This is a genomic window from Oerskovia gallyi (genome assembly GCF_014836745.1).
Taxonomy (GTDB): domain Bacteria; phylum Actinomycetota; class Actinomycetes; order Actinomycetales; family Cellulomonadaceae; genus Oerskovia; species Oerskovia paurometabola.
The window spans coordinates 1-83,584 of record NZ_JACSQE010000007.1; the positions used below are offsets into that span (position 1 = coordinate 1).

General features: G+C 72.7%; 73 protein-coding genes and 2 tRNA genes. 55 read left to right on the top strand and 20 right to left on the bottom strand.

Translation table 11 applies throughout. From position 1 onward, the window contains the following. Positions 1-38: 38 nt before the first annotated feature. Positions 39-1,379 carry a GNAT family N-acetyltransferase gene (locus tag H9640_RS09745; RefSeq protein ID WP_191790535.1) on the bottom strand — a complete coding sequence of 447 codons (1,341 nt, stop codon included), beginning with the start codon at positions 1,377-1,379 and terminating at the stop codon, positions 39-41. 206 nt (positions 1,380-1,585) lie between these two features. Between H9640_RS09745 and H9640_RS09750 the strand changes: the two genes are divergently transcribed. Continuing rightward, a complete protein-coding gene (locus H9640_RS09750) occupies positions 1,586-1,954 on the top strand; it encodes an MGMT family protein (RefSeq protein ID WP_191790536.1) in 369 nt (122 codons plus the stop codon). 97 nt (positions 1,955-2,051) lie between these two features. On the opposite strand, the gene H9640_RS09755 is transcribed toward H9640_RS09750, so the two are convergent. The 6 genes from H9640_RS09755 to H9640_RS09780 form a co-directional block, all read right to left on the bottom strand. Next, a complete protein-coding gene (locus tag H9640_RS09755; RefSeq protein WP_191790537.1) occupies positions 2,052-3,101 on the bottom strand; it encodes an LLM class F420-dependent oxidoreductase in 1,050 nt (349 codons plus the stop codon). Between the two features lie 137 nt (positions 3,102-3,238). Further along, on the bottom strand, positions 3,239-4,234 hold the full coding sequence (locus H9640_RS09760; RefSeq protein ID WP_191790538.1) for a DUF1648 domain-containing protein: 996 nt from the start codon (positions 4,232-4,234) through the stop codon (positions 3,239-3,241). Beyond that, positions 4,231-4,653: a GntR family transcriptional regulator gene (locus tag H9640_RS09765; RefSeq protein ID WP_404821894.1), complete on the bottom strand. Its 423-nt coding sequence runs from the start codon at positions 4,651-4,653 to the stop codon at positions 4,231-4,233. The genes H9640_RS09760 and H9640_RS09765 overlap by 4 nt, the downstream gene beginning before the upstream one ends. Positions 4,654-4,688: 35 nt before the next feature. Then, positions 4,689-5,297, bottom strand: a complete 609-nt coding sequence (epsC, locus tag H9640_RS09770) for a serine O-acetyltransferase EpsC (protein ID WP_138824890.1) — start codon at positions 5,295-5,297, stop codon at positions 4,689-4,691. Further along, positions 5,297-6,232, bottom strand: a complete 936-nt coding sequence (gene cysK, locus H9640_RS09775; RefSeq protein ID WP_191790539.1) for a cysteine synthase A — start codon at positions 6,230-6,232, stop codon at positions 5,297-5,299. Before cysK ends, epsC begins: the two co-directional genes overlap by 1 nt. 645 nt (positions 6,233-6,877) lie before the next feature. Beyond that, positions 6,878-6,951: transfer RNA gene (locus tag H9640_RS09780), tRNA-Gly, on the bottom strand. 228 nt (positions 6,952-7,179) lie between these two features. On the opposite strand from H9640_RS09780, the gene H9640_RS09785 reads away from it, so the two are divergent. The 8 genes from H9640_RS09785 to clpX all read left to right on the top strand — a co-directional run bounded on the left by H9640_RS09785 (position 7,180) and on the right by clpX (position 16,529). Continuing rightward, a tRNA-Pro gene (locus H9640_RS09785) sits at positions 7,180-7,253 on the top strand. A 473-nt stretch (positions 7,254-7,726) separates the two neighbouring features. Further along, positions 7,727-9,451, top strand: coding sequence for a glycosyltransferase family 2 protein (locus tag H9640_RS09790; RefSeq protein WP_318243725.1), 1,725 nt, complete (start codon positions 7,727-7,729; stop codon positions 9,449-9,451). After that, positions 9,448-9,648 carry a hypothetical protein gene (locus tag H9640_RS09795; protein ID WP_191790540.1) on the top strand — a complete coding sequence of 67 codons (201 nt, stop codon included), beginning with the start codon at positions 9,448-9,450 and terminating at the stop codon, positions 9,646-9,648. Before H9640_RS09790 ends, H9640_RS09795 begins: the two co-directional genes overlap by 4 nt. Continuing rightward, positions 9,645-11,729 (top strand): acyltransferase family protein, encoded by a 2,085-nt coding sequence (locus H9640_RS09800; protein ID WP_191790541.1) that lies wholly within the window; start codon positions 9,645-9,647, stop codon positions 11,727-11,729. Before H9640_RS09795 ends, H9640_RS09800 begins: the two co-directional genes overlap by 4 nt. A gap of 328 nt (positions 11,730-12,057) precedes the next feature. After that, positions 12,058-13,446, top strand: coding sequence for a trigger factor (gene tig, locus H9640_RS09805; RefSeq protein ID WP_191790542.1), 1,389 nt, complete (start codon positions 12,058-12,060; stop codon positions 13,444-13,446). 269 nt (positions 13,447-13,715) lie between these two features. Further along, entirely contained in the window at positions 13,716-14,342 is a 627-nt protein-coding gene (locus tag H9640_RS09810; RefSeq protein ID WP_030150966.1) for an ATP-dependent Clp protease proteolytic subunit, read from the top strand. 50 nt (positions 14,343-14,392) lie between these two features. Next, positions 14,393-15,109 (top strand): ATP-dependent Clp protease proteolytic subunit, encoded by a 717-nt coding sequence (locus tag H9640_RS09815; protein ID WP_225226994.1) that lies wholly within the window; start codon positions 14,393-14,395, stop codon positions 15,107-15,109. Between the two features lie 148 nt (positions 15,110-15,257). After that, positions 15,258-16,529 (top strand): ATP-dependent Clp protease ATP-binding subunit ClpX, encoded by a 1,272-nt coding sequence (gene clpX, locus H9640_RS09820; protein ID WP_191790543.1) that lies wholly within the window; start codon positions 15,258-15,260, stop codon positions 16,527-16,529. A gap of 103 nt (positions 16,530-16,632) precedes the next feature. Here clpX and H9640_RS09825 read toward each other — a convergent pair whose 3' ends face one another. Then, positions 16,633-18,453, bottom strand: a complete 1,821-nt coding sequence (locus tag H9640_RS09825; RefSeq protein ID WP_191790544.1) for an AMP-dependent synthetase/ligase — start codon at positions 18,451-18,453, stop codon at positions 16,633-16,635. Positions 18,454-18,562: 109 nt separating this feature from the next. Between H9640_RS09825 and H9640_RS09830 the strand changes: the two genes are divergently transcribed. After that, positions 18,563-18,916, top strand: a complete 354-nt coding sequence (locus tag H9640_RS09830; protein WP_191790545.1) for a chorismate mutase — start codon at positions 18,563-18,565, stop codon at positions 18,914-18,916. Positions 18,917-19,034: 118 nt separating this feature from the next. Beyond that, positions 19,035-20,234: a baeRF2 domain-containing protein gene (locus H9640_RS09835; RefSeq protein WP_191790546.1), complete on the top strand. Its 1,200-nt coding sequence runs from the start codon at positions 19,035-19,037 to the stop codon at positions 20,232-20,234. A gap of 90 nt (positions 20,235-20,324) precedes the next feature. Here the strand turns inward: H9640_RS09835 and valS are convergent, their stop codons facing one another. Continuing rightward, positions 20,325-23,060 carry a valine--tRNA ligase gene (gene valS, locus H9640_RS09840; RefSeq protein WP_404821895.1) on the bottom strand — a complete coding sequence of 912 codons (2,736 nt, stop codon included), beginning with the start codon at positions 23,058-23,060 and terminating at the stop codon, positions 20,325-20,327. Positions 23,061-23,273: 213 nt separating this feature from the next. Here valS and H9640_RS09845 point away from each other — a divergent pair, with 213 nt between their 5' ends. From H9640_RS09845 to H9640_RS09860, 4 genes are all read left to right on the top strand, one after another. Next, positions 23,274-25,202, top strand: a complete 1,929-nt coding sequence (locus H9640_RS09845; RefSeq protein ID WP_191790548.1) for a DUF4914 family protein — start codon at positions 23,274-23,276, stop codon at positions 25,200-25,202. Positions 25,203-25,315: 113 nt separating this feature from the next. Beyond that, complete coding sequence (locus tag H9640_RS09850; protein ID WP_138824860.1) at positions 25,316-26,314, top strand: TIGR03557 family F420-dependent LLM class oxidoreductase; 999 nt, start codon at positions 25,316-25,318, stop codon at positions 26,312-26,314. Positions 26,315-26,415: 101 nt separating this feature from the next. Continuing rightward, positions 26,416-27,264 carry a coenzyme F420-0:L-glutamate ligase gene (gene cofE, locus H9640_RS09855; protein WP_318243741.1) on the top strand — a complete coding sequence of 283 codons (849 nt, stop codon included), beginning with the start codon at positions 26,416-26,418 and terminating at the stop codon, positions 27,262-27,264. Positions 27,265-27,425: 161 nt separating this feature from the next. After that, on the top strand, positions 27,426-27,815 hold the full coding sequence (locus tag H9640_RS09860; protein ID WP_191790550.1) for a hypothetical protein: 390 nt from the start codon (positions 27,426-27,428) through the stop codon (positions 27,813-27,815). A 42-nt stretch (positions 27,816-27,857) separates the two neighbouring features. Here H9640_RS09860 and H9640_RS09865 read toward each other — a convergent pair whose 3' ends face one another. From H9640_RS09865 to H9640_RS09880, 4 genes are all read right to left on the bottom strand, one after another. Further along, the gene (locus tag H9640_RS09865) at positions 27,858-28,223 is read right to left on the bottom strand and encodes a VOC family protein (protein WP_191790551.1); all 366 of its coding nucleotides are present in this window, start codon (positions 28,221-28,223) and stop codon (positions 27,858-27,860) included. A gap of 141 nt (positions 28,224-28,364) precedes the next feature. After that, positions 28,365-28,970, bottom strand: a complete 606-nt coding sequence (locus tag H9640_RS09870; RefSeq protein WP_191790552.1) for an HhH-GPD-type base excision DNA repair protein — start codon at positions 28,968-28,970, stop codon at positions 28,365-28,367. Between the two features lie 73 nt (positions 28,971-29,043). Next, positions 29,044-29,457 (bottom strand): PNPOx family protein, encoded by a 414-nt coding sequence (locus H9640_RS09875; RefSeq protein ID WP_191790553.1) that lies wholly within the window; start codon positions 29,455-29,457, stop codon positions 29,044-29,046. Between the two features lie 171 nt (positions 29,458-29,628). After that, on the bottom strand, positions 29,629-30,582 hold the full coding sequence (locus H9640_RS09880) for an AraC family transcriptional regulator (RefSeq protein WP_191790554.1): 954 nt from the start codon (positions 30,580-30,582) through the stop codon (positions 29,629-29,631). Between the two features lie 135 nt (positions 30,583-30,717). On the opposite strand from H9640_RS09880, the gene H9640_RS09885 reads away from it, so the two are divergent. From H9640_RS09885 to H9640_RS09895, 3 genes are all read left to right on the top strand, one after another. Further along, entirely contained in the window at positions 30,718-31,620 is a 903-nt protein-coding gene (locus tag H9640_RS09885; protein WP_191790555.1) for an NAD(P)H-binding protein, read from the top strand. Beyond that, a complete protein-coding gene (locus tag H9640_RS09890) occupies positions 31,620-32,201 on the top strand; it encodes an anthrone oxygenase family protein (protein ID WP_191790556.1) in 582 nt (193 codons plus the stop codon). Before H9640_RS09885 ends, H9640_RS09890 begins: the two co-directional genes overlap by 1 nt. Positions 32,202-32,285: 84 nt before the next feature. Further along, on the top strand, positions 32,286-32,714 hold the full coding sequence (locus H9640_RS09895) for a CoA-binding protein (protein WP_191790557.1): 429 nt from the start codon (positions 32,286-32,288) through the stop codon (positions 32,712-32,714). Positions 32,715-32,809: 95 nt separating this feature from the next. Here H9640_RS09895 and H9640_RS09900 read toward each other — a convergent pair whose 3' ends face one another. The 3 genes from H9640_RS09900 to H9640_RS09910 are packed head-to-tail and all read right to left on the bottom strand — an operon-like array spanning position 32,810 to position 35,792. Next, entirely contained in the window at positions 32,810-33,613 is an 804-nt protein-coding gene (locus H9640_RS09900) for a putative F420-0 ABC transporter ATP-binding protein (RefSeq protein ID WP_191790558.1), read from the bottom strand. Then, positions 33,610-34,701, bottom strand: coding sequence for a putative F420-0 ABC transporter permease subunit (locus H9640_RS09905; protein WP_404821896.1), 1,092 nt, complete (start codon positions 34,699-34,701; stop codon positions 33,610-33,612). The genes H9640_RS09900 and H9640_RS09905 overlap by 4 nt, the downstream gene beginning before the upstream one ends. Positions 34,702-34,727: 26 nt before the next feature. Then, positions 34,728-35,792 (bottom strand): putative F420-0 ABC transporter substrate-binding protein, encoded by a 1,065-nt coding sequence (locus H9640_RS09910; protein ID WP_191790718.1) that lies wholly within the window; start codon positions 35,790-35,792, stop codon positions 34,728-34,730. A gap of 257 nt (positions 35,793-36,049) precedes the next feature. Here H9640_RS09910 and H9640_RS09915 point away from each other — a divergent pair, with 257 nt between their 5' ends. From H9640_RS09915 to H9640_RS09925, 3 genes are all read left to right on the top strand, one after another. Beyond that, complete coding sequence (locus H9640_RS09915) at positions 36,050-37,720, top strand: molybdopterin-dependent oxidoreductase (RefSeq protein ID WP_191790559.1); 1,671 nt, start codon at positions 36,050-36,052, stop codon at positions 37,718-37,720. Positions 37,721-37,862: 142 nt separating this feature from the next. Continuing rightward, entirely contained in the window at positions 37,863-38,633 is a 771-nt protein-coding gene (locus H9640_RS09920; protein ID WP_191790719.1) for an SDR family oxidoreductase, read from the top strand. A 291-nt stretch (positions 38,634-38,924) separates the two neighbouring features. Beyond that, complete coding sequence (locus H9640_RS09925; RefSeq protein ID WP_191790560.1) at positions 38,925-39,176, top strand: hypothetical protein; 252 nt, start codon at positions 38,925-38,927, stop codon at positions 39,174-39,176. Between the two features lie 56 nt (positions 39,177-39,232). On the opposite strand, the gene H9640_RS09930 is transcribed toward H9640_RS09925, so the two are convergent. From H9640_RS09930 to H9640_RS09940, 3 genes are all read right to left on the bottom strand, one after another. Then, the gene (locus H9640_RS09930; RefSeq protein ID WP_191790561.1) at positions 39,233-40,069 is read right to left on the bottom strand and encodes a DUF2306 domain-containing protein; all 837 of its coding nucleotides are present in this window, start codon (positions 40,067-40,069) and stop codon (positions 39,233-39,235) included. Positions 40,070-40,263: 194 nt separating this feature from the next. Further along, positions 40,264-41,772, bottom strand: a complete 1,509-nt coding sequence (locus H9640_RS09935) for a carboxylesterase/lipase family protein (RefSeq protein WP_191790562.1) — start codon at positions 41,770-41,772, stop codon at positions 40,264-40,266. Beyond that, positions 41,769-42,371, bottom strand: a complete 603-nt coding sequence (locus H9640_RS09940; RefSeq protein WP_191790563.1) for a TetR/AcrR family transcriptional regulator — start codon at positions 42,369-42,371, stop codon at positions 41,769-41,771. The genes H9640_RS09935 and H9640_RS09940 overlap by 4 nt, the downstream gene beginning before the upstream one ends. A gap of 99 nt (positions 42,372-42,470) precedes the next feature. Between H9640_RS09940 and H9640_RS09945 the strand changes: the two genes are divergently transcribed. From H9640_RS09945 to H9640_RS10100, 32 genes are all read left to right on the top strand, one after another. Beyond that, entirely contained in the window at positions 42,471-43,829 is a 1,359-nt protein-coding gene (locus tag H9640_RS09945; protein WP_191790564.1) for an MFS transporter, read from the top strand. Next, complete coding sequence (locus H9640_RS09950) at positions 43,829-44,596, top strand: phosphatase PAP2 family protein (RefSeq protein WP_191790565.1); 768 nt, start codon at positions 43,829-43,831, stop codon at positions 44,594-44,596. The genes H9640_RS09945 and H9640_RS09950 overlap by 1 nt, the downstream gene beginning before the upstream one ends. 27 nt (positions 44,597-44,623) lie before the next feature. Next, entirely contained in the window at positions 44,624-46,894 is a 2,271-nt protein-coding gene (locus tag H9640_RS09955; RefSeq protein ID WP_191790566.1) for a glycoside hydrolase family 3 C-terminal domain-containing protein, read from the top strand. 368 nt (positions 46,895-47,262) lie between these two features. Beyond that, positions 47,263-50,646, top strand: coding sequence for an isoleucine--tRNA ligase (gene ileS / locus H9640_RS09960; protein WP_191790567.1), 3,384 nt, complete (start codon positions 47,263-47,265; stop codon positions 50,644-50,646). Next, positions 50,643-52,091 carry a bifunctional folylpolyglutamate synthase/dihydrofolate synthase gene (locus H9640_RS09965; protein ID WP_191790568.1) on the top strand — a complete coding sequence of 483 codons (1,449 nt, stop codon included), beginning with the start codon at positions 50,643-50,645 and terminating at the stop codon, positions 52,089-52,091. Before ileS ends, H9640_RS09965 begins: the two co-directional genes overlap by 4 nt. 221 nt (positions 52,092-52,312) lie before the next feature. Continuing rightward, positions 52,313-53,308: a dihydroxyacetone kinase subunit DhaK gene (gene dhaK, locus H9640_RS09970; RefSeq protein ID WP_191790569.1), complete on the top strand. Its 996-nt coding sequence runs from the start codon at positions 52,313-52,315 to the stop codon at positions 53,306-53,308. A gap of 85 nt (positions 53,309-53,393) precedes the next feature. Continuing rightward, positions 53,394-54,038: a dihydroxyacetone kinase subunit DhaL gene (gene dhaL, locus H9640_RS09975; protein WP_191790570.1), complete on the top strand. Its 645-nt coding sequence runs from the start codon at positions 53,394-53,396 to the stop codon at positions 54,036-54,038. Positions 54,039-54,045: 7 nt separating this feature from the next. Then, positions 54,046-54,807 (top strand): dihydroxyacetone kinase phosphoryl donor subunit DhaM, encoded by a 762-nt coding sequence (gene dhaM, locus H9640_RS09980; RefSeq protein ID WP_191790571.1) that lies wholly within the window; start codon positions 54,046-54,048, stop codon positions 54,805-54,807. Between the two features lie 111 nt (positions 54,808-54,918). After that, on the top strand, positions 54,919-55,551 hold the full coding sequence (locus H9640_RS09985; RefSeq protein ID WP_191790572.1) for a TetR/AcrR family transcriptional regulator: 633 nt from the start codon (positions 54,919-54,921) through the stop codon (positions 55,549-55,551). A 93-nt stretch (positions 55,552-55,644) separates the two neighbouring features. After that, positions 55,645-57,384, top strand: coding sequence for an MDR family MFS transporter (locus tag H9640_RS09990; protein WP_191790573.1), 1,740 nt, complete (start codon positions 55,645-55,647; stop codon positions 57,382-57,384). 5 nt (positions 57,385-57,389) lie between these two features. After that, positions 57,390-57,896, top strand: a complete 507-nt coding sequence (locus tag H9640_RS09995) for a DUF4233 domain-containing protein (protein WP_307824042.1) — start codon at positions 57,390-57,392, stop codon at positions 57,894-57,896. 23 nt (positions 57,897-57,919) lie between these two features. Then, on the top strand, positions 57,920-58,384 hold the full coding sequence (gene ndk / locus H9640_RS10000) for a nucleoside-diphosphate kinase (RefSeq protein ID WP_138824817.1): 465 nt from the start codon (positions 57,920-57,922) through the stop codon (positions 58,382-58,384). Between the two features lie 228 nt (positions 58,385-58,612). Further along, entirely contained in the window at positions 58,613-62,197 is a 3,585-nt protein-coding gene (smc, locus tag H9640_RS10005) for a chromosome segregation protein SMC (RefSeq protein WP_191790574.1), read from the top strand. 168 nt (positions 62,198-62,365) lie between these two features. Then, entirely contained in the window at positions 62,366-62,785 is a 420-nt protein-coding gene (locus H9640_RS10010) for a hypothetical protein (RefSeq protein WP_191790575.1), read from the top strand. A 109-nt stretch (positions 62,786-62,894) separates the two neighbouring features. Beyond that, on the top strand, positions 62,895-64,064 hold the full coding sequence (ftsY, locus tag H9640_RS10015) for a signal recognition particle-docking protein FtsY (RefSeq protein ID WP_191790576.1): 1,170 nt from the start codon (positions 62,895-62,897) through the stop codon (positions 64,062-64,064). A gap of 194 nt (positions 64,065-64,258) precedes the next feature. After that, the gene (locus H9640_RS10020) at positions 64,259-65,566 is read left to right on the top strand and encodes an ammonium transporter (RefSeq protein WP_191790577.1); all 1,308 of its coding nucleotides are present in this window, start codon (positions 64,259-64,261) and stop codon (positions 65,564-65,566) included. Then, positions 65,563-65,901: a P-II family nitrogen regulator gene (locus H9640_RS10025; protein WP_191790578.1), complete on the top strand. Its 339-nt coding sequence runs from the start codon at positions 65,563-65,565 to the stop codon at positions 65,899-65,901. Before H9640_RS10020 ends, H9640_RS10025 begins: the two co-directional genes overlap by 4 nt. 164 nt (positions 65,902-66,065) lie before the next feature. After that, complete coding sequence (locus H9640_RS10030) at positions 66,066-67,757, top strand: [protein-PII] uridylyltransferase (RefSeq protein WP_191790579.1); 1,692 nt, start codon at positions 66,066-66,068, stop codon at positions 67,755-67,757. Between the two features lie 58 nt (positions 67,758-67,815). Further along, the gene (ffh, locus tag H9640_RS10035; protein WP_191790580.1) at positions 67,816-69,438 is read left to right on the top strand and encodes a signal recognition particle protein; all 1,623 of its coding nucleotides are present in this window, start codon (positions 67,816-67,818) and stop codon (positions 69,436-69,438) included. A 117-nt stretch (positions 69,439-69,555) separates the two neighbouring features. Further along, positions 69,556-70,674: an amidohydrolase family protein gene (locus tag H9640_RS10040; protein WP_191790581.1), complete on the top strand. Its 1,119-nt coding sequence runs from the start codon at positions 69,556-69,558 to the stop codon at positions 70,672-70,674. 380 nt (positions 70,675-71,054) lie between these two features. Continuing rightward, positions 71,055-71,489 carry a 30S ribosomal protein S16 gene (gene rpsP / locus H9640_RS10045; protein ID WP_030150614.1) on the top strand — a complete coding sequence of 145 codons (435 nt, stop codon included), beginning with the start codon at positions 71,055-71,057 and terminating at the stop codon, positions 71,487-71,489. After that, positions 71,489-71,728, top strand: a complete 240-nt coding sequence (locus tag H9640_RS10050) for an RNA-binding protein (RefSeq protein WP_030150613.1) — start codon at positions 71,489-71,491, stop codon at positions 71,726-71,728. Before rpsP ends, H9640_RS10050 begins: the two co-directional genes overlap by 1 nt. Positions 71,729-71,988: 260 nt before the next feature. Beyond that, positions 71,989-72,603 (top strand): ribosome maturation factor RimM, encoded by a 615-nt coding sequence (rimM, locus tag H9640_RS10055; protein ID WP_191790582.1) that lies wholly within the window; start codon positions 71,989-71,991, stop codon positions 72,601-72,603. Position 72,604: 1 nt separating this feature from the next. Next, positions 72,605-73,432, top strand: a complete 828-nt coding sequence (gene trmD, locus H9640_RS10060) for a tRNA (guanosine(37)-N1)-methyltransferase TrmD (RefSeq protein ID WP_191790583.1) — start codon at positions 72,605-72,607, stop codon at positions 73,430-73,432. 162 nt (positions 73,433-73,594) lie between these two features. Next, positions 73,595-73,954 carry a 50S ribosomal protein L19 gene (gene rplS / locus H9640_RS10065; RefSeq protein WP_191790584.1) on the top strand — a complete coding sequence of 120 codons (360 nt, stop codon included), beginning with the start codon at positions 73,595-73,597 and terminating at the stop codon, positions 73,952-73,954. 236 nt (positions 73,955-74,190) lie between these two features. Further along, positions 74,191-74,892: a signal peptidase I gene (gene lepB / locus H9640_RS10070; protein ID WP_191790585.1), complete on the top strand. Its 702-nt coding sequence runs from the start codon at positions 74,191-74,193 to the stop codon at positions 74,890-74,892. Further along, a complete protein-coding gene (locus tag H9640_RS10075; protein ID WP_191790586.1) occupies positions 74,889-75,677 on the top strand; it encodes a ribonuclease HII in 789 nt (262 codons plus the stop codon). Before lepB ends, H9640_RS10075 begins: the two co-directional genes overlap by 4 nt. 67 nt (positions 75,678-75,744) lie before the next feature. Further along, positions 75,745-76,044 carry a DUF2469 domain-containing protein gene (locus H9640_RS10080; RefSeq protein ID WP_024840525.1) on the top strand — a complete coding sequence of 100 codons (300 nt, stop codon included), beginning with the start codon at positions 75,745-75,747 and terminating at the stop codon, positions 76,042-76,044. 172 nt (positions 76,045-76,216) lie between these two features. Beyond that, positions 76,217-76,573, top strand: a complete 357-nt coding sequence (locus tag H9640_RS10085; RefSeq protein ID WP_191790587.1) for a YraN family protein — start codon at positions 76,217-76,219, stop codon at positions 76,571-76,573. After that, the gene (locus H9640_RS10090) at positions 76,573-78,111 is read left to right on the top strand and encodes a YifB family Mg chelatase-like AAA ATPase (RefSeq protein ID WP_191790588.1); all 1,539 of its coding nucleotides are present in this window, start codon (positions 76,573-76,575) and stop codon (positions 78,109-78,111) included. Before H9640_RS10085 ends, H9640_RS10090 begins: the two co-directional genes overlap by 1 nt. Continuing rightward, positions 78,104-79,327, top strand: coding sequence for a DNA-processing protein DprA (gene dprA / locus H9640_RS10095; protein WP_191790589.1), 1,224 nt, complete (start codon positions 78,104-78,106; stop codon positions 79,325-79,327). The genes H9640_RS10090 and dprA overlap by 8 nt, the downstream gene beginning before the upstream one ends. 17 nt (positions 79,328-79,344) lie before the next feature. Continuing rightward, positions 79,345-80,286, top strand: a complete 942-nt coding sequence (locus tag H9640_RS10100; RefSeq protein WP_191790590.1) for a tyrosine-type recombinase/integrase — start codon at positions 79,345-79,347, stop codon at positions 80,284-80,286. Between the two features lie 156 nt (positions 80,287-80,442). Here the strand turns inward: H9640_RS10100 and H9640_RS10105 are convergent, their stop codons facing one another. Next, the gene (locus H9640_RS10105; RefSeq protein ID WP_318243726.1) at positions 80,443-80,985 is read right to left on the bottom strand and encodes a M23 family metallopeptidase; all 543 of its coding nucleotides are present in this window, start codon (positions 80,983-80,985) and stop codon (positions 80,443-80,445) included. A gap of 641 nt (positions 80,986-81,626) precedes the next feature. Here H9640_RS10105 and rpsB point away from each other — a divergent pair. Together rpsB and tsf are read left to right on the top strand one after the other, a co-directional pair. Further along, positions 81,627-82,601, top strand: coding sequence for a 30S ribosomal protein S2 (gene rpsB / locus H9640_RS10110; protein ID WP_191790591.1), 975 nt, complete (start codon positions 81,627-81,629; stop codon positions 82,599-82,601). Between the two features lie 105 nt (positions 82,602-82,706). Beyond that, positions 82,707-83,546 carry a translation elongation factor Ts gene (tsf, locus tag H9640_RS10115; protein WP_191790592.1) on the top strand — a complete coding sequence of 280 codons (840 nt, stop codon included), beginning with the start codon at positions 82,707-82,709 and terminating at the stop codon, positions 83,544-83,546. The last annotated feature ends 38 nt before the right edge of the window (positions 83,547-83,584 follow it).

Consider the following 83,584-nt stretch of genomic DNA (forward strand, 5'->3'; position numbering starts at 1 on the left):
CCCCCCCCCCCCCCCCCACGCTCTCGGCGCCGGACCCGTCAGAACACCCAGCTCGAGACGGGCGCCACGGGCCACCCGAACGCGGCGCTCGCTGCGGCGAGCGCACCCGGACGGTGCTCCGACACGAGCCCGGCCGTCGCGAGCGAGGCCAGCGAGACGCCGCCCAGGAACGCCGAGCCCAGCTCGCGCACGTCGAGAGACAGGTCAGCCGGGTCCTCGGTGCGCTCGCACGCCGCGTCCCCGAACGCCGTGGCGCGCAGGCGCCAGTGGCCGGCGTTCTCCGGGACGCGCGCGTCGGTCAGGTGCAGCACCACGTCGACGTCGCCCGCGTACCGCCTCCCCGCGAGCGCCACGGGGACGTCGAGCACGCGGACCCACAGGTTGTCCGCGACCCGCCCCGCCGCGGCGCGCGGGTTCACGAGGAGGTGCGTGACGACGTCGTCCACGGGGATCATGAACGGCTCGACCTCGCTCGTCAGGTCGAGGTCCGTCAGGACGCCCCACAGGGCGCGAGCGGCCGCGGCGTCGAGCGCGACGACCTCGCCCGTGCTCACGGTCCCGCGCGGACCGGTGGTCTCCCACGACACCTTGCGGCGGAACGTCGCGTAGCCGCGCGGCTCGCCGTCGCGCTCGACGACCACGATGCGCTGCGACTCGCGGCCACGACGGAACGCCGCCGGGTCGGACCACCAGGCCTCCTGGAGCTCGGGCGACTCGCGCGTGACCCAGCCGGGGCGGTTGACGCCCGTGCCGTGCCCACCAGGGTCGGCACCAGCGGCCCGGTGCAGCGTGTCGACCAGCTCGCCGTGGCGCGCCCGGTCGGCCTTCTCGATGCGGACCGTGTGCTCGTCGGCGCCCGGGACGTCCCGCAGGGCCGCGCCGCGCGGGATCGTCAGGCGCAGGTCCTGGGCCGCCTGGCCGTAGCCGAACCGGCCGTAGATGGCCGCCTCGGCCGCGAAGAGCGCCGAGACCGGCTCACCCGCGGCCCTCGCCTGCTCGAAGTGCACGTCGATCATGGCGCTGAGGATGCCGCGACGGCGGTGCTGCGGATGGACCCCGACCCACGTCAGGCCGCTCACGGGCAGCGTCGTGCCTGGCACGGGGAACTCGGCGAACGGGTACGAGGCGTGCATGGCCGCGAGCTCGCTCACGGTCGGGACGGCGCCGTCGAACGGGACGGCGTCGGCGTCCTCGTGCTCGCTGACGACCCCGAACGTCCGGGACCACGTGAGCGGGAGCGGGTGCTGGACCTGCTCGTCGAGGTCGACCTCGGACGGGAACGCCCAGGTGTCGACCTCGAGGACGGCGCGCTTGTCCGCCTCCGTCAGCGGCGTGAGGCGGTAGCCGGCGGGCAGGGGACGGCGGGTGGGTTCGGTCATGGTACCCATCATCACGGCGGGGCGGGGGAGCGGGCCAGGGGAATAGCGCGCGGGCGTGCCTCCACGGCGCCCTGCCGTCGAGAAGTGAGTTGACGCCCTTGATCTGCCCGGATCAGGGGCGTCAACTCACTTCTCGACGGGGGAGGGGAGCCGGTTCGCAGGTACGGCCGCCCGGTGGGCCGGAGTCCCGCGGGTACGCTCGCCCGGTGAACCAGGAGACGGACCCGGGTGCCGCACGCCGGGAGTACGCGGACGCCGTGCTCGCGCTCGTCGAGACCATCCCCGCCGGGCGGGCCATGACGTACGGGCTCGTCGCGGAGATCGTCGCGGAGACCCTCGGGCGGGGCGGCCCGCGGCAGGTCGGGCAGGTGCTCGCGCGCGCCGACGGCGACGGCCCGGGCGGCCCGGGGCTGCCCTGGTGGCGCGTCGTTAACGCGGCCGGCTCGCCCCCTGCGCACCACCTGGGGACCGCGCTCGCGAACCTGCGGGCCGAGGGCTGTCCGCTGCGCCCGGGCAGCGAGCGCGTGGACCTGCGGCGGGCGGTCTGGTTCCCGGAGCAGGACCCGGACCGCTGAGTGCGGAGCAGCGCTCGCTCCGGTCGGCGTGTCGCGACAAGAGCTCCGCACCCAGCGGTTCGCCCCGCCGGGCGACCGGCTCAGCGGTCCGCGCGGCTCAGCGGCCCTGGACCGTCGCGAGCAGGCCCGCGACGGTACGCACCGCCGTCGGGTCGCCCTGGACCAGGAGGGTCGTGACCGCGGTCGAGCGCCACGCCTCGAGGTCGCGGGCGATCTTGGCCTCGGGCCCCACGAGCGCGACGTCCTCCACCAGGGCCGTCGGGACGGCCGCGACGGCCTCGGCCTTGCGACCGGCCAGGTAGTGCGCCTGGATCTCGTCGCACGCGTCCGAGTACCCGAGCCGGTCGAGCGCGTCGCGGTGGAAGTTCGCGCCCTTGGCCCCCATGCCGCCCACGTACAGCGCGATGAAGGGTCGCACCTTGTCGGCCGCCTGCTCGACGTCGTCGGCCACCACGACCGGGACGGTCGCCGAGACCTCGAAGTCGGACGCGGGGGAGCGCTCGGACGAGCGCTTCGCGAAGCCGTCGTCGAGCAGCCCGCGGAACATCTCGTCCATGCGGGGGCTGTAGAACAGGGGGAGCCAGCCGTCGGCGACCTCGGCCGCGAGCGCGACGTTCTTGGGGCCTTCGGCCGCGAGGTGGATCGGGATCTCGAGGCGCAGCGGGTGGACCGTCGAGCGCAGCGCCTTGCCGAGCCCGGTGGTGCCCTCGCCCGTGAGGGGCAGCTGGTAGAACTGGCCGTCGTAGGTCACGGGGCCTCGGCGTGCGATCACCTCGCGCACGATCTCGACGTACTCGCGCGTGCGGGCCAGCGGCCGGGGGTAGGGCTGGCCGTACCAGCCCTCGACGACCTGCGGGCCCGAGACCCCCAGCCCGAGGATCGCCCGGCCGCCCGAGAGGTGGTCGAGCGTGAGCGCGGCCATCGCGGTCGCGGTGGGGGTTCGTGCGGACATCTGCGCGACCGCGGTGCCGAGCCGGATGCGCGAGGTGTGCGAGCCCCACCAGGCGAGCGGCGTGAAGGCGTCGGACCCGTAGGCCTCCGCGGTCCAGACCGAGTCGATCCCGAGACGGTCCGCGGCGACGACCGCCTCCTGGATCCCGGGCGGGGGGCCGGCCGACCAGTAGCCGGTGTGGATGCCGATGCGCATGCGTTCTCCTCGTTGTTCCTCGGCGCTGAGGTGCGGACGGGTCCGCCGGCTCGACGTGCGTCGAGCGACGATTCCCAGGACCGGGAGTCCTAGGAACCGCCGCTCAATCTACCGTGCCGCCGGACCCGCCCGTCGACCTACCGCGCCCGGTCCGCGAGCGAGGTGAGGAGCGCCGCCCCGGCAGCGGCGTCGTCGACCGTCACGACGAGCACGCGCCCGCCCGTGCGCCGGACCTCCAGCCCCGGTCCCTTGCGGACCACGATGCCCACGCGGCCCCCGCGACCCGCGCGCCAGCCCCAGCCGCCGAACTCCCGGAACGGGTCGACCGTGACCTCGCGCGCGCCCTCGACCTCGTCGAGCGGCACGAACGTGCGCGGCACCCCGAGAGCCGAGCGCACCTCGAGCCCCGACGCGTCGACCGTCACGGTCCACGACATCATCGAGGCCATGACCAGCCCCAGGACCACGGGGAGCAGGATCATCCACCACAGGCCGGTGACGACCACGAGCGCGAGCGTCCCGACCACGGCGGCCCCGGCGACGGCCATGCCCGGACCGCCACGTGCCGTGCGGATCCAGGCGGCGCGCTCGTCGGCGCCCAGCGGCGCGCGCGGGTCGGTCGGCGAGACCCGGCCCTCGGCGGGCTGACGGGCGTCACGCGGCGCGACGAGCCCGACCAGGACGCCCACCACGAGGCCCGCACCGAGGGCCACCGCGATGGCCGCGCCCACGTCGGAGGCCTGCGCGGCGTCGTCGAGCCCGCGCTGCACGGCGAGCGTCCCGAGCATCGTCGCGCCCAGGAACGTCGCCGTGCCCGCACTGACTCCTCCGGCCATCCGACGGTTCGACGCGGACTGGCCGAGGAACCAGCCGACGAGCCAGAAGCCCACCGCGAGGACCGCGCCGATCGCGAGCGGGACCGTGACGCTCGCGGCGAGGGACCCGAACCCGTCGACGTTCCCCGCGGCGTCCCAGTGCGTCGCGACCGGGTCCGGCAGCTGCTCGCGCCACGAGAGCGCGACCGTGGCGCTCGAGGCCAGGACCGCGAGGGGCAGCACCAGGCCCAGGAGAGTGGTGGACAGGCGGTGCGGGGCGGGGGTCCGCGGGCGGGTGGCGGTCGGGGTGGTGGTCATCGCAGTGCCTCCTTGAGCAGGGCGAGGGTGGTCTCGGGGGGCAGGGAGAGTGCGCGGCTCTCCTGCACGACGGCGTCGATCGCCGCTCGCAGGTCCGTGTAGTCGTGCGCGGCCTGGGCCGTGACGACGGCGCCACGACCTCGGCGCAGGTCGACGAGGCCCTCGTCGCGCAGGTCCTGGTAGGCACGCAGCACGGTGTGGACGTTGAGCTCGAGCGAGGCCGCGAGGTCGCGGGCCGCCGGGAGCCGCTCGCCGGGGTGCACCGTGCCTGCGGCGACCGCGAGGCGCACCTGGGCGGCGAGCTGCGCGAAGAGCGGCTCGCCCGCGGTGGGGTCGATGCGGAAGATCATGTCCGCCATACTACTAGTTGTTACTGTGCAACTATAACAATGGGGTTCGACGAGAGGGGCGACGCGCACGGCGTCGCCCCTCTCGTCGAACGGCCCTCAGCGGCTCAGATCACGTACTCGATGAGCAACGACGGGTCCTCGACCGGGTCGACCGCCGGCGGCACGGCCGGCTGCGGGACGCGGTTGCGCGCCGGTACCCCCACGGCGACCGATCCGGCCGGCACGTCCTTGACCACCACGGCGTTGGCCCCGACCTGGACGTCGTCGCCGACCCAGACCGGTCCGAGGATCTTGGCCCCGGCGCCCACGACGACCCGGTCGCCCAACGTCGGGTGCCGCTTGCCGCGCTTCATGGACCGGCCGCCCAGGGTGGACCCGTGGAAGAGCAGCACGTCGTCGCCCACGACGGCCGTCTCCCCGATGACCACGCCCATGCCGTGGTCGATGAACAGGCGCCGCCCGATCTTCGCGCCCGGGTGGATCTCCACGCCCGTGGCTGCCCGGGCGATCTGCGCGATCACCCGCGCAGGCAGGCGAAGGGCCGGCTCGCGCCACATGCGGTGCGTGAGCCGGTAGGTCCACACCGCGTGCAGACCGGGGTAGACGAGCGCGACCTCGAGGCCGCTCCGCGCCGCGGGATCGCGGTGGCGTGCGGCCTCGAGGTCCTCCCTGAGAACTCTCAGGAAGCGTCGCAGTGGACTGGGAGGTCTCATCAGTCCAGCAGGTCGGCGTACAGCACGGAGGTCAGGTAGCGCTCGCCGAAGGACGGGATGATGACGACGATGAGCTTGCCCGCGTTCTCGGGACGCTCCGCGAGGCGCAGCGCCGCGGCGATCGCCGCGCCGGACGAGATGCCCACGAGCAGGCCCTCCTCCTTGGCGGCGCGACGCGCGTACTCGACGGCGGTCTCGGCGTTGATGTCGATGACCTCGTCGTACACGGACGTGTCGAGGATCTCGGGCACGAAGTTCGCGCCGATGCCCTGGATCTTGTGCGGGCCGGGGGCGCCGCCGTTGAGGATCGCGGACTCCTCGGGCTCGACCGCGACGATCTGCACGCCCGGCTTGCGCTCCTTGAGGACCTGGCCGACGCCCGTGATGGTGCCGCCCGTGCCGATGCCGGCGACGACGATGTCGACCTCGCCGTCGGTGTCGGCCCAGATCTCCTCGGCCGTCGTGGCGCGGTGGATCGCCGGGTTGGCCTCGTTGGCGAACTGACGGGCCAGGATGGCCCCCTCGCGCTCGGCCACGATCTCGTCGGCCTTGTTGACGGCCCCCTTCATGCCCTCGGAGCCTGGCGTGAGGATGAGCTCGGCGCCGAACGCGCGCAGCAGGGCGCGGCGCTCCTTCGACATGGTCTCGGGCATCGTGAGGACGATGTCGTAGCCGCGGGCCGCGCCGACCATGGCCAGGGCGATGCCGGTGTTGCCGGACGTCGCCTCGACGACCGTGCCGCCCGGCTTGAGCTCGCCCGAGGCCTCGGCGGCGTCGATGATCGCGACACCGATGCGGTCCTTGACCGAGTTGGCCGGGTTGTAGAACTCGAGCTTGCCCACGACCGTGGCGCCGAGGCCCTCGGTGAGCTTGTTCAGGCGGACGAGGGGCGTGTTGCCGACGAGCTTCGTGACGTCGTCGTAGATGCGTGCCATGACTTCCTCTTCATCGTTGGTGGCCTGCGGCGGGGAGCCGGGACCGAGGGGGGGATCAGCTGGAGCTGTGCGGGGGTGGCACGGTGCTGCGCCAGGCAGGGGACGCGCCACGGAGGGCCTGTCGTCGGGTGGAGCGCCGCTGCGGGGGAGGGCGCTCTAGCGACAGGGGTGACACGGACAACAGGACAGGGCGCGCGCGGGGGTGCTCACCGCGCGGGAGGAGTCGGCGTGACGCGTGGTCATGGTCGCCCTCCTCGTCCTGTGCCGTCGCTCGCAGCTGCTGCCCTCGGCCGTACCGGCGCGGTGCCCTGCGAAGTCCTGGTGTCTGGCCCGAGGCTATCGGCCCCCGGACTGCGCTGCAACGCCGTCTCATCCCGGTCGCCCTGGCCCGGTTCCGGTCCCACGCCAGGGCGTCGACCTGTGCGAGGAGGGGCGCGACGGGCTCCGACGGGGAGGTGTCGGCCGGTGATCCCTGGAAGGGGGCATGTCGACCCAACGCCGCGAGGCCGACATTCCTTCCCGGAGCGCCCGGGCGCCGTCTGCCGCTCGAGCGGCGCAGGCTCGCGAGGTAGGGCGCAGCTTCGCGGCCGAGGGTGGGACGACGACGGCGGCTCCGAGAACCCCGGGGCCGCCGTCGTGTCGTGCTGGAGCGGATGACGGGAATCGAACCCGCGTGATCAGTTTGGAAGACTGAGGCTCTACCATTGAGCTACATCCGCGCAGAGAGCACCCGCCGTTGTGGCGAGGTCCGCGGCGCTACCTTAGCAAAGGTCGGGCCGGTCGCGGGACTCGGTGCTCGTGGGTGCGCCCGCGCTGGTCGGCGCGGTGGCCCGTCGGCCGGGGTGGCGCCAGGTGGCCCTCCGGACCCCGTACACTTGGCCGTTGCCGATGCTGCGCGGCGGGACGTCCCGCTGGCGTGGTCGGTCGTCGTCGGACGACGGCGCGTTCGGGGTGTGGCGCAGGTTGGTAGCGCGTCCGCTTTGGGAGCGGAAGGTCGCAGGTTCAAATCCTGTCACCCCGACATGTGACGAAGGCCCGGAACCGCGATGGTTCCGGGCCTTCGTCGTCGGTGCGACGACGGCGTCCCGTAGGCCTGGGCTGCTCAGGACACCTGGATCGCGGCGTCGACGGCTGTCTCGAACCCGTAGCCGTCGACCTCCCCGCCCGTCCACGCACCTCACGTCCCGGCTGTCCCTCGACGGGGCGACGCGAACCTGCGACGTCGCGGGCAGAGTCTCTCAAACCCGACCAGGTGGCTCTGATCGCGTGTGAAACAAGGGCTGTCCCGTGCAGCAATCTGACAAACCATCCCCAACCTGTCTTATGGCATGAGACGGTCAGACCCTTTTGGTCGTTTTGTCGCGCTCGGCCACCTCTAAATCGTTAGCGTTCCTCCCATATCGGCCGTCAGGCCGGTTGCCGCCGAGTCAGCGTCGCCGCGGCGAGCCATCCCACGCCCTCGGGCGTCACTTGGTATCGAAGCGGAGAACACCTGTGACACTGCTGCACGGCACGAGACCCACCCCGCCCCGGGCCGGTCGGCCACCGTCTCCCCACGACCGGTCGGGCCGACTGTTCCACCCGGACGCGGCTCCCGGACCGGAGCCCGAGCGCCTCCCCGCACCCCCGACGCGTCCGCCGACGGGGACACACCACCCGCTGCCGTCGCCTCCCGCCGACGAGGACGTCTACCAGGACCTTGCGCGCGTCCAGCGCTGGGTCCAGCCCGTCGGCGTCGCGGCGACGCTCCCGATCCTCGTCGCGGTGTGCGTCTTCGCCGCACGCTCGCCGTGGCTGTGGTGGCTCTACCTCACGGTCGGGCTCACGCTCGTGAGCATCACGCTGTGGCTCCTGACCGGTACCGCGAAGGGGCGCGTCACGCGCGCCTCGCACGAGCGGAAGATCGCCGCCTGGACGTCCGAGGCCCCTCCGAGCATCGACGTCTACCTGCCCGTGTGCGGCGAGGACGTCGAGGTGCTCGACAACACCTTCGGTCACGTCGCGCGGCTCGAGTGGCCCGGCGCGGTGTCGGTCTGGGTGCTCGACGACGGCGCCGACCCGCTCGTCGCGGACCTGGCCGACCGGCACGGTTTCCGCTACCGGGTGCGCCCCGACCGGGGGCACCTCAAGAAGGCCGGCAACCTGCGGTCGGCCTACGCGGTCACCGAGGGGGACGTGATCGCCATCTTCGACGCGGACTTCTGCCCCCGGCCGGACTTCCTGCGCCACCTCGTCCCGTACCTGGACGACCCGACCGTCGGCATCGTCCAGAGCCCGCAGGACTTCGACACCGACGAGCGCATGGGATGGCTCCAGCGCACGGCCGGCGCGACCCAGGAGATCTTCTACCGCTGGGTCCAGCCGTCCCGCGACCGCTACGGGGCCACGGTCTGCTGCGGTACCAACGCCCTGTACCGCCGGTCGGCGCTCGACACGATCGGCGGGTTCCCCGAGATCGACCACAGCGAGGACATGTACACCGGGATCGGACTGCTGCGCACGGGCTTCGTGACCCGCTTCGTCCCGGTGCGCCTGGCACGCGGGCTGTGCCCCGACGAGCTCGGTCCGTTCCTGACGCAGCAGTACCGCTGGGCCAACGGCTCGGTCGCGCTCGTCGCGGACGGGGCCAAGGCCAGGGCCGGTCTCGACCGGCGCCAACGTCTCGCGGTGTGGGCAGGGTTCGTCTACTACTCCGAGACGGCGCTGTTCGCGCTCAACCTCTACGTGCCCTCGGTCGTCATGTGCTTCTGGTACCCCGAGCAGGTCAGCCCGACCAGCCTCCTGGTCTTCCTCCCGAGCCTGTGGGTGCTGCTCGTCCTGTACCCGGTCGTCCACCGCACCCGGTGGCGCCCCGAGGTCCTGCGGGTCCAGCTGGCCCAGAGCTTCAGCCACCTCGTCGTGCTGGCGCACGCGACGATCGGCCACCACGCGGGCTGGGTCCCGACGGGCGGCAAGGGGTCGTCGAGCGCCCTCGCCCGGACGATCGCGCGCGTCATGGTGGCGACGCTCGTCGTCGGGACCCTCGCGTGGACCGTGGGGATCGCCCGAGGAGTCGCCGCCCACGGCCTCGACAGCTACTGGGCCATGATCGTGCTCGCCGCCTTCTACGCCTACGTCTCGGTGCCGCTCGTCATGGCGGGGGTCCAGGTCCTCGTGCAGCGTCCGGCCACGAGGGCCGCCGTGCGCGCGGCAGCCCTCGCGACGGAGGTCCGGGCATGAGCGCGGACGCCGGACGCGGGACGCAGGACCTCGCGGCCCGCGGGGGCGACCCCGAGGACGTGCCCGTCGGCGCGGCCAGGGCGCCCCGACCGTACGGCTCCTTGCGGTGGCCCGCGGTCGTCGCCCTCACGGCGGCTCTCGGATTCGCGGGGCTCGTCGCAGCCGGGGTCTTCGACCCCATGATCGAGGCGCTGTGAGCGCCCCGACCGGGCGAGGACGGCCCGGCTTCCGGGGGGACGTCGAAGGGCTGCGCGCGCTCGCCGTCGTCCTGGTCCTGCTCTTCCACGCCGAGGTCCCGGGCGTGCTCGGCGGGTACGTCGGGGTCGACGTGTTCTTCGTGATCTCGGGGTTCCTCATCACGGGGATCCTGCTGCGGCAGCTGGCGGAGAGCGGGCGGATCGCGCTGCCCGCGTTCTTCGCGGGTCGAGCGCGCCGCATCCTGCCTGCCGCGTCGGTGGTCCTGGCGGGGACGGCGCTCGCGGCCTGGCTCGTGCTGCCCCCGCTGCGAGCGCGGGACACCATGGTCGACGTCGTCGCGAGCGCGCTCCAGGTCGCGAACCTGCGCTTCATCGCGCAGGAGACCGACTACATGGCGGCCGCGGCGGCGCCGAGCCCCGTGCTGCACTACTGGTCGCTCGCGGTCGAGGAGCAGTTCTACCTCGTGGTGCCGCTGCTGCTCGCGCTCGTCGGAGCGGTCGCGGCGCGCATGCGGCGCAGCCCGCTGCCCGGGGCGGTCGCGCTCCTGGGGGCCGGTACGGTCGCGTCCTTCGTCGTCTCGTCCGTGCTCACGTCGAGCGACCCGGCGCTCGCGTACATGTCCCCGCTCACGCGGGCGTGGCAGTTCGGGCTGGGTGGTCTCCTGGCGGCCGCCGTGCTCCGCCGGCCCGACGTCGTCGCATCCCTCGGGTCCGGCGTCGTCGTCGGTCGTGGTCGCCTCGCCGCGCGGCGCGTCGTGTGGACCCTGGCCGGGTGGGCCGGGCTCGGCGTCGTCGTGTGGTCGGCCGTGGCCTACGACGAGTCCACGCCCTTCCCGGGGACCGCGGCGCTCTGGCCGACGCTCGGGACCGTCGCGCTCCTCGCGGCGCCCGCGACCGTCCGGACGGCACGGGGGAGCGTCGGCCAGCTGCTGGCGCTGCGACCGGTCAGGGCGGTCGGGCGGTTGTCCTTCGCCTGGTACCTCGTCCACTGGCCCGTGCTCGTCCTGGCCGACGCGGCCTGGGGCCCGCTCACGTGGCCGCAGCGCGTGGTGCTGACCCTCGGCGCCGGCGGTGTGGCCTGGCTCGTCCTGCAAGGGGTCGAGTCCCCGCTGCGGCGCTCGCAGGTCGTGGCCCTGCGGCCGTCGGCGAGCTACTCGGTGGGGTTCACGGGGGTCGTGCTCGCCCTCACCGCGAGCCTCGGTGCGGGCTCGGCCGTGTATGCGGGCCTGGAGGGCGAGGGGGACGCGTCGGCGCACGTGCGGCTCGACACGATCTTCGACCCGGCCGCGCTGGCTCGGACGGGGGGACCGGTGACCCCCGGGCTGACGACGGCCGCGCTCGACGCCCCGCCGTGGGAGACCCCGTGCCTCGGGTCGCTCGGCCTGGAGTCGACGGACTGGCCCGCCGAGTGCGTCGTCGGACCGGTCGGTGGGCGGGAGGTGGTGCTGTTCGGCGACTCGAAGGCGTTCCAGTGGAGCGGGGCGCTGCGCGACATCGCGATCGCGCAGGGATGGCACCTGTCGATCGTGACCAAGGGTGGGTGCACGCCGGCCGACCTGCCACAGGCGATGCTCGAGGAGTCGCAGCACTGCGAGTCGTGGCGTGACCTGCAGATCGACCGGGTCGCCGCGCGCGCCGACGTCGTGATCGTCGGCTCCAGCGCTGCGTACTTCGAGAGCGCGGCAGCCGCCGACCGCAGGGAGCAGGCGTGGGGGAGCACCCTCGGGCGGTTCGCCGCGGCGGGGGTCCCCGTGGTCTACCTGCGGGACACCCCGACGCCCGGGGTCGACATCCCGAGCTGCGTGTCGGGGGCGCTCGACGACTGGGCGGAGTGCTCGTTCCCGCGGGCGCAGGCGCTGCCGGCCGACCCCCTGCTCGTCGACGTGGCGCTCGGCGACGTGCCGGGGGTCGAGGTCGTCGACGTCTCCGGGGTCGTGTGCGCGCAGGCAGATCGGTGCCCGGCCGTCCTCGGCGGCCTTCTGCTGTACCGGGACGGCAGCCACCTGACGGCCACGGCCGTCGAGGCGCTGCGTCCAGAGCTCGAACGCCGGCTCGTCGAGACGAGCGCGCTCGGAGGCTGACGGGCCGATCGGCCCCGGGGCCGGACCGGGTGCTGCCCGGCCCGGTCCCGACGCTCGCCCGGGCTCCGAGGCCGGCCCGGGCGAGCGTCGCGCAGCGGGCGCGCCTGCGCCCACGAGGTGTGGCGTACCATGGACGGGTTGTCCGTGCGCCCTTTCCGGTGGAGGCCCTCCGAGGCTCCCGCCGCACCGCTCGAGGCGACGCGATCGGCCAGGCGCCAGCGTCTGCCACCGATCGATGAACGTTCGAACAGGTCCCGCTGCAACCGGCGGGACATGCACGCACCCCGTTGCCGCACGTCGGCTCCCCGATCAGTTGGAGATCATCGAAGTGAAGAGCGCCGTCGAGACCCTGGACCCCACCAAGGTCAAGTTGACCGTCGAGGTGGAGTACGACGAGCTCAAGCCGAGCATCGACCACGCCTACAAGCACATCGCGGAGCAGGTGAACGTCCCCGGCTTCCGCAAGGGCAAGATCCCCGCGCGCATCATCGACCAGCGCGTCGGTCGTGCTGCCGTGCTCGAGCACGCCATCAACGACGGCCTCTCCGGGTTCTACCGCCAGGCCGTCAACGAGACGGGCATCCGCCCGCTCGGCCAGCCCGACGTCGAGGTGACCGAGGTCCCGCTCGACGCCGAGGGTGCGCTGCACTTCACGGCCACGGTCGAGGTCCGTCCGGAGATCGAGATCCCCGCGCTCGACTCCGTGAAGCTCACGGTCGAGGCCGCCGAGGTCTCCGCCGACGACATCGCCGAGCGCCTCGACGCGCTGCGCGAGCGCTTCGGCACGCTGGTCGGCGTCGACCGTCCGGCCGCCGAGGGCGACTTCGTCGTCATCGACCTCAAGGCCGTCATCGGCGACGAGGAGATCGACTCGGTCTCCGGCATCAGCTACCAGATCGGCTCGGGCAACATGCTCGAGGGCCTCGACGAGGCGCTGACCGGCCTGTCGGCCGGCGAGACCACGACCTTCAAGGCGCCGCTCGCGGGTGGCGACCACGAGGGCAAGGAGTCCGAGGTCACCGTCACGGCCACCTCGGTCAAGCAGCGCGACCTGCCCGAGGCCGACGACGAGTTCGCCGAGCTCGCGTCCGAGTTCGACACGATCGAGGAGCTCAAGGCGGACCTGCGCGAGCAGGTCGCGAGCATCAAGACCTCGAACCAGGCCGTCGAGGCGCGCGACGCTCTCGTCAAGTACCTCGTCGAGAACACCGAGATCCCCGTGCCCCAGGGTGCCGTCGAGGCCGAGGTGCACCGTCACCTCGAGTCCGAGGGGCGTCTCGAGGACGACGCGCACCGTGCCGAGGTCGAGGTCGACGCGACCAACGCGCTCAAGAACCAGATCCTCCTCGACACGCTCGCGGAGCAGCTGAAGATCAAGGTCGCCCAGAACGAGCTCCTGGACTACCTCGTCAACGCCTCGCGCCAGTACGGGATGGACCCGAACCAGTTCATCCAGTCGCTCGACCAGGGCGGTCAGATCCCCGCCATGGTCGGCGAGGTCGCCCGCTCGAAGTCGCTCGCCGTGGCCCTGCGCCAGGTCGAGGTCAAGGACTCCGAGGGCAACGTCGTGGACCTGAGCGAGTTCATCGGCTCGGACGAGGAGGACGCGGCCGCCGACGCCGCGGCCGCCGCTGCCGGTGAGGACGTCACCGACATCACGGACGAAGAGGGCATCGAGGTCGTCTCCGAGGACGAGGCAGCCGCCGACAAGGCCTGACCTCCCGCGCCGTGACACGGTCACGGCATCGCGAGCCCGACGACGGCCCCCACCTCCCCGCGGAGGTGGGGGCCGTCGCACGTGGCCGGGGGACGTCGTCGGGCACCTGGGCCGCCTTCCTGCGCCCACAGCGAAAACCCCGGAAATCGGGACGGTTTCCGCTCCCCACCCGCGTTAGGGTCACAGCAACGGTGAGTCCGTCCACGACGGAGGAACCGACCAGCCGCGACGTTCGAGCGTCGCGAGCGACAGAGGGATCGACGAAGGAGATGGACGTGAGCGATCAGTTTCCGGTGGCACGAGCCGAGGGGCCGGGACTCGGCCTGAACGACTCCATCTACAACCGGCTGCTCAAGGAGCGCATCATCTGGTTGGGCTCGGAGGTGCGCGACGAGAACGCGAACGCCATCTGCGCCCAGATGATGCTGCTCGCCGCGGAGGACCCCGACAAGGACATCTGGCTCTACATCAACTCGCCGGGCGGGTCGATCACGGCCGGCATGGCGATCTACGACACCATGCAGTACATCCAGCCGGACGTCGCGACCATCGCGATGGGCATGGCGGCCTCGATGGGGCAGTTCCTGCTCTCCTCGGGCACCAAGGGCAAGCGCTACGCGACGCCCCACGCCCGCGTCATGATGCACCAGCCCTCGGGCGGCATCGGCGGCACGGCGACCGACGTGCGCATCAACGCGCAGCTCATCATGCACATGAAGAAGGTGCTCTCCGAGCTCACGGCCGAGCAGACCGGTCAGCCGCTCGAGAAGATCCTCAAGGACAACGACCGTGACAGCTGGTTCACGGCGCCCGAAGCCCTCGAGTACGGCTTCATCGACCACGTCGTGACGAACGCTTCGTCGGTGACGGGTGGCGGCGGCACGGCGAGCAGCTGAGCTCACCGACGCCCCGGCCCCCCACCCACGATCCCATCCGAGGAGACACCTTGAGCTACGCAAGCCAGGAATCCCAGTACATCTCGACCGCTCAGCGCCTCGCGGGCGCGGGCGCCGGCGGCGGCATCGCCCTCCCGCACGGTGCGCCGTCCTCGCGCTACGTGCTCCCGCAGTTCGAGGAGCGCACGGCCTACGGCTTCAAGCGCCAGGACCCGTACACCAAGCTGTTCGAGGACCGCATCATCTTCCTGGGCGTCCAGGTCGACGACGCGTCCGCGGACGACGTCATGGCGCAGCTCCTCGTCCTGGAGAGCCAGGACCCGGACCGCGACATCATCCTCTACATCAACTCGCCCGGCGGCTCGTTCACGGCCATGACGGCGCTGTACGACACCATGCAGTACATCAAGCCGCAGATCCAGACCGTGTGCCTCGGCCAGGCGGCCTCCGCCGCGGCCGTGCTGCTCGCGGCCGGGCAGCCCGGCAAGCGCCTCGCGCTCCCCAACGCCCGCGTGCTGATCCACCAGCCCGCGATGGAGGGCGGCGGCTACGCCCAGGCCTCGGACATCGAGATCCACGCGAACGAGCTCATCCGCATGCGCGAGTGGCTCGAGGACACCCTGGCCATGCACTCGGGGCGCGACGTCGAGCAGGTCCGTGAGGACATCGAGCGCGACAAGATCCTCACGGCCAAGCAGGCCCTCGAGTACGGACTGGTCGACCAGGTCCTGGAGAGCCGCAAGCCGGTCATCCAGAACAAGCCCTGATCTCGACATTTCCCCCCGACCCACCGGGGTGCCCGGCTGACAACGGGCCCCCGGTGGTGTGCAATGGTGGTAGGTCGGCGCGTGTCGTCCCAGATCGCGGGGGCCTCAGTCCCGGCGCAGCAGCAAGACCGAGGCTAGGAGGCTCGTAGTGGCTCGGATCGGAGATGGTGCAGACCTGCTGAAGTGTTCCTTCTGCGGTAAGTCCCAGAAGCAGGTCAAGAAGCTCATCGCGGGCCCCGGCGTGTACATCTGCGACGAGTGCATCGAGCTCTGCAACGAGATCATCGAGGAAGAGCTGTCGGAAGCGGCCGAGCTCGGGCTCGTGGAGCTCCCCAAGCCGCGGGAGATCTTCGACTTCCTCGAGCAGTACATCATCGGGCAGGACGCCGCGAAGCGGGCGCTGGCAGTGGCGGTCTACAACCACTACAAGCGGATCCAGGCGGGGGAGCACGCACGCCCCTCGGACGACTCGCAGGTGGAGATCGCCAAGTCGAACATCCTGCTGATCGGCCCCACGGGCACCGGCAAGACGTACCTGGCGCAGACGCTCGCGAAGATGCTCAACGTGCCGTTCGCGATCGCGGACGCCACGGCGCTCACGGAGGCGGGGTACGTCGGCGAGGACGTCGAGAACATCCTCCTCAAGCTCATCCAGGCCGCTGACTACGACGTCAAGAAGGCCGAGACGGGCATCATCTACATCGACGAGGTCGACAAGGTCGCCCGCAAGTCGGAGAACCCGTCGATCACCCGTGACGTGTCGGGCGAGGGCGTGCAGCAGGCTCTGCTCAAGATCATCGAGGGCACCACGGCATCGGTGCCTCCGCAGGGCGGGCGCAAGCACCCGCACCAGGAGTTCATCCAGATCGACACGACCAACGTCCTGTTCATCGTGGCAGGGGCGTTCGCCGGGCTCGACGAGATCGTGGCCACCCGCTCGCGCAAGCGCGGGGTCGGCTTCGGGGCTCCCATGGACTCGCACGAGGAGGCCGACCTCTTCGCCGAGGTTCGCCCCGAGGACCTGCAGAAGTACGGTCTCATCCCCGAGTTCATCGGGCGGCTGCCCATCATCACCTCGGTCGCCAAGCTCGACCAGGAGGCGCTCGTGCGCATCCTGACCGAGCCGCGGAACGCGCTGGTCAAGCAGTACCAGCGGATGTTCCAGATCGACGGTGTCGAGCTCGAGTTCGAGGACGACGCGATCAGCGCGATCGCCGACCAGGCGCTGCTGCGGGGCACGGGTGCCCGAGGGCTCCGCGCCATCATGGAGGAGGTCCTCCAGCAGGCCATGTTCGACGTCCCCAGCCGGGACGACGTCGAGCGCGTGGTCATCACCCGGGAGGCCGTGCTCGACAACGTCAACCCGACGCTCGTCCCGCGCACCGCGATCAAGCGTGCGCCGCGCGAGAAGAGCGCGTAGGTCGCAGGGAGCACGAAGGGCCCCGGAACCTCGGTTCCGGGGCCCTTCGTCGTTTCGCGGGACGGCGCCGTCGGCGGGACCCGGGCCGTGCCGACCGCGCCCGTCAGGCGTCCGCGTTCGCGGGTGCGCCGTAGAGGTCGTCGATCGTCGACGTGAAGTCGCGCAGCACCAGGTTGCGCTTGACCTTGAGCGACGGCGTCAGATAGCCGTTCTGCTCGGTGAAGTCGGTCGTGAGCACCTGGATCTTGCGGATCGACTCCGCGCGGGAGACCGCCTCGTTGGCGCGGGTCACGGCACGGTCGATGGCCGCGAGGACGGTCGGGTCGGTGGCGGCCGTCGCGACGTCCATGGGCGGCAGCCCGTGGGTCGTGAGCCACCCGGGGAGCATCTCGGGGTCGATCGTGACGAGGGCGCCGATGAAGGGGCGCTGGTCGCCGACCACGACGACCTGGCTCACGAGCGGGTGGGCGCGCAGGCGGTCCTCGAGCTGAGCGGGAGCGACGTTCTTCCCGCCCGCCGTCACGATGATCTCCTTCTTGCGCCCCGTGATCCGCAGGTAGCCGTCCTCGTCGAGCGAGGCGAGGTCGCCCGTGCGGAACCAGCCGTCCTGGAGGACCTCCGCGGTCAGCTCGGGCTGGTTGTGGTAGCCGCGGAAGACGTGGTCCCCCTTGACGAAGAGCTCGCCCTCGGCGTCGACCTTGAGCGCCGTACCGGGGAACGCGGGGCCGACCGTGCCGATCTTGAGGCGGCTGGGCAGGTTCACGGCCGAGGGAGCCGTGGTCTCGGTGAGGCCGTAGCCCTCGAGGATCGTCAGCCCGACGCCGCGGAAGAAGTGGCCGAGGCGTTCGCCCAGCGGGGCCCCGCCCGAGATCGAGTGGGTCAGGTCGCCACCGAGGGCCGAGCGCATCGAACCGAACACGAGCCGGTCCGCGAGCGCGTGCTGCGCCTTGAGGACGACCGAGGGTCCGCCGGTCGAGTCGAGCGCGCGCGAGTACGTGATGGCGACCTTGGCCGACCAGTGGAAGATGCGACGCTTGGCGCCCGCGCCCGCCTTCTGCTCGGCGGCGTTGTAGACCTTCTCGAACACGCGGGGGACGGCGAGCAGGAACGTCGGCTTGAACGAGCCGAGGTCCGGGACGAGCTTCTTGATGTCGGAGCTGTGCGCGAGGACCGCGGTGGGGGAGGCGATGCACACGACCTGGACGAACCGTGCGAAGACGTGCGCGAGCGGGAGGAAGAGCAGCGTGCGGGCGTCGGGCGTCGCGACGATCTCGGCGAGGCCGGCGACGCCGTTGCGGGTCAGGTGCACGAAGTTCAGGTGCGTGAGCTCGACGCCCTTGGGGCGCCCGGTGGCCCCCGACGTGTAGATGATGGTGGCGAGGTCGTCGCGTCCGGTCGCCGCGCGCCGCGCGTCGATCTCGTCGCGGGCCACGTCGGAGCCACCGGCACGCAGGTCGTCGACCGCTCCGTCGTCGATCACGAGGACCTCCCGCAGGAGCGGGAGCCGCTCGCGGACGCTCTCGACGATCGCGGCGTGCGCGGCCGTCTCGACGAGGGCCACGCTCACGCCCGAGTCCGACAGGATCCACTCGACCTGGTCGGCCGAGGACGTCTCGTAGACGGGGATGGGCACGCCGCCCGCTGCCCAGACCGCGAAGTCGAGCAGCGTCCACTCGTACCGGGTGCGGGACATGATCGCGACGCGGTCGCCGGCCTGCACCCCACGCGCGACGAGCCCGCGGGCCACCTCGACCACGTCGTCGTCGAAGGCACGGGCGCTCACGGGCTGCCAGGGGCCGCCCGGCGTGAGGCGTCGCTCGATCACCGCGTCGTCCCCGGAGCGCTCGACGCGGTCGGTGAGAAGCGTGCTGATGCTGCTGGTGGTCGGTACCTCGACGAGGCTCGGCGACGCGAATTCGGTCATGTCTACTCTCCGCTGAGTGGTGGGACAAGGACCGATTTTACTGCGTACCGGGCGTCCCACGTTCCGTCGGCCGGTTCGCCCGGCCCCGGCGCGAGCCTAGGATCGACGGATGAGCGAGCACCCCGCCCCCGCCACGGCTCCGCAGCCCGTCCCCGACGAGATCCTCCGGCTCCGCGAGAGCATCGACAACATCGACGCCGCTCTCATGCACCTGCTCGCCGAGCGCTTCAAGTTCACGCGCAGGGTCGGCGAGCTCAAGGCCCAGGGTGGGCTGCCGCCCGCGGACCCGGCCCGGGACCAGCAGCAGATCGCCCGCCTCACCAGCATCGCGGAGTCCTCCGGTCTGGACCCGGCGTTCGCCGAGCAGTTCCGCGAGTTCATCGTGAGCGAGGTCATCCGGCACCACCAGCGGATCGCCCGCGAGCACCTGGACGAGGTCCCGGTCCTGGACACCTACTCCTGAAGGTCCCGGCACGGCGTCCCCGGTGGCGTTCGTCGGCCACGTGCAGCAGGCTGGTGAGGACATCGGGGCGGTCGGCCTCCGACCGTCCCTCCGACGATGGATGTCTAGAGGTGCCTGCATGAAGATCGACTGGCTCAAGCCCCTGCTCGGCCACCCCGGCCCGTTCGCGACGGTCTATCTCGACGCGACACGAGGCGACGAGGCCACCGCACGCGAGGTCGAGAACCGGTGGAAGGGAGTGCGCCGGGCGCTCGCCGCAGCGGGAGCCCCGGCGAGCATCATCGACGAGCTCGAGGAGTCCGTCACGCTCCCCACGAGGGTGCCCGGCCCGCACGGCCGCGTCCTCATCGCCGACGAGGAGGGTGTCCTCGTCGACCGGGTCCTGAAGGACCCGCCCGCTGTCACGAAGGGGCTCTGGGGCCCCGTCCCCGCCCTGCTCCAGGCGGCGCGCGCGGCCGACGAGTCGGTCGACTACGTGCGCGTCGTCGTCGACCGGCAGGGGGCGGACCTCACGTGGTCCGTCGCGGGCGGACACCTGCCCTACGGGGACGCGGAGTCCGTCGAGGGCGGGCACGACGTCATCAACAAGGTCCGTACGGGCGGCCTGTCGCACAAGCGGATCGAGGCGCGCGCCGAGGACTCCTGGGAGCGCAACGCCGAGGCCGTCGCGGCCGAGCTCGACCGGCAGGTCCTCGAGCACCGGCCCGAGCTCGTCCTCCTCACGGGTGACGTGCGGGCGGTGCCCCTCGTGAGGGCCGCGCTCACCAAGGCCACCGAGGAGCTCGTGGTCGAGGTCGCGGGCGGCGGTCGCGGCCCGGGCATCAACGAGGCGGCGTTCGAGTCCAACGTCGAGGACGCGCTCGAGAGCTTCCGCGAGCGACGCCGGGAGGCGGTGCTCGCCGAGTTCCGGCAGGAGCAGGGCCGTGAGGCGGCTGCCGTGACCTCCCTCGAGGACGTCGTCGCGGTGCTCTCCCGCGGCCAGGTCAAGGAGCTGATCCTCGCCGACGAGTACGGCCAGGACGCCGAGCTCGACGGTCGGACCCTGTGGATCGGGCCCAGCCCGCTGCACATCGGGTCCTCGCGCTCGGCCATCACCGACCTGGGCGTCAGCGAGGGGATCGAGGAGCTGCCCGCGACCGTTGCGCTGGTCCGCGCCGCGATCGGCCAGGACGCGGGCCTCACGTTCTCGCCCGACGGCAGCGTCGAGCTCATCGAGGGTGTCGGGGCGACCCTGCGCTGGAACGACGACAGCACGCCCAACGAGGTCGCGGCGACCATGTCGGGCGACGACGCGCGGTTGCGGGGCGAGATGGTCTGATCGCCTCGGACGCGGCGCTGGATCGCCAGCACGACGCAGGGCCCCGACCGCAGGTGCGGGCGGGGCCCTGCGTCGTGCTGCGGGGGAGCGTCAGCCGCGGTTGCGGACCTCGGGCTCACCGAGCTCGGAGTGCACGACGACGATGCCGCCCTGGACGGCCGGGTCGCCCTGGCCCTCGGCTGCCTCGACGACGTCGAACGATCCGGTCACGCGTCCGGCGCCGCGGATGTCCGCCTCGGCCGCCCGGACCGACGCGACGAACTCGGCCGGGACGGCCAGCGTCACGGCGAGGATCGGGGTGCGCATCGAGACCTTGGCCTCCGACTTGACCTTGCGCAGCGCGGCCAGGGCGTGCCCGGCGCCCACGAGGACGACGGGGACGCCGCCCCTGGTCGCGGGAAGGAGCTCGGCCGTCGTGGGCCACGGTGCGCGGTGCACGGAGCCCTTGCGCCACCACGACCACACCTCTTCGGTCGCGAACGGCAGGTACGGCGCGAACAGGCGCAGCAGGGTGTCGAGAGCCAGGGCGAGCGCGACGCGCGCCGACTGCGTCTCGGGCGTGACGTCGTCGGGCCCGGCTCCAGCGCCGTAGGCGCGGTCCTTGACGAGCTCGAGGTAGTCGTCGCAGAACGTCCAGAAGAACGTCTCCGAGAGCTCCAGGGCGCGCGTGTGGTCGTACTCCTCGAGAGCGTCGGTCGCGCGGGCCACCACCTCGACGAGGCTTGCGATCATCGAGCGGTCGATCGGCTCGGTCACGAGGGCCGGGTCGAGCGTGATCTCGTCGCCGCCGAACGACAGCGCGAACTTGGACGCGTTGAGGACCTTGATCGCGAGGCGGCGACCGATCTTCATCTGACCGACCTCGAACGCCGCGTCGGTACCGAGGCGGGCAGAGGCAGCCCAGTAGCGGACCGCGTCCGAGCCGTGCTCCTCGAGCAGGCCCATGGGCGTCACGACGTTGCCCTTCGACTTGGACATCTTCTTGCGGTCGGGGTCCAGGATCCAGCCCGAGATCGCGGCGTTGGTCCAGGGCAGCGAACCGTGCTCGAGGTGCGAGCGGACCACCGTGGAGAAGAGCCACGTGCGGATGATGTCCTGGCCCTGGGGGCGCAGGTCCATGGGGAAGACGCGCTCGAACAGGTCCGGGTCGGACTCCCAGCCGCCCGCGATCTGCGGCGTCAGGGACGAGGTCGCCCAGGTGTCCATGACGTCGGGCTCGCCCACGAAGCCGCCCGGGACGCCGCGCTGGTCGGCCGTGTAGCCCGCCGGGACGTCGGAGGACGGGTCGATCGGCAGGAGCGACTCGTCGGGGACGATCGGGTGCTCGTAGTCGGTCTCGCCCGACTCCAGGACGGGGTACCACAGCGGGATGGCGACACCGAAGAAGCGCTGACGCGAGACGAGCCAGTCACCGTTGAGGCCGCCGACCCAGTTCTCGTAGCGCACCTGCATGAACTCGGGGTGGAAGTCGAGCTCCTTGCCGCGCGCGAGCAGCTCCTCACGCAGCGGCACGTCGCGGCCGCCGTTGCGGATGTACCACTGGCGCGAGGTGACGATCTCGAGGGGCTTGTCGCCCTTCTCGAAGAAGTTCGCCTTGCGCTGGGTCGCGACGGGCTCGCCGTCCAGGTCGCCGGCCTCGCGCAGCGCGTCGACGACGGCCGTGCGCGCCGAGAACGTCGTCTTGCCCGCGATCTCCTCGAACAGCGCGACCGCGCGCTCGGACGTGAGCCACGCCGGCGTCTCGCGCGTGATGCGCCCGTCGCGGTTGATGATCGAGCGGGTCGGGAGCTGCAGCTCGCGCCACCACTGGACGTCGGTCAGGTCGCCGAACGTGCAGCACATCGCGATCCCCGCGCCCTTGTCCATCTGCGCGGCGGAGTGCGCCAGGACGGGCACCTCGACGTCGAACAGGGGAGAGGTGACCGTGGTGCCGAACAGGCCCTGGTAGCGCTCGTCGTCGGGGTGCGCGATGAGGGCCACGCAGGCCGCGAGCAGCTCGGGGCGCGTGGTCTCGATGTAGACCTTCTCGCCGCCGGGCGCGTGGAAGGCGACCTTGTGGAAGTGGCCGGGGTAGTCGCGCGCCTCGAGCTCGGCCTGGGCGACGGCCGTCTGGAAGGTCACGTCCCACAGGCCCGGGGCCTCGGACTGGTACGCCTCGCCGCGCGAGAGGTTTCGCAGGAACGCCTTCTGCGCGACGATGCGGGCCGGGACGCCGATCGTCTGGTAGTGGTGCGACCAGTCGACCGACAGGCCCAGGCGGCGCCACAGCTCCTCGAACTGGACCTCGTCCTCTGCCGTCAGGCGCTCGCACAGCTCGACGAAGTTGCGGCGCGAGACGGGCTGCTGGTCGGCGGCCTTGACGCTCTTGCCCTCGGCTCCTTGGAGCGGCGGCTCGTAGCCCTCGACGTAGGGCAGCGACGGGTCGCAGCGCACGCCGTAGTAGTTCTGCACGCGGCGCTCGGTCGGCAGGCCGTTGTCGTCCCAGCCCATGGGGTAGAAGACCTCGCGCCCGCGCATGCGCCAGAAGCGCGCGACGACGTCGGTGTGCGTGTAGGAGAACACGTGACCCACGTGCAGCGAGCCGGAGACGGTGGGCGGCGGGGTGTCGATCGAGTAGACCTGCTCGCGCGTCTTCGTCCGGTCGAACGAGTAGGTGCCCTGCTCGGTCCAGGCGGCGTCGAACTTGGTCTCGAGGCCGTCGAGGCTCACCTTGTCCGGTACCTCGCCGACCACGGCGCGGACTACCTGGGTGCCCTCGGCGGGGGCGGGTGCGGCGGTGGTCTGGGTGGCGGGTGCGGGCGTGGTGCCCTCGGCGGGTGAGCTCATGGACGACATTCTCCCAGAATCTCGGGGGCTCCTGTGAAACGGCCGGTCCCCGGACGGGACCCGGGCGCCCGAGTTTTCCCGAATGAAACAAAGGTCAAAGGTCCCTGGTTGACATGGTCATCGGCTCGTAACCTTCAAGCAAAGGCAGGGGCGTACGTGGACGCGCCCCATCGTCTCGACGCCTTTCGTTCGAGGTCCGACCCAGGAGTTGCAATGACATTGATCGACAGCGTGGCCGTGCACGGAACCGGAAGCATCCCCGCCGGCACGGTCCTTCCCCCCGCTGTCCAGGCCGCCCTGGATGCGTGCGCGAACGTCATCGTCCCCGGCTCCCGCGAGGAGCTCTACCGGCTCGCGCTCGGCCCCGAGGGCGGTCCGCGGTTCACCGTCGAGTACGACGTGCGCGGCACGCCGGTGCCCGAGGCCGAGGTGGTGCGGTGCAAGAACGGCATCGCCGTGAACTACCCCGAGGACTACATGCGTCGGCGCGACCCCGACTGCATGCGCATCGCCGACGACCTGCCGACCGACAAGCCGCGCTACCGGGACGTGTTCGGCGCCGAGTTCGACGCGGTCAAGGCCGAGACGCTCGACTGGCTCGCGGGGCAGGACCTCGTCGTCGTGCCCTTCAAGGCAGGCGGCCTCACGCACGGCTACCCCTCGCTCGCGATCTGCCCCGTCAACTCCGCGTTCTTCGCGCTCACCCTCGTGGACCTGCAGGGCTGGGTCACGTTCGACGAGATCGGCCCCTTCGAGCCGCGCTCGATCCTCTACGTCGCGCCGCCCTTCCGCCACACGCACTTCGACGGCCGCCAGGTCGTGGTCCACGACCGCTCCGAGACGCTGCACGAGGTCTTCGCGTACAACCTCTACCCGGGCCCGAGCGCCAAGAAGGGCGTCTTCTCCGTCCTGCTCGACGTCGGCGAGCAGGAGGGCTGGGTCACCGCGCACGCGTCCTCGGTCCGCGTCACGACGCCCTACGAGAACGAGACCGTGATCATGCACGAGGGAGCCTCGGGCGGCGGCAAGTCCGAGATGTGCCAGGAGATCCGACGTCAGGAGGACGGGCGCATCCTGCTCGGCACCAACGTCGTGACCGACGAGCCCTACGTCATCAACCTCGGCGAGACCAGCGCCCTGGACCCCGTGACCGACGACATGACGCTGTGCCACGTCGACCTGCAGACCGGCGACGGGCGCCTCGTGGTCGCCGACGCCGAGGACGGGTGGTTCGTGCGCGTCGACAACCTCACGGGCTACGGCCAGGACACGCACCTCGAGCGCGCCTGCATCCACCCCGACCAGCCCCTCGTCTTCTTCAACATCGACGGCGTCCCCGACGCGACCGTGCTGCCGTGGGAGCACACGCTCGACTCGACGGGCAAGCGCTGCCCCAACCCGCGCGTGGTCGTGCCCCGTCACCTCCTGACCGACGTCACGGGCGCCGAGGAGGTCGACGTGCGCACCTTCGGCGCCCGGATGCCGGCCTGCACCCGCGACAACCCCACCTACGGGATCATGGGCATGATGCACATCGTGCCGCCGTCGCTCGCGTGGATCTGGCGGCTCATCGCCCCGCGCGGGGACAAGAACCCCTCGATCGGCGAGTCCAAGACCGCGACCGACAAGCTCGCCCACGGCGGCATGGTGGCCGAGGGAGTCGGGTCGTACTGGCCCTTCTCGACCGGCACCAAGGTCGCGGCGGCGAACCTCCTGCTGCGCCAGCTCGTCGACAACGACCGCACACGCTACGTGCTCACGCCCAACCAGCACATCGGCGCATACAAGGTCGACTTCGCGGCCGAGTGGCTCACCCGCGAGTACCTCGCGCGGCGCGGCGGCGGCAAGCTGCGGGCAGAGGAGCTGACCCCCTCGCGCTGCCCCCTGTTCGGCTACACGCTCCAGGAGATGAAGATCGACGGGCAGCTCGTCCGGCCGACCTTCCTCAAGCCCGAGATGCAGTCGCAGGTGGGCGTCGAGGCCTACGACACGGGCGCGAAGATCATCACGGACTTCTTCAAGAGCGAGCTCGAGCAGTTCCTCACCGACGACCTGGACCCGTTGGGGCGACAGATCATCGAGGTCTGCCTGCGCGACGGCTCGGTCGAGGAGTACGCGGCGCTGACCCCGCTGTACACGTAGCCGACACCTGCTGAGGCAGGCCGGCCGCCCGGCATGCACCACCGGGCGGCCGTCCTGCGGCAAGTATCAGATACCGGCGCTCGGGCGCGGGGCGCCCGTACTAAGGTCGATCCATGGACTTGACGATCGGCTACGCCGCCATGCTCGAGCAGTTCCACCCGACCGAGGTCATCGCCCTCTCCGAGTACGCCGAGAGCAAGGGCTTCTCGGGCGTCATGGCCGCGGACCACTTCCAGCCCTGGGTCCCCGCGCAGGGGCACTCGGCGTTCGTGTGGAACGTCCTGTCGGCCCTCGGCGAGCGCACGCGCGGCGACCTGGGACCGGGCGTCACGGCACCCACGTTCCGCTGGCACCCCGCGATGGTCGCGCAGGCCTCGGCGACGCTCGCCGCGATGTACCCGGGACGCCACTGGCTGGGCCTGGGCTCGGGCGAAGCCCTCAACGAGCACGTCACGGCCCAGTACTGGCCCGAGGCCCCCGAGCGCATCAACCGCATGTTCGAGGCCATCGACATCATCAAGAAGCTCTTCGCCGCGTCGCTCGCGGGCAAGGACACCAAGCACTCGGGGCAGTTCTACAAGCACGAGTCCACGCGCCTGTGGACCATGCCCGAGGTCGCCCCCGAGATCCTCGTCGCCACGGCAGGCCCGGTCACCGCGAAGCGTGCGGGCAAGCACGCCGACGGACTCATCACCGTAGGCGCGCCGCTCGAGAAGATCTCGATGCTGTTCGGCAAGTTCGACGACGGCGTCCGCGAGTCCGGCCGCGACCCGCAGACCATGCCCAAGGTCCTCCAGCTCCACATGTCGTGGGCCGAGACCGACGAGGAGGCCCTCACGAACGCCATGACGGAGTGGCCCAACGGCGGCATGAAGTTCCCCAAGGCCGACATCCGCTCGCCCTTCGACTTCGAGCAGATGGCCAAGCTCGTGCGCCCCGAGGACTTCGAGGGCCGCCTGGTCATCTCGTCCGACCCCGACGTGCACCGCGCCTACATCCAGAAGTTCGTCGACCTCGGCTTCGACCGCATCTACCTGCACAACGTGGGCCGGAACCAGCGCGAGTGGATCGACACGTTCTCGCGCGACGTCCTGCCGAAGCTCGTCCGGTGACGTCCTCTCCCGTCCCCCCGCCCGACGGCGCCGCTCACCCCGTTCCGGCCGCGTCGCCCGGGGCGCGGGGCGCCGAGGGTGACGAGACCCGCTTCACGGTCGTGGCGCCGTCGGGCATCGGGGAGATCTCGCCCGGGGACGACCTCGCGCGCATCGTGGGGGACGGCCTCGACCGCGAGGGCGGGCTGCGCGACGGGGACGTCGTGGTCGTGACGAGCAAGGTCGTCTCCAAGGCCGAGGGGCGCGTCGTCGCGGCCGCCGACCGCGAGCAGGCCATCACCGACGAGACCGTGCGCGTCGTCGCGACACGCCCCCACCCCGGGGGCGTGCTGCGCATCGTCGAGAACCGGCTCGGGCTCGTCATGGCCGCCGCCGGCGTCGACGCGTCCAACACGCCCGAGGGCACGGTGCTGCTGCTGCCCGTCGACCCCGACGCCTCGGCCCGCGCGCTGCGGGCGGCGCTCACGGAACGGTTCGGGGTGCGTGTCGGGGTCGTCGTGTCCGACACGGCCGGACGCGCGTGGCGCGAAGGCCTCACTGACCTCGCGATCGGCGTCGCCGGGGTGGTCGCGCTCGACGACCTGCGCGGCGGCATCGACTCCCACGGACGCGAGCTGTCCGTGACCGTGACGGCCGTCGCGGACCAGATCGCCGCGGCGTCCGAGCTCGTGCGCGGCAAGGCCGCCGGGCGACCGGTCGCCCTGGTGCGCGGGCTCGGTCGGTTCGTGACCGACGAGGACGGGCCAGGGGCACGCGTGCTCGTGCGGGCCTCGGAGACCGACATGTTTCGGGAAGGATCCGCGGAGGCGTACGCGCGGGGCGTAGCGGCTGAGCGGGCCGGCCGTGAGGCGATCGAGCGGGTCGCCCGCGAGGCGGGGTACGCCGACGGGTACCGCGACGGGTTCGCCGAAGGATTCCGCGAGGGGACGGGCACCCCTCAGCAGGGCTGACGTCGGGTGCGCCGGCGGGTGCCGAGAACGGGGTTGAGGTCGTTCTGGGGCGGTTGACGACCGGAAGGACGTGTTCGAGCGCGGGAAGGGTGGGCCCGTGCCGGGTTCCACCGACGGCAATTCGCTGGGCGCCGAGAGGCGGCCGTCGCTATCGTTCCTGGATGCTCCCCAGCGACTGGATACCGCACCGCCGACCCGACGACCGTGAGCACGTCGGCTGGATCCGGCCCGAGGGTGACGCCTGGGTCGCCGTCTCGCTCCTGGGTCACGACCTCACCGACCCGGTCGACTGGCTCGACGCCGAGGAGGCTCTCGACAGCACGGGACTGTCCTGGCTCGCGGACGTGTGGATGCTCGAGGACGAGGCGCGCGAACCACTGCGTGTCCGCCTCGTCGAGGTCACCCCGGAGCGCGTGGTCGTCCAGACCGACGACTTCGGGGCGATCGACGCGCACGTCGTGCGGTACGAGCTGCCGTGGCCGGCGCCCGCACGTCTGCGACCGCGACGCGCCGAGGACCCCGACGGTCGAGTGGTCTTCGGTCCTGCTTGACGGGGCGCGTCGGGCGACCGGGCGCAGGCCGTCGCACAGGCGTCAATCCGTGGTCGTGACGCCTTCGTAGAGGCCGAGCTGGTTGCCGTCGAGGTCCTCGAAGACGGCCCACCAGCTCGTCGGGCTGATCTGCGTCCTGGCCATGAGCACCTTGCCGCCGAGAGCGCCGACCTGGGCGAGCGTGTCGTCGATCGAGTCGACCTCGACGTAGCTGCGCGGGGTGGTGAACCCCTCCTCGCGCGGCGCGAGCCCGCCACCGCTGATCTGGTTGGGGGCCCGCCACATGGGGTACCCCTCGAATCCGGGGACCTCGGCGATGTCCCAGCCGAACAGTCCGCTGTAGAACGTGCGGGCCGCGTCGGTGTCGCCGACAGGGATGTCGATGTGCGTGATGTCGCCGTGAGCCATGAGAACTCCTCCGGAGGGAGAGCGGGCGCACGGACGCACGCCCGACGTCTGAACGCTACGTCCGTCGAGCACGGCAGGCACCTGCCGGACCGGGGGAGCGACGCCGTCGGGCAGGGGCGGAGGTCTCAGCGACCGGAGGGCTCAGCCCTTGGCGGCCCGCTCCGCCTTCGCCGCAGCCTTGGCCGCCTTCTTCGTCTCGCGGACCTGATCGAGGGAGTGCTGGTCGACGACGTCGGCGATCGAGCGTCGCGCGCCGTCCTCGCCGTACACCCCTGCCGCCTCGCGCCACCCTGCGGGCTGGACGCCGTACTGCTTGCCGAGGAGCGCGAGGAAGATCTTCGCCTTCTGCTCGCCGAATCCCGGCAGCGCTTTGAGCCGCTTGAGGACGAGGGGGCCGTCGGGGGCGCCGCCGTTGGGAGCCGGGTCGGTCCAGATCCGCGTGACGTCGCCGTCGTACTGCTCGTCGACGACCTGCGCCACGGCCTGCACACGGCCCGCCATGGAACCCGGGTAGCGGTGGATCGCCGGGGGAGTGGCCGCCATCGCAGCGAACGCCTCGGGCTCGGCCGTCGCGATGCGGTGCACGTCGAACCCGCCCATGCGCTGGGAGATCTTGAGCGGCCCGGCGAACGCCGACTCCATGGTGACCTGCTGGTCCAGGAGCATGCCGATGAGCAGCGCGAACGGGTCGGTGGACAGCAGCTGGTCGGCATCCGGGTCGCCGGTGAACCACAGGTCGTGTGCCATGTCCCCATCATGGCAGCCGTGCGGAGCGGGTGCCGGGGAGGGCTGGGGTGCCCGGGGCGACCCGGGAGGGCCCTCAGCGCGGCGGTCCCACCCGCCCGTCGAGGAACTCGTCCACCCGCAGCCCTCGCAGGGCGACCCGGATCACGGCGGGCACGAGCCGAAGTCCGTCGTCCCCGTGCAGGCGACGCAGGTCGTCGACGACGTACCCGTGCCCACCTCGCGTGAGCCCGAACAGCCCGACGGCCTCGACGTTCTTGAGCCAGTCGACGTCGGCCCCGTACGTCAGGGCGACGATCACGCGGACCTCGCGCGGGGCGTCGGTCGAGGGCGGTTCGCGGAACGCCATGACGGGCGTCGCGAAGGGGCGCCCGCTGCGCCGTCCGTGGTGGTGGACGGTCGCGAACGGTGGCACGCGCGACGAGACGCGCAGCACGAACGGGTTGAGGAACCGCCGGTTGCTCCGGGCGATCACGTGCGGGATGGGCATGTCAGCCATGGTGCGCGCGCCTGCGCGTCGTGGCCACCGCATGCGTCGGCGGGCGCGTCGCCGTGCCGACCATGCGGTTGTCGTCCCACGAGCATGCGGTTGTCGTCGGCCTGGACCCGTATCACGACGCCAACCGCATGCTCGGCGCCGAGGAGTCGTCCGGCGTCCAGGTCAGGCCGCCCCCGCTCGTTCCCGGTGCGCCGTCGGGCTCAGGCCGCGCACCCGCGTGAACGCGGCGCTCAGTGCGAACGGCGTCCCGTAGCCCACCTGCCGGGCCACCGAGCCGACGGTCGCGCCAGGTTCCAGCAGCAGGTCGGCCGCGAGGGTCAGCCGCCACCCGGTCAGGTAGCCCATGGGCGGCTCGCCCACGAGCTCGGTGAAGCGGCGCGAGAACGCGGCCCGCGACAGCCCGACGGTCCGTGCGAGCGCCTCGACGGTCCACGGCCGGGCCGGGTCGTGGTGCATGAGCCGTAGCGCGTGCCCGACCACGGGGTCGGCGTCCGCGCGGTACCAACCGGGCGCCTCGCCGCGGTCGAGCCAGGCGCGCAGTGCTCCGATGAGCAAGACGTCGAGCAGCCGGTCGAGCACGGCTTCTTGACCGGGCCGGTCGTGTGCCATCTCTCGGGCGAGCAGCGCGACGAGGTCGGCGTCGAGTTCCCCGCTGCGCAGCACGACCAGCGCGGGCAGCACGCTCAGGAGCCGGCCCCCCACCTCGCCCTCGAGAGGGTAGGTGCCGGTCAGCAGGATGGTCGGCCCGTCGGGGTGGTTGCCCCACGTCCGGACGCCGAGCCCGGTCAGGGGGGAGGCCCCGCCGTCGACCGGCCGGCAGATGCCGACGGCGTCGCTCACGATCTGCGGGGGCGTCCCGGGGGAGTCGGCGACCGTGTAGTGGCGTGGTCCGCGCACGAGCGCGACGTCGCCCGCGCCGAGATGGGCCTCGAGCCGAGGCTCGTTGGGTCCGGGGCCGGCGTCCACCCCGATCCACGCATGTCCGCGCACCACGGGGACGAGCGTGAGCGGGGCCTCGTCCTCGATCCGCATCGACCACGGCGGAGCCAGGAGCGACCGCAGCAGGAAGGCGCCGCGCACGCGGGGGCCGTCGAGAAGTCCGGCGACAGCGTCCATGCGTCGACCGTACGCGCCCTGGCCGCGCGAGGGAAGACGAACGGACATGGCGTCGATCCTTTCAACCATGGAACGTCTCGCGCGGAGCCGGTTGACTCGAACCACAGCACGGACCATCGATCACAGGAGACCGCCATGACCGCGCACGAGCACCCCACAACCTCCCTCGCCGGACCGACCGCCGACGGCGTCCAGCCCCTCGTCGCCGTCGTCGGGGCGACGGGAAAGACGGGCCGCCGCGTCGCAGCCCGCCTGGCCGCCGCGGGGATCCCCGTCCGTCCCCTCTCGCGCAGCACAGAGATCCGCCACGACTGGGACGACCCCACGACCTGGGCGCCGGCAGTCGCCGGAGCCGACGCCGCCTACGTGGCCGTCGCCCCCGACCTCGCCGCCCCCGGCATCCCCGAGACCGTCGCGGAGTTCGCCCGCGTCGCGCGCAGCCAGGGCGTACGCCGACTCGTGCTCCTCTCGGGGCGCGGCGAACCCGAGGCGGAGCGTGCCGAACAGCTCGTCGCCGACGCCTTCCCGTCCGGCACCGTCCTGCGCTGCGCCTGGTTCGACCAGAACTTCACCGAGGGCTTCCTGCTGGACCCCGTGCTCGACGGCGTCGCCCTGCTGCCCGTCTCCGACGCCGTCGAGCCGTTCGTCGACCTGGAGGACGTCGCCGAGGTCGCCGTCGCCGCGCTCACCCAGGAAGGGCACGAGGGGCGAACCTACGAGCTCACCGGGCCACGCCTGCTGACCTTCGGTGCGGCGCTCGCAGAGATCGGGGCGGTGAGCGGGCGTGACGTCCGGCTGCAGACCATCACCGGTGACGAGTTCGCGGGTGGTCTGACCGCTGCGGGACTCCCGGCCGACATCGTCGACCTCATGGGCTACCTCTTCACCGAGATCCTGGACGGGCGCAACGCCTCTCTGGCCCACGGGGTCCACGAGGTCCTGGGGCGCGAGCCGCGGGACTTCACCGAGTTCGCGCGGCGCGAGGCCGCGGCGTGGGCGCAGACCGACGCCTGGGCCCCGCTGCCCGGGGTGCACTGATGGACGCGCTCGGCGCCCTCGGGTGGGCCGTGGTCGGCGCGGCCGTCGGCTGCGCGCTGGTCGGGGGAGTGCTCTTCGCGTTCTCGACCTTCGTCATGGCGGGCCTGCGGTCGGTCGCTCCGGAAGTGGGAGCGGCTGCGATGGCCTCGATCAACCGGCACGCGACCAAGGTGCCCTTCGGTGCGCTCCTCCTCGTCACGACCGGGCTCGTGGCTGTGCTGGGCGTCGTCGCCGCGACCCGGCTGGGGGACGCAGGCATGCCCCTCGTCCTCGCGGGTGCCGTGGTCTACCTCGTGGGCGGGATCGGCGTGACCGCTGCAGTGAACGTCCCGCTCAACGACCGCCTCGAGGCCGCCGACGCAGCGGCCTCGACCGCGGGTCCACGGCCGGGTGAAGCCTCACCCTCCGGTGGAGGGTCGGGTCGGGTGGCGGTGCGTCCCGCGAGCCCGACGGCGGAGCGCGACCGGGTCTGGGCGCAATTCCTCGGGCGTTGGGTCGCCTGGAACCACGTGCGGACGGGTGCGTGCGCGGCGGCCGCGCTGCTCCTGACCCTGGGACTGGTGACGCACCTCGTGGGGTGAGCGGCGCCGTCGGGCCGGGTCCTGTTCCAGTCGCGCCGGGGGACGAGCAGGAATAGCCGCTCCCGTGCCGAGGTTCGCCCCGGTATGAGCGAACAGAGCTGGGGCGACGACGCCACGATCCGCAAGGTCCTCGCGGACACCGAGACCTGGGCCGTGGTGGGCCTGTCGAACAACTCGGCCCGCGCCGCGTACGGGGTGGCGCAGCTGCTCCAGCGTCAGGGCAAGCGGATCGTGCCCGTCCACCCGGCGGCCGAGACGGTGCACGGTGAGCAGGGGTACGCCTCGCTCGCCGACATCCCGTTCCCGGTCGACGTCGTGGACGTGTTCGTGCGCTCCGACCTCGCGGGCGACGTCGCGGACCAGGCCGTGCAGGTCGGCGCCCAGGCCGTCTGGTTCCAGCTCGGCGTGGTCGACGCGTACGCGTTCGACCGCGTGCGCGAGGCCGGCCTGGACATGGTCATGGACCGCTGCCCCGCGATCGAGTGGCCGCGCCTGGGCCCCGCCGGGCGCTAGCAGGGTGCCGAGAACGGGGTTGAGGTCGTTCTGAGTACGAGAACGACCTCAACCCCGTTCTCGGCCCCCGGGGGCCCCCGGGGGGCACGGCGGGGTCAGTCGCCGAAGACCAGGACCGGGCGGCCCGTGCGCGGGTGGGTCAGGACGTCGCAGCGGACGCCGTACACCGGCTCGATCACCGCGGGTACCAGCACGTCCCGCACCGCGCCGGCCGCGACGACACGCCCCTCCGCGAGCACCACCACGTGGTCGCACGTGGCGGCCGCGAGGTTGAGGTCGTGCAGAGCCGCCAGGACCGTGACGCCGTCCGCCGCGAGCTTGCGCAGCACCGTCATGGCCGCGAGCTGCGCCGCGATGTCGAGATGGTTGGTGGGTTCGTCGAGCAGCAGAAGCGCCGGGTCCTGGGCGAGCGCGCGGGCCATGTGCACGCGCTGGCGCTCGCCTCCGGACAGCGTCGCGAGCGACCGGTCGGCGAGGTCGCCGACGCCCGCGCGGACCAGTGCCTCGCGCGCCACCGCCCGGTCGGCCTCGGTGTCGCCCGCGAGGAGCGAGCGGTGGGGGATGCGGCCGAGCAGCACGGCGTCGAGCACCGAGATCGGCAGGTCGGTCGACGCGTCCTGCTCGACGAGCGCGAGGCGGCGAGCCCGGCGTCGGCGCGGCATGCCCAGGAGGTCCTCGCCGTCGAAACGGACCTCGCCCGCGTCGGGGACCTGCGTGGCCGCGATCGCCCGCAGCAGCGTCGACTTCCCGGACCCGTTCGGCCCCAGCAGCCCGCTGACGGCCCCCGGCGGGGCGGTCACGTCGACCCCGTCGAGGATGAGCCGCGACCCGGCCGACCAGGAGACGCGCGAGGCGTCCAGTCCACGAGCGCCGTCCGCGCCCGGAGCCCCAGAGGTCACAGCGCCCGCCTCCCTCGCCACAGGATGACCGCGAAGACGGGCGCGCCGATCGCGGCCGTCAGGATGCCCACGGGCAGCTCGCGCGGGGCGAAGATCGTGCGAGCGAGCGTGTCCGCCCACACGAGGAACGAGCCGCCGAGCAACGCCGCGAGGGGCAGCAGGACGCGGTGGCGAGCCCCGGTGAGCAGCCGGACGGCGTGCGGCAGGATCAGCCCGACGAACCCGATCGCCCCGGACACCGACACGAGGGCTCCCGTGAGCAGCGCGACCCCCACGAGCAGCAGCCAGCGCGTCCGGTTCACGGCGATGCCGAGGCCTGCGGCCGCGGTGTCGCCGAACGTGAACGCGTCGAGCACCGACCCGGTCGAGGCGAGCAGCGTCCCGAGGACCAGCACGGCCCCGCCCGCGATCGCCACGGACGTCCACGTGGCGCCCGCGACCGAGCCCATGAGCCACGACAGGATCTCGCGGTAGGAGTCGCCGGTCGCGGACCAGAAGATGACGAACGACGTCGCCGCGGCCGCGAGCTGGCTCACCGCGAGGCCGGCGAGGACGGTGCGGGTCGGGGTGATGGCCCCGAGCGAGCCCGCGAGCGCGAGGGCAGCGACCAGGGCCAGGACCGCACCGCCGAACGCCGCGACGGGCAGCAGGACGCTCACGCCGAGGACCAGGACGAGGACCGCGCCGAGCGACGCGCCCGACGAGAGTCCCAGCAGGTACGGGTCGGCGAGCGGGTTGCGTGTGAGGGACTGCATGACGCCGCCGCAGATCGCGAGACCGGCCCCCACGGCCGCTGCGGTCAGGACGCGCGGCAGGCGCAGCTGCCACACCATGCCGTCCTGGAGCAGCGGGAGCGGTTCGAGACCGAGCAGCCCGCCGAGCCCGACGTGCGTCGCGACCGAGCGCCACACGTCGCCCCACGTGAGGTCGGCGGGGCCGATCGTCACGGCGACCACGATGCTCACGACGAGCGCGATCGACGCCCCGGCGAGCCACCACGGGGTGGCTTGCCGGGCCCCGGGGGAGCGGCGCGCAGGGCGGTGCACAATGGCACGCGCTCCCGACGGGTCGGCGCTTGTCGTGGGCACGAGGCTTCTCACCGGTTCGGGACTCCTCAGGGGACCGTGATCGCCGCGAGCTGTGCGCCGAGGTCCTTGACGGCGTCGACGTTGCGCACGCCCGCCTCGGTCGCGGGGAACGGCACGGTCAGGAAACGGTCGCCCTGCACGGCCGTGAGGTTGGCGGTCGCGGGGTTGGTCTTGAGCGCGTCGATCTTCGACTGCGCCGTGTTCCAGGCCGAGTCGACGAGCACGATCACGTCGGGGTCGGCCGCGATGATCTCCTCGAACGAGAACGGCGTCCAGGTGTCCTGGACCGAGGCGGCGATGTTCTCGAGCCCGACGGCGTCCATGATCATCTGCGGGGCGCCGATCCCGGCCCCGACGTAGGGGATGTCCGAGCCCGAGGAGTACCACAGGGCCGTGAGCCCGCGGTCGTCCGCCTGCACGGCGTCGAGCTCGGCGCGCTGGGCCGCGACGAGGTCCTGCGCCGTCCCGGCGACGTCGAAGATCTCTCCCGCCTCGGTGATCTCGGCGAACACGTCGTCGAACGTCAGGGGGTCGGGCTTGTACGCCTCGGCCTTGCAGGCCGAGGGGGAGACGTAGGTCTGGACGCCGAGCTGCTGGAGGGTCGTGCGGTCGCCCGCGCCCTCGGCGGTGAGGTTCGACTCCCATCCTGCGTACACGAGGTCCGGCGCGAGCGTCAGCACGGCCTCTGCGCCCGGGACCTTGTCGGTGAGCGGCGTCGCGACGACCGGGAGGTCCGCCGCGGCGTCGGCCCACTGCTCGGCGACGGGCCCGTCGGGGAACGCGGTCCCCACGAGCCGGTCGCCCAGCCCGAGCGCGAGCATCATCTCGGTCGTGCTCGACTTGATCGTCACGACCTTGTGCGGGGCGGCGTCGAACGTGACGTCGAACCCGCAGTTGTCGAGCGTCAGGGGATAGGTCGTGGCCGAGGCCTCCGCGGTCCCGGAGGGCGCCGCGCTCGGCTCGCCGGACGCCAGGGTCTGGCCGCCCGCGCACCCTGCGAGGGCGAGCGAGGAGGCGAGGACGAGCGCCGCCGTCGGGCCTGCGCGGCGCGCGCGGCGGGCGGGACGGACGGACGGTCGGACAGGGCGCAGCGTGGGCACGGCACTCCAGGTCGGGAGGTCGCCGGCCGGTGCGGGGCACGGCGGCGCGGCGAGATGCGAGAGGGTAGGGCGCCACAATCCGCGACGAGGATCCGCGGTCCAAGCACGGGCCGCTGCGGCGAGCCAAGCGCGGCTCGCGATCCGTGTCCCAGCCTAGTAGGTCGGCGGGCGCGTGGTGCGACGGTTCAGCGGTCGGCGAAGCGCTCGGTGCTCCACGCGCAGGCGCCGGGCGGTCCTACAGTGGGCACATGAGCCCGACGGCGGAGCCCGCCCCTCCCGGCACGTCCGGACGCGCGTCCCGGGGACGGGGCGGACGCACCGACCCGACGCGCCTGTGGGCGCCGCTGCTGGGGATCGTCTCGGCGCTCGGGGCTTTCGCCGTGGCCGAGCTCGTCGCGCTCGTCGTGGGTTCGGGGTCGAGCCCCGTGCTCGTCGTGGGGGCCGGGGTGGTCGACCGGGTGCCGCCGTGGCTCAAGGACTTCGCGGTCGAGACGTTCGGGACCGCGGACAAGACCGTGCTGCTCCTCGGGATCGTGCTCGTGCTCGCGGTCGCGGCCGTCGCGGCGGGGATCCTCGAGACGCGGCGGCCGCCGTGGGGGACGGCCCTGCTCGTGGTGGTCGGCGCCGTGGGCGTCCTGGCCGCCGTCACGCGACCCGACGCGACACCCCTGTGGGCGCTGCCGACCGTGGTGGGGGTCGGGGTCGGCATCATGCTCCTGCGGACGGGAGCGGCGCGGCTGCGGGCGTGGCGAGGCTCGGCGCTCAGCCCGGTCGTGGCTCCGACGGGTCCGGCCGCGCCCGAGACCCCGCTGAGCGCGGCGCGCCGGCGCGAGGCGCTCGACCGCCGGTCCTTCCTGGTCTTCGCGGGCCTGACCACGGCGACCGCGCTCGTGGTCGGCGGGGCCTCTCGCATGCTGTCGGCGGGCTCGCGCGCCCTGACCGCGGTGCGGGACGCGATCCGCCTCCCGGCGCCGGTCGGCCCGGTCGTCGTCGTCCCTGCGGGCGCGAGCCTCGACGTGCCCGGCCTCACCCCGTACGTGACGCCCAACGACGAGTTCTACCGCATCGACACGGCCCTGCGCGTGCCCGAGGTGAACCCCGACGACTGGCGGCTGCGCGTCGTCGGGCTGGTCGAGGAGGAGATCGAGATCTCGTTCGACGAGCTGCTCGCGCTACCCCTCGTGGAGCACGCCACGACCCTGACGTGCGTGTCCAACCAGGTGGGCGGGGACCTCGTCGGCAACGCGGTGTGGCTCGGCCACCCGGTGCGCGACCTGCTCGCTCGCGCCCGGCCGCACGCCGACGCCGACATGGTCCTCTCGCGCAGCGCGGACGGCTGGACGGCGAGCACGCCGCTCGACGTACTGACGGACCCGGGCCGGGAGTCACTGCTCGCGGTCGGCATGAACGGCGAGCCGCTGCCGCTCGCGCACGGCTTCCCCGTGCGCATGGTCGTGCCGGGCCTGTACGGGTACGTGTCGGCGACCAAGTGGGTCGTCGAGCTCAAGGTCACACGCTTCGCCGACGACGTCGCGTACTGGTCGACGCGCGGCTGGTCGCAGCGGGGACCGATCAAGATGTCGTCCCGCATCGACGTGCCGCGCTCCGGTGCGTCGGTCTCCCCGGGGGCCGACGGGGACGTGGTCGTCGCAGGAGTCGCCTGGTCGCAGCACACGGGGATCGCGGGCGTCGAGGTGCGGGTCGACGACGGGGAGTGGGAGCAGGCTGACCTCGCCGAGACGATCTCGGCCGACACGTGGCGGCAGTGGTCCTGGAGGTGGGCGGCGCCCGAGAAGGGCCGCCACGACCTCGCGGTGCGGGCGACCGACGCGGACGGGGCCGTCCAGACGTCCGTCAAGGCCCCGCCCGCGCCCGACGGGTCGAGCGGCCTCTACTCGATCGGCGTGACCGTGGCCTGAGCGCGGCCGTCCAGCATGCGAGAGGCCGCAGGGTCGGCGCCGGCCGCGCCGTCGGGCGTGGCAAGGTAGGGGCGTGACGACCTCGCCGACCACGCCCGTGCCCACCCCTTCGACAACCTCGTCCGCGGCTGCTGACGCGTCCGTGCAGACCCGGCGCGCCGTGGTCACCGGTGCCTCGTCGGGCATCGGTGCGGCGACCGTGCGCCGCCTGCGTGCGCAGGGGTGGGACGTCGTCGCGTTCGCGCGCCGCGCGGCCCTGCTCGACGCCCTCGCGGTCGAGACGGGCGCGCACCCCGTGGTCGGGGACGTCACGAGCGACGACGACGTCGCGCACCTCGTGCGCGAGGCCGAGGCCCGCGGCCCGGTCCACGCGGTGCTCAACATCGCGGGCTTCGCGAGCGGCACGGACCCGATCGACGCGAGCGACCTGGACCGCTGGCGCGCGATGTTCGAGACGAACGTGCTGGGCACCGTGCGCGTGACCAAGGCGTTCCTGCCCGCGATCCGTCGCGCGGGCTTCGGCACGGTCCTCGTGCTGACGTCGACCGCGGGGCACGACGCGTACAGCGGCGGGTCCGGCTACGTCGCGACCAAGCACGCCCAGGCCGCGGTCGCCGAGACCCTGCGGCTCGAGCTCAACGGCGAACCCGTCCGGGTCCTGGAGGTCGCGCCCGGCATGGTCCGCACCGAGGGGTTCTCCCTGACCCGGTTCGACGGCGACCAGGCCCGGGCCGACGCGGTCTACGACGGCGTCGAGGCGCCGCTGACCGCCGACGACGTGGCCGACGTCGTGACGTTCGTCGTGACCCGGCCCCAGCACGTCGCGATCGACACGCTCGTGCTGCGTCCCGTCGCGCAGTCGTCCACGACGCTGCTGGCTCGCGGCCCGCTCGTGACCCGGACCGACAGGTGATCCCGCCCAGGCTGGGACGTGCTTGTCGGCGTGGGCACGGCCTGGCATGATGACGCTCGTGATCCCCGCCGCGCACCCCCTGAGCACCTGCGTGCTCCCGGTGCGCCCCTGGGCGGTCCGTGCGTCGAGCTGTTGTTGAGGGCTCGCTGACGCTCCAGCAGCGCGCGACCTGGTGTCAGCGAGCAGTGCCACGCCCCTCCCTCTGAAGAGAGGGCGTGATGGTCACCGATCAGTTCTCCGGTACTGGTCGGTCTGCCCTCGTGAGCACCCGCCTCGACTCCAGGACCTCCCATGAACCTCGCTCTGATCTCCCACCCGTTCGCCGTGACCGGAGACGTCGACCCCCTCGGCCACCTGGTCGCCCACGACCCGTGGTTCGCCGCGGCCTCGCACGGCGGCGCGCCGTCGACGTCCCCCGGCCCGACGGCGCAGCCCGGCCCGGGCAGCGCGCTCACCATCGAGTGGCTCGTCGCACGCGACATCGACACCTACCGGGCGCGGCGCGGCGAGGCCCCGCTCGGTCGGTCGGCGACCGGGCGCTGACGCGGCGGCCTCTCGCAGCGGTGTCTCGCGTCGCCCCGGGCCCTCGCGGCGCGGGCTCATGTCGCGGCGCGCACCGCGACGGGTGAGGTCATGCGCAGCCCGGGCAGGTTCCGCCGGGCGATCAGCCACTCCGCGATCACGACGTTCGGCAGCCAGCACAGGAACGCGACGGGGGCGTACGCGGTCTCGAACAGCGTTCCCGGGTCGGCGTCAGGGCCGGCGAACGGCGTCTGGACGGCCACGAGGACCCCGACCCACAGGCGCAGCGTCACGGCGGCGTAGGTCAGGGCGAAGCAGCGGATCATCCACGCCTGGTGCTCGGCGACGCGCCCCGCACGGATCGCGCGGTACGCCTTCCAGCCCGTCCACGCCCACAGGACCGCGAGCGTCCCGAACCCGAAGAACCCGAGGAAGGCGACCGAGCTCGCGGTCGAGATGACGAAGCCCGTGAGCGAGCCCACCCCGACCCCGACCAGGTACACCCTGCCCAGCACGCGGTGCACGCGCGGGGCACGGCGGCGCCAGCGGGAGACGAACTGCAGCGGTCCCACCAGCAGCGCGAGCCCGGCGAACGCGACGTGCAGGTAGAACGCGAGCTGGATCGCCGGCGAGCGGTTCGCGAACGTCGAGGCGAGGCCGGTGTCGTCCTGGGCGAGCTCGTCGAGCGTCGCGCCCGTGTAGGAGGTGAGCAGGATCGCGGCCATGGCGATCGAGCTGAGCGCGACCCAGACGAGGCCCGGCCGGAAGCGACGGGTGCGTCCGGTCGGTCGCTCGGGGTCGGCCGGTCGAGCGTGGCCGGCCGGCCCCGAGGGGCGGTCGGGACGGGAGGTGCTCGTGCGGCCGGGCGCTGTGGCGGCGCCGGGCGAGGCCGCCGCCTCGGAAGGAGTGGGCATCGTCGCCTCGTTCTCGGGTCGGGGTGCGGGGCAGGAGGACGGGCGAGCGTGCCGTCGCCCTCCTGCTCCAGCGTCCCGTCCCGCACGATCCCGGCGACAGGGGGGGAGTCCCCCCGAAAACCTGGCGGCCCGCCCCCGGCCCGTGCGGGACCGGTCCGGTACCCGGGTCCAGCAACCGACCCGGGGGCGGGGGCTCAGACCAGGGCGCGGACCTCGGCGTAGCCGTCGGGCAGGACGGAGGGGGTCGGCATGTCCCCGCCGAACACGCGCGTCGCACCCGGGGCGTCGGACCAGGCGCGCCACCCGGGAGCACCCTCGTGGACGAGCGCGACGGCCGCGCCGTGGAGCTCGTCCGCCAGGTCCTGGGGCGGGTTGTCGCCCGCGATGAGGTCGACCTTCTCGGCGTCGAGGCAGTCGAACCAGAACGGGACGTCGAGGCAGTGCGCGGCCCAGCCGAGCGTCGGGGACGCCCACGAGAAGCGGTACACCCAGGTGGGGTGGGCGGCGCGTGCCTCGGCGATCCGGACGATCGGCGCCCGGAACATGCTGTCGGTCATGAACCGGCCGAGCACCGCTGCGGTGCCCTTGCGTCGCTGGGCCTTGTTCGCGGCGAGGTAGGCCTTGCGGCGCGAGCGGTCGGTGAGGAGCTTGCCGAGGACGATCGACGCGGGCAGGAAGCGCAGCTTGTTCTTCGCGGCGTCGGTCGCCATCGTGAACTCGTCGTCGGTCGCGCCGAGCACGAGCGGCTTGTCGCCGCCGACCCCGGTGCGCAGCGACTCGAGCGTCGGCCGGGTGATCAGGTCTCCGTCGATCATCGGTCCCCACGGCAGACCGTCCCGGAGCATCGCCGCCACGCCCGCCATCGGGTCGAGGCCGTCGGGGTTGGAGGCCTCGTCCTGCAGCTCGAGGACGCGGGGCTCGGGCAGCGACGCGAAGCCGTCGCGCGTGGCCTCGACCCCGGCGAGGCGGGCGAGCGTGTCGGCGAAGGTCTTGGCGCGTGCCTCGGTCACGTCCCCCACGGCGCCCGAGAGGCACCACGCCGACCGGAAGAGGTGCTGCGCGGAGGGCATGCCCAGCAGCGTCAGCACGGCGCCGCCCCCGGCGGACTGCCCGGCGAGCGTGACGCGCGAGGGGTCGCCGCCGAACGCCGCGACGTTGCGCTGGACCCAGTCGAGCGCCAGCAGCCAGTCCCGCACCCCGCGGTTGGACGGCGCGCCCTCGATGCGCCCGAACCCGTCGAAGCCGAGCCGGTAGGAGACCGACACGGTCACGACGCCGTCGCGGTTGAACGCGCGCCCGTCGTACCAGGGGCTCGCCGGGGAGCCGGCCGTGTACCCGCCGCCGTGGATGTAGACGAGCACCGGCAGGCCGGCGTCGGGTGCCCCGGGGGCGGGCGTGTACACGTTGACGTTGAGCGTCGAGTCGCCGGGGATCGACGGTTCCGGGATCAGCGTGATCTCGGCGAGCTGCTTGCGCTGCGGGGTCGCGCCGAGCTCGGTGGCGTCCCGCACGCCGTCCCAGGGGGCGACCGGCACCGGAGCCTCGAAGCGCAGGGCGCCGACGGGGGCTTCGGCGAACGGGATGCCGAGGAACGCTGCGGAGGACTCGCGCCAGACGCCGCGGACCTGGCCGGCGTCGATCGTGACGACGGGGCCGTCCAGGGTGGGGTCGATCGCCTCGGCGTCGGTCACGGGGGTGCTCATGCGGTGGTGCTCCGTTCGGAGGGGAAGACCCCGAGGGACACGAGCAGCCGCTCGATCTCGGAGGCCATGTCGATGGTGGGGTCCTGCAGCCAGAGGGTCTGCAGGCCGTCGGCGACGGCGGTGATGACGAGACCCAGCGAGGCGGTGTCGACGTCGGTGGGATACCGCCCGGCGAGCTTGCCCTCCTCGACGAGCCCCGCGAACATCGCCTGCATCCCCGCCCGGCGCTCGGCGAAGAAGGCATGGGCCGGGTGCTCGTGGTCGCTCGCCTCGGCGTTGAGGCGCGTGTACAGCTCGACGAGCCCGGGGACCTCGGCGTTGTGCCTCACGACCTGCAGGAACACCCGGAACGGGTCGAGCGTGGACTCCGTGCGGTAGGTCTCCAGATCGAGCTCGTCGCGCTTGCGCAGGATCGCGGTGAACAGCTCGTCCTTGCTGTCGAAGTAGTGCAGCAGGCCCGCCTGGCTGAGGCCGGCCGCGTCCGCGAGCTCCTTGACCGATGCCCCGCGGTATCCCTCCCGGGCGATGACCTCGAGCGCCGTCGAGAGGATCTCCTCCCGCTTGGCGATGCCCTTCGCGTATGAACCTCGCTGTGCCATGCGTCGACCCTAGACCGGAGACCCTTGCACTTCAATACCGAGTGCCATACTGTTTTGGCGACGCTCAAGGATGAGCGCCTGTCCGACGAAGGATCCGCCATGACACTGCCGTCCGATTCCCCATCCACCGCTCCGGCCTCGGCTCCGACGCCCACCCCCGCGCCGGCGCTCGCCGTCGACACGTTCGCCGCCGCCGAGGAGTTCATCGAGGAGGCGTCCGGCCAGGACGATCCGCCGCCCCTCGTCACCGGCACGCCCAAGCGTCTGCTCGGCTGGATCGTCCCCGCCAACTTCTCGGTCTTCATGATCTGGGGCGCCGTGGGCGGACTGCTGATGCCCCTCCAGGTGCAGACGCTCGGTGAGGCCGACAAGGTCGGCAACCTGGCGGTCGTCGGCACGTTCGGGGCGCTGGCCGCCCTGCTCGCCCAGCCGATCGCCGGCCAGATCTCGGACCGCACGCGCAGCCGGTTCGGCCGTCGCGCACCGTGGCTCGTGCTGGGCGCCCTCGTCGGCGGCCTGGGCCTGCTGGCCATGGGCTTCGCGAACAGCCTCGTGGGCATCGTCGTCGGCTGGGTGATCGTCCAGGTCGCCTACAACTTCGCGCAGGGACCGCTCAGCGCGATCATGCCGGACCGTGTCCCGCGCGCCCTGCGCGGCACGTTCGCCGCGCTGTCGGGGCTCGGGCTCATGCTCGGAGCCCTCGGCGGATCGATCCTCGGTGCGCAGTTCGCGGACTCGATCCAGCTCGGCTACCTCGTCTTCGCAGGCTTCACGCTCATCGTGCTGACCCTGTTCGTCGTCTTCAACCCCGACCACTCCAGCAAGGACCTGGCCAAGGAGCCGTTCGACGTCGGAGAGTTCCTGCGCACCTTCTGGGTCAGCCCCCGCAAGCACCCCGACTTCTTCTGGGCCTTCACCGGTCGCCTGCTCCTGTACACGGGCTACTTCGCCGTGACCGGGTACCAGCTGTTCATCCTGCAGGACTACATCGGGCTCGGGCAGGCCGGGGCAGTCGCCGCCGTGCCGTTGTTCAGCCTCGTCAGCCTCGCCGGTGTGCTCGTCGCGACGCTCGTCTCCGGACCCCTGTCCGACCGGTTCCAGCGCCGCAAGGTCTTCGTCTTCCTGTCCTCGGCCCTCGTCGGCCTGGCGCTCCTCATCCCCGTGTTCGTGCCGAGCTTCGTGGGCTGGGCCATCTTCACGTTCGTCTCGGGCCTCGGCTTCGGGATGTTCCAAGCCGTCGACACGGCGCTCATGAGCGAGGTGCTGCCGTCGGCGAAGTCGTTCGCGAAGGACCTCGGCGTCGTCAACATCGCCGCCACGCTGCCGCAGACGCTCGCCCCCGCGTTCGCGGGCCTGATCATCCTCAGCTTCGGGGGCTACGTCGCGCTGTTCCCGGTGGGGATCGTCCTGAGCATCCTCGGTGCCTGCGCGGTCTGGCCCATCAAGGCGGTGCGGTGATGACGGCCGAGGTCGTCCAGCCGCAGCGGGAGGACGCCCGGGTGCCCCACCCCGACCGCCCGAGGGCGATGCTGTGGTGGTCCCTGGGGCTCGTCACGGCCTTCGCGCTCATGGGGATGCTCGTCGCACAGGACTCCGCCACGCCCCTCACGCAGCCGCTCGACGACTGGTGGCGCGGACTCGTCGGCGTCGGGCCCGACAGCGACCTGTACCCGTCAGCGCTCCCCATGTTCTTCCAGCACCTCGGCGAAGGCCCGGGGGCGCTCGTGGGCATGGTCCTGATCCCTGGTGCCCTCGCGTTCGTCGGCCGCTGGCGCTCGGCGCTCTTCTTCCTCACGGTGACCCTGGTCGGACCGGGGCTGCTCTCGCAGGGCATGAAGAACCTTGTCGACCGTCCGCGGCCCGCGGTGGACGAGACGCTCGGCCTGTTCGGACCGTTGTTCCGGGTGGACCACGGCTCGTTCCCCTCGGGGCACGCCGTCATGGCGGGCGCGCTCGTCGTCGGCATCGCGGCCCTGATCCCGGCAGCACGCCGCACCGCCCGCACGCTCTGGTGGTGCGTCGGTGGGCTGGTCATGCTGGGAATGGTGTGGCAGCGGACCCTCATCAACGCGCACTGGCTCTCCGACACCGTCTTCGGGCTCGTCGCGGGCGTCGCCGGGGCGCTCCTCGTGTGGTGGGCGTTCTGGCCCCTGCTCCAGCGCGACCACGGGCGCCCCGTGTGGTTCTGCCACCTCGGCGCCCGCCACCAGCCCTCCCCAGCCTGAACGACGAACGAGAGAGAAGGACAGGACATGACCGACACCATCGAGGACGGCACGACCGCCGTCGCCGGCCTGACGCTCGAGGAGAAGGCGTCGCTGACCAGCGGCGCGAGCTTCTGGTGGACCAAGGGCGTCGAGCGCGCCGGCATCCCCGCCGTGATGCTCACCGACGGCCCGCACGGTCTGCGCAAGCAGCGTGGCAGTGCCGACCACCTCGGCATCGGCGACAGCGTCCCTGCGACGTGCTTCCCCCCTGCCGTGGGACTCGGCTCGTCGTGGGACACCGACCTTGCGCACCGCGTGGGTGAGGCGCTGGGCGTCGAGTCCTCGATCGAGGACGTCGCCGTCATCCTCGGCCCGGGCGTGAACATCAAGCGCTCGCCGCTGTGCGGCCGCAACTTCGAGTACTTCTCGGAGGACCCGATCGTGTCCGGGATCATGGCGGCCGCGCTGGTGCGTGGCACGCAGTCGACGGGCGTCGGCACGTCGCTCAAGCACTTCGCGGCCAACAACCAGGAGCACGACCGGATGCGGGCTTCGAGCGACGTCGACCCGCGCCCCCTGCGCGAGATCTACCTGCGCGGCTTCCAGCGGGTCGTCGAGGACGCCCAGCCGTACACCGTGATGTGCTCCTACAACCGGGTCAACGGCGTCTTCGCGTCCGAGGACCCGTTCCTGCTCACGCGCGTGCTGCGCGACGAGTGGGGCTTCGCGGGGCTCGTGGTCTCGGACTGGGGCGCCGTCAACGACCGGGTCTCGGCGCTCGCGGCCGGCCTGGACCTGGAGATGCCGTCGTCGGGCGGCGTGACCGACGCGCAGATCGTGGCCGCGGTGCGCGACGGCTCGCTCGACGAGAGCGTCGTGGACGCCTCGGCCGCGCGGGTCGCGCACCTCGCGACGCGCTGGCAGGGCACGCCGCGCGTGGAGGGCCCCCTCGACGTCGACGCGCACCACGCGCTCGCGCGCGAGGTGGCCGGCCGGTCGATCGTGCTGCTGAAGAACGACGGCGGCCTGCTCCCGCTCCGGGCCGAGCGCTCGGTGGCCCTCATCGGGGCCTTCGTCGACCAGCCCCGGTACCAGGGGGCCGGGTCCTCGATGATCAACCCGACCCGGATCGACTCGGTGGCCCGCGAGGTCGCGGTCAAGGTCGGGGAGGACCTCGTCTCCCGGGCGCGGGGCTTCACGCTCGACGGCTCGGGGGACGCGGCCGCGCTGCGGGCCGAGGCCGTCGCCCTCGCGGCAGAGCACGACGTCGCCGTGGTCTTCCTCGGTCTGCCGCCCGCGGCCGAGTCCGAGGGCTACGACCGCGAGCACATCGACCTGCCGGTCGAGCAGCTCGAGCTCCTCGACGCGGTGCTCGAGGTCAACCCCGACACCGTGGTCGTCCTGTCCAACGGCAGCGTCGTCGCGCTCCCGTTCGCGGACGACGTCTCGGCGATCCTCGAGGGCTGGCTGCTCGGACAGGCCGGCGGCGGCGCGATCGCCGACGTGCTGTACGGCGACGTCAACCCGTCGGGCAAGCTCACCGAGACCATCCCGGTGCGCCTCGAGGACACCCCGGCGTTCCTCAACTTCCCCGGGGAGGACGGGCACGTCCGCTACGGCGAGGGGCTGTTCGTGGGCTACCGCTGGTACGACGCGCGCCGGATCGAGGTGACCTTCCCGTTCGGGCACGGCCTGTCCTACACGACGTTCGGGTACGGGGAGGCCACGGCTGCCGTGACCGGCGACGGCGACGTCGAGGTGCGGGTCGTGGTCACGAACACGGGGGACCGGGCCGGCCGCGAGGTCGTGCAGGTCTACACCGGGCTCGTCTCGACGGCCGTGCAGCGCCCCGAGCGAGAGCTCAAGGCGTTCGCGCTCGTCGCGCTCGAGCCGGGCGAGAGCCGCGAGGTCGTCCTCACGGTCCGTCGGGCGGACCTCGCATACTGGCACGTCCGCGCCGACCGCTGGGTCGTCGAGGGCGGCGAGTACACGGTGGACGTGGCCGCGTCGTCGCGCGACGTGCGCTCGTCCACGACCGTCGAGGTCGCGGGGGACCAGCTCGTCATGCCGCTCACGCGCGAGTCCTCGCTCGCCGAGGTGTTCGCGCACCCGGTCGCGGGGCCGGTCGTGCAGCAGGCCATGGCGCAGATGGCCTCGGCCATGGAGGGCGCGGCGTCGATCATGCCGGAGGGCGTCGACATGGCCAAGATGATGGGGTCGTTCCCGATCGGGCGCATCGGCATGATCGCGGGGGACTCCTTCGGCCCCGAGCAGGTCGACCAGCTCCTGGCGACGGCGAACGGAGCGAGCGCCTGAGCCTCGCCTGACCGGGGGTGGGGGCCCGGCGCCTCGCGGCGCCGGGCCCGCGCCCCTGCGTGGCCGTCGGCCTCGGCGCGCTCGCGGGGGGCGGCGCGTTATCATGGGGCCACAGGCGTCGACCCGGCCATCACCGGTGAGCCTCCGGAAGAACAGGTCCCGCGGCGCGGGACCCCAGTAGAACCGGACGGGTAGGCCCGTCACAGCCGTGTCGAGCGGTCGCCGCTCGGGTGCCCACAGCGCCCGACGACGGCAAGCGGGGTGGTACCGCGGCTCGCCTTCTCCCTCGGGAACCAGGGAGGGGTGGTCGTCCTCGCACGAGCACGTCCCGGACCACCGCCTGCCACTCACGATGGAGCCACTGAGCCATGGCCTACCCTCTGCACCGCACCGACGACACCGCCCCTGACGGTCAGGGCCACCAGATCCCCGCCAGCCCTCACCTGCCCGCGCTCGAGCGTGGCGTGCTGTCGTACTGGTCCAAGGACGACACGTTCCGAGCGTCGATCGAGCACCGTGAGGCGGGCCAGGACGGCGACAACGAGTTCGTCTTCTACGACGGCCCGCCGTTCGCGAACGGCCTGCCGCACTACGGCCACCTCCTGACCGGGTACGCCAAGGACGTCGTGCCGCGCTACATGACGATGCGCGGCAAGCGCGTCGAGCGCAGGTTCGGCTGGGACACGCACGGCCTGCCGGCCGAGCTCGAGGCCGAGCGCGTGCTGGGCATCACCGACAAGTCCCAGATCGAGGCCATGGGCATCGCCGCGTTCAACGAGGCCTGCCGCGAGTCCGTGCTCAAGTACACGGACGAGTGGAAGGAGTACGTGACGCGCCAGGCGCGCTGGGTCGACTTCGCGAACGACTACAAGACGCTCGACATCACCTTCATGGAGTCGGTGATCTGGGCGTTCAAGCGCCTGTACGACAAGGGGCTCGCGTACGAGGGCTACCGTGTGCTGCCGTACTGCTGGCGCGACGAGACGCCGCTGTCGAACCACGAGCTGCGCATGGACGACGACGTGTACCAGTCGCGCCAGGACCCGGCGCTCACGGTCGGGTTCCGGCTCTCCGCCGACGTCACGGACGGCGTCGCCGCAGCCGCAGCCGGTGCCCTCGTCCTCGTGTGGACCACGACCCCCTGGACGCTGCCCTCGAACCTGGCGGTCGCCGTCGGGCCGGACGTCGACTACGTCGTGGTGCGCGCCGGTGCCGGCTCGGCCGTGGCCGGTGACACGGTCGTGCTCGCGGCCGCCCGGCTGGGCGCCTACACCAAGGAGCTCGGGGAGGACGCCGAGGTCCTGGCGACCGTCAAGGGCGCCGACCTCGCCGGGCTGCGCTACACGCCGGCCTTCGACTACTTCACGGACCGTTCGGCCGAGGGCTGGCCGAACGCGCACCAGGTGCTCGTGGCCGACTTCGTGACGACCGAGGACGGCACCGGTGTGGTCCACCTGGCTCCGGCCTTCGGTGAGGACGACATGGCCGTGTGCGACGCCGCGGGCATCGTGCCCGTCGTGCCCGTCGACGCGCGGGGGCGCTTCACCAACGCGGTCCCGGACTACGCGGGCGAGCAGGTCTTCGACGCCAACCCCAAGGTCATCAAGGACCTCAAGGAGGGCACGGGCCCGCTCGCACGCGTCGCGGTCGCCTCGCGTGCCGTCGTGCTGCGCCACGAGACCTACCAGCACTCCTACCCGCACTGCTGGCGCTGCCGGAACCCCCTGATCTACAAGGCGGTCTCGAGCTGGTTCGTGCGCGTGACCGAGTTCCGCGACCGCATGGTCGAGCTCAACCAGGACATCACCTGGACGCCCGAGCACATCCGTGACGGCCAGTTCGGCAAGTGGCTCGCGGGTGCTCGCGACTGGTCCATCTCGCGCAACCGCTACTGGGGCACGCCCATCCCCGTGTGGGTCTCGGACGACGCGAACTACCCGCGCATCGACGTCTACGGCTCGATCGCCGAGCTCGAGGCCGACTTCGGCGTGCCCGTCACGGACCTGCACCGCCCGTTCATCGACGACCTGACGCGCCCCAACCCGGACGACCCGACCGGGAAGTCCGTCATGCGCCGCATCCCCGACGTCCTGGACGTCTGGTTCGACTCGGGCTCCATGCCGTTCGCGCAGGTGCACTACCCGTTCGAGAACGCGGACTGGTTCGAGCACCACTACCCGGGCGACTTCATCGTCGAGTACATCGGCCAGACCCGCGGCTGGTTCTACACGCTGCACGTCCTGGCCACGGCCCTGTTCGACCGCCCGGCGTTCCGTTCGGCCGTCTCGCACGGGATCGTGCTCGGCTCGGACGGGCGCAAGATGAGCAAGTCGCTGCGCAACTACCCGGACGTCTCCGAGGTCCTGGACCGGGACGGCTCCGACGCGATGCGCTGGTTCCTCATGAGCTCGCCCATCCTGCGCGGCGGGAACCTCATCGTCACCGAGGAGGGCATCCGCGACTCGGTGCGCCAGGTGCTGCTGCCGCTGTGGAGCACGTACTACTTCTTCACGCTCTACTCGAACAACGCGAACGGCGGCGCGGGATACACCGCGCAGCGCGTGGCACCGGAGCGCGTCGCGGACCTCCCGGCCCTCGACCGCTACCTGCTGGCCCGCACGCACGACCTGGTCGACGCCGTGACGACCCAGCTCGACGCCTACGACATCGCGGGCGCGTGCGAGAGCGTCCGTGAGCACCTCGACGTGCTGACGAACTGGTACGTCCGCACGCAGCGCGACCGCTTCTGGGACGAGGACGCGGACGCGTTCGACACGCTGTGGACGGCCCTCGAGGTCCTCACGCGCGTCATGGCGCCGCTCGCGCCCCTGCTCTCCGAGGAGGTCTGGCGCGGGCTCACGGGCGGGCGCAGCGTGCACCTGACCGACTGGCCGAGCGTCACGGCGCAGGAGACGGCCGAGACCCCCGCCGACTCGCTCGCGGGCGTCCTGGTCGCCGACGACGAGCTCGTCGCCTCGATGGACCTGGTCCGTTCGGTGGCGTCCCTCTCGCTCGGGCTGCGCAAGGCGCACTCGCTGCGCGTGCGTCAGCCGCTGAGCACGCTGACCGTCGTGACCGAGGACCCTGCCGCGCTCACGCCCTACGCCGACCTCCTGGCTCGCGAGCTCAACGTCAAGACGGTGCGCTTCCTCGACCTGGAGTCGGGCGCGGCCGACGAGTTCGGCGTCTCGCAGAAGCTCACGGTCAACGCGCGGGCCGCCGGACCGCGCCTGGGCCGCGGTGTCCAGGCGGTCATCAAGGCCGCCAAGGCGGGTTCGTGGCGCGTGGGCGACGACGGCTTCGTCGTCGTCGAGACGCCCGACGGCGACGTGCCGCTGCTCGGCTCGGAGTACGAGCTGACGACCGTCGTGCTCGCCGAGCAGGGCCACGACGAGGTCGACCCGGCGGCGCCGTCGATCGCGGCGGCCGTGCTGCCCTCGGGCGGGTTCGTGGTCCTCGACCTCGAGCTGAACGACGCGCTCCTGGCCGAGGGGTACGCACGCGACGTCGTGCGCGAGGTCCAGGACGCCCGCAAGGCCGCCGGCCTCGAGGTCTCCGACCGGATCGACCTGTCGCTCTCGGTGCCGGGCCCCTGGCAGGGCGCGGTCGAGGACCACCGCGAGCTCATCGCGGGCGAGACCCTCGCCGTGAGCGTCACGATCGACCTGTCGCCGACCGACGAGCGCAGCGTGCTCGTCGCCAAGGCGTCGCCCACCGCTTCGTCCGACCAGACCGACGGGGCGCAGGCATGAGCGGCCTCCGCGTGGGCCGGGGTGCCGGCGAGCGCCCCGGCGACAAGGACGCCCGGCGCCCGGGCGGCGCCGCGCACCAGCGCACCGCCGAGGAGACCGCCGCGCTCGAGGACCTGGCCACGGTGTACGCGCACATCATGGACCGGGCCCCCGAGCACGACATCGACCCGACGCTCGACCGCGTGCAGCGGGTCCTCGAGCTCCTGGGCGACCCCCAGAAGGCGTACCGGACCGTCCACATCACGGGGACCAACGGCAAGACCTCGACCTCGCGCATGGTCGAGCGGCTCGTGCGCGAGCACGGCCTGCGGACCGGGCGCTTCACGAGCCCGCACCTGACGTCCGTCACCGAGCGCATCGCGATCGACGGCGAGCCCGTGAGCCCCGCGCGCTTCGTCGAGATCTGGGAGGACGTCGCGCCCTACGTCGGCGTGGTCGACCGGGAGTCGCAGGAGGCCGGCGGGCCGCGGCTGAGCTTCTTCGAGGTGCTCACGGTCATGGCCTTCGCCGCGTTCGCCGACGCCCCCGTGGACGTCGCGATCGTCGAGGTGGGCATGGGTGGCAGCTGGGACTCGACCAACGTCGTGGACGGCGACGTCGCGATCGTGACCCCCATCTCGATCGACCACACGCGCTGGCTCGGCCACACGATCGAGGAGATCGCGACCGAGAAGGCCGGGATCGTCAAGGAGGGCGCGGTCGTCGTGCTCGCCGAGCAGAGCGACGTGGCCGAGGCCATCGTGATCGAGAGGGCCGCCGCCAAGGACGCCCGCGTCCTGCGCGAGGGGCAGGACATCGCGGTCGCGGGACGGACACCGGCGGTCGGGGGACAGGTCGTCGACCTGCGCACCCCGGCGGGTCTGTACACACAGATCTTCCTGCCCATGATCGGCGAGCACCAGGCGCACAACGCCCTGCTCGCGCTGTCCGCGACCGAGGCGCTGCTCTCGGGCGGCCGCGCGCTCGACGGAGGGGTCGTCGAGGCCGCGTTCGGCGACGTGTCGTCGCCCGGTCGGCTCGAGGTCCTGCGGTCGAGCCCGACCGTGATCGTCGACGCGGCCCACAACCCTGCAGGGGCCGAGGCGCTCGTCGCGGCCGTCGACGAGGCGTTCGAGTTCGAGCGCCTCATCGGGGTCGTCGCGATCATGGGGGACAAGGACTCCGAGCAGATCCTCTCGGTGCTCGAGCCCGTCCTCGCCGAGATCGTCGTCACGCGCAACTCGGCCGAACGGTCGGCCGACCCGACCGACCTCGCCGAGATCGCGATCGACGTCTTCGGCGAGGACCGCGTCCACACCGCGGAGCGCCTCGACGAGGCGCTCGCGATCGCGGTCGACCTGGCCGAGCGCGACGACTCGGTCGGCGTGGGCGTCGGGACAGGGGTCCTCGTGACCGGGTCCGTGATCACCGCGGCCGACGTGCGGATCCTGCTCGGGCGCGGCTGAGGTCTGCTGCACGACCACCGCGCAGGGCGCCCCTCGAGCGCGGGGCGCCCGGCGTCGTCGGGAGACCGGAGGCACCCGGACCACGGGACGCCCCGCCCTGCGTGCCGGGCGCCGCGCGGAGGTGTTTGATGGGGGGACGGGCACCGGGGGCACGCGTCACCGGTGCGCGAGCAGTGCACGCGGCCGCCCGGTGCCGCAGCAGTCCGACGAAGGGATGCGCCATGAAGAAGCTGCTCAACGACCCGCAGGACGCGGTCACGGAGTCGCTCGACGGGTTCGAGCTGGCTCACGCCGACCTGGTCGAGGTCCACCGCGCGCCGCTGTACGTCTCGCGCGCGGGTGGTGCGGTGCCCGGCAAGGTCGGCCTCGTCAGCGGGGGCGGCGCAGGGCACGAACCCCTGCACGCGGGCTTCGTGGGCGCCGGGATGCTCGACGCCGCCGTGCCCGGCGCGGTGTTCACCTCGCCCACGCCGGACCAGATCGTGCCCGCGATCTTGGGGGCGGACTCGGGGGCGGGCGTGCTCGCGATCGTCAAGAACTACACGGGCGACGTGCTCAACTTCGAGACCGCGCTCGAGCTCGTCGAGGCCGAGGGAACGCAGGCAGCGAGCATCCTCGTCAACGACGACGTCGCCGTCGAGGACTCGCTCTACACGGCCGGGCGGCGCGGGGTGGCCGGCACCGTCGCGGTCGAGAAGATCGCCGGGGCCGCCGCGGACCGCGGTGACGACCTGGGCAAGGTCACCGAGATCGCCGGCCGGGTCGTCGCGAACGTCCGGTCCATGGGGGTCGCGCTGAGCGCCTGCACCGTGCCGCACGTGGGCAAGCCCAGCTTCGACCTCGGTGACGACGAGATCGAGATCGGGATCGGGATCCACGGTGAACCGGGCAGGCACCGCATCCCTCTGGCCTCCGCGGACGAGATCACGGGCATGCTCGTCGACGCCGTGGCGGAGGACCTGCGGCTCGAGGGCGGCGAGAGAGTGTTGCTGTTCGTTAACGGTATGGGTGGTACGCCCCAGTCCGAGCTCTACGTCGTCTATCGTCAGGCGAGGAGGCTGCTCGAGGCGCGCGGCGTGGCGGTCACCCGCTCGCTCGTGGGCAACTACGTCACCTCGCTGGAGATGCAGGGGGCCTCGGTCACCGTGCTCCGGCTGGACGACGAGCTGACCGCGCTCTGGGACGCGCCCGTGCACACCGCCGCTCTGCGGTGGTGACTCCGGCCGACCCCCGAGAGCCGGGGGACGGCGCCCCGGGGCGATTCTCGCGAACCGCCCCGGGCCAGTAGGGAAAGGGCGATTGATGACGCTGGACGTTGCGTGGGCTGTGCGCTGGATGAGGGACGCTGCGGCGATGATCGTGTCGGCGCGGGACGAGCTCACCGAGCTGGACCGTCAGATCGGCGACGGCGACCACGGCGAGAACCTGAACCGGGGGTTCCAGGCGGTCGTCGCCAAGCTCGACGGGCTGGAGGCCGAGCCGGCGCAGATCGGTGACGTGCTCAAGCTCGTGGCGACGACGCTCATGTCCTCGGTCGGCGGCGCGTCGGGGCCGCTCTACGGCACCGCCTTCCTGCGCGCGGCCAAGGTCACGGGGCTGGCGGAGCTCGACTCCTCGGCCGTCGTCGCCCTGCTCGAGGGGGCGCTCGAAGGCATCACGGCGCGCGGCAAGGCCGCGCCCGGGGAGAAGACCATGGTCGACGCCTGGCAGCCCGCGGTCGACGCCGCGGTCGCCGCCGCGGACTCGGGAGCGGATCCCGTCGGCGTCCTCGAGGCGGCGCTCGCCGCAGCCGAGGCGGGGGCTCTCGCGACGGTCCCCCTGCTCGCGACCAAGGGGCGCGCGAGCTACCTGGGCGAACGCAGCATCGGGCACCAGGACCCGGGTGCGACGTCGACCGTCGTGATCCTGCGGGCTGCGGTCGCGGCGGCCACCGCTCCCGGTGAATGATTGCCCGATGACTACCCCACAGGTCGGCGATCGCGCACGGATCGCCCTGGTGCTCGTGTCCCACTCGGCCCGTCTCGCACAGGGAGCCGCCGAGCTCGCGGCCCAGATGGCTCCCGGCGTGCTGCTCCTGCCCGCAGGCGGCACGGACGACGGCAGCCTGGGCACGAGCTACGACGTGGTGTCGACCGCGGTCGGTGAAGGCCTCGTGGGGACCGAGGGGGTCGTGGTGCTCGCCGACCTGGGGTCGGCGGTCATGACGATCGAGTCGGTCATCGAGCTCGACGAAACTCTCGACGGTCGGGTCGTCCTCGCGGACGCCCCGTTCGTCGAGGGGGCCGTCGCCGCGGCCGTGACGGCGCACGGCGGAGGCAGTCTCGCCGAGGTGCTCGCCTCGGCCGAGGCCGCTGGGAGCACGTTCGCACAGAGCGCGCCCGGAGCCGGGGGGCAGTTCGTCCCGGCCGCCGGGCCGGCCGACCAGCTCGCGGGCGCTGCGGGAATCGAGGACGACTCGCCGGGCGCCCCGCGGGCGGTCACCCTGCGCAACCCGCTCGGCCTGCACGCCCGTCCGGCGGCGATCCTCGCTCGGCTCGTCGCGGGCTACGACGCGAAGGTCACCATCAACGGTGTCAACGCCGCGAGCGTGCTCGAGATGATGAAGCTGGGTGCGACCGGCGGACGGGAGCTCGTGATCGCGGCCGAGGGTCCGCAGGCGAACGAGGCCCGGGACGCGGCCCTCGCCGCGGTCGAGGGGGGCTTCGGCGAGGTCTGACGCCCCGGTTCGTCCCTCGCCCGGTCGTGGGTCAGGAGCGCCCCGTCCGTGACCGGCGTCACGCGAATACTGCATTGCCTGCAAAGTTGCACGACGTGTAAAGTTTCGGCTGTGCAGAACCTTGTCGAGCCCTCCGCGGTCCCCACCGGGCTGCGTGAGCGCAAGAAGCGCGAGCGCCGCGAGGCGCTCATCGACGCCGCCCAGACCCTCGTGCTCGAGCGGGGCCTGGACGAGGTCACGGTCGAGGACGTCTGCACCTCGATCGGCGTCTCGACACGGACCTTCTTCAACTACTTCGCGTCGAAGGACGACGCGGTGCTCGGGGTCGAGGACTTCTCCCCGTCCCCCGACGCCGTCGCCGCCTTCGTCGCGGGCGGCCCCACGGGGGACCTGCTGGACGACCTCCAGGCGCTCGTCACCGACCTGCTCGCCCACCAGGTCATGTCCCTCGACCGGGTGCACCGGGCGATCACGCTCGTCGAGCGCGAGCCCCGGCTCCTCGCCCGCCACATGTGGTGGATCGAGAACCTGCGCACGGGCCTCATCGACGTGTTCGACCGCCGCCGTGCCGACCACCCGTTCGTCCCCGAGCCCGAGCTTCTCGCCATGGTCGTGATGAGCCTCCTGCGCACCACGACCCTCGAGTGGGAGCGCCTCGGGCGCACGGGCGAACCGGTCGACCACCTCGGCTCGGTCGTCGCCCAGCTCCGCGCGCTCGTCTGCCCGGGGTCCGCTCCGGGCTGACGCGCGCGCACCTCGCACGACCCCTCTCGCACTCCTTCGCACCCGCGGTCCGCGTCCGCCGGGTGACTGTCCACCGACCTGAACGGATACCTCATGTCCTCCTCCCGCTCCACGAAGCCGGCCCCGCGGGCCGGGGCCGGCGCGTCTCCCGCGGAGAGCGGCAAGCCGCTCATCGTGCTGACGCAGCGCACCGTCTGGCTGATCTTCGGTGCGCTCATGGCCTCGATGTTCCTGTCATCGCTCGACCAGTCGATCGTCGGCACCGCGATGCCGACCATCGTCGGTGAGCTGCACGGGGTCGAGCACCAGGGCTGGGTCATCACGGCCTACATCCTGGCCATCGCGATCGTCATGCCGCTCTACGGCAAGTTCGGTGACCTGTGGGGTCGTCGTTGGCCGTTCCTCGTCGCGATCGGCCTGTTCACCGTCGCGTCCGCGGGCGCGGGCTTCGCGCAGACCTTCCCGGAGCTCGTCGCGTGGCGCGCCGTCCAGGGCCTGGGCGGCGGTGGCCTCATGATCCTGTCGCAGGCGATCATCGCCGACATCGTCCCCGCCAAGGACCGCGGGAAGTACATGGGCCCCATGGGAGCCCTGTTCGGCATCGCGGCCGTCATCGGCCCGCTCCTGGGTGGATGGTTCACCGAGGGACCCGGCTGGCGCTGGGCCTTCTGGATCAACGTCCCGATCGGCATCGCGGCGTTCCTCGTCGCTTGGTTCACGCTCAAGCTCCCGAGCCACCGTTCGGGGCGCAAGATCGACGTCGCCGGCATCTTCTTCCTCGTCGTCGGTACGTCCGGGATCGTCCTGCTCACGAGCTGGGAGTCGCTCACCACGAGCACGGGCTACGACTGGTCCGACCCCAAGCTCCTGGGCATGGTCGCCGCGACGCTCGCGTCGATCGCGCTGTTCGTCGTGGTCGAGAACCGCGCGCAGGAGCCGCTGCTCCCGCTGCACCTGTTCAAGAACCGCACGTTCACGATCGCGACCCTCATCGGCCTCGTGCTCGGGATGGGCATGTTCTCCGCGCTCGCGTTCCTGCCGACGTTCCTGCAGATGTCGACCGGCGCCGGAGTGACCGAGTCCGGCTTCCTCATGCTGCCCATGATGGTCGGTGTCATGATCACCGCGATCGGTTCAGGTTTCGCGATCACCAAGACCGGGCGCTACAAGATCTACCCCGTCGCCGGGCTCGCCATCACGACCGCGGGCATCATCTGGCTCACCACCATCACGGGTGACATGTCCATGGTGCTGTTCGGCGCCATGATCTTCGTCATGGGTGCCGGTATGGGGCTGGTCATGCAGACGATCGTGCTGGCCGTCCAGAACTCCGTGGACCCCCACGAGATCGGGACCGCGACGAGCGCGAACAACTTCTTCCGCGAGATCGGCGCGGCCGTCGGTACGGCCCTGTTCAGCACGATCTTCACGACCCGGCTGTCGGCGAACCTCGCCGACGTCATCCCCGGTGGTGCGGCCACGGGCGGGGGAGAGGCCTCGAGCCTGACCCCCGCCGCCGTCCAGGCGCTCCCGGAGCCGGTCAAGACGGGCGTCATCGACGCGTTCACGAACGCTCTCGCCCCGGCGTTCTGGTACCTGGTCCCGCTCGTCGTCGTGGGCTTCGTGCTCGCGCTGTTCCTCAAGGAGGTCAAGCTCTCGGGCGAGGCCGGCATGGTCGCTCGTGGCGAGGCGATCGCGGACCCGAAGGGCGGGCCCGCCGACGAGGCGCAGGACGCCCCGGTGCGTGACGCCGTCGGGCCGGACGGGGCGAGCATCCCGCCGGGAGACGACCCGACGGGCGCCCCCGACCGGCAGGGCGCCCCGGTAAACTGAAGCGCGTGAGCTCCAGCATCGAACCGGCCGACAAGCCGGCAGAGCAGGCCCGGCCCGCCGCATCCTCCGCCCCCTCGGGCGAGGACGCGGCGGCCCCGCCCCGCATCAAGGCCAAGAAGTCCGCGAAGGTCCAGTTCACGTCGACGACGCTGCTGCTGGAGGCCTTCCTCGTGCTGTTCGCGACCCTCGTCGCGTACGGCCTGCGGACCGTGCCCTACGCGTGGCCGGACCGGATGCAGGTGCCCTCGGGCCCGGCGATCTGGATCGTGGGCGGGACGCTCATGGTCGTGCTGATCCTCCTCAGCCGCATGGTCGGCGGGCCGGGCGGGTACGTCGCGGGCTCGGTCGTGCAGCTCCCCGTGATCGCGTGCGGCTTCGCGGTGCCGCTGATGTTCCTTGTCGGGGGCATCTTCGTGGTCCTGTGGATCGTGTCGCTGCGGCTCGGCGGACGGATCGACCGCGAGCGTGCGGCCTACGACGCCGAGCACCCGGAGACCGCACCGAACATGTGAGGACGCCCGGTAGGGTCGTGCGCATGACTGATGTTGCAGCCCCCGTCGTCGCCGACGCGCTCTCCGAGACCATCGAGCGCACCCTCGTCCTCGTCAAGCCCGACGGCGTCCGTCGCGGCCTGTCGGGAGAGATCCTCCGCCGCGTCGAGGCCAAGGGGTACACCCTGGCCGCCGTCCAGCTCCTGGACGCCACCCCCGAGCTCCTCGCGGCGCACTACGCCGAGCACGAGGGCAAGCCGTTCTTCGCCCCGCTCGTCGACTTCATGCTCTCCGGCCCGATCCTCGCGGTCGTGGCCGAGGGGCAGGGCGTCATCCCGGGCTTCCGCTCGCTCGCCGGCACGACCGACCCCACCGCGGCCGCCCCCGGCACCATCCGTGGTGACCTGGGTCGCGACTGGGGCCTGAAGGTCCAGCAGAACCTGGTCCACGGCTCGGACTCCCCGGAGTCCGCGGCCCGCGAGATCGCGCTCTGGTTCCCCGGTCTCTGAGCCCCCTCGCACCGCTCGCAGGCGCCCCCGTCGACGGACGGGGGCGCCTGTCTTCGTCGGCGTGGAGCGCGAGGAGGGACGAGGGTGGGGGCGCGGGTCGTGGCGGGCCTGGCGGGAGGTCGCGAGGGACGAGCGGTCGGATGGAAGAACCGCGGCCCCACCCCCGTCCTCGCCCTCAGCACCACCGCCTCCCCGTTTCACCCGCAGATCCGCACTAGGCTCTGACCCGTGCACCTCAAGACCCTGACCCTCCGCGGGTTCAAGTCGTTCGCGTCGGCGACGACCCTGCGCTTCGAGCCCGGGGTGACGTGCGTCGTCGGGCCGAACGGTTCGGGCAAGTCGAACGTGGTCGACGCCCTGTCCTGGGTCATGGGGGAGCAGGGCGCCAAGTCCCTGCGTGGCGGCAAGATGGAGGACGTCATCTTCGCGGGCACGGCGGGGCGCCCGCCGCTCGGCCGCGCCGAGGTGTCGCTGACGATCGACAACACGGACGGCGCGCTGCCGATCGACTACTCCGAGGTGACGATCTCTCGGACGCTGTTCCGCAACGGCGGGTCGGAGTACGCGATCAACGGCTCGTCGTGCCGGCTGCTGGACATCCAGGAGCTGCTCTCGGACTCTGGCATCGGGCGAGAGATGCACGTGATCGTGGGGCAGGGGCAGCTCGACGCGGTGCTGCGTGCGACGCCCGAGGAGCGACGCGGCTTCATCGAGGAGGCCGCCGGGGTCCTCAAGCACCGCAAGCGCAAGGAGAAGGCGCTGCGCAAGCTCGACGCGATGCAGGCGAACCTCACGCGGCTCGGGGACCTGACGGCGGAGATCCGGCGTCAGCTCGGGCCGCTCGGACGCCAGGCGCAGATCGCGCGCAAGGCGCAGGTCGTGCAGCGGGACCTGCGCGACGCGCGGGCGCGGCTGCTCGCGGACGACCTCGCGCAGCTCACGGCGACCCTCGAGCAGGAGATCGCGGACGAGTCGGCGCTGCGGGCGCGGCAGGCCGAGGTCGAGCGATCGCTCGCCACGGCACGCGAGGCGCTGGGAACGCTCGAGGCGCAGGCCGCGGCGGCGGCCCCGGCCCTGGCCCGGGCGAGCGACGTCTGGTACCGGTTGTCGTCGCTCCAGGAGCGCCTGGGTGGGACCCGGACGCTCGCGGCGGAGCGGCTGCGCCTGCTGGGGCGGCCGGAGACCGTCCAGCGAGGCCAGGACCCGAACGACCTCGACGCCCAGGCGGCGCGAGCGCGGGCCGCGGAGCAGGAGCTCGAGTCGGAGGTCGCCGTCGCACGGGCGACGCTCGAGTCGGCCGTGGCCGAGCGGACCGCGGTCGAGGCGCAGGCGCAGACGGCGGAGCGGGCGCTCGCGACGCTGCTGCGCGGTGCGGCGGACCGCCGCGAGGGACTTGCCCGGCTGGCCGGCCAGGTCGCGGCGCGCCGGTCCCGCGTCGAGGCGACCGAGGCCGAGATCGGGCGTCTGCGGGAGAGCCTCGCGGAGACCGAGCGACGCGGGAACCAGGCGAACCTCGAGTTCGCGTCCCTCGAGACGCAGGTCGTGGGCGTCGAGGAGGGCGAGGAGGGCCTGGACGCCGAGCACGAGGAGGCGGCCGACGCCGTCGAGCGGACCGCGGCCGTGGTCACGGGGCTGCGTGCCGAGGAGCAGACCGCCGACCGTGACCGGGCGACGTGGAGCGCACGCGTCGAGGCGCTCGAGATGAGCCTGGTCCGCAAGGACGGGGCGGGCGCGCTGCTGGCGGCTGACGGGGTGGCCGCGCTCGGGTCGTTGGCGGCGCTGCTGAGCATCGACGCGGGGTACGAGGACGCGATCGCGGCGGCGCTCGGCCCGGCCGCGGACGCGGTCGCGGTCGAGAGCCTCGAGGCGGCGGTCGACGCGCTGCGTCACCTGCGGCAGGAGGACGCGGGGCGGGCGAGCCTCGTGGTCGGCGGGGGAGCGGGCCCTGCGTCGGCGGCGAGGAGCGGCGTGGCCGCGACGAGCCTGCCCGACGGCGCCGCGTGGGCCGCGCAGGTGGTGACGCCCGCGCGCTCGGTCGCCGTGGCGGTCGAGCTCCTGCTCGACGGGGTGGTCGTCGTCGAGGACCTGGCCCAGGCACGTGCTCTCGTGGCGGCGTCGCCCGAGGTCACGGCGGTCACGAAGAGCGGGGACCTGCTCGGCGCGCACGGCGGGTGGGGCGGCTCGGCGACCGCGCCGAGCGTGCTGCACCTGCAGTCGGCCCTGGACGAGGCCCAGGCGGCCCGCGACGACGCGATCGCTCGCGGTGAGCGGACACGGTTCGCGCTCGTGGGGGCGCTCGAGGAGGCCGAGGAGGCGCAGCAGCGCTACGACGCGACCCTGGAACGGCTCAACGAGTCCGATGCAGCGCTCGCCGCGGTCGCCGAGCAGCTCGGGCACCTGGGAGCCACGGCCCGTGCGGCCGCTGCCGAGTCGGCCCGGGTCCGGGCGAACCTCGAGAAGGCCCAGGTCACGCTCGTGGCCGAGCAGGCCGAGCTCGAGACCCTGGTCGCTCGGCACGACGAGGCCGAGGCGGCGCCGGAGCAGACCGAGGAGTCGGTCGCGGCGGCGACCGCCGCCCGGGACGAGGCCAACGGCCTGGCGACCGCCGCACGCGCGGCCGAGACCGAGGCACGCCTCGCGCTGCGTACGAGCGAGGAGCGGGCCCGTGCACTGACCGGGCGGGCTCAGTCCCTGGCCCGGGCGGCGGCGACCGAGCGGGCAGCGCGCGAGCGGGCCGCGGCGCGCGAGGCCGCCCGGGTGCGTCAGGCGGCCCGTGCGGAGGCCGTGCGCGACGGAGCCGAGACGGCGCTGGCGGCGATCGAGCGGTCGCTCGCACGCGCTCGTGACGAGCGGGACGCTGCCGAGGTCGCCCGGGGAGAGCTCGACGCGGCAGTGACCGCCCGTCGCTCCGAGGTCGACGTGCTCGCGGCACAGCTACGGGAGCTGACCGACGTCGCGCACCGCGACGAGGTGGCCCGGACGCAGCAGCAGCTGCGGATCGAGCAGCTCCAGGAGCGCAGCGTCACCGAGCTCGGCCTGGACCCGGAGGTCCTGCTCGACGAGTTCGGTCCCGACCGGCCCGTCCCCGTCCTCGCGGAGGACGGCACCGTGCGCGAGGACGAGGACGGCGAGCCCGTGAGCGAGCCCTACGTCCGGGCGGCGCAGGAGAAGCGCCTGCGCTCGGCCGAGCGTGCCCTCGGGCAGCTCGGGAAGGTCAACCCCCTCGCGCTCGAGGAGTTCGCCGCGCTCGAGGAGCGTCACACGTTCCTCACGACCCAGCTCGCGGACCTCAAGAAGTCCCGGGCCGACCTGCTCGAGATCGTCCGCGAGATCGACGAGCGCGTCGAGCAGGTCTTCACCGAGGCCTACCACGACACCGCGGAGCAGTTCGTGCACGTCTTCGGGCGGATGTTCCCCGGGGGCGAGGGGCGCCTGGTGCTGACCGACCCCGCGAACATGCTCACGACCGGCATCGAGGTCGAGGCCCGCCCGGCGGGAAAGAAGGTCAAGCGGCTGTCGCTGCTGTCCGGCGGCGAGCGCTCGTTGACCGCGGTCGCGCTCCTCGTCGCGATCTTCAAGGCCCGCCCGAGCCCGTTCTACGTCATGGACGAGGTCGAGGCCGCGCTCGACGACGTCAACCTGGGGCGTCTGCTCGAGATCTTCCGTGAGCTCCAGGAGGACTCGCAGCTCATCGTCATCACGCACCAGAAGCGGACCATGGAGATCGCGGACGCGCTGTACGGCGTCACGATGCGAGGCGACGGCGTCACGACCGTCATCAGCCAACGGCTGCGCGACGAGGTCGGCGTGTGACCGACGTCTCGGGTGGCCCGGCGCTCGGCCCCCGTGCCGACCGCTCGGGGCCCATGATTCGTGAGCCGCACGATCTCGCGGGTCCTGCGGTGTGAAGATGCTGTATCGATCATCGGACTCGCCGGTCTCGGTCGGTGCTCACCCGGTCGTCCCGGTGATACTTGACGGATGCTCTGGATGTTCGTGTTCCTCGGGATCGCGCTCGTGGCGGCCGTCGTGGTCTTCCTGTTCGCGAGCGTCGTCACGCGCATCGACGACCGCAACGAGCGCCAGGGACCTCCGGTCGGCATCAAGGGGTTCTGGCGCGACTTCCGCTCGGGGCTGTCGAGCTGGCGCCGACGGTCGGACGAGGACCGTGAGGCAGCCTCGGCGACACCCGTCGACACCGGCATGGAAGAGTTCTTCGCCGCGACCGAGGTCGTCGACCCGGCCTACATGGACGCCGACGAGATCACCGACGCACTGCACCGGGCTCGTGAGCGGGCCACGCACACGCTCCACGTGGCCACCGTCCGGCGTCCGCACACCGGCGCCGTGCGTTCGGTCCCTGCGACGCCCCCTCCGGGTCCGGCCGCTCCCCAGGACTGAGGGTGCCACCCGGGGCGCGGTGAACGCTCGGCCCGGCGTCCGGCCCCGCCGTCCGACTCCGCCGACCCCGCCGCCCGCACGTCGCGCTCGGATTTGAGAGACTGCGACGGTGAACGATCTCCTCTGGCTCTGGATCACCCTCGCCGTCCTCGTCGTCGCCTCGGTCGGCTTCGTCGGCTTCCGCCGTCGCCCTGGTGCGCGCGCCACCCTTCCGCCCCCCACGCCGGGCAGCAGCCCCGACGAGCTCCCTGCGACCGAGGGAGAGCCCCTGCCAGGGGCCGTGGCCACGGTCGAGGCACCGGCCGACCTGGAGGCCCCGCCCGCGGTCGAGGTCCCCGAGGCAGTCGGGGGCCGGCTCGCCCGGCTGCGCGGCCGCCTGGCCCGGTCCGGTTCGCCGCTCGGCTCCAAGCTGCTCGCGGTGCTCTCGCGCGACCACCTGACCGAGGACGACTGGGACGAGCTCGAGGAGACGCTGCTGCTCGCCGATGTCGGGGCCGGCCCGGCGGGAGAGCTCATCGAGTCGCTGCGTACCCGCGTGCGGGTCCTGGGCGTCCGTGACCCGGCGAGCGTCCGCGCGCTGCTGCGCGAGGAGCTCGTCGCCCTCGTCGACCCGAGCCTGGACCGCTCGCTCGCCACGGACCCGCAGACGGCCGACGACGGTTCCCGGCTCCCCGCCGTCGTGCTCGTCGTCGGGGTCAACGGCACGGGCAAGACGACGACCGTGGGCAAGCTCGCCCGCGTCCTGGTGGCGGAGGACCGCACGGTCGTGCTCGGCGCGGCCGACACGTTCCGCGCTGCGGCCGCCGACCAGCTCGAGACGTGGGGCGCCCGCGTCGGCGTGCGCACGGTGCGCTCCGACCGCGACGGGGCGGACCCGGCCGCGGTCGCGTTCGACGCGGTCCGCACGGGCCGGTCAGAGGGAGTCGACGTCGTGCTCGTCGACACGGCCGGCCGCCTCCAGAACAAGGCGGGTCTCATGGACGAGCTCGGCAAGATCCGGCGCGTGATCACCAAGGAGGCGCCGCTCTCCGAGGTCCTGCTGGTCCTGGACGCCACGACGGGCCAGAACGGCCTCAACCAGGCACGGGTCTTCGGCGAGATCGCGGGCGTCACGGGCATCGTGCTGACCAAGCTCGACGGCACGGCCAAGGGCGGCATCGTCGTCGCGGTCCAGCGTGAGCTGGGCGTGCCGGTCAAGCTCGTGGGCCTGGGGGAGGGCCCGGACGACCTGGCGCCGTTCGACCCGCAGGAGTTCGTCGACGGGCTGCTGGGCGACTGACGTCGCCCGTGGCGACCACGTCCCGGGGGAGGGGCTGCCCCCGGGACGGCCCCGGACCCGCCGGGAAACGCAACGTTTACACACGAGTGCTCCCCGTTACACCTCCGTCACCCCGCGCGCGTCGCGGGGAAACCCCGCTGTCCGAGTCTTGACCTGTCCGGCCGCCCGGCTGGCGAGGTGAGAGGCGACAGCGCATGCCCTTCGAACTTGACACTGGAAACACGGCCTGGCTCCTGACGTCGGCCGCCCTGGTGCTGCTGATGACCCCGGCCCTGGCGTTCTTCTACGGCGGCATGGTCCGCGGCAAGAGCGTCCTGAACATGATGATGATGAGCTTCGGCGCGATCGCCGTCGTCGGGATCATCTGGGTGCTGTGGGGCTACTCGATGACCTTCGGGTCCGACGTGGCGGGGGTCTTCGGCAACCCGACGGAGTTCTTCGGACTGGCCCCCCTGACCGACGACGCGAACAGCCTCCTGGCGGGCAGCGGCGTCCCGGCCCTCGTGGCGGCGGGGTTCCAGGCCACCTTCGCGATCATCACGGTCGCTCTGATCAGCGGTGCGATCGCCGACCGCGCCCGCTTCGGCGCCTGGCTCGTCTTCGCGGGCGTCTGGGTCACCCTGGTCTACTTCCCGCTGGCCCACATGGTGTGGGGCGGCGGCCTCCTCGGTGCCGGCGAGAACGGCATCGCGGCCGCGATCTACGGCGTGACCGACGGGATCGCCAACGTGGCCCCCATCGACTTCGCCGGCGGCACGGTCGTCCACATCAACGCCGGTGTCGCGGGCCTGGTGCTCGCGCTGATCATCGGCAAGCGCAAGGGCTTCGGCAAGGAGCCCATGCGTCCGCACAACCTCCCGTTCGTGATGCTGGGCGCAGCGCTCCTGTGGTTCGGCTGGTTCGGGTTCAACGCCGGCTCCGCAGGTGCCGCCAACGAGGTCGCCGGCCTGGCCTGGGTCAACACGACGGTCGCGACGTGCGCGGCGATGGGGGCCTGGCTCGTCACCGAGCGCCTGCGTGACGGGCACGCCACGAGCCTGGGTGCCGCGTCGGGCGTCGTCGCGGGCCTGGTCGCCATCACGCCGGCCGCCGCCGCGGTCAACCCGATCGGTGCGATCGCCCTGGGTGCCGTCGCCGGTGTCCTGTGCGCCCTCGCGGTCGGCCTCAAGTACCGCTTCGGCTACGACGACTCGCTCGACGTCGTCGGGGTCCACCTGGTCGGCGGCCTGGTCGGTACCGTCCTGATCGGCCTGCTGGGCACGGACACGGGCCTGCTCTACGGCGGCGGGATCGACCAGCTGGTGATCCAGGTCGTCATCGCGCTGGCCGCCGTGATCTTCTCCGGCGCGCTCACGTTCGTCATCGGGTTCGTCATCAAGGTGACGATGGGCTGGCGGATCAGCGAGGAGGCCGAGGTCGGCGGCATCGACCTGGCTGAGCACGGAGAGACCGCATACGAGACCATCGCACAGGGTCGTGTCATCCAGGAGGTCAGGGCATGAAGCTCGTCACAGGAATCATCCAGCCGCACCGTCTCGACGACGTGAAGTCGGCGCTCGAGGCAGCAGGGGTCCGCGGCATGACGGTCAGCGAGGCCAGCGGCTACGGCCGGCAGAAGGGGCACACCGAGGTCTACCGCGGTGCCGAGTACACCGTGGACCTGGTCCCGAAGGTCCGCGTCGAGATCCTCGTGGACGACGAGGACGCCTCGACGGTCACGGAGGTCGTCGTCAAGGCGGCTCAGACCGGTCGCATCGGTGACGGGAAGGTCTGGACCGTGACGGTCGATGACGTCGCACGTGTCCGCACCGGCGAGCACGGACCGGGTGCCCTGTAGGGCGACCGGTCGGGCCGGGCGGCACGAACAGCGACGACGGGGTACGGCGGGGGCGACGGAAGGGTCGAGATGACCGGGACGACGAAGGCAGGAACCCCGCGCGACGCCGAGGAGCCGAGGCCGGCCCCCCCCCCCCCCCGGGGGGGGGGGGCCGGCGGGCCGAGATGCTCGCGGTGGCTCGGAACCTGAGCGGGCCGGGGAGCTCGGGGGTCGCGCGTCGCTCTGCGGTCTGCACGCTCGTGACCGACCGGCTCACGGCGCTGTGGGACGAGGCGACGGCGGGGGAGAGCACCGAGGGGATCGCGCTCGCCGCGGTGGGGAGCCTCGGCCGGGCCGACATGGGGCCGGTGAGCGACCTGGACCTCGTGCTCGTGCACGACGGTCGCGGCCACTCGCCCGAGCAGGTCGCGGCGGTCGCCGAGCGGCTCTGGTACCCCCTGTGGGACGCCGGGGTGGACCTCGACCACGCGGTGCGCTCGTTGTCGCAGTGCCGCCAGGTCGCGTCCAAGGACGTGCCCGCGGCCGTGGGCTGGCTCGACGTGCGCGCGGTCGCAGGGGACCCGCTCGTGGTCCACCGGGCCGCGTCGGCGGTCCTCACGGACTGGCGCTCGGCGTCGCGCCGCCGACTGCCTGAGCTGTTGTCGTCGATCAAGGACCGGGCCGAGCGGTCGGGTGAGCTCGCCTACCTGATCGAGCCCGACCTCAAGGACGCGCGCGGCGGTATCCGGGACGCCGTGGTCCTGTCGGCGTTGGCCGCGACGTGGCTCACGGACCGTCCCCACGGGACCGTCGACCGCGCGTACGCGCACCTGCTCGACGTGCGCGACGCGGTCCAGGTCGTCACGGGTCGCCACACGAACAGGCTCCTGCTCGCGGACCTCGACGAGGTCGCGGCCCTGAGCGGCTACGACGACCCCGACGAGCTCCTGGCGAGCCTCGCCGAGGCGGGCCGGGAGATCTCCTACGCGCTCGACACCACGGTCCGGCGTGCACGCCAGGCGCTCCAGCGTCCGAGCGTGGCCCGGCGTCCGGTCCTCGTGCGGGGTCGGCGGGCCGCACCGCGGCTGCGGTCGGTCGGGGACGGACTCGTCGAGCACGACGGCGAGCTGGTCCTCGCGATCGACGCCCACCCCGAGACCGACCCTCTGCTCGCGCTGCGCGCCGCGGCGACCGCGGCCCGCACGGGGCTGACCCTGTCGCCGGTGTCCGTGAGCAGCCTCGCGCACTGCCCGCCCCTGCCCGAGCCGTGGCCTGCGCTGGCGCGGTCGGCCTTCCTCTCGCTCCTGGGGAGCGGGCCCGCGCAGGTCGCGGTGTGGGAGGCGCTCGACCTCGTGGGGGTCGTGACGACGTGGATCCCCGAGTGGGCGGGGGTGCGCAACCGGCCTCAGCGGGCGGCGGTCCACCGGCACACGGTCGACCGTCACCTGGTCGAGACGGTCGCGCGTGCGGCGCGTGACCGCAGGGCGGTCGAGCGGGGCGACCTGCTGCTGCTCTCGGCGCTGTTCCACGACATCGGCAAGCGCTCCGGTGCGCAGGACCACTCCGAGGAGGGTGCGCGCCTCGTCCCGGGCATCCTGCGCCGCATGGGCTTCGGGGACGGGGTGCCCGACGACGTCGCGCGCCTCGTGCGCCACCACCTCACCCTGTCGCGGCTCGCGCTCTCGGCGGACCCGGACGACCCGGCGACCGTCGCCGAGCTCGCCGACGCCGTCGGGCAGCGACGAGACCTCCTGGACGTGCTGCGCGCGCTGACCGAGGCCGACTCCTCGTCGCTCGGTCCGGCGGGCTGGACCGCCTGGCGCGCGCGCCTCGTGGACGACCTCACGGCCGCGACCCGCGCGACCCTGCCCGAGTGACCGTCCCCGACCGGTAGGCTGGGGACTTCCCTGATTCACGAGCGGTAAGGATGACGCGGTGTTCGCCACGCTGTCAGATCGATTGTCGTCGACCTTCAAGAACCTGCGGAGCAAGGGCCGTCTCTCCGAGGCGGACATCGACGCCACGATCCGTGAGATCCGGCGCGCGCTCCTCGACGCGGACGTCGCCGTGCCCGTCGTCAAGGACTTCACCGGTGCCATCCGGTCCAGGGCCTTGTCGGCCGAGGTCTCCGGCGCGCTCAACCCTGCCCAGCAGGTCGTCAAGATCGTCAACGAGGAGCTCGTCGCGATCCTCGGCGGCGAGAGCCGTGGGCTGCGCCTGGCGAAGAACCCGCCGACCGTCATCATGCTCGCGGGCCTCCAGGGCGCCGGCAAGACGACCCTGGCCGGCAAGCTCGCGCTGCACCTGCGCGAGCAGGGGCACACGCCGCTGCTCGTGGCGGCGGACCTGCAGCGCCCCAACGCGGTCAACCAGCTCTCCGTGGTGGGCGAGCGTGCCGGCGTACCGGTCTACGCTCCGCTGCCCGGCAACCAGGGTTCCGAGGGGGAGTCGGGCACGAGCGTCGGCGACCCGGTCCAGGTCGCCCGCGACGGTGTCGAGACCGCGCGCCAGCGCCAGCACGACGTCGTGATCATCGACACCGCGGGCCGCCTCGGCGTCGACGCCGAGCTCATGCGCCAGGCCGCGGACATCCGCGACGCCGTGAACCCGGACGAGATCCTGTTCGTCATCGACGCGATGATCGGTCAGGACGCGGTCGCGACGGCCAAGGCCTTCGAGGAGGGCGTCGACTTCACGGGGGTCGTCCTGTCGAAGCTCGACGGCGACGCGCGCGGTGGCGCGGCGCTGTCGGTCGCACGCGTCACGGGTCGGCCCATCCTGTTCGCCTCGACCGGTGAGAAGCTCACGGACTTCGAGCCGTTCCACCCGGACCGCATGGCGTCGCGCATCCTCGACATGGGTGACGTGCTCACGCTCATCGAGCAGGCCGAGAAGGCGTTCGACGCCGACGAGGCCGCGAAGATGGCCGAGAAGGTCGCGAGCGGTCAGGACTTCACGCTGGCGGACTTCCTCGTCCAGATGCAGCAGATGAAGAACATGGGCTCCATGAAGAAGATGCTCGGCATGCTGCCGGGCATGGGGCAGATGCGTGAGGCGCTCGACAACTTCGACGAGCGAGAGGTCGACCGCATCGAGGCGATCATCCGCTCGATGACGCCGGGCGAGCGCGACAACCCCAAGATCATCAACGGGTCGCGACGTGCGCGCATCGCGCGAGGGTCGGGCGTCACGACGAGCGACGTCAACCAGCTCCTCGACCGGTTCGCGGGCGCGCAGAAGATGATGCGCCAGATGAGCCGTGGCGGCGGCATGCCCGGTATGCCCGGCATGGGGAACCTGCCCGGCATGGGCGGCAAGAAGGCTCGTGGGCGCGTCGCGCCGCCGCCCAAGGGGCGCAAGGCGAAGTCGGGCAACCCGGCCAAGCGCGCCGCGGAGGAGGCGGCCCGCCAGGCTCGCGCCCTCGGCGGACCCGCCACGCCCCCCGCGGCGCCGGGTGCGGCGTTCGGCGCCCTGGGCGGTGCCAAGAGCGCGCAGAAGTCGCCGGACCCGGCCGACCTCCAGCTCCCGCCCGACCTGGAGAAGTTCCTGGGGCGCTAGCGCGCTAGGTTATGTCCTGCAGGTCACGGTGGCCCTCACCGTGACCCCCGTCCGTCCCGCCCGGCCCCGGTCCTCGACAGGTCGGGCGAGCCCGACCGCCCGAGAACTGGGAGTCCGATGTCCGCGCTCGAAGGCCCCTCGCTGCACCTGCGGGGGCACATCCTCCTGGGAGACGACCGTGAGGTGTCCGACCTCTGGGTCAAGGACGGTCACGTCACGCTGACGCGTCCCTCGGCGCAGGGCACCAACATGGTGGCGCTCGAGGGCTGGGTCCTGCCCGGCCTCGTGGACGTCCACTGCCACGTGGGCCTCGGCAAGGACGGTGCGGTCGACAACGCCACGGCCCAGGCGCAGGCGATCGCCGACCGCGACAGCGGGGCGCTCCTCCTGCGCGACGCCGGTTCCCCCCTGGACACCCGGTGGGTCAGGTCGCGGCGCGACCTGCCGCGCCTGGTGCGTGCAGGGCGCCACATCGCCCGCCCCAAGCGCTACCTGCGCGGCTACGGCCTCGAGCTCGACGACGTCGCACAGCTCCCCGAGGCCGTGCGCCAGGAGGCGCGCGCCGGGGACGGCTGGGTCAAGCTCGTGGGCGACTGGATCGACCGGGACCTGGGCGCCGACGGCGACCTGCGCCCCCTGTGGCCCCAGGACGTGCTGACCGAGGCCGTCGCCGTCGCGCACGCCGAGGCCGCGCGCGTCACGGTGCACGCCTTCTCGAGCGAGGTCGTCCCGTCGCTGCTCGCGGCCGGGGTCGACTGCATCGAGCACGGCACCGGGATCCACCCCGACGACATGTACACCCTGTCCGAGCGCGGTATCGCCGTGACGCCCACGCTCCTGCAGATCAGCGAGTTCGAGAACATCGCTCGCCAGGCCGACGCGAAGTACCCGCTCTTCGCGGCGCGCCTGCGCGACCTGCACGAGCGCCGCTACGAGCAGGTCCGTCAGCTCCACGAGGCGGGCATCCAGCTCCTCGTCGGGACGGACGCGGGCGGGACCATCGGTCACGGCCGGATCGCCGACGAGTGCGCCGAGATGGTGGCCGCAGGCGTCCCGGTCGCCGACGTGGTCGCGGCCGCGAGCTGGCAGGGACGCGAGTTCCTGGGCTACGGCGGGCTCGTCGAGGGATCGAGCGCGGACCTGATCGTGTACCCGGCAGACCCGCGCGAGAACATCGAGGTGCTGCGGCACCCGACGGCGGTGATCTTGCGCGGGGAGATCGTGGCGCCGCTCTGAGCGGTGTGTCGCCTGTGTCGACGGGCGCTGGGCGTGGTCGCGTGAGAGTCGTGGCGCCGCTCTGAGCGGTGCGTCGCCTGCGTCGACGTGCGCTGGGCGTGGTCGCGTGAGAGTCGTGGCGCCGCTCTGAGCGGTGCGTCGCCTGCGTCGACGTGCGCTGGGCGTGGACGCGTGAGAGTCGTGGCGCCGCTCTGAGCGGTGCGTCGGCTCGACTGGGACGCGATGTTGGTCGCCGGGTGCTGCATCTGGCACAATAGCCGGGTACTCGGCGTGCCCGGCCCCTCTCTCCGCGCACCGCCGTGTCCCGACACCGTGCTCACCTGGTCCCCACCGGGAGGACGCACGGGTCACCTCACCCAGAACCAGGAGAGACCACCACAGTGGCCACCAAGATTCGTTTGAAGCGTCTCGGCAAGATCCGTGCGCCGTACTACCGTGTCGTCGTCGCGGACTCGCGCACCAAGCGTGACGGTCGCGTCATCGAGGAGATCGGCAAGTACCACCCGACCGAGGAGCCGTCGCTCATCGACATCTCCTCCGAGCGTGCGCAGTACTGGCTGAGCGTCGGCGCGCAGCCGACCGAGCAGGTTCTCGTGCTCCTCAAGATCACGGGTGACTGGCAGAAGTTCAAGGGCCTGCCGGGCGCCGAGGGCACCCTGCGCGTCAAGGGCGAGAAGGTCGACCCGGCCGCTGCCATCGAGGCTGCCGCCAAGGACGCCGAGAAGGTCAAGGCGAAGGCTGCCGAGAAGAAGGCTGCTGCGCCGGTCGAGACCGAGTCCGCTGACGCGGCTGAGGCAGCCGAAGAGCAGGCCTGATGCTCGGCGAGGCGCTCGAGCACCTGGTGCGCGGGATCGTGGACAACCCGGACGCCGTCCGGGTCAACGCGAAGCCGCTGCGCCGGGGCGAGCTGCTCGAGGTCCGGGTGCACCCCGAGGACCTCGGTCGCGTCATCGGCCGCGGTGGGCGCACGGCCCGTGCCTTGCGCACGGTGATCGGTGCCCTGTCGGTCGACGGACCGGTCCGTGTCGACGTCGTCGACGTCGACCGCCGCTGACGACGGCTGAGCGCAAGCCGATACACAGCACGACGTGACGGTTTCGACCGCACGCTGACGAGGCCCGGTCCCCCTCAGGGTGGACCGGGCCTCGTCGTCTGCCCATCACCTCCCGCCCCCGTCGCCGCCCGTCCGACGCCCGCCCGCGTGGTGTGGTCAGGACGTGCGCGCGCACCGCACGGGTGACACGGTGGGAGCGCCCGGCCGCCGGGCAGTTCCCACGCACGACGAGCACGTAACACGACGAGAAGGAGCACACGATGCAGCTCACGGTGGCCCGTATCGGCCGCGCCCACGGACTGCGCGGCGAGGTCGCGCTGGACATGCGCACCGACAACCCCGAGGCGCGTCTCGTCGTCGGGTCCACGATCGACACCGAGCCCGCCGAGGCGGGACCGCTGACGATCGAGCGCGCGCGCCTGCACCAGGGCAAGTGGCTCGTGACGTTCGCGGGCGTGACCGACCGCTCGGCGGCCGAACGCATGCGCGGCATCACGCTCGTCGCCGAGGCCGACGTCTCCGACGAGGAGGACGCCTGGTACCCGCACGAGCTCGTGGGGCTGCGCGCCGAGCTCGAGGACGGAACCGTCGTGGGCGAGGTCCAGGGGCTCGAGCACCTGCCGGCGCACGACCTGCTCGTGCTCAAGGAGACCGACGGCACGCGCACGCTCGTGCCGTTCGTGCACGCGATCGTCCCCGTGGTCGACGTGCCGGGCGGGCGGGTCGTGCTCGACCCTCCGGGCGGCCTCCTCGCACGCGACGCCGACCTGCTCGAGGTCGCCGAGCCGACGCCCGGCTCGGCTGCCGAGGAGGGGGCCGACACGTCCGACGACGACGGCGCGGACGACCGCACGACCGACGGGACCAACGACTGACGTGCGCATCGACATCGTCTCGATCTTCCCCGAGTACCTCGCGGCCCTCGACCTCTCGCTCGTCGGGAAGGCGCGCGTCGCGGGCCTGCTCGACCTGCGCGTGCACGACCTGCGCGACTGGACCACCGACCGCCACCGGACCGTCGACGACACGCCCTTCGGCGGGGGAGCGGGCATGGTCATGCGCCCCGACGTCTGGGGGCAGGCCGTCGACGAGCTGACCGCGACCGGACCCGCGCACCTGGTGGTGCCGACGCCGTCGGGCACGACGTTCACCCAGCGCACCGCGGAAGCCCTGGCGACCGAGGACCAGCTCGTCTTCGCGTGCGGGCGCTACGAGGGCATCGACGCCCGCGTGGCCGAGCACTACCGTGCGGCCGGGCACCGCGTGAGCGAGCTCTCGATCGGCGACTACGTGCTCAACGGGGGAGAGGTCGCCTCGCTCGTCATGGTCGAGGCCGTCGCCCGCCTGCTGCCCGGGGTGATCGGCAACCCGGAGTCGCTCGTCGAGGAGTCCCATGGCGCTGCCGGGCTGCTGGAGTACCCCGTCTACACCAAGCCGCCCGTCTGGTCGGGCCTCGAGGTGCCCGACGTGCTGCTCTCGGGGCACCACGCCAAGATCCGCCGCTGGCGACGCGACCGGGCGCTCGAGAAGACCTCCGCCCGCCGACCCGACCTGATCGCGGCCCTCGACACGAGCACCCTGGACAAGTACGACCGGGCGTTCCTCGCCTCGCTGGGCTGGGAGGTGCGCGGGGGAGCCCTGCACCGCGCCCCGAGCAGCGCCGGACCCGCCTCCGGTGCCACCGCCGGCGGTGTGGCAGAATAGACCCTTGGTGTGCGCCGGTCGGGCCTCTGCCACAGGGGAAGCCCACCGCACGTCCGCGTGCGCGACCGATCACATGCGAGCACCACCCACGTACTGAACCGGACCCGCCTCGCGGTGGGCCACGAGAACGCGTCTGACCTGTGGCAGGGCGGGGAGAGATCAATGCACACGCTGGACAGCGTCGACGCAGCATCGCTGCGTAGCGACATCCCGGAGTTCCGGGCCGGAGACACCGTCAAGGTCAACGTCAAGGTCGTCGAGGGCAACCGCTCTCGTGTCCAGGCGTTCCAGGGCGTCGTCATCGGCCGCCAGGGTGGCGGCGTCCGCGAGACCTTCACGGTCCGCAAGATCAGCTTCAGCGTCGGCGTGGAGCGTACCTTCCCGGTGCACTCCCCGACCCTCGAGTCGATCGAGCTCGTCACGCGCGGTGACGTCCGTCGCGCCAAGCTGTACTACCTGCGCAAGCTGCGCGGCAAGAAGGCGAAGATCAAGGAGAAGCGCGACGCGCTGCCCTCGAAGTGACCCGAGCCTGACCTCACGTCAGCCTCGTCGCACGCCCACGGGCGGCCACCTCACGGTGGCCGCCCGTCGGCGTTCCGGCGCCTGCCGGCCGGCCCACGGCAGCAGCCGCCGGTTTCGCCCGACGGCCCGCGCAGTGGCACAGTGATCGCGTGACAGACAGCGCCGCACCGGCAGCAGCCCGACCCGAACCCGTCCCCGGCGCGACGCCGCCGGCGCGGACGGACGCCAGGAGCCAGATGGAAGCGGGGTCGGCCCCGGCGCGGCCCGCGCCCCGTCGCGGCTCGCTCCTGCGCGAGACCGTCATCATCCTCCTCAGCGCGCTGGTGCTGTCGTGGTTGATCAAGACGTTCCTCGTGCAGGCGTTCTTCATCCCGAGCGCCTCGATGGAGGACACCCTGGTCGAGGGGGACCGGGTCATGGTCTCGCGCCTCGTCCCCGACGCGTTCGACGTGCACCGTGGCGACGTCGTGGTCTTCAAGGACCCGGGGGGCTGGCTCCCGTCGTACGTGGCCCCGGACCGCGGGACCGTCGGCAACGCCGTGACGTCGGCCATGACGTTCGTGGGGCTGCTCCCGCAGGACACGGGGGAGCACCTCATCAAGCGCGTCATCGGGACCCCGGGCGACCGGGTCGTGTGCTGCGACGCGCAGGGACGCGTGAGCGTCAACGGCCAGCCGGTCGACGAGACCTACATCAAGCCGGGGTCCGTCCCGAGCCAGGACCCTTTCGACGTGGTCGTCCCGGAGGGCATGCTGTTCGTCATGGGTGACAACCGGCAGCACTCGGCCGACTCGCGGTACAACACCGGCAAGCCGGGCGGCGGGTTCGTGCCGGTCAGCAACGTCGTCGGGACCGCGTTCGTCAAGGTGTGGCCGCTGAGCGACTTCACGCTGATGCGCAACCCGGGCGACGTGTTCGCGGAGGTGCCGGAACCATGACGACCGACCTCGGTGCGCCGCTCGTCGCGGGAGAGCCGGACGTCGCGCCGACCCGGCGCGCGCCCCGCACGGCCCCCGCGAAGCGGTCGACCGGGCCCAAGCCGCCGACGCTGCGCCACGAGCGCGCGATCCTCGACTCGGGCGCGCGGCTCGTCGCGGGCATGGACGAGGTGGGGCGCGGGGCCCTGGCGGGGCCGGTGAGCGTGGGTGTCGTCGTGGTGGACCTGAGCACGGGCGCGTTCCCGAAGGGCCTGACCGACTCCAAGATGCTGACCCCCGCGGCCCGCGAGGCCATGCTGCCCGCGGTCCGGGACTGGGGGCTCGCGTGGGCCGTGGGGCACGCCGGACCGGCGGAGATCGACGCGCACGGCATCGTCGTGGCGCTGCGGCTCGCAGGCCGCCGCGCGCTGGCCCAGGTGCGGCGCTCGCTCGGCCCGGTCGACGCGGTCCTGCTCGACGGCAAGCACGACTGGCTGACCCGCCCGAGCGCGGACCTCTTCGAGGCGTTCGACCTCGACCCCGAGGACGACCTCGCCCTGCCGGACCCGGCCGTGCGCACACTCGTCAAGGCCGATCTCCAGTGCGCGTCGGTCGCGGCGGCGAGCGTCCTGGCGAAGTGCGAGCGCGACGGCCTCATGACGGGTCTGGCGCGTCAGTACCCGGCCTACGGTTGGGACGGCAACAAGGGGTACGGGGCAGCCGTGCACGTCGAGGCGCTCAAGGCCCACGGCCCGACGCCGCAGCACCGGCGGAGCTGGCGGCTCCCCGAGCGCGACGAGGCCTGAGGGTCGGGGCGCGCCGCGCTCGACGCCCGATCCCGGCTTGTGGCACGCGATGGTCCATGATGGTGCAGTGAGCGCCGAAGACCTCGAGAACTATGAGACCGAGATGGAACTGGCCCTCTACCGCGAGTATCGCGATGTGGTGGGCCTGTTCTCCTACGTGGTCGAGACAGAGCGACGTTTCTACCTGGCGAACCAGGTGGACCTCCAGGTCAGGTCGGCCGCAGGCGAGGTGTACTTCGAGCTGCGGCTCGCCGACGCCTGGGTGTGGGACGTGTACCGTTCCGCGCGCTTCGTGAAGTCGGTGCGCGTGGTCACGTTCAAGGACGTCAACGTCGAGGAGCTGGCCAAGGCCGAGCTCCAGCTCTAGCTCGCTCCAGCAGCAGTCCTGCGGCCCCCCGGACCGGGTGGCCGCAGGACTGTCGTGCTCCTGCGCAGGCGAACCGTGCACAGGTCACCTTCTCGAGCCTTCCTCCACAGCCGGGGCCGCCGCAGCCCCGCCGCAGCCGCCGATCGGCCACGGTGTGTGCCGGAGGTGGGACATGAGAGCGAAGGACGCTGTCGGTCGGTACGGGGAGAAGGTCGCCGCAAGGTACCTGGTCGACGCCGGGTGGGTGGTCCTCGACCGCAACTGGCGGGGCACCCGGGGCGAGCTGGACCTCGTCGCGCGCGACGGGGACGTGCTGGTGGCCGTCGAGGTCAAGACCCGGCGCGGGACCGCCTACGGGCACCCTGCGGAGGCCGTGACCCCTGACAAGCTGGCCCGACTTCGCCGGCTGACCGGGGAGTGGGTCGCGACGCACCCGGTCCGCCCCGCGTCGATACGCATCGACGTCGTCGCCGTGATCCTGCCCGCCGCCGGGGCCGCGCACGTCGAGCATCTCGTGGGGGTCAGCTGATGTCGCTCGGGACGACGTTCGCGGTCTCGCTCGTCGGTCTCTCGGGACACCTCGTGGAGGTGCAGGCCCACCTCGCCGCCTCGGTCCCGGGGTTCACGCTCGTCGGGCTGCCCGACGCGGCCCTGTCCGAGTCGAGGGACCGCGTGCGCGCCGCGATCGCCTCGTCGGGCATCGAGTGGCCCCAGCGCAAGATCACCGTCAACCTGTCACCGGCCTCGCTGCCCAAGGCAGGGTCGGGCTTCGACCTCGCCATCGCCGTCGCGATGCTCGCCGGAGCGCGCAAGATCTCCGTCGCGGACCCCGCGCGCGTCGTGCACCTCGGCGAGCTCGGGCTCGACGGTCGGCTCCAGTCGGTGCGGGGCGTGCTCCCTGCGGTGGCCGCCGCCGTCGCGGCCGGGCTGCGTGACGTCGTCGTGCCCGTGCAGGACGCGGACGAGGCCCGGCTCGTCCCGGGGGCACGCGTCGTCGGCGTCGCGAGCCTGGCGGAGATCGCCGCCCTGTACGGCGCCGAGCTGCCCGGGATCGTGACCCCGAGCGCCGCCGCCCGCCCGGGCCGCACGGCCGGACCGCGACGGGCCGAGGGGGACCTGCGCGACGTCCTGGGCCAGGAGCAGGCGCGGCGCGCGCTCGAGGTCTCGGCGGCGGGCGGTCACCACCTGCTCCTGGTCGGGCCACCAGGGGCAGGCAAGACCATGCTCGCCTCCCGGATCACCGGCATCCTGCCGGACCTCGACGAGGCGGAGGCGGTCGAGGTCACGGCCGTCCACTCGGTCGCGGGGGTCTTCGACCCGGGACAGGGCCTGATCCGCCGCCCGCCCTACGAGGACCCGCACCACACCGCGACCCCGGCGTCGATCGTCGGCGGGGGCAGCGGGCTGCCACGGCCCGGGGCGGCGTCCCGGGCGCACCGCGGCGTGCTGTTCCTCGACGAGGCGCCGGAGTTCGGCTCGCGAGTCCTGCAGACCCTGCGCCAGCCGCTCGAGCACGGCGAGCTCGTCATCCACCGCGCCGCCGGGAGCGCGCGCTACCCGGCCCGCTTCCAGCTCGTGCTCGCCGCCAACCCGTGCCCGTGCGGGCTCGGGATCGGCAAGGGGCTCGAGTGCTCGTGCAGCCCGCTGGTCCGGCGCCGGTACTTCGCCCGCCTGTCGGGGCCGCTGCTCGACCGCGTCGACGTCCAGGTCGAGGTGCGTCCCGTGTCGCGGGTCGACCGGGCGGGCGGGGCCGACGTCGAGTCGAGCGCAACGGTCGCGGAACGGGTCGCCGCGGCCCGTTCCGCGGCCAGGGCCCGGCTCGCGGGGACGCCGTGGAGCACGAACGCCGAGGTGCCGGGGACCTGGCTGCGCGAACGGCTGGGGCCGGACCCGCGGCTGCTCGCGGGGATCGACACGGCCCTCGACCGGGGAACCCTCTCGCTGCGGGGAGCCGACCGGGTGCTGCGGCTCGCCTGGACCGTGGCCGACCTGGCCGGTCGCACCGCGCCGAACGCCGGGGACGTGGGGCAGGGGCTCGCGCTCCGGACGCGAGGTCACCATGGCTGAGGCCCGGCCGACCTTCGACGTCGACGACCCGCTGCTCGCCCGGGCCGCCTGGAGCCGGATCGCGGAACCGGGGGACCAGGTCGCCGGTGCGATCGTCGCGCACCTGGGCGCCGGGGACGCGCTCGCATGGCTCCACGAGGTGGCGTCCGGTGCGGGTCCGCTCGTGCCGGAGGTCCTCGCGTCGCAGGGCGAGCGGCCGTCGGTCGGCCGCCTGCTGCGCGCCGTGGAGCGGTGGCGCGGCAGGCTGGCGACCCTCGACCCCTCTCGCGAGCTCCGAGCTCTCGACCGGCTGGGCGGGGCGCTCCTGGTCCCCGGCGACCCGCGATGGCCGACGGCGGTCGACGACCTGGGCGAGGCCGCGCCCCTCGCGCTGTGGGTCCGTGGCGAGAGCGACCTCGCAGGTCTGTCGCGACGCTCGCTCGCGCTCGTGGGCGCTCGCGCGTGCACCGAGTACGGACGCCACGTCGCGGCGGACCTCGCCTCGGGTCTGGTGGACCGGCGCTTCACGGTCGTCTCCGGCGGTGCGTACGGGATCGACGCCGCCGCGCACCGCGGCGCGATCGCCGCACGGGGCCGGACCGTCGCCTTCCTCGCGGGAGGGGTCGACCGCCTCTACCCGGCGGGCAACACCGACCTCCTGCGGGCGGTCCTGGACGAGGGGAGCATCGTCAGCGAGACCCCACCGGGGTCCGTCCCGAGCAGGGTCCGCTTCCTGCAGCGCAACCGTCTCATCGCGGCCTTCTCCCGGGCGACCGTCGTCGTCGAGGCGGCCTGGCGGTCCGGCGCGCTGAGCACCGCGACACACGCGAGCGCGCTGCTGCGGCCCGTGGGGGCGGTCCCCGGGCCCGTGACCTCGATGGCCTCCGGCGGGTGCCACCAGCTCCTGCGGGACGCCCAGGCCGTGTGCGTGACCGACGCCGACGAGGCCGCCGAGCTGGCCGGGCACGTCGGGGCGGACGCGTCGACCCCGCGCACCGGGCGCTCCGCACCCCAGGACGACCTCGACGAGCTGGGCACCAGGCTGTGGGACGCCCTGCCGTTGCGCGTGTACGCCGCCGTGGACTCCGTGGCGCGGACCGCCGGCCTCGGTGTCGACGAGACCCTCGGCAGCCTCGGCCACCTGGAGCTCGTCGGGCTCGCCGAGCAGTCCGGAGGCCGGTGGCGACGGGCGCCCCGTGCGCCCCAGGGCGTGGGCTCCACGACGCGGAGGCGGTGAGCGGCGACACTGGGACGATGAGCGACAGCGAGCGGCACGGCGAGACGCACCTTCCTCCTGCTCTTGCCGCGGCCGTCGCCGAGTTCGAGCTGCACCTCGACGTCCAACGAGGGCTCTCGGCCCACACGGTGCGCGCCTACGCGGGCGACGTCCGGTCGCTGCTGGCGCGCGCCGTGGCGACGGGCGTGCGGGGGCTCGACGACGTCGACATCGCGGTCCTGCGCGACTGGCTCGCCGATCTCGGGGCGCGTGACCTCGCCCGGACCACGATGGCCCGACGGGGAGCGGCGGCCCGCGCCTTCTTCGCCTGGACGACGAGCACGGGCCGTACGGCGCACAACCCCGCCCTGCGGCTCGCGAGCCCCAAGGTCGCTCGTCACCTCCCGACCGTCCTCGCCGTCGACGCCGCCACCCACCTCATGGAGACCGCCCGTGACGCGGCCGCGGACGGCGACCCGGCGCGCCTGCGTGAGTGGGTCGCGGTCGAGGTGCTCTACGCCTCGGGCCTTCGCGTCGCCGAGCTCGTCGGTGCCGACGTCGACGACGTGGACCTGGGGGAGCGGACGCTGCGCGTGGTCGGCAAGGGCGACAAGGAGCGGGTCGTGCCGTTCGGCGTCCCTGCGGGCCGGGCGCTGCGCCGCTGGCTCGACGTGGGGCGGCCCGCGCTGGTGGTGGCGGACTCCGGCCCCGCGCTCCTGCTCGGGGACCGCGGACACCGGTGGGGACAGCGACAGGCGCGCGAGACGGTGCACCGGCTCGCTGCGCTCGCAGGCGTCGACGACGTCGCGCCCCACGACCTGCGGCACAGCGCCGCGACCCACCTGCTCCAGGGCGGCTCCGACCTGCGCAGCGTCCAGGAGGTGCTCGGCCACGCCACGCTCTCCACGACCCAGCGGTACACGCACGTCAGCGCCGACCGCCTGCGTGCCTCGTTCGAGCAGGCCTTCCCGCGGGCGTGAGGGGGGTGCTGCCGGGCGCGGGAACCTCCGGTCGCCGAGAGGGACCGCTCGTGCCCTGGGACCTCGGGCCGTCGAGATGCGGCCAAGCGGGGTCGGGACGGCGCACGAACCCCTGATGGCCGCGTCTCGCGGCGAGTAGAAGGTCCCAGGACGCCGCTAGCGCAGCGGGAGCAGCACGATCGGTTCGCGCGGCCCGAGCAGCGCGAGGGGGTCGACGTACGTGTCGCCGCGACGAACGCCCCAGTGCAGGCACGACACCGGCAGACAGTGTCCGGCGCCCGTGGTGCCGGTCCCTCCGGAACCGCCGGCCCCGTCGCCCGCGACCTGGACCGTCCCCACGACCTGCCCGCGCCCGACCCGCGTCCCCACGGCAGCGGAGCCGTCGACCGGTTCCAGCGAGCTGCGCAGCCCGCCGACGTGCAGCACGACCACGACCCCCCGGTCCACGACGGTCCCGGCGAACGTCACGACCCCGGCCTCGGGCGCCACGACGGCGCTCCCGGGCGCCGCCTCGAGGTCGACCCCGCGGTGTCCCGCGAGCCAATCCTGGTCGGGGGGCAGGAACCCACGGAGCACCACGGGATCGCCGGCGACCGGGGACGTCCAGCCCGTGGTCGTGGGGTCCGGGCCCTCGGACCCTCGGGCGGGCAGGACGGGCAGGAGGGACGCGACGAGGACCACCAGGGTGAGCACGGGCACGACCAGGAGCGGGCCCACGAGCAACCGGTCGCTCGCCCTCGCGCGCGACAGGCGGCGTTGGTCTGCCGTCTGGCCGAGCCTCTCGGACGGGGGGCCAGGAGCGTGACGCGAGCGACGTCGTCGGACTGGCGGGGCGAGGTCTTGGAGCGACCCGGTGGGCCGTGCGGAGGAAGGCACCGCAGCAGCGTCGCGTACCGCAGGACCGTACGGAGCCCTGTCGACCCGCGCTGTGGACGGGGTCCCGTGCGCGCGGCCTGTGCACGGGTCCGGCTGCGGCCCGCGATCAGGTAGACTTAACGCCGCGATCGGCACGTTCACTCGGACGGGCTCCCAGCGCTCCCGACGGTCACCCCAGAGGTCACCGGCAGGGGACCTGGAACCCCCCGCTGCGCGCCGTCGACTTCGCGCGTCACGTCCCCGACTCCCGGCCTTCGCAGGCCGCCGTCAGGGGCCATCCCGACAACGGTCCGGACCCTCGTTCGCCAGGGCCCGGCGTCGGACCATGGTGTGGCGCCAGGGGTGCAGGGCCAATCCCGGCCGGCACCGACAACCGGAATGCACCGACCGGACGCACTGCGACCGGTCGGACGAATGAGCGTGAGCAGCGGGAGGATCCCGCGTCACGCCTGAAAGGAAGTGCCATGGCCGTCGTGACCATGCGCCAGCTCCTCGACAGCGGAGTCCACTTCGGACACCAGACCCGCCGCTGGAACCCGAAGATGAAGCGCTTCATCTTCACGGAGCGCAACGGCATCTACATCGTCGACCTGCAGCAGTCGCTGTCCTACATCGACCGCGCGTACGAGTTCGTCAAGGAGACCGTCGCCCACGGTGGCACGATCCTCTTCGTCGGCACGAAGAAGCAGGCGCAGGAGCCCGTCGCCGAGCAGGCCGCTCGCGTCGGCATGCCCTACGTGAACCACCGCTGGCTCGGTGGCATGCTCACCAACTTCACCACGGTGCACAAGCGTCTGCAGCGCATGAAGGAGCTCGAGGAGATCGACTTCGACGACGTCGCAGGCTCCGGGCTCACCAAGAAGGAGCTGCTCGTCCTCCGTCGCGAGAAGGACAAGCTGACCCGCACCCTGGGCGGCATCCGCGACATGGCGAAGGTCCCCTCCGCCGTGTGGATCGTCGACACCAACAAGGAGCACCTGGCCGTCGACGAGGCGCGCAAGCTGCGCATCCCGATCGTCGCGATCCTGGACACCAACTGCGACCCCGACGTCGTTGACTACAAGATCCCGGGCAACGACGACGCGATCCGCGCCGTCACGCTGCTGACCCGCGTGATCGCCGACGCCGCGGCCGAGGGCCTGCTCCAGCGCCACTCGGGCAACCGCACGGGCGCCGAGGCCGGCTCGGCCACCGAGGCAGAGCCGCTCGCCGAGTGGGAGCGCGAGCTCCTCGCCGGTGCCGAGGCGGAGACCGCCGTGGAGACCGCAGCCGCCGCTGAGGTCGTCGCCGAGGCCGCAGCCGAGACCGCCGTCGAGGCCGAGGTCGTCGCCGAGGCAGCAGCCGAGGTCGCCGTCGAGGCCGAGGTCGAGGCAGAGGCGGCCGTCGAGGCAGCCGCTGAGGCCGAGGCCCCCGCCGAAGAGGCCGACGAGTCCAAGTGACGACGTGGTGCGCGCCCCTCTCCGGAGGGGCGCGCACCCGCCGCACCGCCCGCTCCACGTTCTCCCCGGGGAGCCCCGGGACCCCAGACAGGTAAGGACACCACCATGGCGAACTACACCGCAGCCGACATCAAGGCGCTGCGCGAGCGCACCGGCGCCGGCATGCTCGACGTCAAGAAGGCGCTCGACGAGGCCGACGGCGACTCCGAGAAGGCGCTCGAGATCATCCGCGTCAAGGGTCTGAAGGGCGTCGCCAAGCGCGAGGGCCGCTCGACCTCCGAGGGCCTCGTGGCCGTCGACGTCTCCGAGACCGAGGGTGGCCAGGTCGCCACGCTCATCGAGCTCAACTCCGAGACGGACTTCGTCGCGAAGAACGAGAACTTCCTCAACCTCGCGGCCCGCGTCCTGACGGCCGTCGCCGCCTCGGGTGCTGCCGACGTCGACGCCGCGCTCGCTGCCGACGCCGACGGTGAGTCCGTCCAGCTCGTCATCGACAACACCGCCGCGTCGCTCGGCGAGAAGGTCGTCCTGCGTCGCACCACGCGCGTCGCGGGTGAGCGCGTCACCGCGTACCTGCACCGCACCGCCAAGGACCTGCCGCCGTCGATCGGTGTCGTCGTCGCGACCGACGTCGCCGGTGCGGCCGTCGCCAAGGAGATCGCGCAGCACATCGCCGCGATGTCCCCGACGTACCTGACCCGCGAGGACGTCCCCGAGGACGTCGTCGCGAGCGAGCGTCGCATCGCCGAGGAGACCTCGCGCAACGAGGGCAAGCCCGAGGCCGCGCTCCCGAAGATCATCGAGGGCCGCCTGAACGGCTTCTTCAAGGACGTCGTCCTGCTCGACCAGCCGCTCGCGAAGGACCCGAAGAAGACCGTCGGCCAGGTTCTCGCCGAGGTCGGTGGCACGGTCACCGAGTTCGTGCGGTACCGCGTCGGCGCCTGACGCACTCCTCCGGTGGCCCGGTCCGCGCTCGCGCGGAC

Excerpts from the sequence above, each read along its gene's own strand:
- H9640_RS09895 (WP_191790557.1), top strand. The coding sequence starts at position 32,286 with ATGAGCGAACAGAGCTGGGGCGACGACGCCACGATCCGCAAGGTCCTC.
- H9640_RS09885 (WP_191790555.1), top strand. The coding sequence starts at position 30,718 with ATGACCGCGCACGAGCACCCCACAACCTCCCTCGCCGGACCGACCGCC.
- H9640_RS09915 (WP_191790559.1), top strand. The coding sequence starts at position 36,050 with ATGAGCCCGACGGCGGAGCCCGCCCCTCCCGGCACGTCCGGACGCGCG.
- rimM (WP_191790582.1), top strand. The coding sequence starts at position 71,989 with ATGCAGCTCACGGTGGCCCGTATCGGCCGCGCCCACGGACTGCGCGGC.
- H9640_RS09890 (WP_191790556.1), top strand. The coding sequence starts at position 31,620 with ATGGACGCGCTCGGCGCCCTCGGGTGGGCCGTGGTCGGCGCGGCCGTC.
- ndk (WP_138824817.1), top strand. The coding sequence starts at position 57,920 with ATGACTGATGTTGCAGCCCCCGTCGTCGCCGACGCGCTCTCCGAGACC.
- H9640_RS09870 (WP_191790552.1), bottom strand. The coding sequence starts at position 28,970 with ATGGCACACGACCTGTGGTTCACCGGCGACCCGGATGCCGACCAGCTG.
- H9640_RS10090 (WP_191790588.1), top strand. The coding sequence starts at position 76,573 with ATGTCGCTCGGGACGACGTTCGCGGTCTCGCTCGTCGGTCTCTCGGGA.
- H9640_RS10100 (WP_191790590.1), top strand. The coding sequence starts at position 79,345 with ATGAGCGACAGCGAGCGGCACGGCGAGACGCACCTTCCTCCTGCTCTT.
- lepB (WP_191790585.1), top strand. The coding sequence starts at position 74,191 with ATGGAAGCGGGGTCGGCCCCGGCGCGGCCCGCGCCCCGTCGCGGCTCG.
- ileS (WP_191790567.1), top strand. The coding sequence starts at position 47,263 with ATGGCCTACCCTCTGCACCGCACCGACGACACCGCCCCTGACGGTCAG.
- H9640_RS09755 (WP_191790537.1), bottom strand. The coding sequence starts at position 3,101 with ATGCGCATCGGCATCCACACCGGCTACTGGTCGGCCGGCCCCCCGCCC.
- cysK (WP_191790539.1), bottom strand. The coding sequence starts at position 6,232 with ATGGCACGCATCTACGACGACGTCACGAAGCTCGTCGGCAACACGCCC.
- H9640_RS09845 (WP_191790548.1), top strand. The coding sequence starts at position 23,274 with ATGACATTGATCGACAGCGTGGCCGTGCACGGAACCGGAAGCATCCCC.
- H9640_RS09940 (WP_191790563.1), bottom strand. The coding sequence starts at position 42,371 with ATGGCACAGCGAGGTTCATACGCGAAGGGCATCGCCAAGCGGGAGGAG.
- H9640_RS09925 (WP_191790560.1), top strand. The coding sequence starts at position 38,925 with ATGAACCTCGCTCTGATCTCCCACCCGTTCGCCGTGACCGGAGACGTC.
- H9640_RS09875 (WP_191790553.1), bottom strand. The coding sequence starts at position 29,457 with ATGCCCATCCCGCACGTGATCGCCCGGAGCAACCGGCGGTTCCTCAAC.
- H9640_RS09745 (WP_191790535.1), bottom strand. The coding sequence starts at position 1,379 with ATGACCGAACCCACCCGCCGTCCCCTGCCCGCCGGCTACCGCCTCACG.
- H9640_RS09965 (WP_191790568.1), top strand. The coding sequence starts at position 50,643 with ATGAGCGGCCTCCGCGTGGGCCGGGGTGCCGGCGAGCGCCCCGGCGAC.
- H9640_RS10075 (WP_191790586.1), top strand. The coding sequence starts at position 74,889 with ATGACGACCGACCTCGGTGCGCCGCTCGTCGCGGGAGAGCCGGACGTC.
- dhaL (WP_191790570.1), top strand. The coding sequence starts at position 53,394 with ATGACGCTGGACGTTGCGTGGGCTGTGCGCTGGATGAGGGACGCTGCG.
- H9640_RS10085 (WP_191790587.1), top strand. The coding sequence starts at position 76,217 with ATGAGAGCGAAGGACGCTGTCGGTCGGTACGGGGAGAAGGTCGCCGCA.
- rplS (WP_191790584.1), top strand. The coding sequence starts at position 73,595 with ATGCACACGCTGGACAGCGTCGACGCAGCATCGCTGCGTAGCGACATC.
- epsC (WP_138824890.1), bottom strand. The coding sequence starts at position 5,297 with ATGAGACCTCCCAGTCCACTGCGACGCTTCCTGAGAGTTCTCAGGGAG.
- H9640_RS09945 (WP_191790564.1), top strand. The coding sequence starts at position 42,471 with ATGACACTGCCGTCCGATTCCCCATCCACCGCTCCGGCCTCGGCTCCG.
- rpsB (WP_191790591.1), top strand. The coding sequence starts at position 81,627 with ATGGCCGTCGTGACCATGCGCCAGCTCCTCGACAGCGGAGTCCACTTC.
- H9640_RS10010 (WP_191790575.1), top strand. The coding sequence starts at position 62,366 with ATGCTCTGGATGTTCGTGTTCCTCGGGATCGCGCTCGTGGCGGCCGTC.
- H9640_RS09795 (WP_191790540.1), top strand. The coding sequence starts at position 9,448 with ATGAGCGCGGACGCCGGACGCGGGACGCAGGACCTCGCGGCCCGCGGG.
- dhaM (WP_191790571.1), top strand. The coding sequence starts at position 54,046 with ATGACTACCCCACAGGTCGGCGATCGCGCACGGATCGCCCTGGTGCTC.
- H9640_RS10040 (WP_191790581.1), top strand. The coding sequence starts at position 69,556 with ATGTCCGCGCTCGAAGGCCCCTCGCTGCACCTGCGGGGGCACATCCTC.
- H9640_RS10030 (WP_191790579.1), top strand. The coding sequence starts at position 66,066 with ATGCTCGCGGTGGCTCGGAACCTGAGCGGGCCGGGGAGCTCGGGGGTC.
- H9640_RS09955 (WP_191790566.1), top strand. The coding sequence starts at position 44,624 with ATGACCGACACCATCGAGGACGGCACGACCGCCGTCGCCGGCCTGACG.
- H9640_RS09810 (WP_030150966.1), top strand. The coding sequence starts at position 13,716 with ATGGACGTGAGCGATCAGTTTCCGGTGGCACGAGCCGAGGGGCCGGGA.
- H9640_RS09935 (WP_191790562.1), bottom strand. The coding sequence starts at position 41,772 with ATGAGCACCCCCGTGACCGACGCCGAGGCGATCGACCCCACCCTGGAC.
- tsf (WP_191790592.1), top strand. The coding sequence starts at position 82,707 with ATGGCGAACTACACCGCAGCCGACATCAAGGCGCTGCGCGAGCGCACC.
- H9640_RS09850 (WP_138824860.1), top strand. The coding sequence starts at position 25,316 with ATGGACTTGACGATCGGCTACGCCGCCATGCTCGAGCAGTTCCACCCG.
- H9640_RS09865 (WP_191790551.1), bottom strand. The coding sequence starts at position 28,223 with ATGGCTCACGGCGACATCACGCACATCGACATCCCTGTCGGCGACACC.
- H9640_RS09835 (WP_191790546.1), top strand. The coding sequence starts at position 19,035 with ATGAAGATCGACTGGCTCAAGCCCCTGCTCGGCCACCCCGGCCCGTTC.
- H9640_RS09760 (WP_191790538.1), bottom strand. The coding sequence starts at position 4,234 with ATGACCACCACCCCGACCGCCACCCGCCCGCGGACCCCCGCCCCGCAC.
- H9640_RS09950 (WP_191790565.1), top strand. The coding sequence starts at position 43,829 with ATGACGGCCGAGGTCGTCCAGCCGCAGCGGGAGGACGCCCGGGTGCCC.
- H9640_RS09880 (WP_191790554.1), bottom strand. The coding sequence starts at position 30,582 with ATGGACGCTGTCGCCGGACTTCTCGACGGCCCCCGCGTGCGCGGCGCC.
- valS (WP_404821895.1), bottom strand. The coding sequence starts at position 23,060 with ATGAGCTCACCCGCCGAGGGCACCACGCCCGCACCCGCCACCCAGACC.
- dprA (WP_191790589.1), top strand. The coding sequence starts at position 78,104 with ATGGCTGAGGCCCGGCCGACCTTCGACGTCGACGACCCGCTGCTCGCC.
- H9640_RS10025 (WP_191790578.1), top strand. The coding sequence starts at position 65,563 with ATGAAGCTCGTCACAGGAATCATCCAGCCGCACCGTCTCGACGACGTG.
- H9640_RS09860 (WP_191790550.1), top strand. The coding sequence starts at position 27,426 with ATGCTCCCCAGCGACTGGATACCGCACCGCCGACCCGACGACCGTGAG.
- H9640_RS09990 (WP_191790573.1), top strand. The coding sequence starts at position 55,645 with ATGTCCTCCTCCCGCTCCACGAAGCCGGCCCCGCGGGCCGGGGCCGGC.
- dhaK (WP_191790569.1), top strand. The coding sequence starts at position 52,313 with ATGAAGAAGCTGCTCAACGACCCGCAGGACGCGGTCACGGAGTCGCTC.
- H9640_RS10020 (WP_191790577.1), top strand. The coding sequence starts at position 64,259 with ATGCCCTTCGAACTTGACACTGGAAACACGGCCTGGCTCCTGACGTCG.
- H9640_RS10050 (WP_030150613.1), top strand. The coding sequence starts at position 71,489 with ATGCTCGGCGAGGCGCTCGAGCACCTGGTGCGCGGGATCGTGGACAAC.
- H9640_RS09825 (WP_191790544.1), bottom strand. The coding sequence starts at position 18,453 with ATGACCGAATTCGCGTCGCCGAGCCTCGTCGAGGTACCGACCACCAGC.
- H9640_RS09930 (WP_191790561.1), bottom strand. The coding sequence starts at position 40,069 with ATGCCCACTCCTTCCGAGGCGGCGGCCTCGCCCGGCGCCGCCACAGCG.
- H9640_RS09830 (WP_191790545.1), top strand. The coding sequence starts at position 18,563 with ATGAGCGAGCACCCCGCCCCCGCCACGGCTCCGCAGCCCGTCCCCGAC.